The organism is Paenibacillus sp. FSL H7-0331 (genome assembly GCF_001956045.1).
In genome coordinates this window covers 288,357-403,699 of the sequence record NZ_MRTH01000002.1, presented here as the reverse complement: position 1 = coordinate 403,699, position 115,343 = coordinate 288,357, and the positions used below count along the sequence as shown (strand labels likewise).

At 45.2% G+C, this 115,343-nt stretch carries 112 protein-coding genes and 1 pseudogene (2 of these 113 cut by a window edge); 21 read left to right on the top strand and 92 right to left on the bottom strand.

Annotated features, from left to right (window positions below; translation table 11 throughout):
• A protein-coding gene (locus BK127_RS04600; RefSeq protein WP_076228811.1) for a YeiH family protein crosses the window boundary here: on the bottom strand, nucleotides 1–425 show its 5' portion. Its footprint begins 622 nt before the window's first position; only the first 425 of its 1,047 coding nucleotides appear in the window; the start codon lies at nucleotides 423–425; its stop codon lies off the left edge, out of view.
• Nucleotides 426–600: 175 nt separating this feature from the next.
• On the opposite strand from BK127_RS04600, the gene BK127_RS04595 reads away from it, so the two are divergent.
• The gene (locus BK127_RS04595) at nucleotides 601–1,485 is read left to right on the top strand and encodes a LysR family transcriptional regulator (protein WP_076228810.1); all 885 of its coding nucleotides are present in this window, start codon (nucleotides 601–603) and stop codon (nucleotides 1,483–1,485) included.
• A 179-nt stretch (nucleotides 1,486–1,664) separates the two neighbouring features.
• Nucleotides 1,665–2,798, top strand: coding sequence for a GNAT family N-acetyltransferase (locus BK127_RS04590; RefSeq protein ID WP_076228809.1), 1,134 nt, complete (start codon nucleotides 1,665–1,667; stop codon nucleotides 2,796–2,798).
• 182 nt (nucleotides 2,799–2,980) lie between these two features.
• Here the strand turns inward: BK127_RS04590 and BK127_RS04585 are convergent, their stop codons facing one another.
• From BK127_RS04585 to BK127_RS04570, 4 genes are all read right to left on the bottom strand, one after another.
• Nucleotides 2,981–4,582, bottom strand: a complete 1,602-nt coding sequence (locus tag BK127_RS04585) for a response regulator (RefSeq protein ID WP_076228808.1) — start codon at nucleotides 4,580–4,582, stop codon at nucleotides 2,981–2,983.
• Nucleotides 4,583–4,625: 43 nt separating this feature from the next.
• Nucleotides 4,626–4,802, bottom strand: a complete 177-nt coding sequence (locus BK127_RS42910) for a sensor histidine kinase (protein ID WP_144026362.1) — start codon at nucleotides 4,800–4,802, stop codon at nucleotides 4,626–4,628.
• A gap of 430 nt (nucleotides 4,803–5,232) precedes the next feature.
• Nucleotides 5,233–5,703 (bottom strand): SRPBCC family protein, encoded by a 471-nt coding sequence (locus tag BK127_RS04575; RefSeq protein WP_076228807.1) that lies wholly within the window; start codon nucleotides 5,701–5,703, stop codon nucleotides 5,233–5,235.
• Between the two features lie 152 nt (nucleotides 5,704–5,855).
• Nucleotides 5,856–6,782, bottom strand: coding sequence for a MerR family transcriptional regulator (locus BK127_RS04570; protein WP_076228806.1), 927 nt, complete (start codon nucleotides 6,780–6,782; stop codon nucleotides 5,856–5,858).
• Between the two features lie 193 nt (nucleotides 6,783–6,975).
• Between BK127_RS04570 and BK127_RS45520 the strand changes: the two genes are divergently transcribed.
• Nucleotides 6,976–7,902 (top strand): methyl-accepting chemotaxis protein, encoded by a 927-nt coding sequence (locus BK127_RS45520; protein ID WP_076228805.1) that lies wholly within the window; start codon nucleotides 6,976–6,978, stop codon nucleotides 7,900–7,902.
• Here BK127_RS45520 and BK127_RS04560 read toward each other — a convergent pair.
• Nucleotides 7,893–9,038, bottom strand: a complete 1,146-nt coding sequence (locus BK127_RS04560; RefSeq protein WP_076228804.1) for a hypothetical protein — start codon at nucleotides 9,036–9,038, stop codon at nucleotides 7,893–7,895. The genes BK127_RS45520 and BK127_RS04560 overlap by 10 nt on opposite strands.
• Before the next feature lie 190 nt (nucleotides 9,039–9,228).
• On the opposite strand from BK127_RS04560, the gene BK127_RS04555 reads away from it, so the two are divergent.
• Nucleotides 9,229–9,780, top strand: coding sequence for a hypothetical protein (locus BK127_RS04555; protein WP_076228803.1), 552 nt, complete (start codon nucleotides 9,229–9,231; stop codon nucleotides 9,778–9,780).
• A 172-nt stretch (nucleotides 9,781–9,952) separates the two neighbouring features.
• On the opposite strand, the gene BK127_RS04550 is transcribed toward BK127_RS04555, so the two are convergent.
• From BK127_RS04550 to BK127_RS04540, 3 genes are all read right to left on the bottom strand, one after another.
• Nucleotides 9,953–10,369, bottom strand: coding sequence for an organic hydroperoxide resistance protein (locus BK127_RS04550; RefSeq protein WP_076228802.1), 417 nt, complete (start codon nucleotides 10,367–10,369; stop codon nucleotides 9,953–9,955).
• A gap of 102 nt (nucleotides 10,370–10,471) precedes the next feature.
• Nucleotides 10,472–11,266: a helix-turn-helix domain-containing protein gene (locus BK127_RS04545; RefSeq protein ID WP_076228801.1), complete on the bottom strand. Its 795-nt coding sequence runs from the start codon at nucleotides 11,264–11,266 to the stop codon at nucleotides 10,472–10,474.
• A 153-nt stretch (nucleotides 11,267–11,419) separates the two neighbouring features.
• Nucleotides 11,420–12,091 (bottom strand): FusB/FusC family EF-G-binding protein, encoded by a 672-nt coding sequence (locus BK127_RS04540; protein WP_076228800.1) that lies wholly within the window; start codon nucleotides 12,089–12,091, stop codon nucleotides 11,420–11,422.
• Nucleotides 12,092–12,422: 331 nt separating this feature from the next.
• Here BK127_RS04540 and BK127_RS04535 point away from each other — a divergent pair, with 331 nt between their 5' ends.
• Nucleotides 12,423–13,979, top strand: coding sequence for an ABC-F family ATP-binding cassette domain-containing protein (locus BK127_RS04535; RefSeq protein ID WP_076228799.1), 1,557 nt, complete (start codon nucleotides 12,423–12,425; stop codon nucleotides 13,977–13,979).
• Between the two features lie 156 nt (nucleotides 13,980–14,135).
• Complete coding sequence (locus BK127_RS04530) at nucleotides 14,136–14,840, top strand: YHYH domain-containing protein (protein ID WP_076228798.1); 705 nt, start codon at nucleotides 14,136–14,138, stop codon at nucleotides 14,838–14,840.
• Between the two features lie 101 nt (nucleotides 14,841–14,941).
• Here BK127_RS04530 and BK127_RS04525 read toward each other — a convergent pair whose 3' ends face one another.
• Nucleotides 14,942–15,601 (bottom strand): phosphatase PAP2 family protein, encoded by a 660-nt coding sequence (locus BK127_RS04525; RefSeq protein WP_076228797.1) that lies wholly within the window; start codon nucleotides 15,599–15,601, stop codon nucleotides 14,942–14,944.
• A 269-nt stretch (nucleotides 15,602–15,870) separates the two neighbouring features.
• Between BK127_RS04525 and BK127_RS04520 the strand changes: the two genes are divergently transcribed.
• A complete protein-coding gene (locus tag BK127_RS04520) occupies nucleotides 15,871–17,034 on the top strand; it encodes a glycosyltransferase family 4 protein (protein ID WP_076228796.1) in 1,164 nt (387 codons plus the stop codon).
• Nucleotides 17,035–17,073: 39 nt separating this feature from the next.
• On the opposite strand, the gene BK127_RS04515 is transcribed toward BK127_RS04520, so the two are convergent.
• From BK127_RS04515 to BK127_RS04500, 4 genes and pseudogenes are all read right to left on the bottom strand, one after another.
• Nucleotides 17,074–18,540 (bottom strand): SGNH/GDSL hydrolase family protein, encoded by a 1,467-nt coding sequence (locus BK127_RS04515; RefSeq protein ID WP_076228795.1) that lies wholly within the window; start codon nucleotides 18,538–18,540, stop codon nucleotides 17,074–17,076.
• A gap of 158 nt (nucleotides 18,541–18,698) precedes the next feature.
• Nucleotides 18,699–20,330, bottom strand: a complete 1,632-nt coding sequence (locus BK127_RS04510) for an MDR family MFS transporter (protein ID WP_076228902.1) — start codon at nucleotides 20,328–20,330, stop codon at nucleotides 18,699–18,701.
• A 137-nt stretch (nucleotides 20,331–20,467) separates the two neighbouring features.
• Nucleotides 20,468–20,702 (bottom strand): annotated as a pseudogene (locus tag BK127_RS44465) (cell wall hydrolase); the annotation flags it as partial.
• Between the two features lie 39 nt (nucleotides 20,703–20,741).
• The gene (locus tag BK127_RS04500) at nucleotides 20,742–21,467 is read right to left on the bottom strand and encodes a helix-turn-helix transcriptional regulator (protein ID WP_083689047.1); all 726 of its coding nucleotides are present in this window, start codon (nucleotides 21,465–21,467) and stop codon (nucleotides 20,742–20,744) included.
• A 168-nt stretch (nucleotides 21,468–21,635) separates the two neighbouring features.
• Between BK127_RS04500 and BK127_RS04495 the strand changes: the two genes are divergently transcribed.
• The gene (locus BK127_RS04495) at nucleotides 21,636–23,012 is read left to right on the top strand and encodes an MFS transporter (RefSeq protein WP_076228794.1); all 1,377 of its coding nucleotides are present in this window, start codon (nucleotides 21,636–21,638) and stop codon (nucleotides 23,010–23,012) included.
• 66 nt (nucleotides 23,013–23,078) lie between these two features.
• Here BK127_RS04495 and BK127_RS04490 read toward each other — a convergent pair whose 3' ends face one another.
• The 16 genes from BK127_RS04490 to BK127_RS04415 all read right to left on the bottom strand — a co-directional run bounded on the left by BK127_RS04490 (nucleotide 23,079) and on the right by BK127_RS04415 (nucleotide 39,459).
• The gene (locus BK127_RS04490; RefSeq protein WP_076228793.1) at nucleotides 23,079–24,530 is read right to left on the bottom strand and encodes a neutral/alkaline non-lysosomal ceramidase N-terminal domain-containing protein; all 1,452 of its coding nucleotides are present in this window, start codon (nucleotides 24,528–24,530) and stop codon (nucleotides 23,079–23,081) included.
• 28 nt (nucleotides 24,531–24,558) lie between these two features.
• Nucleotides 24,559–25,803, bottom strand: a complete 1,245-nt coding sequence (locus tag BK127_RS04485) for an AGE family epimerase/isomerase (protein ID WP_076228792.1) — start codon at nucleotides 25,801–25,803, stop codon at nucleotides 24,559–24,561.
• A 27-nt stretch (nucleotides 25,804–25,830) separates the two neighbouring features.
• The gene (locus BK127_RS04480; RefSeq protein ID WP_076228791.1) at nucleotides 25,831–26,658 is read right to left on the bottom strand and encodes a carbohydrate ABC transporter permease; all 828 of its coding nucleotides are present in this window, start codon (nucleotides 26,656–26,658) and stop codon (nucleotides 25,831–25,833) included.
• Nucleotides 26,655–27,566 carry a carbohydrate ABC transporter permease gene (locus tag BK127_RS04475; RefSeq protein WP_218638994.1) on the bottom strand — a complete coding sequence of 304 codons (912 nt, stop codon included), beginning with the start codon at nucleotides 27,564–27,566 and terminating at the stop codon, nucleotides 26,655–26,657. Before BK127_RS04475 ends, BK127_RS04480 begins: the two co-directional genes overlap by 4 nt.
• A gap of 54 nt (nucleotides 27,567–27,620) precedes the next feature.
• Nucleotides 27,621–28,376 (bottom strand): glucosamine-6-phosphate deaminase, encoded by a 756-nt coding sequence (locus BK127_RS04470; RefSeq protein ID WP_076228789.1) that lies wholly within the window; start codon nucleotides 28,374–28,376, stop codon nucleotides 27,621–27,623.
• A 16-nt stretch (nucleotides 28,377–28,392) separates the two neighbouring features.
• Nucleotides 28,393–29,400: a LacI family DNA-binding transcriptional regulator gene (locus BK127_RS04465; protein ID WP_076228788.1), complete on the bottom strand. Its 1,008-nt coding sequence runs from the start codon at nucleotides 29,398–29,400 to the stop codon at nucleotides 28,393–28,395.
• Nucleotides 29,397–30,263 (bottom strand): sugar phosphate isomerase/epimerase family protein, encoded by an 867-nt coding sequence (locus tag BK127_RS04460; protein ID WP_076228787.1) that lies wholly within the window; start codon nucleotides 30,261–30,263, stop codon nucleotides 29,397–29,399. Before BK127_RS04460 ends, BK127_RS04465 begins: the two co-directional genes overlap by 4 nt.
• Nucleotides 30,264–30,294: 31 nt before the next feature.
• Complete coding sequence (locus BK127_RS04455; protein WP_076228786.1) at nucleotides 30,295–31,485, bottom strand: DegT/DnrJ/EryC1/StrS family aminotransferase; 1,191 nt, start codon at nucleotides 31,483–31,485, stop codon at nucleotides 30,295–30,297.
• Between the two features lie 56 nt (nucleotides 31,486–31,541).
• On the bottom strand, nucleotides 31,542–32,576 hold the full coding sequence (locus BK127_RS04450) for a Gfo/Idh/MocA family protein (RefSeq protein WP_076228785.1): 1,035 nt from the start codon (nucleotides 32,574–32,576) through the stop codon (nucleotides 31,542–31,544).
• A 65-nt stretch (nucleotides 32,577–32,641) separates the two neighbouring features.
• Nucleotides 32,642–33,973 (bottom strand): extracellular solute-binding protein, encoded by a 1,332-nt coding sequence (locus tag BK127_RS04445; protein ID WP_076228784.1) that lies wholly within the window; start codon nucleotides 33,971–33,973, stop codon nucleotides 32,642–32,644.
• A gap of 525 nt (nucleotides 33,974–34,498) precedes the next feature.
• The gene (locus tag BK127_RS04440) at nucleotides 34,499–35,707 is read right to left on the bottom strand and encodes an N-acetylglucosamine-6-phosphate deacetylase (RefSeq protein WP_083689046.1); all 1,209 of its coding nucleotides are present in this window, start codon (nucleotides 35,705–35,707) and stop codon (nucleotides 34,499–34,501) included.
• Nucleotides 35,708–35,832: 125 nt separating this feature from the next.
• Nucleotides 35,833–36,564, bottom strand: coding sequence for a spermidine synthase (locus BK127_RS04435; RefSeq protein WP_076228900.1), 732 nt, complete (start codon nucleotides 36,562–36,564; stop codon nucleotides 35,833–35,835).
• 172 nt (nucleotides 36,565–36,736) lie between these two features.
• Nucleotides 36,737–37,162 (bottom strand): VOC family protein, encoded by a 426-nt coding sequence (locus tag BK127_RS04430; RefSeq protein WP_076228783.1) that lies wholly within the window; start codon nucleotides 37,160–37,162, stop codon nucleotides 36,737–36,739.
• Nucleotides 37,163–37,227: 65 nt separating this feature from the next.
• Nucleotides 37,228–38,430: a serine hydrolase domain-containing protein gene (locus BK127_RS04425; RefSeq protein WP_218638993.1), complete on the bottom strand. Its 1,203-nt coding sequence runs from the start codon at nucleotides 38,428–38,430 to the stop codon at nucleotides 37,228–37,230.
• 235 nt (nucleotides 38,431–38,665) lie between these two features.
• Nucleotides 38,666–38,995, bottom strand: coding sequence for a DUF3892 domain-containing protein (locus BK127_RS04420; RefSeq protein WP_076228782.1), 330 nt, complete (start codon nucleotides 38,993–38,995; stop codon nucleotides 38,666–38,668).
• 167 nt (nucleotides 38,996–39,162) lie between these two features.
• Nucleotides 39,163–39,459, bottom strand: a complete 297-nt coding sequence (locus BK127_RS04415) for a DUF2325 domain-containing protein (protein WP_076228781.1) — start codon at nucleotides 39,457–39,459, stop codon at nucleotides 39,163–39,165.
• 259 nt (nucleotides 39,460–39,718) lie between these two features.
• On the opposite strand from BK127_RS04415, the gene BK127_RS04410 reads away from it, so the two are divergent.
• Together BK127_RS04410 and BK127_RS04405 are read left to right on the top strand one after the other, a co-directional pair.
• Nucleotides 39,719–40,018 (top strand): hypothetical protein, encoded by a 300-nt coding sequence (locus BK127_RS04410; RefSeq protein WP_076228780.1) that lies wholly within the window; start codon nucleotides 39,719–39,721, stop codon nucleotides 40,016–40,018.
• 195 nt (nucleotides 40,019–40,213) lie between these two features.
• Complete coding sequence (locus BK127_RS04405) at nucleotides 40,214–40,738, top strand: stalk domain-containing protein (RefSeq protein WP_076228779.1); 525 nt, start codon at nucleotides 40,214–40,216, stop codon at nucleotides 40,736–40,738.
• 632 nt (nucleotides 40,739–41,370) lie between these two features.
• On the opposite strand, the gene BK127_RS04395 is transcribed toward BK127_RS04405, so the two are convergent.
• The 6 genes from BK127_RS04395 to BK127_RS04370 all read right to left on the bottom strand — a co-directional run bounded on the left by BK127_RS04395 (nucleotide 41,371) and on the right by BK127_RS04370 (nucleotide 47,243).
• Nucleotides 41,371–42,498, bottom strand: coding sequence for an ABC-2 transporter permease (locus BK127_RS04395; protein ID WP_076228777.1), 1,128 nt, complete (start codon nucleotides 42,496–42,498; stop codon nucleotides 41,371–41,373).
• Nucleotides 42,488–43,372, bottom strand: a complete 885-nt coding sequence (locus tag BK127_RS04390; protein ID WP_076228776.1) for an ABC transporter ATP-binding protein — start codon at nucleotides 43,370–43,372, stop codon at nucleotides 42,488–42,490. Before BK127_RS04390 ends, BK127_RS04395 begins: the two co-directional genes overlap by 11 nt.
• Nucleotides 43,347–43,757, bottom strand: coding sequence for a GntR family transcriptional regulator (locus BK127_RS04385; protein ID WP_076228775.1), 411 nt, complete (start codon nucleotides 43,755–43,757; stop codon nucleotides 43,347–43,349). The genes BK127_RS04390 and BK127_RS04385 overlap by 26 nt, the downstream gene beginning before the upstream one ends.
• Before the next feature lie 181 nt (nucleotides 43,758–43,938).
• A complete protein-coding gene (locus tag BK127_RS04380; RefSeq protein ID WP_076228774.1) occupies nucleotides 43,939–45,132 on the bottom strand; it encodes an oxalate decarboxylase family bicupin in 1,194 nt (397 codons plus the stop codon).
• A gap of 112 nt (nucleotides 45,133–45,244) precedes the next feature.
• A complete protein-coding gene (locus tag BK127_RS04375) occupies nucleotides 45,245–46,558 on the bottom strand; it encodes a sensor histidine kinase (protein WP_076228773.1) in 1,314 nt (437 codons plus the stop codon).
• Complete coding sequence (locus BK127_RS04370) at nucleotides 46,551–47,243, bottom strand: response regulator transcription factor (RefSeq protein ID WP_076228772.1); 693 nt, start codon at nucleotides 47,241–47,243, stop codon at nucleotides 46,551–46,553. Before BK127_RS04370 ends, BK127_RS04375 begins: the two co-directional genes overlap by 8 nt.
• A gap of 187 nt (nucleotides 47,244–47,430) precedes the next feature.
• Between BK127_RS04370 and BK127_RS04365 the strand changes: the two genes are divergently transcribed.
• The 3 genes from BK127_RS04365 to BK127_RS04355 are packed head-to-tail and all read left to right on the top strand — an operon-like array spanning nucleotide 47,431 to nucleotide 49,677.
• The gene (locus BK127_RS04365; protein ID WP_076228771.1) at nucleotides 47,431–47,961 is read left to right on the top strand and encodes an FMN-binding protein; all 531 of its coding nucleotides are present in this window, start codon (nucleotides 47,431–47,433) and stop codon (nucleotides 47,959–47,961) included.
• A gap of 2 nt (nucleotides 47,962–47,963) precedes the next feature.
• Nucleotides 47,964–48,875, top strand: coding sequence for an FAD:protein FMN transferase (locus BK127_RS04360; protein ID WP_076228770.1), 912 nt, complete (start codon nucleotides 47,964–47,966; stop codon nucleotides 48,873–48,875).
• Nucleotides 48,868–49,677, top strand: coding sequence for an RnfABCDGE type electron transport complex subunit D (locus BK127_RS04355; protein ID WP_076228769.1), 810 nt, complete (start codon nucleotides 48,868–48,870; stop codon nucleotides 49,675–49,677). The genes BK127_RS04360 and BK127_RS04355 overlap by 8 nt, the downstream gene beginning before the upstream one ends.
• A 48-nt stretch (nucleotides 49,678–49,725) precedes the next feature.
• Here BK127_RS04355 and BK127_RS04350 read toward each other — a convergent pair whose 3' ends face one another.
• The 20 genes from BK127_RS04350 to BK127_RS04255 all read right to left on the bottom strand — a co-directional run bounded on the left by BK127_RS04350 (nucleotide 49,726) and on the right by BK127_RS04255 (nucleotide 69,687).
• Nucleotides 49,726–50,277: a hypothetical protein gene (locus BK127_RS04350; RefSeq protein WP_144026358.1), complete on the bottom strand. Its 552-nt coding sequence runs from the start codon at nucleotides 50,275–50,277 to the stop codon at nucleotides 49,726–49,728.
• Between the two features lie 89 nt (nucleotides 50,278–50,366).
• Nucleotides 50,367–51,269 (bottom strand): cation diffusion facilitator family transporter, encoded by a 903-nt coding sequence (locus tag BK127_RS04345; protein WP_144026371.1) that lies wholly within the window; start codon nucleotides 51,267–51,269, stop codon nucleotides 50,367–50,369.
• Between the two features lie 212 nt (nucleotides 51,270–51,481).
• Nucleotides 51,482–52,600 carry a GerAB/ArcD/ProY family transporter gene (locus tag BK127_RS04340; protein WP_076228766.1) on the bottom strand — a complete coding sequence of 373 codons (1,119 nt, stop codon included), beginning with the start codon at nucleotides 52,598–52,600 and terminating at the stop codon, nucleotides 51,482–51,484.
• Entirely contained in the window at nucleotides 52,597–52,842 is a 246-nt protein-coding gene (locus BK127_RS42905; protein ID WP_076228765.1) for a hypothetical protein, read from the bottom strand. Before BK127_RS42905 ends, BK127_RS04340 begins: the two co-directional genes overlap by 4 nt.
• 32 nt (nucleotides 52,843–52,874) lie before the next feature.
• On the bottom strand, nucleotides 52,875–54,083 hold the full coding sequence (locus BK127_RS04330; protein ID WP_179097379.1) for a Ger(x)C family spore germination protein: 1,209 nt from the start codon (nucleotides 54,081–54,083) through the stop codon (nucleotides 52,875–52,877).
• A complete protein-coding gene (locus BK127_RS04325; protein ID WP_076228763.1) occupies nucleotides 54,076–55,677 on the bottom strand; it encodes a spore germination protein in 1,602 nt (533 codons plus the stop codon). The genes BK127_RS04330 and BK127_RS04325 overlap by 8 nt, the downstream gene beginning before the upstream one ends.
• A 143-nt stretch (nucleotides 55,678–55,820) precedes the next feature.
• Entirely contained in the window at nucleotides 55,821–56,882 is a 1,062-nt protein-coding gene (gene rlmN, locus BK127_RS04320) for a dual-specificity RNA methyltransferase RlmN (RefSeq protein ID WP_076228762.1), read from the bottom strand.
• A gap of 98 nt (nucleotides 56,883–56,980) precedes the next feature.
• Nucleotides 56,981–58,252: an MFS transporter gene (locus tag BK127_RS04315; RefSeq protein ID WP_076228761.1), complete on the bottom strand. Its 1,272-nt coding sequence runs from the start codon at nucleotides 58,250–58,252 to the stop codon at nucleotides 56,981–56,983.
• 62 nt (nucleotides 58,253–58,314) lie between these two features.
• On the bottom strand, nucleotides 58,315–58,737 hold the full coding sequence (locus tag BK127_RS04310; protein WP_076228760.1) for a MarR family winged helix-turn-helix transcriptional regulator: 423 nt from the start codon (nucleotides 58,735–58,737) through the stop codon (nucleotides 58,315–58,317).
• A 570-nt stretch (nucleotides 58,738–59,307) separates the two neighbouring features.
• The gene (locus tag BK127_RS04305; RefSeq protein WP_256711167.1) at nucleotides 59,308–60,555 is read right to left on the bottom strand and encodes an MFS transporter; all 1,248 of its coding nucleotides are present in this window, start codon (nucleotides 60,553–60,555) and stop codon (nucleotides 59,308–59,310) included.
• A 44-nt stretch (nucleotides 60,556–60,599) separates the two neighbouring features.
• A complete protein-coding gene (locus BK127_RS04300) occupies nucleotides 60,600–61,307 on the bottom strand; it encodes a FadR/GntR family transcriptional regulator (protein WP_076228759.1) in 708 nt (235 codons plus the stop codon).
• Nucleotides 61,308–61,391: 84 nt separating this feature from the next.
• Nucleotides 61,392–62,174, bottom strand: a complete 783-nt coding sequence (gene trpA, locus BK127_RS04295; RefSeq protein ID WP_256711166.1) for a tryptophan synthase subunit alpha — start codon at nucleotides 62,172–62,174, stop codon at nucleotides 61,392–61,394.
• Nucleotides 62,146–63,384, bottom strand: coding sequence for a tryptophan synthase subunit beta (gene trpB, locus BK127_RS04290; RefSeq protein WP_076228897.1), 1,239 nt, complete (start codon nucleotides 63,382–63,384; stop codon nucleotides 62,146–62,148). The genes trpA and trpB overlap by 29 nt, the downstream gene beginning before the upstream one ends.
• A 5-nt stretch (nucleotides 63,385–63,389) precedes the next feature.
• Nucleotides 63,390–64,367: a sugar-binding transcriptional regulator gene (locus tag BK127_RS04285; protein ID WP_076228758.1), complete on the bottom strand. Its 978-nt coding sequence runs from the start codon at nucleotides 64,365–64,367 to the stop codon at nucleotides 63,390–63,392.
• A 159-nt stretch (nucleotides 64,368–64,526) separates the two neighbouring features.
• Complete coding sequence (locus BK127_RS04280) at nucleotides 64,527–64,823, bottom strand: hypothetical protein (protein ID WP_076228757.1); 297 nt, start codon at nucleotides 64,821–64,823, stop codon at nucleotides 64,527–64,529.
• A 130-nt stretch (nucleotides 64,824–64,953) separates the two neighbouring features.
• On the bottom strand, nucleotides 64,954–66,180 hold the full coding sequence (locus BK127_RS04275) for an MFS transporter (protein ID WP_076228756.1): 1,227 nt from the start codon (nucleotides 66,178–66,180) through the stop codon (nucleotides 64,954–64,956).
• A gap of 236 nt (nucleotides 66,181–66,416) precedes the next feature.
• A complete protein-coding gene (locus BK127_RS04270) occupies nucleotides 66,417–66,785 on the bottom strand; it encodes a DUF423 domain-containing protein (protein ID WP_076228755.1) in 369 nt (122 codons plus the stop codon).
• 60 nt (nucleotides 66,786–66,845) lie between these two features.
• Nucleotides 66,846–67,349 carry a GNAT family N-acetyltransferase gene (locus BK127_RS04265; protein ID WP_256711174.1) on the bottom strand — a complete coding sequence of 168 codons (504 nt, stop codon included), beginning with the start codon at nucleotides 67,347–67,349 and terminating at the stop codon, nucleotides 66,846–66,848.
• Nucleotides 67,350–67,540: 191 nt separating this feature from the next.
• Nucleotides 67,541–68,482 (bottom strand): S-layer homology domain-containing protein, encoded by a 942-nt coding sequence (locus tag BK127_RS04260; protein ID WP_076228753.1) that lies wholly within the window; start codon nucleotides 68,480–68,482, stop codon nucleotides 67,541–67,543.
• Nucleotides 68,483–68,835: 353 nt separating this feature from the next.
• A complete protein-coding gene (locus BK127_RS04255) occupies nucleotides 68,836–69,687 on the bottom strand; it encodes an aldo/keto reductase (protein WP_076228752.1) in 852 nt (283 codons plus the stop codon).
• Between the two features lie 170 nt (nucleotides 69,688–69,857).
• Here BK127_RS04255 and BK127_RS04250 point away from each other — a divergent pair, with 170 nt between their 5' ends.
• Nucleotides 69,858–70,376: a MerR family transcriptional regulator gene (locus tag BK127_RS04250; RefSeq protein WP_076228751.1), complete on the top strand. Its 519-nt coding sequence runs from the start codon at nucleotides 69,858–69,860 to the stop codon at nucleotides 70,374–70,376.
• Nucleotides 70,377–70,571: 195 nt separating this feature from the next.
• On the opposite strand, the gene BK127_RS04245 is transcribed toward BK127_RS04250, so the two are convergent.
• From BK127_RS04245 to BK127_RS04215, 7 genes are all read right to left on the bottom strand, one after another.
• Nucleotides 70,572–70,973, bottom strand: a complete 402-nt coding sequence (locus BK127_RS04245) for a helix-turn-helix domain-containing protein (protein ID WP_076228750.1) — start codon at nucleotides 70,971–70,973, stop codon at nucleotides 70,572–70,574.
• Entirely contained in the window at nucleotides 70,970–71,851 is an 882-nt protein-coding gene (locus BK127_RS04240; RefSeq protein WP_076228749.1) for a carbohydrate ABC transporter permease, read from the bottom strand. Before BK127_RS04240 ends, BK127_RS04245 begins: the two co-directional genes overlap by 4 nt.
• A gap of 13 nt (nucleotides 71,852–71,864) precedes the next feature.
• Nucleotides 71,865–72,797 (bottom strand): ABC transporter permease, encoded by a 933-nt coding sequence (locus BK127_RS04235; RefSeq protein ID WP_076228748.1) that lies wholly within the window; start codon nucleotides 72,795–72,797, stop codon nucleotides 71,865–71,867.
• An 83-nt stretch (nucleotides 72,798–72,880) separates the two neighbouring features.
• Nucleotides 72,881–74,518 (bottom strand): extracellular solute-binding protein, encoded by a 1,638-nt coding sequence (locus BK127_RS04230; RefSeq protein WP_076228747.1) that lies wholly within the window; start codon nucleotides 74,516–74,518, stop codon nucleotides 72,881–72,883.
• Nucleotides 74,519–74,623: 105 nt separating this feature from the next.
• Complete coding sequence (locus tag BK127_RS04225) at nucleotides 74,624–76,984, bottom strand: helix-turn-helix domain-containing protein (protein ID WP_076228746.1); 2,361 nt, start codon at nucleotides 76,982–76,984, stop codon at nucleotides 74,624–74,626.
• A 163-nt stretch (nucleotides 76,985–77,147) separates the two neighbouring features.
• Nucleotides 77,148–78,038 (bottom strand): DMT family transporter, encoded by an 891-nt coding sequence (locus BK127_RS04220; RefSeq protein ID WP_076228745.1) that lies wholly within the window; start codon nucleotides 78,036–78,038, stop codon nucleotides 77,148–77,150.
• A gap of 66 nt (nucleotides 78,039–78,104) precedes the next feature.
• Nucleotides 78,105–78,845: an SDR family NAD(P)-dependent oxidoreductase gene (locus tag BK127_RS04215; protein WP_076228744.1), complete on the bottom strand. Its 741-nt coding sequence runs from the start codon at nucleotides 78,843–78,845 to the stop codon at nucleotides 78,105–78,107.
• Nucleotides 78,846–78,999: 154 nt separating this feature from the next.
• Here BK127_RS04215 and BK127_RS04210 point away from each other — a divergent pair, with 154 nt between their 5' ends.
• Nucleotides 79,000–79,878: a LysR family transcriptional regulator gene (locus BK127_RS04210; protein WP_076228743.1), complete on the top strand. Its 879-nt coding sequence runs from the start codon at nucleotides 79,000–79,002 to the stop codon at nucleotides 79,876–79,878.
• Nucleotides 79,879–79,897: 19 nt separating this feature from the next.
• Here BK127_RS04210 and BK127_RS04205 read toward each other — a convergent pair whose 3' ends face one another.
• From BK127_RS04205 to BK127_RS04140, 14 genes are all read right to left on the bottom strand, one after another.
• A complete protein-coding gene (locus BK127_RS04205) occupies nucleotides 79,898–80,443 on the bottom strand; it encodes a DUF1697 domain-containing protein (RefSeq protein WP_076228742.1) in 546 nt (181 codons plus the stop codon).
• A gap of 43 nt (nucleotides 80,444–80,486) precedes the next feature.
• Nucleotides 80,487–81,446 (bottom strand): 5-oxoprolinase subunit C family protein, encoded by a 960-nt coding sequence (locus tag BK127_RS04200; RefSeq protein ID WP_076228741.1) that lies wholly within the window; start codon nucleotides 81,444–81,446, stop codon nucleotides 80,487–80,489.
• Nucleotides 81,434–82,162 carry a 5-oxoprolinase subunit PxpB gene (gene pxpB, locus BK127_RS04195; protein WP_083689043.1) on the bottom strand — a complete coding sequence of 243 codons (729 nt, stop codon included), beginning with the start codon at nucleotides 82,160–82,162 and terminating at the stop codon, nucleotides 81,434–81,436. The genes BK127_RS04200 and pxpB overlap by 13 nt, the downstream gene beginning before the upstream one ends.
• 116 nt (nucleotides 82,163–82,278) lie before the next feature.
• The gene (locus tag BK127_RS04190; protein ID WP_076228740.1) at nucleotides 82,279–88,047 is read right to left on the bottom strand and encodes a HAMP domain-containing protein; all 5,769 of its coding nucleotides are present in this window, start codon (nucleotides 88,045–88,047) and stop codon (nucleotides 82,279–82,281) included.
• A gap of 276 nt (nucleotides 88,048–88,323) precedes the next feature.
• Nucleotides 88,324–89,778 (bottom strand): nicotinate phosphoribosyltransferase, encoded by a 1,455-nt coding sequence (locus BK127_RS04185; RefSeq protein WP_076228739.1) that lies wholly within the window; start codon nucleotides 89,776–89,778, stop codon nucleotides 88,324–88,326.
• Complete coding sequence (gene nadE, locus BK127_RS04180) at nucleotides 89,779–90,639, bottom strand: ammonia-dependent NAD(+) synthetase (protein WP_256711165.1); 861 nt, start codon at nucleotides 90,637–90,639, stop codon at nucleotides 89,779–89,781.
• Nucleotides 90,640–90,657: 18 nt separating this feature from the next.
• Nucleotides 90,658–91,191, bottom strand: coding sequence for a cysteine hydrolase family protein (locus BK127_RS04175; RefSeq protein WP_076228737.1), 534 nt, complete (start codon nucleotides 91,189–91,191; stop codon nucleotides 90,658–90,660).
• A 188-nt stretch (nucleotides 91,192–91,379) separates the two neighbouring features.
• The gene (locus BK127_RS04170) at nucleotides 91,380–92,117 is read right to left on the bottom strand and encodes a GTP pyrophosphokinase (RefSeq protein WP_076228736.1); all 738 of its coding nucleotides are present in this window, start codon (nucleotides 92,115–92,117) and stop codon (nucleotides 91,380–91,382) included.
• A 103-nt stretch (nucleotides 92,118–92,220) separates the two neighbouring features.
• Nucleotides 92,221–93,486 (bottom strand): TerD family protein, encoded by a 1,266-nt coding sequence (locus BK127_RS04165; RefSeq protein WP_076228735.1) that lies wholly within the window; start codon nucleotides 93,484–93,486, stop codon nucleotides 92,221–92,223.
• A 12-nt stretch (nucleotides 93,487–93,498) separates the two neighbouring features.
• Complete coding sequence (locus tag BK127_RS04160) at nucleotides 93,499–95,571, bottom strand: class I SAM-dependent methyltransferase (RefSeq protein WP_076228734.1); 2,073 nt, start codon at nucleotides 95,569–95,571, stop codon at nucleotides 93,499–93,501.
• Nucleotides 95,572–95,702: 131 nt separating this feature from the next.
• Complete coding sequence (locus tag BK127_RS04155) at nucleotides 95,703–96,881, bottom strand: UxaA family hydrolase (RefSeq protein ID WP_076228733.1); 1,179 nt, start codon at nucleotides 96,879–96,881, stop codon at nucleotides 95,703–95,705.
• Entirely contained in the window at nucleotides 96,871–97,173 is a 303-nt protein-coding gene (locus BK127_RS04150; RefSeq protein WP_076228732.1) for a UxaA family hydrolase, read from the bottom strand. The genes BK127_RS04155 and BK127_RS04150 overlap by 11 nt, the downstream gene beginning before the upstream one ends.
• A 177-nt stretch (nucleotides 97,174–97,350) precedes the next feature.
• Nucleotides 97,351–98,007 (bottom strand): Bax inhibitor-1/YccA family protein, encoded by a 657-nt coding sequence (locus BK127_RS04145; RefSeq protein WP_083689042.1) that lies wholly within the window; start codon nucleotides 98,005–98,007, stop codon nucleotides 97,351–97,353.
• Nucleotides 98,008–98,056: 49 nt separating this feature from the next.
• A complete protein-coding gene (locus BK127_RS04140) occupies nucleotides 98,057–98,410 on the bottom strand; it encodes a Dabb family protein (RefSeq protein ID WP_372237341.1) in 354 nt (117 codons plus the stop codon).
• A 209-nt stretch (nucleotides 98,411–98,619) separates the two neighbouring features.
• On the opposite strand from BK127_RS04140, the gene BK127_RS04135 reads away from it, so the two are divergent.
• Nucleotides 98,620–99,666 carry an LCP family protein gene (locus BK127_RS04135; RefSeq protein ID WP_076228730.1) on the top strand — a complete coding sequence of 349 codons (1,047 nt, stop codon included), beginning with the start codon at nucleotides 98,620–98,622 and terminating at the stop codon, nucleotides 99,664–99,666.
• 88 nt (nucleotides 99,667–99,754) lie between these two features.
• A complete protein-coding gene (locus tag BK127_RS04130; protein ID WP_076228729.1) occupies nucleotides 99,755–100,015 on the top strand; it encodes a DUF2533 family protein in 261 nt (86 codons plus the stop codon).
• 5 nt (nucleotides 100,016–100,020) lie between these two features.
• Here the strand turns inward: BK127_RS04130 and BK127_RS04125 are convergent, their stop codons facing one another.
• Nucleotides 100,021–100,650 (bottom strand): NUDIX hydrolase, encoded by a 630-nt coding sequence (locus tag BK127_RS04125; RefSeq protein WP_076228728.1) that lies wholly within the window; start codon nucleotides 100,648–100,650, stop codon nucleotides 100,021–100,023.
• Nucleotides 100,651–100,820: 170 nt separating this feature from the next.
• Between BK127_RS04125 and BK127_RS04120 the strand changes: the two genes are divergently transcribed.
• Together BK127_RS04120 and BK127_RS04115 are read left to right on the top strand one after the other, a co-directional pair.
• Nucleotides 100,821–101,573: a PAS domain S-box protein gene (locus BK127_RS04120; protein ID WP_076228727.1), complete on the top strand. Its 753-nt coding sequence runs from the start codon at nucleotides 100,821–100,823 to the stop codon at nucleotides 101,571–101,573.
• Between the two features lie 517 nt (nucleotides 101,574–102,090).
• Nucleotides 102,091–102,399 carry a hypothetical protein gene (locus BK127_RS04115; protein ID WP_076228726.1) on the top strand — a complete coding sequence of 103 codons (309 nt, stop codon included), beginning with the start codon at nucleotides 102,091–102,093 and terminating at the stop codon, nucleotides 102,397–102,399.
• Between the two features lie 219 nt (nucleotides 102,400–102,618).
• On the opposite strand, the gene BK127_RS04110 is transcribed toward BK127_RS04115, so the two are convergent.
• The 11 genes from BK127_RS04110 to BK127_RS04060 all read right to left on the bottom strand — a co-directional run bounded on the left by BK127_RS04110 (nucleotide 102,619) and on the right by BK127_RS04060 (nucleotide 110,540).
• A complete protein-coding gene (locus tag BK127_RS04110) occupies nucleotides 102,619–102,879 on the bottom strand; it encodes an HPr family phosphocarrier protein (RefSeq protein ID WP_076228725.1) in 261 nt (86 codons plus the stop codon).
• 192 nt (nucleotides 102,880–103,071) lie between these two features.
• Nucleotides 103,072–103,458: an ArsR/SmtB family transcription factor gene (locus tag BK127_RS04105; RefSeq protein ID WP_076228724.1), complete on the bottom strand. Its 387-nt coding sequence runs from the start codon at nucleotides 103,456–103,458 to the stop codon at nucleotides 103,072–103,074.
• Nucleotides 103,445–103,867, bottom strand: coding sequence for an SRPBCC family protein (locus BK127_RS04100; protein ID WP_076228723.1), 423 nt, complete (start codon nucleotides 103,865–103,867; stop codon nucleotides 103,445–103,447). Before BK127_RS04100 ends, BK127_RS04105 begins: the two co-directional genes overlap by 14 nt.
• 104 nt (nucleotides 103,868–103,971) lie before the next feature.
• The gene (locus BK127_RS04095) at nucleotides 103,972–104,283 is read right to left on the bottom strand and encodes a DMT family transporter (RefSeq protein WP_076228722.1); all 312 of its coding nucleotides are present in this window, start codon (nucleotides 104,281–104,283) and stop codon (nucleotides 103,972–103,974) included.
• Nucleotides 104,283–104,633: a DMT family transporter gene (locus BK127_RS04090; RefSeq protein ID WP_076228721.1), complete on the bottom strand. Its 351-nt coding sequence runs from the start codon at nucleotides 104,631–104,633 to the stop codon at nucleotides 104,283–104,285. The genes BK127_RS04095 and BK127_RS04090 overlap by 1 nt, the downstream gene beginning before the upstream one ends.
• Before the next feature lie 201 nt (nucleotides 104,634–104,834).
• The gene (locus tag BK127_RS04085; protein WP_372237340.1) at nucleotides 104,835–105,101 is read right to left on the bottom strand and encodes a hypothetical protein; all 267 of its coding nucleotides are present in this window, start codon (nucleotides 105,099–105,101) and stop codon (nucleotides 104,835–104,837) included.
• Nucleotides 105,102–105,160: 59 nt separating this feature from the next.
• Complete coding sequence (locus BK127_RS04080) at nucleotides 105,161–106,042, bottom strand: methyl-accepting chemotaxis protein (protein ID WP_076228719.1); 882 nt, start codon at nucleotides 106,040–106,042, stop codon at nucleotides 105,161–105,163.
• Nucleotides 106,043–106,157: 115 nt separating this feature from the next.
• On the bottom strand, nucleotides 106,158–107,072 hold the full coding sequence (gene hprK / locus BK127_RS04075) for an HPr(Ser) kinase/phosphatase (protein WP_076228718.1): 915 nt from the start codon (nucleotides 107,070–107,072) through the stop codon (nucleotides 106,158–106,160).
• 71 nt (nucleotides 107,073–107,143) lie between these two features.
• Nucleotides 107,144–108,457: a hypothetical protein gene (locus tag BK127_RS04070; RefSeq protein ID WP_076228717.1), complete on the bottom strand. Its 1,314-nt coding sequence runs from the start codon at nucleotides 108,455–108,457 to the stop codon at nucleotides 107,144–107,146.
• The gene (locus BK127_RS04065; protein WP_076228716.1) at nucleotides 108,457–109,566 is read right to left on the bottom strand and encodes a DUF58 domain-containing protein; all 1,110 of its coding nucleotides are present in this window, start codon (nucleotides 109,564–109,566) and stop codon (nucleotides 108,457–108,459) included. Before BK127_RS04065 ends, BK127_RS04070 begins: the two co-directional genes overlap by 1 nt.
• An 11-nt stretch (nucleotides 109,567–109,577) precedes the next feature.
• A complete protein-coding gene (locus tag BK127_RS04060) occupies nucleotides 109,578–110,540 on the bottom strand; it encodes an AAA family ATPase (RefSeq protein WP_076228715.1) in 963 nt (320 codons plus the stop codon).
• A 265-nt stretch (nucleotides 110,541–110,805) separates the two neighbouring features.
• Here BK127_RS04060 and BK127_RS04055 point away from each other — a divergent pair, with 265 nt between their 5' ends.
• Nucleotides 110,806–111,069: a DUF3997 domain-containing protein gene (locus BK127_RS04055; protein WP_076228714.1), complete on the top strand. Its 264-nt coding sequence runs from the start codon at nucleotides 110,806–110,808 to the stop codon at nucleotides 111,067–111,069.
• 115 nt (nucleotides 111,070–111,184) lie between these two features.
• On the opposite strand, the gene BK127_RS04050 is transcribed toward BK127_RS04055, so the two are convergent.
• Nucleotides 111,185–112,363 (bottom strand): low temperature requirement protein A, encoded by a 1,179-nt coding sequence (locus BK127_RS04050; protein WP_076228713.1) that lies wholly within the window; start codon nucleotides 112,361–112,363, stop codon nucleotides 111,185–111,187.
• A gap of 199 nt (nucleotides 112,364–112,562) precedes the next feature.
• On the opposite strand from BK127_RS04050, the gene xerS reads away from it, so the two are divergent.
• A complete protein-coding gene (gene xerS / locus BK127_RS04045) occupies nucleotides 112,563–113,642 on the top strand; it encodes a tyrosine recombinase XerS (RefSeq protein ID WP_076228712.1) in 1,080 nt (359 codons plus the stop codon).
• Nucleotides 113,643–113,695: 53 nt separating this feature from the next.
• Here xerS and BK127_RS04040 read toward each other — a convergent pair whose 3' ends face one another.
• Complete coding sequence (locus tag BK127_RS04040) at nucleotides 113,696–114,775, bottom strand: hypothetical protein (RefSeq protein ID WP_179097378.1); 1,080 nt, start codon at nucleotides 114,773–114,775, stop codon at nucleotides 113,696–113,698.
• Nucleotides 114,776–115,017: 242 nt separating this feature from the next.
• Nucleotides 115,018–115,343, bottom strand: partial view of a response regulator gene (locus BK127_RS04035; RefSeq protein WP_076228710.1) — the end only. 1,237 nt of this gene lie beyond the right edge of the window; 326 of the gene's 1,563 nt are visible here — the last part of the coding sequence; the start codon falls outside the window, past its right edge; the stop codon is at nucleotides 115,018–115,020.

Below are 115,343 nucleotides of genomic sequence, written 5' to 3'. Positions count from 1 at the left end.
GCTCCACATATAGCAGTACCACATGCCGTTAAGATACCTAAACGCTGTTCTACTTTAAACAATCTGGCAATGCCGTATACGACAAAAATCGCAAACACGATATTGATGACAGCAATAGCGAGAACCTTGGGACCTGCATGCACGATATCGATCAGATTCAATTTCATCCCCAATAAAATAATACCGAATCGCAGCAGCTTTTTACTTGAAAATGAAATGCCTACTATGGCTTGCTGAGGCACACGAACCGCTGCTCTCCATCCGATTCCCAGCAAGATGGCTATGACAAGCTGGCCCATAATACTGAGAAACGGCAGCACGGCCAAATATTTGGCTGAAACAGCAAGCAACAGCGTCAAACCAACACCGGGGATAACACCCCACATTTTATTGTTTTTATTTGGCAAGGCATAGGTTTGTACCATTATCCTCACTCCCATTCTTATATTGAAAGCCATACAGTTGTCTGTAGATCCACTATAAGGCTATTTCAATCATAAGTTAAATACCATTGTATTATTGTAATCATGAGAAAAACTAATGATTGGGTTGTTGTATTTCCTGAGCACAGGTACAATGTTGTTGTGAGGTGGAATGGAAATGATCGTTGAAACTCTTCGAGTTTTTGTTACTGTAACGGAACAAAGAAACTTCTCAAGAGCTGCAGAACTGCTCAATTTGTCGCAGCCCGGTGTGTCTCTACACATTCGCAATCTGGAAAATGAATATGGAGCCAAGCTGATGCATCGTTCACCAAAGCTTGTCAAATTAACCGAGGCTGGAGATATTTTGTATAAACGAGCGAAGCAAATTCTTGCTCTTGAGGAAGAAGCGAAGCAGGAAATTCAGCTACTGAATGAAAAAGTGACAGGCTCCCTGCAAATTGGCGCCAGCTTCACAATCGGGGAATACATTTTGCCGCGAGTGCTTGCGGAGTTTGCCGTACAATTTCCAGAGGTCGAAATGTCGGTTACGATTGCCAATACAGAGGAGATCACCCAGGCGTTGAGGGCTAACACGCTTGATCTTGGTATCGTTGAAGGTAATGTGGTGTCCAGTGGGATGCTCATTACCCCCTATATGAAAGACGAAATGATTCTGATCGCGTCTGCTGAGCATCCATTGGCGTCCAAAAAAAACGTAAAACCGGAGCTGCTGCAGGATCTCACCTGGGTGCTTAGAGAAAACGGATCCGGAACGCGATCCTTCAGCGAACAGTTTATTCAAGCTGCGGGATTGGCAATGAAACGATCCTATGTATTTAACAGCAGCCAAGGGGTCAAAGAAGCGGTCTCTGCGGGTCTGGGTATAGCCATACTCTCACGCTGGATTGTAAAGAAGGAACTGGAGTCGGGCGAATTGTGTCAAATTCCGGTTGCCCCCAAGCTAGTGGAACGGAATTTTTGGATCATTCGAAACCATGATCATTCATCATCCATGGCTGTGAATATGTTCTTGCAGAAGCTGCTTCTCAGTAAGAGCTAATCCATTCTCTCCGAGTCGATGCTTAGGCAAGTCTATTCCCGGAATAATAACAAACATTTTTTCTTTCGAACTAAAAATATGTTTGATTTCTTTATTGTTTATGATACTATTTTCGCAGGAGCTGCAATAGGTTTAGGGTACAAGCGTCATATTACAAAATGATCTGGAGTGAGTAGAGAATGGATATTCGATTAGTAAAAAACGATGAACTGCAGCAAGCCGTCCAATTGGCAGACGATGTATTTCGTAAACCAGGACAAAGCTCGATGGGCACAAGCTTTCCATTTCTGTTTGCACCGGGATTAAGTCATTCCTATGGAGCTTTTGTTGACGGCCGACTCGTTTCCTTCATGGGACTTGTCCCGTTTGTGATTCATGTTGGCGATGCGAGGCTTAACGTATTTTCGATGGGGGCTGTGTGCACGCATCCTGACTATCGCGGGCAAGGCATTGCGGGCCAAATGCTGGATCGCTGCAAGCAGCATGCTGAAGAAGCCGGCGCCTCTCTACTGTTCATTTCAGGCGACCGTTCGCTCTATACACGCGTACACTGCTACCCATTTGGTCTTACAGAGCATTTCACACTGGATGCGGAAGGAGCCGTTCGGCTTAAAGCCGCAGCGTCAGCTTTACAAGCTGGAGACATCCCACTTCAGCTGCGACCGTTCCAGGCTGCAGATGTATTCGCTCTGCATGCGGCAGCTGCCACACGTGAAGTCGCGTATGAGCAGAGCGTTACCGATCTCGGCAGGATGATCGATGCGGAAGCCTACGCCAGCTGTATGAAATTGGAGCATCAAACCTTAGTTGCCGCTCATGGAACCGGCAGCGTCGATTCATTTGCTGTGATTGCTGCCCCAGGTCGTTCTGCGGATAGCAAACCTCCAACTGTCATTGAATTTGCCGGTCCAGCCGCTCACGTTGGTTCCCTGTTGGCTGAAGCGGTTGAGCGGTTGAATCTCGAGCAGCTAAAAATTCCGGTAAGCTGGCACGAACAACAATTGTTAGGACTGCTGCTGGAAGCTGCTGTACCTTACGAAACGAAAGCGAACAACGGAACTGTATATGTCGTGAATCCGCAGCGGGTTCTTGAGCAAGCTTTCCCGGTTGCAGACAAGGATCACAAGCAGGTGTTTGCGATTACCTCTCTGGAGGAAGGCAGCTACACAGTGAAGGCCGGAGATACAAGCATCGAAGTCAATCCAGCTGAGCTGGTTTCGCTGCTGTTCGATCCATTATCGCCTCACAAGCCACTTTTGCCAGACTGGTCTACCATACCGCTTCCTCATACTAGCGGGCTTAATTACATTTAAACGTTGGCAAAAGGGGTTTTTCACAACTTCCTGCTATTATATCTTTACCGTTTTACATAATCTTATATGCATAGCTAAGAGTAGGCCGATACGTACACGGCCTACTCTTTTCATTGTACCGATAGGTTCGGACCAGCATTTCGTAACGGGTATCCATGACAACGCATCAAATGTAATCGCTCTCAAACTAATTGCCCAAAGGAATCAGATGTAGTTTGCGCAAGCTTCCGGTATTGAGTAGGTGTTATTCCTGTGTACGCTTTGAATATCGAGCAAAAATATTTGTATTCCCGATACCCGACATTCTCGGCGATCTCAAAAACCCGTTCCTCCGTACTGACCAAGCTTGCTTTGGCATGATCTATTCGGACTTCGTTCAAGTATTCGGCAAAGCCTTTGCCAAAGTTTTGTTTGAAGATGATACTAAAATAATTGGGTGTGATTTTGAGCCATGCCGCTACCTCTGAAGCCTTCAAATCCGTGGTGTGACGCGATTCGATAAATTTTTTGACCCGTTCGGTAATCCAGTGATGCTTTCCTTCAAGAGATGAATGAATAATTGAGGACAGCGTCCGAAGCTCGCGACGGAGTAAGGTTTCCATAGCACGAGTGGAGTTATGCACCTGCAGATCGATTTCATAAGTATTAAAAAAATCGGTATGCTGAGATAAATCGATCCCATTGCTGTGCAGCTTACGCTGGAGAATAATACTCAATTCCTTAATGGCCTGTAAAATTTCCTTCAGTAGATAACCTTTATCGCGAAACTCCTGCATCATCCCTCTGATAATGTCATCCAATTCCTCGAAGCTTCCGTAAAATAGCACTTGCACCAGCTGCTTCTCCAGCTCGAATGGGGCAAAGGGAAGAAGACATTTCCTCAATATCTGTTCCTGTTCGTAGAACTGTACCGTGTTAACATCCGAAAGAACACTTAGCTGCAAAACAGATACAGCTTGCATATAGCTGGGATATACCTGATCCAATGAGGAGTATACAGGCGAGATGCCGTAATGCAGACGTGGGAATTCCGACATCAAACCTTGTGCATCACTCAAAGCTGCCGCTAAATCCCTGCTATCGACCTCACGTGACCCAATACATAATGATAGCAGCAGGTTGGGATGATGAAAGAAAGATATGACTTCCTGATCGATGCCCTTTAAAGCAGTAGTAATGGCTTTCTCCCACTCGCTCCGTACGGAATGCCGAAGCTCCTCCGAAGAATGATCAACCCATCCTGCGTAATCCTCAAGCTGACTTGCAATAAACCTGAAGGAGTGAACATCCGTAGATGTAAATGTCGGAATTTCCGTTTCCTTTTGTACGATTCCTTCCCCTTGAATGAGCTGAGTCAGCCACTTTAATCGACGTTCATGCTCGTGCTTATGCCCCTGCTCCGCTTCCTTGACGATCTCCAGATCAATTCTTTTGACCATCGTCAAAAGCTCATCAATGTTTACCGGTTTTAGCAAATAATCCTCGATTCCAAGCCGAAGAGCTCTTCGAGCATACTCAAAATCATCATAGCCACTGATAATGATAATACGGATATGTGGCATCCATTCTTTCAATTTCTTAGCCAATTCAAGTCCGTCCATCCCATCCATATGAATGTCCGTCAGCACCAAATCAACCGACTCCCGGGATACGAATTGAAGGGCCTCCCAACCATCATAAGCTTCTCCGACCACTTCAACACCAATGGTTTCCCATGGTAATGTATGTCTCAGTCCTTGGCAAATAATAGGCTCGTCATCTACAATTAGCATTCTGATCGTCATGCTTCCGCCTCCTGTTCATTCATCCATAGAGATACTCTTAGTCTTACACATGCACCGCCTTCCATCTGATTAACAGGCAGTTCGACTCCGTAGCCGCTTCCATATGGAGACTGAATTGCAGCTTATTGCCCATTCGCTTCTGCTGCAGATTGAGGTAAGCCCTTACAAAATCCAGTTCGCTGCCCAAGGTCGTATACCGTTTCTCACTATTCAAGCACATACGAAATAATCATTATAAGGTCTCAATCAACTGGCTAGTTTCAGTCGCTCCGAAAATGTTCCTGATAAATCATATAGTTCGATATATCCTCGATGGCTTTGATTTTTTCGGTCAGATTCAGCTCGATCATGTTCAAATCACAATTTAAACGCTTACAATTTGATCGATATATCGTACACATTTCCTGTTATCATTTAAAATTCACCTTAAAAACATTATATAGGGATGTTGACTCGCGGGGTATACCAGTCGATTAATATAACATCCAAATTTTTAATACGTTTATGAATAGCTACAAATTCCAATCTATGTCCACATAAAGAAATAACCGGGTGCAAGAACATCCGGTTATTACCAAGGGAATGCCCGTCCACAATCCTGTTGTAGGCTGCCCCTTTATTATTGAATTGTCAACCTTCAAGTTCGTTCCTTATATGCGCGAAGTCATCCGTTGATCAAGCTGTTCAAGAACAAAAGGCCAAGCCTGTTCGTGTCCGTCCCTGGAAGCCTCATCTTGAAAACCCGCATGCGTAAGCCGCAATAACGTACCCGCCCCTTGGAGTGTAAACTCTACGGTGACAATCGTTTCTGCCCCTAGCGTTCCCCCTGCTCCGGTAACCCACGTCAATTCCACTAGACGATCATGCTCAAGTCTCAGGAACCGACCGTAATGCGGATGGCGTCGCGCCTCTTTTTCCGTCTCAACTTTGTGGCTAGTTTCAAAAAAGAAAACGGTATTGACCTCACCCTTCATAATTACCGATCCTGGAGCCGCAAACCATTGATCAAACTGCTCTGTCCATGCACGATACAATACATCAGCCGATGCAATCATAAGACGTTCCGTAGTCAAACGAAATGGCCTGGACGAAAGATCAGGGAAAGTAACGGAATTATTCATTAACTCATTCCTCTCGTTATGGTTACAACAATTAACTTCATTGCCCCATTCTCTTGCCTATTAGAAATTCTCCAACAAAACCTGATTTCCCCCCTATTATTTTGAATTTCCTCTTAGTTCAGCCACACATAGTATGGATTCATTTCACAAAATCATGTATGAGCATGGGCTGGTTTCGCAGTCATAATTTCACTTTCATACCATTTATCCCACTCTCTCTGATCGTCAGGTTGAACATAAGGGAATATTCGCGGCGAGCAATGTTGAAACCCTATTCCGCCAAGCACAAATTTTAATTCCGGGTATTGTTCTCGACATTCCTCGATCCAATTCTCCAATGTTTCAATTAGTTCAGGATCGGTAACTGAAACGACTACCACCGATATCTGCTTCATTTCAATCAATTGATACAAATCGTTTAATGGTGTATTAGGGCCTAAATAAATGACATCCATTCCTCTTTTTCGCAAAAATAAGCTGAATAGCATCAGTCCCATGTGGTGATGCTCTCCCTCAGGACACAAAGCTATCACTTTCGGGAGGTCAGGATAAATCGGAAGAATTCTAAAAAACTGGGTAAATCTTTGCATAATTAATTGGGAAGAAAAATGCTCCTGAGCAGTAGTTACGTCCCCTCTCTCCCATTCTTCACCCATTCGATATAGTACAGGAACCAATATGTGATGGAACACTTCGTCATAGTGATATAAAGCAAATGCCAAATCTATCGTTTCGTGTGACTGGAACGTATTGAGATCAACCAAATGTTCGTACAGCTTATCCATGAGATCTTCGTAAGGTTTACGGACTTGCGTCACTGCAAATTTTTCAATGGGTTCTTCAATAGGTTGTTCCTCAATGTACCTTTGCTTCAGCAACCACACCGCTTCGCTGACCTTCACTTTGTTTTCTTCCATTTGAATTTTTATCCATTTAAGTGTGTTAATATCGGTATCACTATATAAACGATGTCCTCCAGCGCCACGAATAGGCGCTACAATCTGGTATCTAGTTTCCCAAGCTCGAATGGTCACTGCAGGAATACCTAGCATTTCAGATGCTTTTTTGATGCTATACATTTCTTAGCCACCTCAATTTAATTATACATAAATTATACAAAATGAATAGTGCGAGAGCCTTTACGGTATACATTCATAAATTTTCTACATATGTCTTGCACATTATGTATAGATTATGTATAGTTCATAACATAAATCTATATACTCTATACATATTCTATACAAAAATACTACAACCAAAAGGGAGCAGCTCATGATTAATGCAAGATATGATAGATATACAAGCAACCAAGTGCTTGATGAGAATGCTGTCCTTTCAGCCATTGAACAGTCATTGGCCATGATCGAGTTTGATATTAACGGTAAAGTGTTATGGGCAAATGATAACTTTGCGAAGGCTATGGACTATCAAACAGCCGAAATGCCAGGGTTGATGCACCGGCAGTTTTGCACACCTGAATTCGTCAACAGTCCAGAATATCAATTACTGTGGAGTGATCTGAAAAGCGGACGCCCTTTTCAGGAAAAAATATTGCGGGTTACAAAGAAACAGCGATTATTATGGTTCGAAGCGACGTATAGCCCTGTATTTGATGCAGAAGGTCAAGTTCAAGCCGTAATTAAAGTGGCAACGGACATCACTGCGCGTGAAAATACGACTTCCCAAGTTACCCATGATTTACAACAGATGGCTCATGACCTTTTAAAGCGTGCAGAGGAGGGTATTTCTAGCAGCCATCAAATTACAACTGCCATTGAGCTGATCGTTAAGGAAACCCATGAGAATATGCAAGTGCTCCAGCTATTGGAAAACAAGGCCGACTCCGTTCGCGGGATCATAAGCACTATTCGTGATATAGCTTCGCAAACTAATCTGTTAGCCTTGAACGCGGCTATCGAAGCCGCACACGCTGGAGAACATGGGCGCGGCTTTAATGTGGTGGCAAGCGAGGTGCGCAAATTAGCTAAACAAGCAGAGGAAGCAACAAAGGAAGTGAATACCAATTTGGAAGGTATTGCCACTCAGGTTGCAGAAATTGCGAAAGGTACGAAACGTTCTCAAACCTTAATTACAGACAGTCAGCGCCTTACACAGCAGGCTGTTGATGAATTTACGGGTATCGGCCGAGCTGCACGACAACTGGATAAACAGGCCCACACCTTAAGTGATCAGCTGTAATCATTTCCATTCCAATCGAGACGCCACAGCTGCGAGATAGAATGAATAGCTGATACAACATAGTCGGCTTCTAATCCATGCTCAAGGACGATACTAAGCCGCGGCGGGTACAAGGACTCCGATTCCGCATCGAGCTTGATCTCAATATGTCCTGACGGACTTACTTGTGCGAGCATAATATGCGGCCATAGGACAGTAACAGAATGATTGTTATTCAAATCTACGGCCTGTACTCCTTGAAGTGTAATTGGCGAGATGCGGTTATAGTAAGCTATTGCTCTTGGTGTGGGTGAAGGAAAGGTACGATCGTTGTTACCCTTTGCAGCTTTCTTGGGTCGACGACGCAGCTCCCAGACAATGATACATAAGGACGGCAGTAAAAAAGCAAATACAGCTAGCCATGAGCTTGAGGTCCAGAGGTAAGCGCCTAAACCAAGTGCTGCTGACAGTAAGGCCAGCAACCACGTATACAGGTTTTCGAGCCGCTTGGATATAGGCTTCTTAACCTCAGTTGCGGCTACTTTAGAAGTATCCACTTTAATATCCGGTTCCGTTGACTGTTCGAGACTATCGGCTCTTACTCTATAAAGTTGATGCTCACCACCCAATAGATATGAATTCGTGACGTGATCAAGGTAATCAAACGATGATTCATCAGGCTGCCACCACCCCCCAAGGAATTCCTCGATATTAGCCAGGTAAGCGATCGGATCGCCAGAAAAACTAAAATACTGGGAAAGCTCCAGATGAACGACTGGCGATGGATGCACTTGAACATGACTGGATAACGTTTGTAGCCACTCCGACATATAGAGACTAAGCGCAGGGTACCGAGCAAGAGTAACTGGCAGACTCTCGCGCATTTGCATGGATACTTCTACCCATGGGATATGCAAATCCAGTGCCTCCGAGAATGCCGACCATTCAGGTAAATCCTCCAACTCCTCGTCTTCCAAGTGAGGTTGTACCAAACTCCAGCTGGCTAAGAGCTGCTCACGATAACGCCCATATTGCTCTTGACTGACGAGACAAAACCACAAGGGAGCCAAAAAATTATTCGTTTCAAAAGCAACGTGTTCATACTCCACGACTACGGTGTCACTATTGGTCACACTTAAAAATGTCCGGTTCCCCATATTCAAATCCCCCTCAGAAAAACAAAACATATGCCGCTGCCTTCTATCTATCATTCATTAAAGCTCTTATTGCTTTTTAAACCATGTCTTAACGGTTTTTATGCAGAATCTCCGAAATTAAGCTATAATGAGATATTAATTTTCCATTTTAACACAATCGAATCAAAAATAGCTTTAAGGAGGCTCGCCTATGACTCTCTTCTACTATATCGCCACAGATAAGGAGCTTCCGACGGGCTCATTTGGTAAAAAGAAAACCATAATGAAGCTTAAAGACGCTCTGAAACTATACCCGCCCAATGAAAATTCGCCGACCTCTATATTTGATCTCTCTCACCTCTATGAACAAAATACGGAGGTATACGAGACGGAGGAGGATGCCGCGGGTCTTTATGTCAGTGGTCCGCTTACTCATCAGGATACCTCAAAGCATTTTCGGAATCCGTTCGTTTATCAAGTGGATCACGATGGAGGCTCGTTTCAAATAAGCGACCGAATTAAGGAAATCTCACCTCAAGCTTTTCTCTTGGGTAAAAAATGTTTGACAGAGCTTTTCACCTATCTGGATCACCATCTAGTATCTGGTGAACACGCAGAACTCTATGCATGTTGGGCACATGGAATGGAGAGATTCGAGGAGCCGCGTAATCGCAAGCTGGATCTTGTGCTGAACTTGAACACATTTGAGCTGGGAGAAGAATTCGAATGGCAGGATAGACAATATATCGTGGTGAACAAATAACGTAACTGCGAGGCATCCATCCACATGAATAGGGTTCAGAATGAGGTGTACCACCTGATACGACAGTCCGATCATAACCAGTTGGTCATTGGCAGTCGTCACAGCTGGTACACTCATGTCATCGTGAGGGCATTCCTCTCTGGTTTTGGAGACATACGATCCTCTATTCCAGCTAAACTAGATTTAATTCGACCTTGATATTCCCTCTGGTTGCTTTGGAGTAAGGACATACTTGATGTGCAGCTTCGATTAATTCCTTCGCTACAGCCGCTTCGACACCTCGAATAGCTATGTCCAATTTCACTTCAAGCCCGAATCCACCATCGGATTCCTTACCAATAGTGACGTGGGCCGTAACCTCCGTCGCTTCCACCTTGATTCGTTTGGTTCTGCAAACCAAATTCAAAGCACTTTCAAAACATGCCGCATATCCCGCTGCGAATAGCTGTTCAGGATTGGTTGCTGCTCCACCACCGCCGCCTAATTCTTTGGGCATTCTCACATCAAGATTCAGAATGTTATCACTGGATACAACCTTGCCATCTCTACCACCTGCTGCTTTTACGGTAGCTGTATATAATTTTTCCAAGCTGGCAGCTCCCTACTGTATGTTTTTAATTGTATATGGTTAACCATTGATTATCGTTTCCATATCGATGTCATTTCATTCTATACCATCGTGGCTATGGACTTATCGAATACTATGTTCGAAAGTCCGATTGAGGAAGTTATTCATCAGCAAGGGAAGCGAAATCAGGATGGGAGGATCGTCCAGGCGGGGAACGTGAAGGGTAACCTCCTGATAGGGAACGGCAGCGTAGGGTTGGACCACAATTGGCTCTCTGGATCGAGTACGCAAAGTAGTTTGAGGAAGCAAAATTTCCGTCGCTTTCATCCCCCAGGAGATCGATGTTGCCATCAAATAATAGGTACCGGGTTGTACACCCGTAAAACAGAAATCTCCCACTGAAAATAGCAGCGTTCCGTGTATAGGTAGTCCCTCAGGAATGGGTTTGGCAAATAAACCTATCAAGATAACGCCTTCAAAAGGCATCGTCGATTGAACTGTCCCTTTGATGGTTCCATATGGATTAATTGTTGAGTGCACAGTACGCAAGTCTTTAAGATGATGTAAGGAACGGAATTGGTTGCCCGCTTCCAGCGTCGAGTTCCGAAAATCTGTAGGCGTCATGCCTACTCTCTCGGTAAACCGGGTCGTAAAGGTTCCCAGACTTTGTTGTCCAATCTCTAAGCCAATATCTCGAACACTCAAATTCGTGCGCAGCAATAAATCTTTAGCTTTTTGCAAACGAAGTGAGGATACATAATATAAAGGAGATAAACCAATTCGTTCTTTAAAAATTCGTGTAAAATGATACGGACTATAGGCAAGATGAGATGCCAATTGAGACAGAGAGAGCGGTTCGTCAATATGCTGATGTATGTAGGCTATAACCTCATCTATTTCTGAATACCGTTCCGTCATCCATCCGCACCTTCCCTCCGTCTATATCTCTTGATCGACATCGTGTTGACCAAACAGAACATTTGTTCTCATTTTATTCTACCACATATTCATTTATATGGAAATATATAATTTCAAAAAAAGGAGCCCACCATTACAGCGGGCTCCAGTTGTTTATGATTCAAGACGTGATTGTCCCACAATGTCATAGATAAATTTTTCCAATGTGGTCACATCCGTAATGTTGTTGTTGCAGGTGTCACTATTCACACACAGATAGTTGCCGATTGCCCTATAATAATCAGGCGAAGCGTTGGCTGGCTTCCACTTCGAGATGGCCGAAAATAATGCAACCTCTTCATGCCGATTGCACAAAAAACAATTGCTTTTCTTATTCATTGGGGTATATTTGCCTTCGACCCCGACGAGCTTACCGTTCAGATGGTAAACCATAAACAATTTATTCGTCGCGATGTCGGTCCACCCAAGATAGGTGACATAGCGGTTATCGATAGTGGCTAAGTCAGGTACCTTCAGTTTTTTGTTTTTGGGAAACAGCTTCTTCATCTGCGTTTCCGTCACTTGCTCAAATGGCTCCAGATAAGGCTCCATAGAATGTAAATAGTGCTGGAATTCTTCTGCTGTTTTTAAAGTCGAAATCTTCTCCAAGATTTGCTTCTGAAGCTCCACTGCATCCGGGAACGCTTCTATAATTTTCGTAGTTGCGCTATATCTTACCGCTTCTACCACTTTCGGATCGGAAACGGTATTGCAGGCACGCTGCAGCAGATCTGTTTGCTTTTTGATCATGTTATATTGATGGTTTCTAATAAATGGTTTCATCATTGCTTTTCAGCTCCTTATTTTATATGAAATAAAAATAAGCTGCAAAGCCCACTATTAGAAACGATATAAGCCTTCTCGGGCGACAATGTTAACAATAACTGTCCGTCACCCATGCAAAGTATCGCCCCAATATTAGGCTTTGCATGAGCTGCTACTTAAGCTGGCAAAATTATTCGCCATCTCTACCACCCTTCCTTGTACGAACTCATTATAAAATAAACCGCACCTTTGCTGCAACCCCCGACTACAGTTGTTGTTTCCCATATTGAGTTATTCCTCCCTTACAGCTTATAATAAGTGAGAACAAAGTTTATAAGAAAAGGTGTCAATGATGAGCATATTAAACGTAGAAAAACTAAGTCATGGTTTTGGAGATCGCGCCATTTTCAAGGATGTATCCTTCCGTCTGCTTAAAGGCGAACACATTGGACTTATTGGTGCTAACGGTGAAGGCAAGTCCACCTTCATGAACATTATTACAGGAAAGCTTCAGCCGGATGAGGGCAAGGTCGAATGGTCCAAGCGGATGCGAGTGGGTTACCTTGATCAGCATGCAGTGCTCAGCAAGGGACTTACGATGCGTGATGTTCTTAAGGGAGCTTTTCAATTCCTGTTCGATATGGAACAAGAAATGAACGAAATGTACGCCCGGATGGGCGATGTATCTCCAGAAGAGCTTGAACAGCTGCTTGAGGATGTAGGTACGATTCAGGATACATTAACTAATCAAGATTTTTACATGATTGATGCCAAGATCGAAGAAACCGCACGCGGACTGGGGCTTACCGATATTGGACTGGATAAGGACGTCAATGACCTGAGCGGCGGACAGCGTACGAAAGTTTTACTTGCCAAGCTGCTGCTTGAAAAGCCCGATATCCTGCTCCTGGACGAGCCGACAAACTATCTGGATGAGCAGCATATTATTTGGTTACAGCGTTACCTGCAGGAGTATGAGAATGCATTCATTTTAATTTCACATGACATCCCGTTCCTGAACAGCGTCATTAACCTGATCTATCATATGGAAAATCAAGAGTTAAACCGCTATGTTGGCGATTACGATTATTTCCAGCAGGTCCACGAAATGAAAAAACAGCAGCTTGAATCCGCACATAAGCGTCAGCAGCAGGAAATTGCCGAATTAAAGGACTTCGTCGCTCGTAACAAAGCTAGTGTCGCAACGCGAAACATGGCGATGTCCAGACAAAAGAAGCTCGATAAGATGGAAATCATCGAAATCGCCAAGGAAAAACCAAAGCCGCAATTTAACTTCAAGGACGCAAGAACGTCTGGTAAGTTGATTTTCGAAGCAACGGATCTCATCATCGGTTATGACAGTCCCTTATCCAGACCACTCAACCTTCGTATGGAGCGCGGTCAAAAAATTGCACTAGTAGGTGCGAACGGTATCGGTAAAACGACACTACTGCGGAGTATCCTGGGTGAGATTCAAGCTCTGTCCGGAACGGTAAGGCTGGGTGAAAATCTGAATATCGGCTACTTCGAGCAGGAAATGAAGGATGCCAACTATAATACTTGTATCGAAGAGGTGTGGAAGGAATTCCCTTCCTATTCCCAATTCGAAGTGCGTGCAGCGCTGGCCAAGTGCGGGCTCACGACCAAACATATCGAGAGCAAAATTGTCGTCCTCAGTGGGGGCGAAAAGGCAAAGGTTCGCCTTTGCAAGCTGATCAATCGCGAAACCAATCTGCTCGTGCTCGATGAGCCGACGAACCACCTCGATGTTGATGCCAAGGATGAGCTGAAGCGTGCTCTGAAGGCCTACAAAGGCAGCATCCTGCTGATTTCTCACGAACCTGAATTTTATCGTGATGTCGTCACGGAAACATGGAATTGTGAATCGTGGACAACCAAGGTGTTCTAAACTGCTCCGTCATAAGGGATCGTGCGTTCAAATCGTAGTGTGTGATATATACGGTTTGAACGCACGATCCCTTTTTATATGAATAACAATTGTCTATTAATCCTATATATGGTAGACTCTTATGAGTCTATAGAACTATATCAGGAGGATTTTACGATGAAAGCAACCAAAATACTCATTTCGACCTTAATCCTTAGCCTGTCCTTATCTTCATTCGCTGCAGCACATCCAGGCAGAACCGATAGCAATGGAGGTCACACCTGTAAAACCAACTGTGAAAAGTGGGGATTGAAATATGGCGAATACCACTATCACAATGGGGGCAGCTCTAACAGCTCCAGCTCTTCGAACAATGGTTCATCGTCAAGCGCTTCCAAACCTGCCCCTACTCCTGCTCCAGCTGCCGCTCCGCCCAAAGAGGTTATTCCTAAAGGAACTGTAAAGGTGAATCTTCCTTCCTATACGATATTTGTAAACGGGCAGCAGGTCACCAACTCGACATCCAAATTTCCGGTATTCGAGTATAAAGATATTACATACTTTCCGATGACCTGGAACTACACACAAGCTCTTGGCTTGGAAACCAAATGGGATGCGACAGTTGGCTTTGCGATTAGAAAAACCTCCAATAAAGCAGCTAAGCTTAATGCCGATTCGGGTGTTCCCGATTCCAAGCTGTATGCGAAATTGCCGGATTTTAATATTTTTGTTAACGATGTCTGGATCGATAATGCATCCGAAGAGTACCCCTTGCTTGTACTAAATGATGTTACCTACTTCCCGATGACGTGGGAATACGCTGTTGAGCAGCTTGGTTTAACCATCAGCCTGGATAACAAAAAGTTTAATATTTCCAAATAAAACTGCCTACGGGCAGTTTTTCTGTTGTCATGGATATTTACAAGATAGAGTCCTACATGCAGCTCAATCTTTTCGGAGGTAGGCTGCGTGTAGGTAGAATTTCATGAAGCACGCACTTTAGTAGCCACCGCTGCATAGCCATATTTATGAAAAAACCAAATGGCCGCTGTAAGCCAGGTGCCGCTGGCCATGTATCCACCCAGTACATCGCTGGGATAATGCACACCTAAATAAATGCGGCTTATACCGATCATTAGAATCATCAGCAAGCTGAATAGGATCAACATACTGCGATTAAATGCATCCGAAACATGTCTCCATAAAAGAAAAGCAACGACACCATACAGTGTAAACGCCGCCATCGAATGTCCACTTGGGAAGCTGTATCCGGCTGCATCAATAATACGATGAATCGTCGGCCGCGCCCGATGAAAAATGATTTTCAAAACCTCATTTAATAAGGTTGAGCCAATAATGACACCGATGAAAAAGTATAGTTCCCTTCGATGCCCCAGCACAAAATATAAAATTACAGCAACAAGAGGAACCAAAATGGCTATGACCAATCCTGAACCAATGGTGGTGAAACCCTTCATTATAAGCGTTAAACCTGATGATTCCAGTGATTGAACCCATTGGATAATGGTTTGATCAAAAGCATCCAATCGACGATCATGGATCAATAAAGCAATCAGGCCAAAGCATACTGCAAAACAAATACTTAAAATAAAAGCACGCGCAAGCTGCTGCTTAATATTCATATGTACCCCCTCCTGATGATCTTAAGTTAGTGGCTTTGGAGCGTCATAATAATCGATCCCGTTTCCCAACCATTTGTGAGCATACGACGATCGCAAGAACAGTTGATGAACACATATGGAAGTAAGAACTCCAATGAACGCACCTGCAATCACATCAAGCGAATAATGAACATACTCTTTAACCAAAGTTACCCGGCAAGCATACGATATCGCAAGCATTTAAAGGTTGTGAACATATAGGAGATTATTTTCCAAAAGGAAGGTTAACCGTGAAAAATTATCAAGTCATATGGAACGGCCCTGTTCTGAAAGGAACTGGAATTGGTACTGCCAGTCGGGAGTATGCCCTTGCTTTGCATCGACAAGGAGTAGATGTGAAATTGGCGACGAACCGTAGCAAACCTCTCCTATACACGAAAGGCAAGAATGGAGTTCTTAAGGCTTTGGCCAAAAAGCCGTCAGCGCGTAAAAAATCGAAGATTCTAATCTATCATGGGCTACCGCATACGCTGAACTTGAAACAAGCTCGTAAACAGTATCGATATATCGTGCTGAATACCGTTTGGGAGACAACCCGAATCCCTCGTAATTGGCATCCGAACATTAATCGATTTGATGCGGTCTTTGTACCTTCTGTCCAGAACAAGACTGCGATGAGATCAAGCGGTGTGAAGGTTCCCGTATTTATCGTGCCCCATGGCGTGAATACCCAAACTTTTAAGCCTGGCAACAGAAAGCTGCCCCTGTCTGTAAAGAAAGGGACCTTCGTATTTGTGTCTGTATTTACATTCCAACATCGTAAAAATCCTGAAACCTTACTAAGAGCTTACTGGGAAGAATTCTCTCCCAAGGACCGGGTTGCTCTAGTGATCAAAACCAATGGGGTTGGCTCACAGGCCTCGGGTCTATCCATTCAAAGACGTATTCAGGCCTTCAAGAAAAAATGCAAATGCGGCCGAACAGCACCCGTACATCTCATTACCAGCCATACAAGTCCACAAAAGCTGAAAGCTCTATATGCCTCAGGTCATGCATTTGTGCTTCCTACACGCGGGGAAGGTGTCGGTCTGCCGTTCCTTGAAGCATTATCCAGCGGAGTACCCGTGATTGCTACCCGCTGGGGTGGACAAATGGACTTTCTGAACAACAGAAATTCGTTGCTGATTGACTATAAGCTGCAGCCACCTGCAAGGAGTATGAAGAAATCGATATCTCCAAGCTTTGGCTATTTGTTCGCTCAGCGTGGACAGCTATGGGCAGAACCCAGCCTGAGGCATTTAAAGAAACAAATGAGATATGCTTATCAGCATCCCGCGATTTGCCGCAGAAAAGGGCAGCAGGGTCGAAATGATATGCGAAAACATTCCTGGAATCGAGCGGGAATCGCCATGAAACATGCCTTGACGAAGGTGATCCGCAAAAAATCGAGGTAGCCTCTTTAAACTAATGAAGAGGCTCCTCCTGATTGACTTTTAGGTTGATTTATTAGCAGCATTGGGAAAGTACAGCCACGCATCCCCTGTCCAGCTTGTATGTATATGATACCAATCGCCTTTTTTTTCAAATGCTCGCACGATTTGGGGTGACAGTGCGCCCAAACTTCTTGCTGCTAAGGTTGTCGGCAATTCGGACAAGGCCGTAGTCACAGAGAGTTGAATCATTTGGTCGACCGCTCTAAGCTTATTATCATCCGTACCTGCAACTTTTCCATAATGGTTATCTAGTGGAGAATTCGTTGTGTTCGCAGGAATCCACAAATCTCCATACCAAGTCTTAATCTTGTACATATAATTCCCTACATCAAGCACCTCCACAGATTGCGGATTAATCGAATACCCGGTACTCGTATCGGTATAGGCATCATTGTACAGCAAGGTTCGATTCGTCACCGTCACGGTTGCTTGTTTGTTGGGTTGATGGATATTGAACCAATCGCTATAACGAACAATTGGCCGAACAGCGTGAACCCATTTTTCTCCAAGCCAGGTTTGCGCCAGATACCACGTCCATCCGGCATTCTCTTCATCAATCTTTTCCTTCAATACGGTTAGCGTTTGCGGTTCCAGATAAGAAACAGGTTCTCGGTTAAATGGCTGCCAATCATCATAAATGGGAGTCGTTTGTCTCAACTCAATAGTGAAAGTTTTCGGGGTATAGGCCATATAATGCCATTCTCCTGCAGCCATCCCCCCCGTAATTCTGTCCACAATTGCGTCCGCAATCGCTTGATAACCAGCATCATTGGGATGCAGGATATCGAACATGAGCAGGTGCTGCGGCAAGGCTTTTCTGCCAAAAATTAAACTTGGGATGTCTAGAACATCGACACGATCACTATATCCTTTAAAGCTATTATAAATCTCCCATAATTGATCGGAGTACAGCTGAGCGTTTTCAATCGGTGATACCAGTATAGCATCGGCAGGATTTTTAGATAACAACGTATTCGGTGTCCGAAGCAAAATGTTTCCTTTGGTTTCGGCTAATATGCGATCAATTGCGATCTTGAGATCAGCTTTAATTTGCATGGGATTGGTCGCACCGGTTGTCGAACTCCGGCGTATGTCATTAATCCCATAAGAAATGATATATAAATCGGCGTTATCTATGATCACCTTACTTAGCGAATTATCGTTGGTCGCTTTATCATTCACGAAGTTATGCAGTGTATTTCCGTTAGATCCGCGATTAAGAATCGTTGTCCCCTGAAGCGCGCCACCTGTGACCGCATATTGCTCCGAAATACGCTTATACATGGCTGGGGCTGTTTCCGTTGTGCTGTCGCCAACAAAATCAATGACTTTGCCAGATTTGGAACTACCATAAAATTGTTTAATGGTGGTGTTCGTATCATTGGATGCAAACGATGGTAATGGCATCGTAAAGATGGCAGAGAATATGATGCAAACTTTGGTTAGTATGAGGCATTTCTTGTTCAAACCAATCATTTCCTTTCTTACTCAAAAAATCATTGCCCTATACATATTAACCAAAAAGTACGTGCAAGAAAAGCAATGCAAGAGCTTTATGTAAAAAAACCGCGCTTTACGCGGATTTTGTAACCATTTTGTTAAATATGGGTGTCAACGAGCTGCTTCTAGTGAAGCGCAGGCTCTTTTTTACCTTTTCTCGTCCTTACCTCTTCTTCTTCAGGTTGTTCTTTTTTCACATCATTGGAAGTCCGTAGAGGAATTTCTTTCAGGAACAGAACCAGGATAAAAGCCAAGACCAATAGGGCTGTACCAAACAGAAATACAACGGTCAACGAATCACTGAGCACGGATCGCAGCATAGCTATCATCTGTGTAAACAGAGGCTGAACATCTGCAGGCAATGTATTATGAAGTTCTTTGAGTTTCGGTTGATCCAGCAGCATTTGTGGATTCAAGAAACCGGATAGCTGTGAAGCTACGGCAGGGTCCAGCCTGGTTAAATCGACCCCTTGTCCCGAAGTCATCGCGGCTTTTAATTTATTCTTTAATGTGGTATTCATAACCGTACCCATCACCGCAATACCAATAGTTCCACCCAAATTTCGGAACAATGTTGCGGTCGCTGTCGCCACACCGAGATCTGAAGGCGAGACGGCATTTTGTACAGTTAAGGTAAACACCGGCATCGCTATACCTAACCCTATGCCAAATATAAGCATACTGAAAACCGCCATCGTAATACTGTTCATGAAAGCCATCATGACCATACCTGCAACCAGGAAAGGCATACCTATGATCGCATACCGTTTATATTTACCGGATTTGGATATCCATCGCCCAGATAAGGTGCTAAGCACGATCATACTTATGGACATGGGCATATTAACAAAACCGGAATTTGTCGGCGAAACCCCTTTGACTCCTTGTACGAAAAAGGGTAAGTAAATCATTGCACCCATCATGCCTGCATTCATAAGGAATCCAATGCTATTGGAAATCGTCACGATGGAGTTTTTGAACAGTCCGAGCGGCATAACCGGACTCCTTGCTTTTCGTTCAATCAGGAGCAAGATGACTAAACAAACTACAGCCGCTGAAAGAAGACCGAGGATTTGTGGTGAACTCCAGGCATATTTAGACCCTGCCCACGAAAATCCGAGCAGCAATGCGACTATGGCCAAAGATAAAAATATGGAGCCCATGTAATCGATCGATTCTGTTTCAACTCGGGCCGTTTTGGGAAACATGAACCAAATCATGACAAAAGCCACCAAACCGAGGGGAAGGAAAATCCAGAATACCCACTTCCAAGCCATATGATCGATCATAAAACCGCCGAGCGTAGGACCCAGCACACTCGAAAACCCAAATATGGCCATCATGACGCCTGTCCATTTGGCTCGTTCTCGTGGAGCAAACAGATCACCTACAGCTGTTACTGTAGCTGACATCAATATACCGCCGCCAACACCCTGAATCCCCCGATAAGTAATCAAATGAAAAATCGTCGATGCTGTACCGGAAAGGAATGCGCCGATAATGAAAAATACGATACCCGTTAACAAAAACGGTTTACGTCCGTAAATATCGGACAGCTTGCCGACAAGAACAGTAGCGATTGTAGAGGTGAGCATGTAGATCGTAATAACCCAGGTATAATACTCTATCCCCCCCAGAATCGCAATAATCCGCGGCATCGCAGTACCAACAATGGTTTGATTAATAGCTGCAAAAAACATCGCTGCCATTAAGGCAATCATAATTGTCACTTTCTTACTTGACGTTAATTCCTCCATCAGCTTCACCTCACAACTTTTTCAAGTATCATTCCCCCTCGGAAGTTAAATTAAACGATAAAAAATGAAGATAAAAAAGGAGCCTCTCGGCCCCTTGTCAAAATGTATTATAAATATTATCGCAGGTTTCAGAGGTCGGCTGACCACAGTCTTTCTCCGTCTACAGATCTTTTCGCTAACCTCACATCTCTTTCTCTTGCTTTTTGATAAAAATAACCATGTTGTGTAGCTTCAAATGCATGCGGCTGATATATCATTTGCGGAATCATTTCCAACCATCAGCATGACTTGTTCTCCTTCTCCCTCTGCTTCAGCCCTAATCAGCTTTGCCAATAAGTTAATGTCCTGATCTCGGGCTTTTACAACTGCTATAGCATCACCCACTATTTATGTATCATGAAGGTGGTAAGTTTAGACCTGTGGGACAATTTCTATATTTTTTATATTTTCAAGAATAGAACTGCCCTGGCTACTTACTGCTTGTTCGTCATCCATGATCCTGTATACACAGCGTTTTCCCCCTGATAATAAATGCTCCACACGTTCGACACGTAGATGAGGTCCAAGCAGAGTTTGGAATAGATTCAACTCATTCTTGCATAATCCTGTACAGGCAGCAGCGGCTTCACAAATCGGACAATGCTTCTCAATTAAAAAAAGACTCCCCTCGCCTTGATCCATAACCTCAGCCATATAGCCTTCCTTTGTTCGAATATCAGCCAGTTTCTCCAGCTTCTCCCTTAACCCTGATTCGTTAACAAGTTGTTGATGATATTGCTCTTGCATATTCTTATTGCGGACAGCCAGCAGCTTGTCCAACCCATCTTCTCCGAAGGCCTCTCTCATTGAATCGATCAGACTGACTGACAACTCCGAATACCCGCTTGGAAAGAACCGATTAGCCTCGGGTGTAAGTCGCCACAGCTTTGCCGGCCGGCCCATGGGGCGGGCTTCTTCTTCGTTTGTAACGAGACCTTCTTCTTGCAGGGCATTTAAATGCTGACGAATAGCCATCCCGGACAACGAAAATTCCGAGGCAAGTGCCATGACGTCCATCGATCCCTGCTGCTTTAGAAGATCAATGATCCCTTTTCGAGTTCGAGTTGAAGTATCCTTATTCGTTTCGTTCCGCCTCATTGGGGCACCACCTTCTTATGAACTGGCTCTGTACCATTTCCTACATTTTAAATAAAAATGTTGACAAAGTCAAAGTCAAACTGTAGCTTATACTTTATAAAGAAATATGTTTACTAAGTATCCGGATACGGTGTATACATAGAAAAATTGATTTGGAGGTCACATCTCATGTCTAATCATCAAAGCATTTTCAGCCCACGTTACTTTGCTCTATCGATTGGAATTATTTTGTCAGTGATGGCGGTAGGATTCGAAGGTTTGGCTGTCACTACGATTGCCCCATCCATCGCAGGTGATTTGAACGGCATTCATCTGTTTGGTTGGATATTCAGTACTTATCTGCTGGCCCAGATTATTGGTACCTTGGTTGTCGGCCGTCTTATAGATAGAAAAGGTCCGGCAGCCCCTTTTACATACGCACTTATATTGTTTATCGTGGGGTTGGTTGTTGCCGCGACTGCAAGTGATATGGTTGTTATGATATTGGCACGCGCGATGCAGGGTCTCGGTGCTGGTGCTATGATGACCTGCGTGTATACAGCCATATCATTAAGCTACCCCGATGAATTGCGTGCCAAAATACTCGGAGCATTTGGCACAGCCTATGTTCTTCCTTCCATGCTGGGTCCCTACGTCGCCGGTGTTATTGCAGAGCAGTGGTCTTGGCGGTTTGTGTTCTGGGGAATATTGCCGATCTTGATTGTATCGGCACTGCTTAGCTTGCCAGCTTTCAGAAAATTAAAGGCACAGGCTTCTCAAGAGGGGAACGGTGCTGCCGCGACATGGATGGCCTTATTTTTAACGGTTGGTACAGGGATCTTCTTGTTTGGTCTTGGCAAGCTGCCATATATGATGGGGATTGTCTCAAGCATCGTTGGCTTAGCGATAATGGTGTATCCACTGCGAAAGCTGCTGCCACAGGGGACTCTCGTATTCCGAAGAGGTATGCCAGCTATTCTGGCAACACGTGGGCTGTTCTTCGCAGCATATGTCAGCACACAGAACTTCCTGGTATTAGCTCTTATCGATGTGAAAGGCATTAGCCCAGCTCAGGCCGGATTAATTGTGGCAAGCGCCGCACTAAGCTGGTGCATCTTTGCTTATCTGCAAGGACGTTGGGATTCAGCAGATCAGGGTCGTGGGCGTAATCGAAGGATTATGCTCGGTGTGCTGCTGCTTACAGCAGGTATTGCAGTCGTGTTCTGGATTCCCACCGTAACGGTTGCTTTCGCGGTAATCGGGCAAATCATCGCGGGAATTGGAATGGGATTATCACATCCGACTAGTGGGGCGGTAGCATTTGCTCATACTGGAGAGGAAGGTGCTGGCGAAACTTCCGCGAATCTGCAATTTGCCGATTCTTTTACACCGGGAGTGGTCATTGGTATCGGTGGTGCCATCCTTGTAGTCAGTCAGGCTGCAGGCATGACGATGCAATCCGGTTTAGTTGTAACGATGGGTTTTAATATCGTGTTAATCGTCATGAGCTTGTTCGCGAGTACTCGGATTAAGTCTGAAAGGCGAACAATTTCGAAAAACGGTTAGCTATAAAAATAGTCATGCCAAATAAAGCCCCAATTCCACTTTCATTAGTGGTTTTGGAGCTGCTTATTATTTATGAACAACCAATTTGATTATACTGCTGTGTATAATAGCCTCCGATTCAGGTGCAAGAGGTGCAGGTAATCCGAAATAATAAATGTAATCAACGGCTTCATATCCGCCCTCGGATAATTGAGCAGCTGTGGGTACGTACCCGATCATTCCATTAGTGTAGCCTACGGGAAGCACCGTATCCCCGAAGGAGGCTTTGATGAAGAGGCCGTACGCTCCGACAAACTCCGCGTTGCTTGTCAGCAATACAAGCCCTTCAGCCAATTGTAAATATGCAAGCTCCAGCTCTACATAACGTTGCTGATAACGCTGATCCATTAACAGCAATTGACTCCACTTTTCCACGATTTCTGCATCTGGCATTAACTGTTTGATGGGATTAGCATCATCTGTAGAACGATCCGCATCCTCATGTCCCCCATCAACAGACGGATTAGATAAAGCTTGTTGATGAACCGCCTCCGACTCTGCTGCAGACACCCCTGCCCAATTCAGCAGATCATCCAGAGCAGGTGGATCTTGTAAGGGGAGCTGCACCTTGATCGACCTCGAAGCCAATATCCCTGCTTCCAGTCTCTTCATCGGCTGCTGCACAATAGCGAGCACCTCGTCGGCCAACGCTCTCCCTATCCTGCATACTTCCTCGTCACCACCCCGATAAAATTCACCGTCCCGGACAAGCGCAGGGCGGACATCAGCGCAGCAGCCTTGCAAATACGCCGATACGGCTCCGTTGCCAAGCTTTTCTTCAATCAACTCCATCGCAACCCCTGGAAATTCGGATGAAATCACATTTTCTCCAGTTGTCGTTGGATGACATGCATAATGTACCAGAAGCCCCTTGGTCCTTCCCCCCGAAGCGGACAATCGAATAACGTTCACATCCGGATCTACAGGTCCCTCAAGGTTAGGAGCCATGCGGATCGTTCCATCTACCATTTTACGGCGATGAACTGATAAGTCGCACCGTCCTATCCCCCGTTCCACCGAGACAGTCTCCAATTCCAGCACAGCTTGTTCCACACCACCCAGAATACAATCCTCCAGATAGCTGATATATTCGATATCCGGCTTGCCAAGCGAAGGGGTATACATCGCACTGGTTTGTGGTCCCGAATGATTATGTGTGGCGTGGAACATGATTTGTGATTCCAGTAATCCAAATCGTTCCTGAAGCTTGCCCCTGAGTCCTTCCATTCGCTCTGATCCCCACCACAGCAGATCGGCCGATACGATCAGCGCCTTGCCGATCTTTCCCTGCTGGAAGTACAATATTCTGGCGTTCAAAGGCCTGATGACGGATTCATAATTACCTTGTCTATGTGCAAATCCAGCTAGAGCCAGCGGTTTCTGCGGGGTAATATCCACTTTGGCGCAGCCAAGCATCAGTTCTTCGTTATGCGTCTCTTGACCCGCTATATCACAGCTTCCCACTTTTCGGTTAGACAATGAAATAACCTCCCCATACAGCATGCAATTATTGCTCAGCAAGCAGTTCAATCGTTAGCAATACATTCCGCAAAATATGATAAGGGTCCTTGACTGGCAGAGCTACCATCTTCTGAACCGGCTGACCGCTCCGATCTCGAATTTGGATCCACTCGCCAATCCCGGCATCTGGATGGGGGAAGGTTCGGAATACATAATCGTGCATCTGTTCATATTTGGTGTAAAAATGCGGCTCTCCAGTTTGCTTATAAGCGAGCAGCAGTGCATACAACGCCTCCGAATGCGGCCACCAAATTTTCATATCCCAGGTATCACCTACTAATTGCTCGTATCTGCCGCCGGTCCTGCGTCCACACACTTCACCGCCTTCTCGGTCTACGTAACGCAGCAGTCCTCCATACTCCGAATCCCAACCTAATACAAAAGCCTGTTCAATAACGGCAGCTGCTTGATCCACCCGCTGTTGATTGCCAATTTTTAACGCTTCATTCATAACAAACCACATCGATTCCAAGGAATGCCCTGGTGTCACGTGCCGGGTGAGCAGTGTATCTGTATCCCCCTCATCCATTGGGAGCATCTCTCTAATGATTCCGCTGCCTGAATAGAAACGATCCATGATCGTGTTCATATAAGATTCAGCATCAGCCCGAACTGCTTGTGCATCTGGGTGTGAGAACGAATCAAGTGCATCGGCAAGCTCCTGGACGACGTTCAACATGATCATCGGGACAGAGTGTGCTTCATACCCAACAGGCACCGGATAGGGTTCGCTTCTCACATCCCCTTGTGCAAGCCGCTCTATAATACGGTGATACAATTGTAATGCATCCTGCAGCACCCCGGCATCTCTGGAGCCGTGAGCGAATTTGGCAAACCCAAGCACAACAAAACAATCTGCATAAAAGCTGATGTCGTATCCCAAACCGGGAATAGCTTCCTTCTTCCCGCCATCTTCCGTCAATACATAGGCACAGTTGCCATTATCAAGAAATACGTGACTCCTTAGAAAATCAACGGTTTTACGAGCATTACGCATGCAAAATTCAGCGTCACCAGTGAGCAGCTTGTTGTCAATCATTGATGCCGTTTGAGCAAGGATCCAAATAAAGCGACCCTGAGACCATGTGTACTTATCGGTGCTTACCAATTGTGTTCCTTCATTATTAAAGCATGTGTAGACACCGCCTCGCTCAAGGTCTATCGCCTTCAACCAAAAGGGCAATAGAACCTGTTCGGCATGATCTTGATAAAACGATAATAAATGTTTCATGATTCACCCCCTGAATAGGTTTGGCCTTTATTTCCCGCCGGTCATACTTATGCTTTGAATGATGTGTCGACGCAGGAAAATGAATACGATTAAAATCGGAATCACCGAAATGAGTGAGCCCGCTGACATCACTGTCATGTCAATCGAGAAGGACGATTGGAACATAGCCAAACCCAATTCCATTGTAAAGAGCGACTTGTCGCCAACGACGAGCAGCGGCCATACGAACGCATTCCAAGCTTCGATAAAAGCGAAAATTCCTAAAGCACTCATCGGTGCGACCAGCAAAGGCATCACAATTTGAAAAAAAGTGCGCCATTCATTCGCTCCGTCCACCTTCGCAGATTCCAGAATTTCATCGGGAATTTGCTGGATGACATTTTGTCGCATAAAGAAGATACCGAAGCTCATTACCAGATACGGCAATACCAACCCGCTAAATTTATTAAGCATATCCAATTTCTGGATTTGCATATACAGAGGAATCATGTAAATTTCAAAAGGAATGATTGCAGTGGCCAAAAATATCGAAAAGATAAAGGTCAAACCAAAATACTTGAACTTCGCAAATATAAATCCGGCTATAACGGATGTGAACACAATTGCAACTGCGGAAAAGACGGCCATTCGCAAGCTGTTATAGAAGTACAGATGGAAGGGAGCCATTTCGAATACCGCGGCAAAATTATCGAAATTAAACTGATGCGGTATGAAAGACGGTGGCCATATGGTCAATTCAGGAGGTGTTTTGAACGCTGTAGATATCATCCAAAGGAAAGGAATAACCATAATAAGCGCTCCCAGAGTGAGAAATAGCATCATCAAGGCAGTCATGATCTGATTTCTGCGTTTCATCGTTTTGCCCCCTTCCGTGAAGTTGTATTATCCTTGGCGAGCCATAGCTGCGCCAATGTCAGGACAAGCACAATCAGGAACAGCACAACTGCTTCCGCTGAAGCATAACCCATTTTATAGTAGCGGAATGCATTTTCGATCATGTCATAGACCAGTACACGAACGACATAACCAGGTGAACCCTGGATGTCAGAAGCCAGGATGTAAATTTGGCTGAACACGTTATAACCGTGGATTAAAGTAATAATCGATACAAATACCGTAATCGGCTTCAGGAGTGGGAGTGTGATATAACGGAACCCCTTTACCCCTGTCGCCCCGTCAAGGGCAGCCGCTTCGTAATATTCCTTGGAAATTCCGGTCATCCCGACAAGGAAAATGATCATGTTATACCCTATCGTTTTCCACACGGTCATCATAATGACAGAGACAACAGCCAGAACGGGATCAAACAGCCACGCCTGCGGGGGCACACCGAAGAAGGAAAGAAAGTAATTGAACAAGCCGTGTTGGGAATCCAGCATCCATTTCCAGGTAACCGCCACTGGAACCATCGGCGTGATCACAGGCAGGAAATAAAGCGCTTCATACCATGCTTTGAAGCGAACCCCTTTATGGAGCATACTCGCAATAATCAGTGAGCCCGGAACCGCGAATATGAGAATGCCGAAAGCAATGATCGTCGTATTTTTAAGAGCCATCAGAAACGGTTCACTTTGGAATAAAGTCACAAAATTATCCAGTCCAACGAATGGCTTATTCGTGGAAATAAGGTCCCATTCAAATAAACTGATGTACATGGTTTTCACAATCGGGATAAATCGTAGATAGGCATATAAGGCGATGATCGGCGCCAGCCCAATGATACAAAACCAGTGGCTGGAATTGAGTCGAAATTTCTTTTTCACGTGTAGTTGCATTCCTGCCATCCCCTTTCCCTTTCCTTGAAACCTCAAGCAGGCTTACAATAATGAAGCGCTCTCCTCGTCCAGATAAATACGGCAGGATGCAGCCTTACGCAGCGCTGTTGCGGGGTAGCGTATATCAACCGGTCCATACAATGTTTCCTGAACAGCCTTGCTTTTGCGTTCACCAGGAACTGTGCAGAAGATCGAGGATGCAGATAGTATAGTTGGTATGGTCAGCGTAATTGCTTCAACCGGGACATTGTCCAGAGCGTCAAAGCAGCCATCGTTGACCTGCTGCACTCTGCTGGTTTCGTCCAGCATCACGGATTTGACTCTTAACGGATCATTGAAATCAGCAACATGTGGATCGTTAAATGCGATATGCCCGTTTTCTCCGATTCCGATGCAGGCGATATCTATTGAATGGGAGGCCAGCAATTCTGAATATCTTGTGCATTCGTCTTTTGGATCATTTAAACCATTAATGACATTAAATTGTTTGGGCTTGCGGGAGTTGAACAACTTTTCCTTTAGAAACAAAGAGAAGCTTTGCGGTGCATCGGCAGGTAAACCCACATATTCATCCAGATGAAAGCAGACTATCCGCTCCCACGGGATGCTTTCGTCCTCGTGAAGTGCGTCAAGGAACTCATTTTGCGATGGCGCAGAGGCGAACACGACAGCAATACTCGATTTCTGTTCCAGCAGCTCTTTCATTTTTGCTGCAACATCCGAGGCTACAGCTTTACCCATATCTAAACGTGATGTATAACGCAGTACAGTTAGTTGATTCATGGTCGTTGCTTCCATTCCTACACTTCCTATTCTATTTATTATGCAGCTGTCTGACCGACGCTCTTTCAATGAGCTTTTGCTCGAATGTAATATGCTGAAACCCGGAAGTGCGCCTCTGCAGGATGCGATCGAACAATGTCCATGCCAAGGCTTTACCTGCCTCATAGGTAGGTATCGATACGGTCGTCAGAGGGAATGTATTCACTTCGATATCATCGAAGCCGATGATCGAGAGATCCTCCGGCACTTGCAAGCCAGCCTCCATGACCGCTTTGATCACTCCAATGGCAATCACATCATCAAAGCATATGACTGCCGTAGGTCGATCCGGCATAGCCGCAATCTGCTTGCCGACCGCCATGCCATCCGCTATACCGTTAGCGTTTTGAAACACATACCTTTCATCCGCTTCGATACCATGGCTTTTTAAGGTATCGATAAACGCGGAATAACGTAATTTGGCGGCTTTTGAAGTTTTGGGGCCACGCACAAAACAAATTCGGGTATGTCCCATGGAAAGCAGGTGCTCCGTTACCTGACGCCCTCCATCATAATCATCAAAATCATACGTATCGCAGGACAACCCCTGGATTTTGCCAAGTAGTACAAAAGGTACGTTCTGTTCTTTGAGTTCAAAAAAATGATCGAAGGTAACTTCCTCCAGCAGCGGTGCAATAATCAAACCGTCCACTCTTTTGCGGACCATCGCTTGAATATGTTTGATTTCCGCTTGATGCTCCTCACCACTGCTGCACAAAAACACCGTGTAACCATGCTCGCCTGCAATCTCTTGAACACCCTTGGTTATATGATTATAGAAGGGGTTCGTTATATCTTTAATAATCAATCCAATGGACCCTGTCGATTTGGATGATAACCCTCTGGCAATTTCATTAGGAACGTAGCCAAGTTCTTCTGCTGCGGCCAGTACCCTTCGGCGTGTTTTTTCGGAGAACCCGCTCTTGTTGTTCAAGGCTCCGGAGATCGTGCTTTTGGCTAACCCTGTAGCCTTCGCAATATCGGCGATCGTTACGTTCATAGTTGTGCCTCCAAAGACGAAAGCACTTTGCGTAAACCCTGAAGTGTTAGCATCGTTCCGTCCGCGGGCGTACCGCCGTCAGGAATGTAATGAGTTTCAATGGTGTACAGACCCTTATAACCGTCTTTTTCCAACGCGATAATTTGTTCTGCAAACGGAACCCATCCGTTTCCTATCGGTACACAGCGAGGCGTACCATCCTGCTCCACTAGAGCGTCCTTCAAATGAACGTGCCCTGACACATCTTTAATATACTCATAACCTTCAGGATAAGCGGACTTTCCTCCATACGCCTCATTGCCCGGGTCCCAAAGCACTTGAAGTGCTCGGGAGTTCACACCACGCACAAGGCGGCCTACCTCCTCGGCATATCCGCCGTTGCATGAAGGCTCATTCTCCAGAAGCAAGGTCACGTTCTCCTGCTCGGCTATCGCTGCCGCTCTCTTCAGATGAAGGATAATGTCTGCTTCATAACGCAAGGGGTCCTGTTCGCGCCAAAATGAAAAAATGCGAATTCTTGTTGTACCCAGTTGTTTGGCAATTCGGATTGCTTGCAGCAGCTTTCGGTGATGCTCCTCAATGTCTTCTTCCTGCTGACCAAACGTGTCACCCGTTGAAACCTGGCGTTCCGGGTCCAGCGAGCATTTGAATACAGGGGAGGCTATCGCGGAAACAAACAGCTCCCGTCGTTCTACTTCATGTCGTATATTTACCAATGCCTCGTCCGGTACATTCATAATATTACGCCCGTCCACTGACCTGATTTCCACATGCTTCAGTTGATTATCTACAATCCAATCGAGCGCTTCCTCCAAATGAGGAGACACCTCATCAGTTAATACACCCACACGATTCCATATCATACGGTTTTGAACCTCCATTTCTTCACAGGAACTAAACCGATTGTACGACCTTTCGGATTGCCTTTGCAATATCTTCCATGTCTTGTTCATTTCCTAACAAAACATTTTGCGCCAGCCACATCGCTTCTTTCTCACACGCTCGTTCAGCAATCGGGCAAGAATCATGACGAGCTGTTCCTGTCAATTTGTATACGGCCTCGGAAATCGCCCGGTTCTGGTTCAATGCGACATAACCTTCATGAACGGGAATGCCTTCCGCATTGAGTTTTTGGCAAAATTCACGTTTACTGAGCTTCTCGGCCAGTTCCTGATGCATTTTAAAAATATACAGGTGATAGGCGTGCCGCGTTATTTGCGGATCTGCATCCAGCGTACGAATACCATCAATATCCCGCAGCATTTCGTTCAACAGGCGCGCATTCTTTTCGCGAGTGACCATTTGCTGTTCCATTCTGCTGAGCTGACCGATAAGAATAGCCGCTTGAAATTCTGTCATGCGCAGATTCCAGCCTACGACCTCGTGCTGATACCATTCACCTTTACGAATACGTCCTGCGTTGATCAAAGACCAGGCCTTATCTGCCAATTCCTCATTGTTGGTTAGAATCATTCCGCCTTCACCGGAGTTAATATTCTTGGAGGACTGGAAGCTGAATGTGCCCAAATCGCCAATCGTCCCTACACCTGCACCATTATAGCGGGCGCCCACCGCTTGCGCCGCATCCTCAAGGATTCGCAAACCGTGTTTATCCGCGATGGCTTTAAGCTTCGTCATGTTAGCCACAGCCCCACCGATGTGAACCGGTATGATCGCTTTAGTCCTTGGAGTGATCAAGGCTTCCACTTTGTCAGGATCGATAAGCAAGGTGTTCTCTTCCACATCCGCGAATACCGGAATCGCACCAAACATCAGCGGTGCTGCAGCTGTAGCGTAAAATGTGTATGGAGGCACGATAACCTCATCCCCCGGCTCGACACCAGCGGCTTGAAGCGCTACCGTAATAGCTACGGTACCATTCACAACCGTTACTGCATGCTTGGCATCATGAAGCTCGGCAAACAGCTTTTCGGCTTCGGGCAGCTTGTTGCGATTGGCTCCTCCCCATTGACCCGAATGCAGTACCTCAAGCAGCAGCCGTTCCTCCAGATTGTCAAAAATCGGCCACTCCGGGAAAGCTTTCGTTCTGACAGGTGTTCCTCCGTCTATTGCTAAATGGGTCATTTTCGTTCGCTCCTTAAGAAATTCTCATGAGTACAAGAAGACTTCATTAACAAAGGCTATAACTTGATTTCTTTACCGAGCCTCGCCGACTCGTAAATCGCAAGTATCAAATCAACCGGTTTCCTTGCTTCTTCTCCATTTACATGCGGCTCACGGTTATCCCGGATGGCCTGTATCATATCGTCAACGTAAAAGTAATGACCGGCTGTGGAAATTTGCGACGGATTACTGCTCGACGACAGACCCAATGTATCTTCATACTGCGGAGCCGGTTCTTCCTGCCCCTTGAAAATCCACTGCTTGATCCCCTCGTCTCCGAACTCGATGGTGCCTTGGTCTCCGTGCAGCTCAAATCTTGTTTCCTGGCCCGGATATACCGAGGTTGTGCCCTGGATGATGCCGAACGCACCACTTTTATATTTCAATGCCACGACAGCTGTATCTTCTACCTCAATTTCCCTTGACAGCGCTGCGGAATACGCGAAAACCGACTCAACATCACCCATCAGGTACTGGATGAGGTCCACACCGTGAACACCTTGGTTCATCAAAGCGCCGCCTCCATCAAGCTTCCAGGTTCCACGCCAACCGCCGCTCTTGTAATATTCGGGACTCCGGTAATATTTCAAATACGCATTGCCAAGCACCGGTCTGCCTATCTTGCCTTCTCGTATCGCCTTATGAGCATGCAGCATAGCCGGCATTAAGCGTCTTTGAAATACACAACCCAGCTTCACATCATGTTCACGACAAGCGTTAATCATGGCAGTCATACCATCAGCATGAATATCCAGCGGTTTTTCGCAAAGAACGTGTTTGCCTGCTTGCGCTGCAGCAATAGTCACCTCACTGTGTGCACCGCTTGGCGTACATACACAGACAACATCAATGTCCGCAAGCTTCAGCAGCTCCTCATAATCGGTGAACAATTGAGGGGTCGAGCCCGCCTCTTCTGCCAATGCTTGAGCTCTATCCAAGCTATTATCAGCAATGGCCACTAATTGTGCATCGGGATGTCGACGGATCGATTCGGCATGATGCCTTGCTATACTTCCTGCACCCACAATGGCGAATCTGATTGTATCGGGCATATTATCACCTCATGTTGCAACCTACCCGGCCTACATAACCGGGTAAGCATGCTGTTTTTAATTGCTTATTCAGCCAGATGACCTGCTTTTTTCAAAATGTCGTTCGTTTCTTTGGCCGCTTCATTCAGGAAAGCCTTCATCTTATCAGGGTTATCCACGAATGACGGATCGGTGAAACCTTTCGTTGCGATACGGTCTGCAAACTTGGTCAAAATTTCATCAAACTCGGCAATGGCCGGGTACATCTGTAATTCCTGTTTTGTAAAAAACGCTTTGTATTGCGGGTATTCCTTGTACAAATCATTCAGATCCAAATCGTCACGCGGTGGCAGCCAGCCACTCATTGCAACCATTTGCTTATGATTCTCAGGCTTGGTAACGAAGCGAATAAAATCCCATGCAGCATCTGCTTTGGCCTTATCTGTACTGGAAACATAATAATTGATCAAGCTGATAACATTCGCTTTCAACGGAGCCGCATCATAGTTCAAATCAGGTGCTTTTTTCTTGGTATCTGCGATCACATTGGATTCACGAATATAAAATGCTGCCGCTTTTGTCTGGAAGGCTTCCGTATCGTGCTTTACCTTCGGGTCGTCTGTTTTAAACTTATGCACCATATCTACGTACAGCTTCAAGGTCTGATATCCAGCTTCCGTGTTATAATCAGCTTTGAATTTGCCAGGCGATACTTCTTTAACGATACTGCCTCCGCGCTGTGCTAATATATTCCAGAACTTCTCCCCGGTACCGCTGCCCCCACCACTAAGACGAAGACTCATGCCCGCACGTTCGAGGTTCCCGGAAGCGTCACGTTTTGCCAGCTTTTGTGCATAATCCAGCAAGTTATCTACGGTTGGTGGTTCTGTAAGGCCCGCTTCCTTCAACATATCTTTATTATAATAAATGGCACCGGAGCCCATGAAGGAGGGTACGCCGTATGACTTGCCACCGACTACTGTCGTATCCACGATTAATTTTTGATGAATTCCTGAGTTATTTTGTTTCACCAGATCATCCGGGGTGGTTTGCAGCATTTTGCCTTCAATGTAGCGAAGCGCCAGGTTTGGATTTAATGGAAGAATATCTGCAGCACTTTTGGATGGCAGAGCCGCTGCTACTTTCTTTTCGTAATCGCGAAGCGGGAATGAAGAGATTTCGATCGAAACGTTGGGTTTTGTTTTTTTGTAGTCATCAGCCATTTTTTTGAAAAATGGGTCCAGTTCAGGCCACCCTGTCCAGATCGACAAGCTTACTGCCTTTCCGTCGGCGGCGCTTGTGCCAGGCTGAGCAGCTCCTCCAGTTGAAGTATTACTTGAGCTAGAACATGCGGACAGCATAGCTGTTAAAACCAACATGCCTGCGAGACCACCAGAAACTAATTTTTTAGATGCCATTTACGACCACTCCTCTAAGTTATTGGTGTAACCAACTTCCGGCACTTCCAGATACGATGAAACTAAGGTACCGAACACGGTGTACGCTGCTCATCTCAGCTCTGGATCACATCTCCTTTTTCTGAATACATGATATATTGAGACGGTCAAATAATTTGAACCGGTTCAAATTTTATTTAAAAAATAATATTTCTTAAGTTGAAACTTTTATGTTAGTTATAATAACATTAAATCTCGAAAAAATGCAATAATTAATTTTATTTTAGCAAATATATAACATACAAATAACATAATGAGTGACTTATATCGAGATGTTGTTGTGTTTGTTGTGTATGCATGGTTAATCATAATGATTTTCCAAAAAGTAAAGCCAAACCGTAAGCGTTTACAAAATGAATTAAATAAAAAAGGTACCCTCTATACAAAAAAAACTAATTGAAACAGTCACTCATATTTGAACCGTTTCAATTAGAAATTATAGCTCTTATGTTGTTGTTCGTCAATAAGATGTTTTTTACAAATTCATCATGTCTTCGCAGCTGAAAATATCGTTTCTCCTCGTTTGATAACTGTCTGCAAGTTGAGCTTGTCCTCGGCTTCATTCCAAGTAAACGTTAGGATATCCGCAAGTCCATTTGTTTGTACATCACCAATGAGCGGTTCACCTATTAGACGTGCCGGGATCAACGTAGCTAACTTGAAAGCTGTCTGTAGGTCAGATTGCGTAAATCGCCTAAAATTTTGCACGCATTCCGCAAGTGAGACCGCCGCTCCTGCTAGAACAAGTGGATTAGCCACAGTTTGCAATCGTCCCGAAGGAAGTAATTCGACTTCTCCCCCTACATGCGTCTTATAAATTCCCGGCTGCATATAAGCTAGATGGACAGCATCACTGACGAGCACGATATGATTATTTTTGGCTCGCGCCATGACTTTGACCACAGATGGGTGCAAATGATGTCCATCGGAAATGATACTCGGTATCAAACGCTCTTCAGCTAATTGAGACCAAATATAGTTTGGATGCCTAGGCAGGTGCGAATGAGCTGCGTTCCCTAGATGAGTCGACATTCTTGCACCTGCATCTACAGCTGCCGTAATTTCATCATGGCTTGCCGCAAAATGTCCGATACATACTAAAATTCCTGCTTGGACAAGCTTGTTAATCATGGGAACAGCCCCACTTCGTTCCGGTGCCAAAGTTACCATACGAATCCGACCGCCGGCAGCTTCCTGCCAAGTGCAGAATTCCTCCCAATCAGGATCCTTGACATGTTCAAGGGGATGAGCGCCTCGCGGTCCATCTTGCTCAGATAAATATGGCCCTTCCAGATGGATGCCCAATATACAGCTGTCAATGAAAGGGTCACGCTCACAAGCCAATCGAATGGCTGTCATGCTGCTATGAATTTGTTCAAATCCGGCCGTAATCACCGTGGGACAAAAAGATGTCGTACCGGATTTCAACACCTCTCTTGTCATGAGACCAATCGCTTTCACACGCTGCTCCAAATCGGCTTCAGCCATATTTAAATCATAGCCGGCAAAACCATTAATTTGTAAATCAATCAGACCCGGGGCAATCCACAGCTCCTCTTTGGTTCCGTCAATCTCTTGTTTCTCAGCAGGAATAATACGATGAATGCGTTCGCCAATTGTTTGAACATAAACGTATTCGCCGGTCGTAACCAGCCTTCCATAAATTTCGCGGCCATTCGTTTCGATTGTAAACACTCCTTCATCCAGCCAATTTTAACTTCATCTACACAACATTGAGGTGCTGTGCCTATTCAAAAAAGATTATCGCCTTTAATCTTAAAGGTGTCAATTATCCATAATTCTAAATGTTGTCCATTTTGCTACAGTGATCTTCTGGAATCATGATCCCGGATGATATGTCCCGGACTGACCTCAATCTCAACAAAACCAGCCATTTCGCGTGGTTGGAATTCGACGCGCTTATTGCTGCCAATAACGACCATATTCCTGATGTCAGTCCCCTTCTCTGCGGGTAGTGAAAATACTTTTGAATACACATACGTTTCTCTGAGCGTGGTATGTATGGCATTGATCAGCTTATCATTTCTCGATTTCCCCATTAAATTCATGATGAGTGCTCCCTGGCTGGTAAGCTTTTGCTTAGTTAATTCGAAAAAATCTGTCGTTGTGAAATGAAACGGCGTTCCCTTTTTGGTAAACGCATCCAGAATAATATAATCCAACGTATGGTTGTCTTCATTCTCAAGAAGCTGACGCCCATCTCCCACTGCAACATTATTGGGGAGGTATCCAAAAAACGATCTGCTTAACTCCACGACCTTCTCGTCAATTTCCGCTACTGAAAATCTCTTATCTGAAAAGTGACCCGCGATCGTCCCGATTCCATGTCCGATGACGAACACATTATTGAACAACGGTTGATTAAAATTCATCATATGTATAATAGCCCTCGGGTATTCGAGCACGATACGTTGTGGATCATTCAAATCGATTGCACCTTGTACAGCATGATCTGAAAACTGTAAAAAACGAAATTTGCCTATCTCTCCATATAACTGAGTAGCCTCGTATACGGAAATTTCATGATTCATACTATGTTCCTTGGCTAATAAATGCAAAATATCAATCTCCTTTAATGCATGGGTAGCAGCATCTCAAATAAGAGCATATGTACAGAAAATATTAAACCATATTAACACAGAATGCTTCCAAAAAAAATGCAGTGCAGATATTGATCTGCACCACATTTTGGTTTTATAACTTTTAAAATTGACCTTCAGTGAAAATTTGAAAAGTAATACCGAACTTATCCACTACACTTCCATATGCAGGGCTAAAATGGGTTTCTTGCAGCTCCATTATCACTTGGCCATCTTGCTTTAAGGCTTCATAAATCTTGCTTGATGCATTCTTGTCTTTGTTTACGATACAGATCGTAACTTGATTTCCTTGATGATGAGGTTGTCCAGGGAATGTATCCGACAACATAAGGTCGGTTTCGCCAACCTTTAACATGGCGTGTCCAACACGTTCTTTGAGCTCTGCCGGTATAGGAAAATCAGGATTATCCGGCATTTCCCCAAAAGATTGCATAAAAAGCAGCTTGGCATCCAATGCTTGCTCATAAAATTGAATAGCTTCCTTCGTATTACCATTCAATACTAGATAAGGGACTAATCGCGTTGTCATAAATAAACAGCTCCTTGGTCGTGAAATTTTTATGATGTTCAACTGAACGGTTACTGTTAACTGTTTTAGTCATCGATCGCTTGATAAGCCGATGTCCAATAATCAAGAAAAACACTGGGAGGAGCAGGGGAATCCATCAGACGCTGGGTCATCACAATCCCGATCATATTTTCCTTAGGGTCGGTATAAGCCGACGTGCCTGTGCCTCCATTCCAACCGAATCTTCCAGGCGTATCGGACAGATCACTCCTCTTGAGACTGACAGCCACACCGAACCCCCAGCCGCTGTGGTCCCCGAAAAAGATACGGTTGTTTGCCTTCATCTCCGCTGTCAGATGATCAATAGTCATGAGCTCAATGGATGGTCTGGACAGGATGCGCTCTCGACCGTACTGGCCTTTGTTCAGCATCATCTGGCAAAAAGCCAAATAATCGTCCACGGTCGATACGAGTCCGCCACCTCCGGAGGGAAAGGCAGGCTTGCTGCTCCAGCGGCTGTTAGCGGGTTCATCATGAACCATGGGCGCTCCGGAATCCGGATGTGTCATATAGCTCGTTGGCAGTCTGTCCAGCTTGTCGGCAGGTACGCTAAATCCGGTGTCCTTCATTCCAAGTGGTTCAAAGATGCGTTCGTGTAAAAATTGCTCCAGCGGCTGGTCTGCCGCACGTGCAATCAGCACACCGAGTATCTCCGAGCCCGTGTGGTACATCCAGTTCTGACCCGGTTGATAGACCAATGGCAGACTGCCGAGACGTTTCATCCATTCATCTGGCGAATGAGCTGGCGGGTTCGGGCCAGGAGCGAGTCCTGCCTCGTCCATCGCCTTCTGAATCGGATACATGCCGGGCGGTGCCATAACGACCCCGATTCCCAACTGAAAGGTTAACAGATCGCGCAGGGTAATGGCACGCTTTGCGGGTACGGTGTCATCGAGCGGGCTGTCGAGCCGCTTAAGAACCTGACGATCAGCCAGTTCAGGCAGCAGTTGATCTACGGGCTCGTCCAGCCGAAGCCTGCATTCCTCCACCAGAATCAAGGCCGCTGCTGCGGTGATCGGCTTGGTCATGGAGGCGATGCGGAAGAGAGTATCCCGCTGCATGGATACATCGCTGCCGAATGCCTGCTTACCGATTGCATCGACATATACGTCCTCTCGACGGCTGACCAATGTAACCATCCCGGATATCTCGCCGCGCTCGACATAGCCAGCCATAATGTCATGCATACGGCCGAGCCGCTCCTTCGACAAATTTCGAGCACTCATCATGGACTCACTCCTTAACATCATCTCTTCGCTAATCGCTTAGGTTTTATTCATGATGGATAAGCAAGTTCAATCCTAGTATAACAGGCATCTTATTTCTGGATTTCTTATCGATTGCGAAATTTTATCGAGTGCAATAACTGGTATTTTTACTCCGCACCAGTCAGAGCAGCACAAAGAACCGGAAGTAAATAAGTTCCTTCCGGGTTAAAGCTCTTTGAACTCCAATCTTTCTTCCCTAAAAGGTAGGCAGATTATCCAAATTGTTGGATTGTACACCATCTGGCTCACTTCGCAAAATATCACGGCCATAGCGGTGAAATACGTCCACATGAGCAAGTGCGCCTGACTTCGCCTCATTCACAGCAGTCACATAATCCAGCTCACGCCCTGCTGACGTTTGGATCGCGATAATATCGCCATCAGCATTTTTACGCACAGCTACGATGGACTCTTTACCGTCAGTTGATTGGTTAGTTAATTGTTCCTGCGTCGCCTGCAATTCACCTTGCTGCCGGTACTCCTGATAAATTTGTTCATAATTGGGCTTGTTAGATTCTTCATTCATCCTGATCACCTCAATGGTTAGGATACGCCAAAGGCGGCCCTTTTATTATAAATAAACCCTTATCCAATTAAATCTGGAAAAGGGTTTACGGATGTTCATCGTATTTGATTGTTGTCACCAGCCTTTATGTTTAATAGGATAGTCGATTTTCAGCCGTATTTACCCTATCACCCTACAATTTGCAATGCCTTTTCCAAAGCACCTGTAGCGCCAAAGCCATCATGATAATCGATCTTCTTCCCTTTCTTTTCTGCAAGCTCCCGTACAGCCCACATGGAAGTGTGTTTGATCGCACCTTTCAAAATAATAATAACATCTGCTTTATTAATAATACGCAGAAAGTAGCTTTCCACTGAACCGCCGCCCGTTTTACCATTGTGATGCTCCACTATGACCCCGCGCTTCTCACCCATTTTTTTGAACGTATCCGTTTGGCTTCCTCCAATGATGGCAACTATTTTCATATCCGTTTCCCCATTTCATGTAGTCATTCATTTGCTCGTTGTCTAGCTATTATACTTATTTTAACTCAATATCATTAAATGTCAATCGGTATAGTAGGAATTAATGAAATGTTTAAGTGCAACTGCCCGTTAACAATTTTTTATAAAATAATTCATATAACCTGCTTCGAATAAATTCAACGTGGGTAATTATACTCAACTGGGGAAGATGCTCCAGAAAGTTATAGTTACATAACAAAAAATAGATGGAGTGATGATGATGAAGTCTTTGAAAACGAAATTATCCATGTTAGTAGTTGCTGCCGCTTTAATGCTTCCGACAGTAGTTGGTGCCGCAGAGGCGACAACCGATCCGTTGCTGAACACGCCAAATGTGAGCAACACCCCAACAGCGGCGACCTCTCAGTCGATTGGTGAAACGAACATTAGAGGCATTTATGTACCTGGGATTTTCATTTTTAACGCAGATACGCGAATTGCTTATGTTCTAAATGGTGTAGGACTTGTTGTGGTCGACAAATCGACTGCTCTGCCAACTGGCTCTTATTACATAAACTAACAGGCATCGACTTGGCAGTTGATACACTGTGTAAGCAACACCTTTTATCCATACAACAATATACTCTGAAAAGATGACTCCTAAATCACTTTAGGGGTCATCTTTTCCTATAAAACCTTTTGACGGTATCGATGAAACTTCAACGCTCGAAATATGCTATAATCCTAATATTAACCAGCAGATGGAGGTTGGATCATGAAAAAGATAATTCTCGGATTAACGATCGGCATGATGATAGGTTCCGTTACCACTGCCGTTGCTGCCACTCAAGGCGAAGTCACTGCTGTATTTGCCAATTTCATATTTAAAATCAATGGACAGGAAAAGAAGATGGACACGACCCCATTGGTTTATGATGGCACTTCTTATTTGCCAGTGCGTGCCATAGCGGACTTGTTAGGTTATAACGTCAAATATACGACCGAGAGCAGGACGATTGCTCTGGACCAGCCGGCAGTCAAAAGCGAGCCCGTTGATACGGCCAAATGGGTGGCTTTGCGAGAATTAACGTTAGTTCCTGGTATTAAGGTAACCATCTCACCCGGTACCCCTCAAATTAATCTCGAGTATGGTAAACAAAACTTCATTTTTAACCTGCCAAATAGCACGGAAGATGAGAAAATTGCCATTAGCAATCCAGGCAATATCCAAATGCTTGTCAAAGATGGAACCACTTATTTGAATCGCAGTGACTTGGAAAGATTGGGATTACCACATTAAATGTTGAATTGAATGCGCCCACAATATTGGGCGTTTTTTGTCATTTTGCACACATGTTAACCCAATCCCCAACTGCATAATAAGAAAAGCTTCTGATCGGAGCCTATTCGACGAAGATACATTCGTGTTATAAATGTAGCTTTTCTTGCGAGATAAGAATCGTTCAGCTTCGCTGAAAACTTATACATTCTTATCTCTTAAAGAAACCTTGAAGGCATAAGCCCATCAAGGTTCCAAATCCATATTATGATTTCAATTTCACCAGTTGTAGGGCACATTTCATCGATTCCTTACGGAGCAGAATACTTTTAGTATGAGAATCCTCAACGAAAAATGAGTCGCATTTCATCAGGTTGTACAATGCAGCTTTTGCAGCTTCACAAGCCATGGTCTCGCACTGCAGCATATACAAACAGATGCTGTAACAAACGTCCTCGTGCATCTTCAATACCAATAAGCGTTCCTTGATTTCCACCACCAAAATCATTCCCGACGTATTTTTTTCATCTGCTTATGACTTATCCACTATTATAAAGGGTGAAGGATGATCTCGTTAGTACTATCTTTTTCTAGTACCCCCATAAAGCGCTTGATGGTATTGCACTAACTCGCTACTAAAATCTAGGAGTGAGTTAATTTTTTCTTAGCTGCTGCTTGCTTCCGAGCCATTTTTTGATTAAATAATATCCGATACCTGCAGATACCAGCGCCGCCGCATAGTAAATCGCTATATTTTCCAGATATCGCCCATGCTCCGTGCCGTCCGAACCATAATAATGATTACCCACAGTACCTTCCAGCACAGCACCGCCAAATAGAAATGAGCACACCACTACCCCTGCAACCAGGTAGGGACGAAGCTTGTTATTCAACAATACCTTCCCATTGTTCTCGTTTCTGGCTGTGACGGCCATACGGAGCATGCCCCAGACACTTCCGAGCGTAACCAGCAGCGGTACCAAGAAGGACATCATGCCATAATAGGTTAGACGAAGCGACTCTATATATTCCATTGAGCCCCCCCTTTGTAAATCGCTGTTCATATTAATCAACTGACTGATATTGAGCAGCTTTATAGGAAATGAAATATTTTCAAAAAAGCGATTTGCAGCCTGACTAAAAACCCAGGAGTCCGTTAATTTCATCACACCGAAAGCAAAAAAATGTAAGGAAATCGCCTCTTTGATCAGACCGAACAATAGATAAGGAAGCAATAGAAAAATGACGCTAAACGCAACCTGTGAGAAGAAGCTGCCGCCAATGAAACCGAGCCACAACGAAAAGCTGAACACCCCACAAAGTATCAATAATTGGTGAAGATAATAGACCCAGAATATACCATCTGTCAAATAATTATTCAGGATTGTCGTATGTATAACAATCAGCTGAAGTAGCAAGCCGAAGGTAGAAGCACCGATGATATGAACAATACCGAGCATCCATTTGGATAAAAATATATGCTCCCGCTTCACAGGCATCGCATACATGTATTCCAGACTTTGATTCGAACGACTGAAACCAACGAGGAAGGCCGGTAAACCTATGCATATCAACAGCTGCAGCATCGAAACTGTATCCAGCTCGGCATTGAAATAATATTGGAATTTATAATTATTTTTCAGTGAACCTTCAAGGTTCGCTACGACATTGTTGGCGTGACTGTACATTTGGAAGCCACTAAATGCAGCTACCAGCCATAAAGCCCAGAGTATGTATTTCGACTGCTTATAGTGCTGAAACCATAATCCTTTATGAAACATATCCATTCCCCCCCAGCCTGCTAATAAAAAGATCCTCGATTGTCACAGGAAGCTCTTCCAGCAGCAGTGGCTGATTATCCTGTAATAAACGTATCGTGTGGACTGCATTGCTTTTAATCAGCAGGGTCGTCACGCGTCCAACCTGTGATAGCACTTCCACATATTCCTTATCGAATAAAGAGTGGGTCGATACATCCGCGAATGCAACCTGCACTTTTTTGAAGGACTGCTTCACGTCTTCTATGCTGATCATGGAGTCGATCCTGGTGTCTTTCATCATCATGACAACATCGGCTATTTTTTCAAGCTCCTGCAAATGGTGCGAGGAAATGATCAGGGCAAGCTGGCGTTCCGATACTTCCTCAACAAGCAGCTGCATCACCTGTTTTTTTACGATAACATCCAACCCGTTCGTCGGTTCATCCAGAATAATCAGCTTGGACTGAGTAGAAAGGGCCAATATGATAACCAACAATGCTTTCATTCCTTTGGAAAATGAACGTAGTGTCCGGTTTGTTGGCAGTTGGAAGCGGTCCAGCCATGTATAAAAAGCTTCCTGGTCAAATTGCTCGTACATGCTCTGATGCAACCGAACAAGCTCCTTGACACTGTAGCTATTCATCACATTCATCGAATCAGGCACATAATACATCGATTGTTTAATAAGAGGATAGGTGCTCAAATTTACACCTTCTAATAACACCTCACCCTGGTCAGGGTCCAAAATACCTGCCATGATCCGCAGTAGCGTCGTTTTACCGACTCCGTTCCGACCAATCAGTCCTGTAATAGATCCACTTTTGAGTTCAAAGTTAATATCTTCAAGGATCGTCTTTCCATCTATGGCTTTACTTAGATTCTGGACGGTTAACAAGTCCCTCGCCTCCCAATTCATTCATATAGCTGTCTATCCACTGCACCAGCGTATCCCGGCTCACTCCGATGTAAGAAGACTCCACTACAAGCAGCTGTAACGATTGCCGAATTTCGTTGATCCTCTGTTCGTTCCCCTGTACGGGTAATGCTTCTGTGACAAAAGTGCCTTTTCCACGTCGAGTCTCAATAATTTGCTGCCGTTCAAGCTCCTGATATGCTTTACTTACCGTGTTCGGGTTGACGATGAGCATAGAGGCAAGCTCTCTGACAGATAGCAGCTTGTCATGGGGTCTGAGTACTTTTTTGAGGATTAGCTCTTTAATTTGTTGGACAATTTGCTCCCATATAGGGGTCGTACTTCGCTCATCTATATGTATGTGCAAGGCTCTCTTCCTTTCTCTGCTGCAGCACACTCCAAAGAACTATGTGTACTACTACATGTAATACACTTAATACAATAAACACTTGCCTTGCTTTTGTCAACACCCTGTTGATAGACACGTATGCGAAAAAAGAGGCATAAGACCTTATTCAGGGTCTCTGCCTCTTCCTACTTCCAACTCATTATTTGGGTGTATAAGAAAAACCGGGATAGCGGACAACAGGCCATTTTTCCTTGCGCAGCTTATCCAATAGCTCGGAGCCTACATTCAGATTATCACGGACCAGGTCTCTCGGGGTTAGCGCCATCCATTGATTAAGTGATACATCGACAAAACGGTCGCTCTTGAACATTTCCAGAAACCATAACGTTTGGCTGCCTGTATTCTGAATATAATGACCAAAAGCAAACGGTACATAACCAACATCTCCTGCCCGGTAATCAAAGGTGCGCGCTACGCCATTGCCTGCAAATACCGTCATCCGCCCCTGTCCTGTCAAATAATATTGCCATTCGTCATTGTTCGGATGCCAATGAAGCTCCCGCATTGCCCCCGGTTCGAGCTCAACAAGTGCGGCTGCAATTGTTTGAGAAATCGGAAAATTCGAGGAATCGACGATTCTTACGCTCCCGCCAGGTGTTTTAATCGGCGTTTGGGACAGCAGCTCATACTTGAAGCTCTGTGGAATGGTACCATAAGGAGATTGAACGGCCTGGCTTGTAAGCGGACCTGGAACCTGATCCTGATAAATATAAACCTGATTGGTAGGAATGTCGGCAAAGGCACTTTCCGGTACACCAAAATTAGCTGAAAGCACCTCCTTCGGAGTATGTGCGAACCAATCGGAAATCGACAATGTATTCAAGTCGGAAAAGCTGCCATCGTCAAAAACAAGCAAAAATTCGCAGCCTTCTTCCAAGCCTTGAATGGAATGAGGAAGGCCAGCTGGAAAATACCAAAGGTCGCCAGGACCGACATCAGCAATAAAATTCCGTCCTTCCTGATCAATCGAAGTAATTCGCGCCCGTCCTATTAGCATATACGACCATTCTGCCTGCTGATGCCAATGCAATTCACGTACACCACCTGGTGTAAGCCGCATATTGACACCTGCGAGAGTTTTGGCTATCGGTAAATCCCTGACTGTAATTTCACGCGACCACCCCCCCTGATTTAATTGCATATGGGTGTCGGAGAATGAGAATTTCATGTTCGGCAGCAGCCCGGAATCCGTGACTGGTGGAACGAGCATATCCGGATTTTCCATGTCCCGCATCACATCACGTGGGCCAGGATCGGTAGCGCCCGCTCCGTCGCTTCTTATTGGCTGTGGTATGCTTGCGCTCGCCGCTTGTTTCACAGATAAATTATCCATGCATCAGACTCCTCTACACAAAAATGCTGAACCATTTAGCTCTGATAACAGAACAGTTTATGATTCAGCCTAATTGTTTATGTCAGAAAAAGTATCCTGAAGGAGTGAATAGTCATCCCATTTCAGGGAGTCGGATGATAAATACGCTGCCTTGATCAACTGAGCTCTTGACCGTTAACTCGCCTCCATGATTATGCACAACTCGAGCTGCAATCGATAGTCCGAGGCCTGTTCCTCCAGATTCGCGTGACCTTGCCTTATCAACCCTATAAAACCGTTCGAATATATGAGGAATATCTTCCGCCGGGATTCCGCAGCCTCTGTCGGCAATCGTAATTTCGATTCCCCCTTTGGCGTAAGACTCTGAACGCACAATCACAGATCCTTCAACATCTGAAAATTTCACGGCATTGTCGAGAAGGATATATAACAGCTGACTGATCTGATCGGCATCCCCTTTGTAAGACAGGCCTTCTTTCAAGCTGTCCACGTGAGCCTCGATAAAGATTTGTTTGGCTTGTGCGGCAAGCCGCATACGATCCATTGTGCTCACAATGGTTTGACGAAGGTCGAATAGCTCCAACTGGCTTAGCTGCATAGCGGAATCACTTCGAGCCAGCAGCAGCAGATTTTCTGTGAGCCGAATCATCCGATGGATTTCATCCTTCATATGTCCCATAACCAATTGATGAATGGACGGCAGCTGCTGCTTTTGTTCCTCCAATATTTCCATAGATGCTTGCAGCACGCTAAGCGGCGTTCGCAGCTCATGGGAGGCGTCAGCAGTAAAGGCTTTTTGCCGCTCATAAGAACGAGTGATTGGAATCATCGCCCGTCCAGCCAAAATATAACCGAGGATCGAGGCCACAACCAGCAGCAGAATCGATACCCCGCCCAGCAGCCATCGCATTTCTGTAAGGAGGTGCTTTTGATTGCTGATATCCTCGGCAATGTACAACCTAATTCCGCGTAGATTGTTCATATCCATACTCATGACTGCATAGCTTCGGTTGTCAATCTCTATATGCTGCAGGACATAAGGCTTATTGTTGATAGCCTGAATCTGGATTTCTCTTAAGTAGCCTTCCGTAACTAATGGATTTCGTACTAAGGATTGCGACAGGATTTGACCATTCATATCTGTAACAACGGCAGCTTGGTTGCTTTGTAAAAACTCCCATTCCATTTTATGTGGTGGACGATTATCCTTCATATCTCTATTGTCATTCGTACCGCCGATTGGATTCGTCATCCTTCTTTGCCATTCCATTTGCGCTTTTGCTGAAGCTGCTTCAAGTCGTGTATGTTCATCTCTTGCAAGCACACCTGACAGCATCAAGTAAAAGGTTACAGCCATTATAATCAGAATTAGCCCGATAATCACACTATAAATGATAAAGAGATTTCTTCGTGTTTTTTTAATCATGTGAAACAGCCCCTGAATCCGAAAAACGATAGCCCCGTCCATGAACGCTTTGAATCACTTTGTTCGTGTAGGGATCGTCGATCTTCTTACGGAGCAGCTTTACAGTAGCATCTACCGCATTTAATGTCACATCAGCTTCGGTTCCCCACACATAATTCAAAATTCGCTCCCTGGATAATACCTGATCGGGGTTTCGCATCAGGAAGGATAGCAGCTGAAATTCCCTTTTCGTTAAATAGATCATGGACCCATCACGACTTGCCTCTTGCGTTTGCAAGTTTAGCTTCAAACTATGAGATGTGCAGCTTTCTTCGTATCCGCTTGTCTGTTTTCTACGATCCAACGCAGTCATACGGGCAAACAGCTCTTCAAAAGCAAACGGTTTGACCAAATAATCGTCTGCTCCATCCACCAAGCCCTTTACCCTGTCCTCGACAGCATCGCGTGCAGTCAGCATCAGTATGGCCGTGCTATCCTTCTGCTTCCTCCGCTCCTTACATAGCTCAAGTCCTGTTTTCCCCGGAATCATCCAATCCAAGATATAGAGATCGTACGCCTCTGCTGCAAATAAACATTCAGCTTCCTCCGAGTTCTTTGCCCAATCTACTTGGTGGCCTTCATGCTTAAGCTTGTATTCAATTAAAAAGCCGAGCTTGACGTCATCCTCCACCAGTAATATTCTCATGGCCCCGCCCTTCTTTCACGCTCCTATAGTTAACTATAAGCATAGCAAAATTCCATGAAAAAATAATGAAGAAATAGAACGACTTGTCCGATTTGCTAGCAGCCAAACTTTCATGATTTTTTCATTCACTTATCCTATGATCAATATATAAGAGCGTACTTAGGTACTTAAGAAAGGAAAATCAACTATGGCTATTATCGGAAAGAAGCTCATAGCATTATGTTCTACAGCAATTGGTATTGTGTATGCAGCTGGTTATGTCGTTACGGAACCGCAGAGCCTTCAGGCCATGCATCCAACAGAGTCCGTCATGACCTCAGCTACAAGCTCAAGCTCAAGTGAGCAGGTTCGACCTATAGATCGGCCGCAGCGACATTCAAGCTCGAACTCAAACTCAAGCCCCAAACCTTCCACCCCGACAGCAGTACAGCCTTCAGGTACGAACGCCAAATACAAGGATGGAAGCTACACCGGATCAGGAACTAACCGTTTTGGTACCGTAGAGGTGGCGGTAACGATTCAAAAGGGCAGCATCGCCAATGTGGAAATTACTCGCAGCGCTACGCGTTACCCCGTCACCTACATTGAGAGCTTACCGCAGCAAGTCATCGATAAGCAAAGTGCCAATATTGATACTGTCAGCAGAGCTACCAATAGCTCCAAAGATTTTATCGAAGCTGTTCAACAAGCATTAAATAAAGCACAGCAGCTGTCATGAAGATGAAAAGCGTAGTGCGTACTGCGATATGTATGGATACCCTGATTACGGTAAAAGTAGTTTCTGTCCATTCAGAGCAATTCATGCATCAAAGCATCGATCAGGTGTTTGATCTGTTTACCTTTGTGGAAGCAACCTGCAGCCGTTTTGATGAGAACAGCGAGATTAGAAAAATTAGCCACCATATAGGCTCAGCCGTTACGGTTAGTCCATTATTGTTTGAAGCGATACGCTTCTCCATAGAGCTGGCAGAGATGACGAATGGCGTTTTCGACCCAACAATAGGAAGACTTATGGAGGAAAAAGGGTTCGCCCGTCATTATTTGAATGGTAGTATCCCTCTGCCTATAACGGATGCAACACCCGCCGCGAGCTATAAGGATATTGAGATCGATGAAATTCGTCGGACTGTGAAGCTGTCAAAGCCCCTCGTCCTCGATCTGGGAGCCATTGCCAAAGGTATGGCTATCGATTTAGGCAAACGAATATTGGAAGGCTTCGAGGGATTTTATATCGATGCGGGTGGAGACATTTATGCTGGGGGCACGAATGAGAATCGTCAGCCTTGGCGAATAGGGATACGTCATCCCCTTGAAAAGGATCTTACGATTTGTACCCTAAGCATCAGCGATATGGCAGTGTGCACCTCGGGGAGCTATGAACGAATCAGCAAACACAGTGGGAACCACCATCTTATTAATCCTCTTAATCAAGCCTCCCGTGAAGATTTGTATAGCTGCACGGTTGTCGCCCCCTTCGCAATGCTTGCTGATGGCGCTTCTACGGCTGCTTTTGTGCTGGGATATGAACTAGGAAGGCAATGGCTAGACGAAGCAGAGCTTCAAGGACTGTGGATTACTTCTTCTTTACAGTTATATATGACAAACGACATGAAGAGGTATTGGTATGAGTGAAATCCATGAAAACAATAAACCGATGAATCGAAAACATCCTTTTTTGAAAACTCCCAAGGGCTATGTACTGATTATTCTGCTCGCTTTAACCGGGATCGCTTCCTTCGGCTCGTTGTCTTTCCAAGGCATTGTGAATATCGTGATCGCTGTTAGCACAGCCGGGGTACTGGATTACGGTTTGATGGACATGCTGAAACGAAAAAGACGTGTACCAGATGGTGCCATACTCACTGGCCTTATTATCGCGTTGGTATTAAGCCCCGCTTCCAGTTGGTTGATCACAGCTGCAGCAGTGGCTATCGCCATTATTTCCAAGCATGTACTCCGTATAAAGAAAAAACCTATTTTTAATCCTGCCGCGGTGGGTCTTCTCGCCGTCCTGCTGTTATTTTCCAGCGGACACGAATGGTGGGGTGGATTATCTGCACTTCCAGGATGGACCCTTGTATTTCTTGCTGTCGGAGGCTATCTGGTCGTTAATAAAGTGAATAAATTCCCACTAATTTTCGGTTTTCTCGGCACGTACTTTGCCTTATTTACAGCAATATCGTTCTATCATGCGCTCGATGTTAACGATATCTTTCGTATCCCTTTTATTAACGCTGTGTTGTTCCTCTCGTTCTTCATGCTCAGCGATCCACCGACCTCACCCGGCAAATATCGTGAGCAGATCCTGTTTGGAATGGTAGCTGCTATCACGAGTGTGGTTGTGAATGTATGGATCGGAGGCTTGTCCTTTTTACTCGCAGGGCTGCTGGTAGCTAATCTGGGGTATAGCCTGTATAGAGTAAGAAACCGTTAAGATTAGTACCTTATCTAAAAATAAAAACCTGGCCTATGGCCAGGTCTTCTATACAAAAGAATGAATGAGAAATAGTACCGCAAACGCTAGTCCAAATCGCAAATGCCACTTTCGATCCAACTTCTTGTATCTGAATAAACCTGAGACCGGAACCGGAAGAAGGGCTAACAAAGCCAGCAGTCCACTGATGTTATTGAAATTATACTTGAAGCCATACATGAATACTGCAACCACATGAAGTACAATGAATCCGATTGCTATGATGGCAATAGGCGTATGCAAAGACCGAATGGATCGCCACAGTGTGATTGTCCATTTTTTCAGGCTGCTCCAACGATCTACCAACCGCTTCTGCAAAACCAACATAAGCACATAGTTTGCGAGAACAACGAAAAGCGCAAGCCGCGCATTCGAACCATAATTTTTAAAAGTAAATTCGAATCTTTTGCTGTGCAGCACAGAAGCAGATAAATGAATCATACTCCAAAGCCCCCATATCATAATGAATAGGGACACAACTGCTGCCGCTAACAACCAGACTCGTTCTTTTTCCGGTATCCACGTTAATGGTCTTGAATGACGTTCATCTGTTGGTTTCATAAGTATGCTCCTACTATAACGCAGAGGTTATGGTTGATGCTTCTTATAATACCTAATTCCTATGAAAAAATAATGAAAATAACGTCAGCCTATCTGGATTCTGCTGGGTACCACGGGTTCAAATGAATTAACACTTCATCCACATCATTGTGGCTATCGATAATGGCACCTTTAATTTTGCGGGAAATATCATGACCCTCTTGAATGCTTAATTCACCCGGAATGCTTACCCTGACATCCACGAGTATGTAGTGACCGTGTTCTCTGGCGCGCAAGCGGTCGATTCGTTTCACTTGTGAGATGGTCTGGATCAAAGCCGCATATTCATTAAGTTTTTCGATACTTACAGTCTTATCCATCAGAATACCTACCGTTTCCAGCGACATTTCAATGGCAAGCTTTAATACTAATATCGACACAATGATACCCGCCGCGGGATCTCCATATGATAAATAAGGAATATGATACGTTTCCCCAATGAATGCGAGACCGATCCCGACAACCGCTGCAAGCGATGCATATACGTCAGCAAGATGATCATATGCGGTTGCAATTAACCCTTTGCTATTCGTCTGTTTACCAATTCGGATCGTATACACGTATAGGACCTGTTTCCATATTAAAGAGAGAGCCGCTGCAATTAAGGCGATAATACTCGCTTGTGAGGGCTCTTCAAAAAAAGCAGATACCGCCTCAAAGCCAATATACACAGCAGCTAGTCCCATAATAACCGCTACGATGCCAGAAGCGAGTACCTCTGCCTTTCCATGTCCATAAGGATGATCTTCATCGGCAGGCTGCTTGGATATACGCATGGAGCTCAACGCAGCTATAGTTGCAATAACATCACCCGCGTTATGGACCCCATCGGCCAGTAACACCGGGCTGTTAAATAATAGACCTACCAATAGCTTCATTACAGTGAGCAGCACATTGCTGATCAAGCTTATCCATACAGCAAGCATTGAAGCATCCTTCTTACCCAGCACCATCATTTATTCCCCCCACCAGAACTTTTTCCCTAAGGAAACAAAAAACCTTGACCGATTCCGGTCAAGGTTTAAGGACATTTTCGTATTGTTGTTATTCGGATATTCACAGAAACCACCACTATAAGTTAAGACATCCTCGCATTATAGCATATATGAATTGAAATTGTAAATATATGATGAATCGAGAGAGGGGGTGATGAAAGTGTTTCGATCTATTTCGCGGAATTCTGCGCGACTTCACTACCTTTTAATTTCCTCATCTTGGCTACACAGAGTAAAAGCAACGGAATAATCAATCCGTGAAACAGGCTGTAGATCGGATAAGCTCCCATTGAAAACCAAAAAAATTCACCTGTGTCTTTATAAACGATCATCGATAAAGCAACCACGATGAATGCGAATGGTAGAATGGTTACACGATAGCTTTTCATTTTGAAAAATTGCGCGATTGCCAGATTGGTAACATAAAAGCAAAAGGATAATTTCACAAATATGGTCATAATCCAGATGCCTCCTACCATAATCTCAACTCGCGATAAAAATTTGCCAATGACAATTTCTTTGGCTACGTCAAAGACGGCAAAAGTGCTTCTTGCTGTAATGTCCGCACCCAAAACCGATATGGTTATCAACACGATAATAGCACCGAATGCAATATTCATCATCATAAACAGGTTGAAGTACTTCCTCACCTTGTCCTGCCTGTTAACAAATGGTATTAGAAGCAAAAATATAACTAATTCGCTCATAGGGAATCCGAGCAGCGGATACATCGCTTTTATGGGTGGCATCCAGCCATCAGGTAATATGGGTAATAATCTGGCCAAATCGATATTTCCAATCAACAGTACACTTGCCAAAAAATAAATCAACAGTACCCATGGGAAAAATATTTCACTGGTTCTTGATAAAACCTCAAGTCCCAAATAGGCACCATAAACCACAGCGACCATAAATATAATATGGACAAATTGCATCGGTGTTTCTATGAGCACATGTGTGGTAATAAATCCGCCTACATTTCTAAGCACCAGTGCGCTAAGAAACATAAAATAAATCAAATACAGCAGACCGACCACTTTCCCGAGCCATTTCCCCAAAATGTGCTCCGTATATTGGATTACACTTTCATGAGGAAACATACGGGCAAGTTGTGTCCAAATTAGAATTAACAATAGTACTACAGGAACCGTTATCAGAATAGTAATCCATGCATCCTGTTTGGCTATAGTCGCAAGTAAGGAAGGCACCAATAAAACCGCACTTCCTAACGTGTACATGAAAACAATGATACCAAATTGCAAAAGGGATATTTTTCCATTCTCAATCATGAGGTACCTTCTTTCATCCATTTATCAATAGGGCTAACCAGTGGATTGAGGATGTTCCCAAGCACTTCGGCCGGGGTGGGAATTGGAAGATGGAGTCCCACCCCCATGTAAAATAGCATCGCAATGATCATGAACGAAGAAAAAACAATCATCTCCTTCTTGCTTTTGCGTTTCAGCAGTACACGACCCTCCAGGAAAATAATAGCTGCTCCAACTATGAGTACTCCCCAAACGGTAAGCATACCTATCTCTCCTCCTGATAACTTCCTGCCACCTATTTGTAATACGATTTATTGCGTATTCCTTCTCTTTTAATATTCGTATGGACCTCGATCTCTACAGGAATTTCAGCGAAGATATCTTCCCAATTGTTCTTATTTTGTTTCCAATAGCCCGGATCCGCTTTGTAAGTGTAATCAGCAAAACCGAATATATCCGTTTTCCATTTTTGCGCTTTATGGATTGCAGCAAGAATCTCGAGCTTCGTTTGATCATTCGTTTTCTTGGTTATTTCAGTAAAGGCTTCCTTGCTGGAAACATCCATATTCTCACAAAAATTTTCTCCGATATTGGCTTCTTGCTCTACACGAATCTTAATCAACGGTTTTCCTTCTTTAACCTTCGCCTTCACATTTGTTTTGGAGTGCATGATTTCAACAGTGACTTTGCCGGCTTGTTCACATGGAACATTGATAACCGTATTATTAATCTTGTCCTGAATCCATGTATTCCCTCTTGATTCCAGAGGCTCGAAGAAATGAATCAGTTTTTCATCCTTAAATACCGCCATGCCTCTTAGCTTTAAATACGTATCAATTTTGATTTTACTTACGCTTTCTTTACTATTGCCTTTGCTTTTATCCCCAATGATTTCAATGCTCCCAGCTACTATTTCTTTTTTTCCAGTCCCCATCATCTCAATGACATCACGAATATTCACCTTATAGGAGATTCCCAGGCTTTTTTCCACATTCCTGACATTTTGATTGATTTTGATACCGGGAATTTTGGCGATAGGCGTATTGATGCTTAGCACATCTTCCGCTTTGGCATCTTTGGCTATCAGCAGAAAAAAATCCGTACGGAGCTCAGGACTGCGATCGATATATTCAAATAACGGTCTAACTCCTTTACGGGCCAATTCTTCCCCTATGATAAGCACCTGATTGTGTGCAAAATATAATTTTCTTGAGTTTTTATTGATGATTTTCCGCGTCGCTTCCAATATCGTCTGACCTGTTTCTCTATAGGTAACCGTAGAACTGGCACCGCTCCCGCTGCTCTTATTCCCTCCGCTAGTCATTTCACTTGAATTTACGATTTGCACGGTAACGGCAATATCCTCTCCCTCGGCTTTATCCAAACCAATAGCGATGACGATGGAAAGCTCATCCAAATACTTGATATCCCAGCATCCCCCTAGAAGCATGGTAAGCAACAGCAGCAGGATCATCATATTGATTCGCAATCTGTGTTTATTCATCATCTCTAGAACGATCTCCAGGCGGTTTCTGCGGCTTTTGATCAGGAGCCTCACGCACTAAATTTTTACTTGCAAAATGAGGACGAGTATTCATAGCCCAAATGGGAAATCGAAATAAAGCATCCTTTTGCTCTGTGGCTATGAACGGTGAGAAAGGTTTTAAATAAGGAACCCCAAACGAACGTAAACTGCTAAGATGCAATACAAAAATGAGTAAGCCTACTGCAATTCCGTACATCCCCAGCGTACCGGCTAAAACCAAAAAAACAAAGCGCAGCAATCTCAGGGCAATACCAAAGTTAAAGGAAGGAATAACAAAATTAGTGATGGCTGTAAATGACACGACGATCACCATGGCTGGAGAGATAACGCCCGCTTCTACAGCAGACTGACCAATGACCAGAGCGCCAACAATAGAAATCGTATTACCTACGGTGCTTGGCATCCTGACTCCGGCTTCTCGCAGCACTTCAAATACAACTTCCATTAGAAAAGCTTCCAAAATGGGTGGAAAGGGTACACCTTCACGTTGAGCGGCCAAATTCAGCACCAGGGAGGTAGGCAGCGTTTCCTGATGATAGGAGGCTATCGCCACATAAAGGGAAGGGAATAGTAAAGCAATAAATAAGGAACAAAAGCGAAGTATCCGCAATAACGTACCAAAATCATAACGCTGGTAGTAGTCCTCAGCCGCTTGCAGAAAGCTGGTAAGCACTACAGGAACAAGCAGTACAAAAGGTGTTCCATCGACGAGGATAGCAATCCTCCCTTCAAGTAAACCGGCAGCTATTACATCCGGCCTTTCACTGTTAAAAACCGTCGGAAACGGCGTCCATACACCGTCCTGAATCAAGTCTTCTATATATCCCGATTCCAGGATCCCATCAACAAGTATCCCGTCCAGACGGTTTCTCACTTCTTGAACAATGCTTTCATTGGCAATTCCTTGTATATACATGATGCCAACTGTGGTAAGAGTCACTTCACCAATCGTTTTTTCTTCCAGCCATAATTTCGGGCTTTTTATTTTTCTGCGTATTAATGAAGTGTTGGTACGAAAGGATTCTGTGAAGCCCTCTTTCGGTCCGCGGATGACAGTTTGAGTGGAAGGCTCCGTAATACTCCGGTTTTCGCCTCCTCTGGTTCCAGCAGCTAACGCTATATCACAGCCATCCAGCATAAGAACAGAATCTCCAGATAACACAGCAAGATAAAGCTGCTTCCAATCCGAAAGTTCTCTTATATCCCAAAAAGTGACTAACTGTTCCTTGACGGTTTGGACTATCGTTTCCGGGTTATTCTGGTTGGGGATCAAAGTCTTATCCTGAGCATGCATCGAGCTTTTTACAACAAAATCAGAAACAGTTATCGGGTCACATAAACCATCGGTACATACAACAGCAGCCTGAATACCCCCGGCAATTTGAAATTCCCTGAAGATGACATCGGAGCTATTGCCTAATACGGTTTTTATGGTGTCCATATTATTGTGCAGATTGGGATGAAGATTTTCTTTCTGGAATGGCTGGAAGTCTTGATTTTCCTGGATTTCGGCGCGGGATGATTTCTTGTATTTTAAAAAATTAGTAAACATGCCTGATCCCCCATTTCATAAGAAGCTTAGTTTATTATTCCAATACCTCCAACATTTATCCCGCAGCCATAACAAAAAGACCCAACATCAAGTTGATGTGGGCCTTACGATTCGATATGCTGCCAAGCTCGATCTGTGTAGTGTTATTGTGCTTGCGCCACTTGAATTTGTTTACTTCGCAGCTGTCCGCAAGCGGCATCAATATCCGTACCATGCTCATGACGGATACCACAGTTAATGCCTCTCTTCTTCAAGGTATCATAAAAAGCCAGCACCGACTCCTGATCGCTTCTTTGATATTGACTGTGCTCATCCACAGGATTGTAGGGGATCAGGTTCACATAATGTCTTCTGTTACCAAGCAGATCGGCCAATTCCTCAGCTTCCTGCCTATGATCATTGACATCTTTGAGCAAAATATATTCAAATGTAATTTTCCGATTCGCTTTTTCCAAATAATAATCAACGGACTGCATTAATTTTTCAATCGGAATGGCTTTGTTGATTTTCATAATACGGGTTCGAAGCTCATTATTTGGTGCATGCAAGGAAATTGCCAGGTTGACCGGCAGCTTCGTGTCGGCAAATTCGACTATTTTATTAGCAAGTCCACTCGTCGATACCGTAATATGTCTGGCCGCAATCGTAAGTCCTTTTCGATCCGTGGCGATTTTCAGGAAATTCATCATATTCTCAAAATTATCAAAGGGCTCGCCAATCCCCATGACCACAAGATGACTCACCACTTTACCTGGCTCTTCTATGTCCAGATGATGCTGTACGTTCATAATTTGCTCGATGATTTCCCCGCCGGTTAAATCTCTTTTTTTGGCTAACAAGCCGCTCGCACAAAAGCTGCAGCCGATGTTACAGCCAACCTGCGTGGTGACGCAAACCGATAAACCGTATTTGTGCCGCATCATAACCGTTTCAATCAGATTGCCATCCTTCAGCTTGAACAAAAACTTTCTCGTACCGTCCGCCGATTCCTGCTTGATATGCTGTTGCAAAGTGTGGATTACAAAATGATCCGCCAATACTTGAACACAATCAGGATTGACATCCGTCATCTCAAAAAAGTCTGTTACCCGTTTTTTATATAGCCAATCCCAGACTTGTGCCGCTCGAAATTTTTTATGCCCGTGCTCCAGAAGCCACGCAGTCAGTTGATCAAATGTTAATCCGAAAATGGATTCCTTGTTCATTCGTTACCCTCTTTTCAAAAACTTCAAATTCCCTTCTATTTTACTTAAGCTGGCTCCAAGTAGCAATCTGTTTATTTCAATATCTGATACATGGCTGCTCACGCCTGAGTCTGCTGCGCTGCACTGGTGCTTTGGGAAATGCGTATCGCCATGAGCGCGGCAAATAAGCAAACGAAACCAGCCGCAACAAAAGGAACTGTATAGCTGCCTAGCAGCTCTCTCATCACACCTGCTCCATAAGCAGCCACCGAAGCGCCGATTTGATGCGCCACCACGATCCAGCCAAAGATCATCCCCGCTTTTTCCTTGCCAAATTCCATGGATGCCAGTTTAACGGTAGGCGGTACGGTTGCAATCCAATCCAGACCATAAAAAACAGTGAAAATCATGAGTACCGCAGGACTTGCATTCAAAGCAAACGGTAAGAATAGTAACGAAAGTCCACGAAGACCATAATACGTAAACAGCAGCTTGCGATTATCGTAACGGTCTGACAGCCAACCGGACAATGTCGTACCGACCAGGTCAAACAAACCCATCATGGCGAGCAAGCCCGCTGCCATAACTTCTGGTATCCCATAGTCACCGCACGCCGGGATGAGATGGGTACCAATCAAGCCATTGGTCGAAAAACCACAGAAAAAGAAGGTTCCCGCCAGCAGCCAAAAAGTTTTGTTCTTTAAAGCAGAACGCAGTGCCAATAGAGGTGTCAGAAACAAATTCCCCTGGAATGGAACGGGCTTGACAAGTTCCTCTGTCCCATAGGGTGCGGCCCCCACATCATACGGAGAATTTCGCATCCATATAGCAACGATGACCAACAGGACTAGAAGCGCCGCAACAGCTGTATAAATCGCATATCTCCAGCCCACTGCAACCGTAATTTGAGCCAACATGGGAAGGAATAGCAGCTGCCCTGTAGCAGCGCTTGCCGTAAGCAATCCAACCACGAGTCCCCTGCGTTTAACGAACCATTGATTCGTAACGGTTACACCCAATACGTTCGCCATCATGCCTGTGGCAAGTCCTGCGACCAATCCCCATAACAGCTCAAACTGCCAGAGTGCAGTCATATAAGGCGTAATCAGGAGACTGCCAGCCAATACGGCCAGTGATGCGACCATCACTCTTCGAATGCCGAACTTTTGCAGAAATGCTGCCGAGAATGGTCCTACTAATCCGTATAAAAATATACCAATCGAGATGACGCTGGATATGCCTCCGCGGCTCCATCCGAACTCTTTTTCAAATGGCAGCATGAAAATACTTGGCATGGAACGAATACCCGCAGATACAAGCAGCGTTACGAAGGTGATCAGGACAACCACCCATCCGTAATACACTTTTGAAGACTTAAACCCTGTTGTCATATTGCTGGACACTCCCGACATTTTCAATTTTTGTTGTACATACAATATTGGTTCAAAAAAATTTATTTCTCCAACAGCTCGCTGCTTGCTACGATATCCTTGGATAACAAATCTGCGGCTTCTTTGCCGAGAATAGCATCATATCTATTGTGCAAGTTTCGCGACGATTGACGAATCGAGTCCTCCAGCTCTTTCCCTTTAGTCGTTGGATAGACCAATACCGTCTTACCCTGCACCTTACGTTCCACTAATTGCTTGCCTTCTAATTTATCGATAAAACGTGTAAGCGTGGAGGGCGTGATATGCAGCTTTTCAGATAATTCCTTTTGAGATATTCCCGGGTCTCCAATAACGAGACGAATCAGATAACCGTACATGGGACTCAAACCGGTCGGAGCAAATTCCTCTTCAGCCATTTTTGTAATCGCCCTGCTCAAACGGTTTGCAGTAAAAAACAAGCAATCGAACAAAAATTGATCTTTCATGAGTAACAGCTCCTCTTCTTATTTTGTATGTACAACAAATATAAAACAGGGTACAATTATTGTCAATCTATTTTTTTTGACGAATACAATGGCAAGTTCATTAAGAGCAGGCATAAAGCATAACGATGAGTAAATAGGTAATTTGATTGGATACCATCTAGAATTTATGAATAAGCATGGCCATTCAACATCGGCCAAAGATTTTGCAGCGCAGACTCAATTTTTCCTAAATGATGACTTTCATCTTAAGATGCTGGAAGATCAGTAAACCGGGTTGGTTAATATCTTTTTGCAGCGGCAGAGTCATTTGTTGCAACAAATCAATAAAGCATGCCCGGCTTTAAATGCTGGAATAAAAACCCAGAATGAGGCTGGGTCCTTGTCTAAATCCATTCCTTGGCTCGTTGGCGAGGGCTTGGATATGGTATGGGGTTCCAGCCCCATACCCATATCCTCTCTCCTTCTTTTGATTTGGTCTTCTACTCCTTACCCCAAAACCTATCTTCGATCGGGTATTCATAGACATGAACCTAACAACCCCGCTTGCTGCTTTGTCAGTTCACTTGCACTTTAATTAGTCACCGCTTGCTTGGAATCTACAGAAACGAGATTAAGCCGCGCATCCGTAGGCAGAAAAGCAGCAAGCAAGCCGATCAACGGTAAATACGCACACAGCTGAATAACAAAGGAAATGCTGGTCGCATCAGCAACAGTACCCAACACAGCGGAACCGATGCCGCCAAGACCAAAAGCCAACCCGAAAAACAATCCGGATACCGTCCCCACCTTACCTGGCAGCAGCTCCTGTGCGTATACGACAATAACGGAAAATCCCGACAATAAGATAAACCCGATTATCACACAAAGCACTGCGGACCAGAACAAGCTCACATATGGAAGCAGCAAGGAGAATGGCGCTGTCCCAAGAATCGAAAACCAGATCATATTACGTCTTCCAAACCGATCAGCCATCGGCCCACCAAGAAACGTTCCTACCGCACCGGCTGCCAGCAAAGCAAAAATAAATACTTGTGCATACTCCGTGGAAATTTTAAAATGATCGATCAAATAAAAGGCATAAAAGCCTGTCATGCTGGCCACATACACAAATTTGGAAAAAAGTAGCATGATTAATATGCACATTGCATAAGCAATCATCGATTTTGGCAGGTTGTTTCTAACGACTTTGACTGCCTTTTTGATTGTCGACTGCCTGGTCATATAACCGCGATACCATTTGGCTACAAAGATTTGAACCAATATCGCGGCCAATGCTGCTATCGTAAACCAGATGATTCCAAATTGACCGAGAGGTACAAATATAAGTGCTGTAAATACGGGTGCTAGCGCCTGACCAATGTTCCCGCCCGTCTGAAAAATAGATTGTGCCAAGCCTCTACGTGGACCTGCAGCCAAATAGGCGACACGGGATGCCTCAGGATGCAGTACGGATGAGCCGAGCCCGATCAGTATTACCGCTATAATCACCTGTGCAAATGAGCCTGCAAAAGCCAATACGACCATCCCAAGAAGGGAAAACACTACCCCGGCTGGAAGCAAAAAGGGCTTGGGCTTGGCATCGGTATAAAGACCGATCAGCGGTTGAAACATCGATGCGGTTACGTTCAAGGTAAAGGCAATCCAGCCAATCTGGGAAAAGCTCAGCTTCAGGGATTCATGTAGAATCGGAAAAATAGCGGGAATAACGGATTGAATCGAATCATTTAATAAATGGACCAGACTGATTGCGAACAAAACGGAGAAAACCGTCGTATTTTGTGGATTGCTTGCCGCAGGCGTTTTTACCATAAAATTCATACCTTTCATCTTATCATCTGATGTTTAAAAGCAAGGAAAGGCCATTACTCCATTCCCAAATACCTTTGAAGCTCTGCAATGGTACCATCCAAATTTTGTGAAGTCCAATGCACTGCTGCCTGTACATCCTTTTCCTGAATCGATTGATACAGTCGTTCGTGGAACAACGTATGCGGATCATGTCCGACTTGATATTTCGCCAGCTTCTGAATGGCGTCCAGCAAAACGGTTGAGAACGTACGGTACAAATCGATAACGACACTGTTCTTACTTGCGACAGCTACCGATAAATGAAAATCGATATCAGAGTGCAAGTAGGCCTCGGTATCCCCTCTGTCCAACGCAGCTGAACGATTGTCCAGATGACTTCTCATTTTCTCAAGATCGTCTTCGTCGCGGCGGCTGGCGGCCAATCTGGATATTTCCAGCTCCAGCATTTTTCTAACCTCATACACCTCCAATATTTCCGCTCTCCGTAACCGATGGACGAGTGGCTCCTGAATAACAGAATTGGACGTCAAATACGTACCAAATCCCTGCTTCTTCTCCAGCAACCCTGCATGAACGAGCACTCTTACGGCTTCACGAATCGTGGAACGGCCCACTCCGAATTGCTCCATGAGCTCGGGCTCCGTAGGAATTTTATCGCCTTGCCTGATGTCACCGCTGGATATTTTCTTCTGCAGTTGAATGACAACGTCGTCAACCAGCTTGGGACGATTCAGTGATTGAAATGTTACCTTAGAATTCATCTGATCATCTCCTTTTGTGCATATTACCATAAGTGTCTAAATTTTATCAAGAAAAAAATAATTTGTCATGTATCACAAGCTATATTACAGATCCGCCAAGGAAGCCAGAAATTCCTCTACACGACGAAGCCCGCCTTCTTCAAGCAGCTTGAGTAACTGACTCCCGATGATCGCGATATCGCTTTTGCCGATTAAATATTCCACATCGCTGCGCTGCTGGATACCGAAGCCGACCCCGATCGGAGTTAAAGCATGTTCACTGCAATAACCCAAAAATTGTGTTGTTGCTTCGTCAAATATGGTTTGCGTGCCTGTAAGTCCTTTGCGGGCCACACAATACAGCATGCCTCCGGTTTGACTGGCAACATAGGCGAACCGTTCCTCCGTCGTATAAGGCGTAACCAGTAATATAGGCTCCACACCATAGCTCCGGCATGCCCTCAAGAAAATTTCACTTTCTTCGGGATAAGCATCCGGGACTATTAAACCACTGACCCCAATAGTTGCACACTTTTCCACAAAGCGCTCCACGCCATATTGATAGAGCACATTATAGTAGGTCATGAAAATAAACGGAATATCAAAGTCCAAGATAACACGCTCGGCAAAAGCCAAGCATTGTTCAACCGTCGTGCCCCACTCCAGAGCACCTTGATTCGCTCGAAGAAAAATCGGTCCATCCGCGATAGGCTCAGAAAAGGGAATCTGAAGCTCGATCAAATCAATACCATACTGGTGCAGCAGATTAATCATCTTATAGTTGGTCTCAAAATCGGGATAGCCTAATATTTGATGAGCCATAATGCGGATTTTTTTATCCGTCTGGCGAGACAAATATTCAGCTAGTGGCGTTGGCATATTGCTCATTCTTGCGTGCGATAAATGCTGTCCATTCGTCATCCTGCAATCCCTCCGCTATATTAAATATATCTTTGTCGCCCCTACCGGACATATTGATAATAACGATTTCCTGATTCGTTGTTTGCTCGATTTCCCGAAAAGCTCCGGCGAATGCGTGGGTTGATTCGAGTGCAGGAACCAGCCCTTCCTTCGTCATAATCAGCTTCAATGCATCAATAACCTCAACATCGGTAGCTGCCTCGAATCGCACGCGGCCTTGTTCGGCCAGATCTGCGAGAATAGGCGAGACTCCTGTGTAGTCAAGTCCTGCTGCGATACTGTAAGTATCCCGCATCTGGCCGTCCTTATTTTGCAGAAATAAGGTTTTATAGCCCTGTGCAATCCCGGTTGTCCCCTGTCCATAAGCAATACGAGAAGCATGTAAGCCCGAAGCCATTCCTTTACCTCCAGCCTCCACACCGATAAGCTCGACTTCAGGATGCGGCATAAATGCCTGAAACACACCCAGGGCGTTCGATCCTCCACCCACGCAAGCATACACGCGGTCGGGAAGTCTATTAGCAGCTTGCATGATTTGCTCCTTCGCTTCCTTCCCGATGATCGACTGGAAATAAGCGACTATGCTTGGGAATGGATGTGCGCCGGAAGCCGTTCCCAGCAAGTAATGGGTATGCTCAAACGATGAAACCCAATCGCGGAGAGCCTCGTTAATCGCATCCTTCAGCGTTCGGGAACCGTAATCAACAGGCACGACCTCAGCCCCATAACGCTTCATCCAAAATACATTGGCATATTGCCGCTCCATATCCTCGCGTCCCATGTAAATGGTTGCACTCAGTCCAAGCTTGGCGGCCACAATTGCGGTAGCCACACCATGCTGCCCTGCACCGGTTTCGGCAATAACACGTGTTTTGTTCATACGCTTGGCTAACAAGCCTTGTCCGAGTGCATTGTTAATTTTATGAGCGCCGGAGTGATTCAGATCTTCCCGTTTAATATAGATACGTGCCTTACCATAATGTTTGGTCAGCCCTTCCGCATAAGTCAAAGGAGTTGGTCTTCCCGAAAAACCAGCCAGCATGCTCAGATAGGATTGCCAAAATGCCGAATCCTGCTTGATTTGTTCAAAATGCTCATTCAACTCAGCAAATGCCGGAACCAATATTTCCGGAATAAAAGAGCCTCCAAACGCTCCGTAGTATCCTTGCTGCTCCATCTCACTCATCCTTTCGTAATAGCTTTCTGATCCTCCAGAGCAAGCACGGCTTGTGCAGTATCCAGATCCGTGACCAGAATATCGATCCATTTGCCGCGGAGAGCAGCGGTTATCGCTTCAACTTTTTCCAAACCGCCTGCAAGACCGATCACATTAGGGATACCTCGCAGCTCGGAGGCCGTAATGCCGATCATCCGCTTGCTGGCTGCAAAGTCGAGCAGTTCGCCCTGCTTGCCCAGAAAGGAGGCGCATATATTAGCAACCGCTCCCCTGCCTTGCACATCCAGAAAATCCGCATCACTAAAGTAACCTGACTCCACGATTGTTGCCTGCTCGGAAACCTGGCCTATCCCGACCACAGCAAGCTGGCTTCGCCCAGCTAACTGCAGCACCTCGGCAATTTGCGGCTCCTGATGGAGATAAGCACATGCTTCCTCGGAGCCGACTACGGCTGGTGCATGCAGCAGCCAATGCTTGGAGCGCAGCTTTCCAGCGAGCATGCTGGTGTTGGCATTGGCGTGCCATGTCGCACCTTCAGAGCCCCACCCTCCAATAAGCGAGACGAATTGCAGGTTTTTCCTGGAAAAGTATTCGATTTCATTGCACAACGAGCTGATCGTATGACCTGCCATCACGCCAACGAGATCGTCATCCTTGAGAATCGATTCAAGAAGTGCGGCGCAGGTACGTCCCAGCTGAAGATTTCTTATGGCTACATCCGCATCTTGAATATGAACAACCAAGGCGTCATGGATTCCGAAGGTTTCTATTAGCCTTTTCTCAATCTCTTGTTCAATGGAATAAGGATTCCTGATATGAATTTGTACGATGCCTTCTGCTTTCGCTGCTGTGAGCATCCGACTGACATGGGGTCGCGAAATTCCCAAACGTTGAGCAATTTCCTGCTGATTGTGCCCTTCTTCATAATACAGCTGGCTTATTTTGACGAGCAGACGGTTGCGTTCAAGATGAATATCCGACATCGTATCCTCCTACCGTTATGTACATATGTACTTTAAATGTACGTTTGTTCTATTTTTATTATAATTCACACATTTATCTTTTGGCAAGGAGTACTTGCGGCAGCTGTCCAAAAGCAAAAAAGCAGCCATGTGGCTGCTTCAAATCGTACTTATATAAAGTTAATTATGCTTCCAAGAGGTAGGCTGCCCGGATCTTGGACAGTTCGGAAACACATCGCCCTGCTTCAGCTCTATGCGTTCTCCATCCATGTCTTTGTAATGCCCTGATTCTGTAACCTTTTCTCCAGATCGATGCTGATGATCAGCGTGGCTCCATGAGGTAGGCTGCTGTGATTGGGGACATGGCGGAAATCTTTCACCCTTTTGAAGCTCCTTGGTTTCGCCAACAGCACATACATACTTACCTGTTTCACCCACTACTTCATTCGTTTGATGCAAATTGTATGTCGTATTCATTCTGATCATCCTTTCATCGTTGTTGATAGTTTAGTTTGATATCCACTCCTGTACCTGTTTACTATTTACCCATCACATCGGGATACCAAACCTTATCACCACATTCCTCATGTTTATCAGGCTGGAGTCACTAACCGGTTGTTGTACTGTTGTGCTTGGTTCTGCTGCTATCCATCGTATCCCGTTGCTGAAAAAGCGGAATTAAGAGCAGCGCCCCGATGACCAGTAAGCCTCCACTTACACAATAAATGCCAAACAAAGTCAATAAATTTTTCATATAACCGGAGAAGGACATCCCAAGCACCATCAATCCCATAAATATTGGTGTAATCGTACCTCCAACCCTTCCGACAAATGCCGCTTCCGTATTTCTCATAATCAGTGTTTGAATACCCACATGAACACATGGATAAAACAAACCGCTGAGTATCTGCAAAATAAAAGTCAGTACAATATTCGTAGATCCGCCTGTCCCTATCGTACAAATACTGCTAATAAGCAGCCCCACAGCCAGCAAGGTATGCGGCTTCACCTTTTTGGCTGCTCCCATAATCAGGCCTCCACCGATGAGCATAGCAGCACCATTTGCCATGAGCAGCCATTGCAGAAACGATTTATCCAATCCCAAATTCTCAACCGAAATGAACAGCATTAACGGTTGGATTAATCCGGTTGCGAGCCCTGCTGCAGCAAAGGTTGAGCATAATGTTCTTAACGCCCGGTTGGATACAACATAACGTAGACCAGCTATCAGCTCTGCTTTAAAGCTCTGGCTGACTGTCGCATTCGCCGTCTTCATATCACGGGGAAGCCATGATAACACGAGCGCTGAACCCATAAACATAGCTCCTGTAATGGAAAGCGATACCCCTATTCCATACTGTTGATAAACAAAGGTGCCAATGATCGGTCCAATGACCATAAAAACCGCCATCAGCGACTGAAACAACGCCATAACTCCCTGCATCTGATCGGCATGTATATGCTGCTTGAACAGCTTCATTGCCGAAGGCTGAGAAAATTGCGACAAAATAGCGGATACCAATGTACCTGCCAATAAGGAATACCAGGACCCATACATAAGCGCAAGCAGCACGATAAAAACGGATATAGCTGATAGCAGGTCACACCCTACCATCGTCCGCTTAGGCTGCCAACGGTCGGCAAAGGTTCCCCCAATAATTGCAAAAATAAAAATAGGTGCGAATTCCGCGACAGATATGAGTGACACAGCATACGGATCATTGTTCGTCAAATCTGCCACGTATAGCAAAATCGCAAAATTTCTTATCCAAACCCCCAGCTGCAATAGCACACGGGACATAATAATGGTTCTGACGTAACGGTTGTTCCACACAAAAAGGCCTCCTTGAAACGATAAATATAAACAAGCAAATAAAATAGAAAATAAACTAAATGTTTGTTTATTAATAGACATATTATGTTATAATCTATTTATTTTCAATATTTATTTATTGATTATTATTTAGACGAACTGTCGATCTGTATGTATAAAGTGAATATAACAACAAAAAATCCGCCATTTAGGCGGATTCGGGACATTTGGAACTATAGCTCTCTCTGATGCATATCTTACCCTTGAATAATGGCAACAATCAGTAATAACCAGCCTACAATGAACGCCAGTCCACCGATGGGGGTGATCGCTCCCAGCTTTTTAATACCTGTAATACTTAGTACATAAAGACTGCCACTAAACAAAATAATACCTGCGAACAAGAACCAGCCTGCCGTATGTACGAGCTGACTTTTCACAATATCATTGGATATAATCCCCATCCCAAGCAATGCAAGACCATGGGCAATTTGGTATTGAACACCCGTTTGATACACTGCGGACATTTCCGCTGAAATTTTCTTCTTGAGCGCATGGGCTCCAAAAGCGCCCAAAATTACTGAAATTAGCATGTTAAGGCTGCCAAGCAGCAATAGCGTTTGCATGATGTTCCTCCTGAATATGTTGTAGTTTAACTTACTTGAATAGGCCGCTACGATCACTGATCAGTCTTTCCATTCCGAAGCTAATATTCCCATGATATAAGTATCATAATAACGACCGTCGCTATAGGCATGATTTCTCAGCTGACCTTCAATGACAAAACCCGTCTTTTGATACAAGCCTATCGCTTGTTCATTAATTCCTCTTGTCGTTAAATAGATTTTATTCAGCCGAAGCTGCTTGAAGCCTATATCGATCATCTTCCTCATTGCTGCCCCCGCGTAACCCTTTCCGCGACTCTCCGGTGCAATCAAGATACCGATACTTGCCCTGCCGTGCTCGTATTCAATATTTTGCAAAAAAATCCATCCAACCGTATGTAGTTCTTCATTTTCAATTGCCAGAACCAGATCACCGTTTTTGCGTTTTTTTTCGACGTGCTGTACCGTTTCTTCGTAGGTTCTGGGAACTCGGCCTATCATGGAAATAGAATCCGCGTCATTGAACCAGCGGTGCAGCTCCTTCATATCCTCTGATTCAAAGGCTCGAAGATTGACGTAACTCATACTCACCTGCATTCCCCCAATTGATGATTTAACAATCCATTCCTGTTCTATAACCCATTTTGAATTGTAACATAATTACTTTGACGTTGTAACAGGGCAGTCGCACCCAAAGTCCGTTCAATAGGCCCCAAAATATAAAAAGCTATCCCCAAGATCTTATCGATCCTGCGGGATAGCCTGATTGTAAGTTATTAGTTTACTTGAGAGTCAGGACTAACAGTAGCGAGTTCTGTCACAACCTTGTATTTAACAGGAAGATATGTGACTGCTTTGGCTTCCGTAATCACGCTTGCATTCATCGAGTCAGGCTGCGGATCACTCAGCGTATAGGTGATGACTGCCTGTCCGCTCTGATCAAATCGAATGTTGTTGATGTCGATACTGTAACCTGCGCTTGGTTTTTCACCCCGAGATAACGTGACCTTATTCACATCGTCGTTTACTTTTTCAACAGTCACTGATACAGCTTCTACAGGTGCTGGTGCTGGCGCCGGTGTTTGCGCATGATCATTCAATACTCGGATAGCATTATATACCCAAATTGCAGCGCCACCACGCGTGAGTTGACTCTTTGGATTAAACTTGCCATCTTTGTCCAACTCAGCAATTTTGTAATGAAGCATACGCTGCAATGCGCCCTGGTATTCAGGAGTAATTTGATTCTCATCGTTGATCGTAGCAGGTACAATTTTCAACTTTGGAAAATTGCCTTTCTTTTCTAAGGCGCGAACTAGCAAATCACCGAATTGCTCACGTGTAACGGTTGCATTGGGATTCACATCCTTAGGAATCTCCAAGCCATTATAATAAGCAATAACAAAAGCATTCGCATACCAAGCGTTATCGGCAATATTCGTATACGTCCCTGATGCTACAGGCAGCGACTTAAAACGAATCATATCGATGTTCAAATCCAAAGCTTTGACAATCATTTGCACACTTTGCGCATAACTGATCTGTACTTTAGGTGCAAAATGCTCGCTGTCTATTCCACTCACAACCCCACGATCTTTTAAAGCATTTACAGCTGCTGCTTGTCCATCTTCCAAATCCGAAAAAGCAAAGGCCGTACTCATAGTCAAGCTGCTGCTTATCAACAGTGATGCCAATCCTAAAGTTGCTATTCTTTTCATATTAATTCTCTCCTCGTGGTATGTTTTTTTGTGTATATTTCGATAACAATCTTATTAACGTGAAGTGGATAATAAATGTTTCAGATATTTTTCTGGCTTGTATATCATAAATTATGGCAGCTGCTCTATATCGCCATGAAAACGAAATAAGCCCCCGAAGGATAGAGGGCTCTGCTTAAAAGCAATTGGAATATTGGTATACAACCTGAATTCGTACACAAATTATAACGAGGTTGGAGGGTGGACCGCGTTCAGATACTGGAAAGCCTGGTGCCGCCTTTTCATCGTAAAGCCATGATGGATCGAGCTGTGGACCGAATGATTGCGTGATGAATTTACGATTCGATCAAAGGTTACAGATCGACTCTCAAGCTGCCCAGCATCTTGGCGATTTCCGGGTCGTGGTACGATAAGAAAAGACTTTCCCCCGTATCAAGGGTGGAAATCTGTACGATATCTTCCGTGCTCAGTGCAAAATCGAAAATATCGAAATTCTCGACGAGTCGCTCTTTGCGCACCGATTTCGGAATAACAACGACTTTGCGCTGAACAAGCCAGCGCAGCACGACCTGGGCGACGGATTTGTTGTGTTTTTCTGCAATTAAGGTCAGTACTTCGTTGCCGAACATGTTGTTACGTCCTTCGGCGAACGGTCCCCACGACTGGATTTGCACCCCCTGCTCTTTCATGAAAGCAGCGTTGTCGATCTGCTGGTGGAACGGGTGCGTTTCAACCTGATTGACGGCGGGCACGATTTCGTTATGCACAATGAGGTCCATCAGACGGTCGGGCAGGAAGTTGCTGACGCCGATCGCCTTGATCTTGCCTTCGCGGTACAGGTCTTCCATCGCGCGCCATGCTCCGTAGTAATCGCCGAACGGCTGGTGAATGAGGTACAGATCGAGATAGTCGAGCTGCAGCTTCTGCAAGGACTTGGCAAAAGCCAGCTTGGCACTCTCGTAGCCGGCATCCTGAATCCAGAGCTTGGTCGTGATGAACAGTTCTTCGCGCGGTACGCCGCTGCGCTTGATTGCGCGTCCAACCGCTTCCTCGTTCAGGTAACCGGCGGCGGTATCGATCAGGCGGTAACCGGCCTTCAGCGCTTCATATACCGTGTTCTCGCATTCTTCAGCATCGGGAACTTGGTAGACACCGAAGCCGATGATCGGCATTTTCACTCCGTTGTTCAAGGTTACGTTTTGCATATTAATTCCTCCCAATCGAATGTAAATCTGCAAACGGCAGCGTTTCCCGGGAATCGGGCACCGCAGCGGGGATTCCGCTTCTGGCCGATTTGCGTTACAATAATCCTAGCGCCTTCGTGTAACACGAAGTCAAGCCGTCTTCAATAATTTTTTTCCAAGGAGGATTGCACATGTATACGGTCCAAGATGCCGCCCTGATAACAGGACTCACGGAGCACGCCGTACGCTTTTACACGGATAAGGGCCTGGTACCGAGCGTACAACGCAATAAAAACAACATTCGGCTGTTCGACGAAGAATCGATCAATTGGCTGTATGGCGTCAAATGCCTCAAGCAGACTGGGCTGCCGATTGAAAACATCAAAACGTACGTCGACCTCTGCCTCGAAGGTGATTCGACCGTTCCGCAGCGCTTCGCACTTATGATGGAGTATAGGGAAGCGGCGCTGGTTCAGCTCGAAGAAGCCAAGCGCCGCGTTGCCCATTTGGAAGAAAAAGCCCTCCAATATCAGGCCATTCTGGAGCACCGCATACCGGACACGACCAATCCCGCCAAATGGGAAACAAATCGGGAGGACGCGGGCAGTTGTCCGGCATCCCGGTTAAAGAATCGCAGCCTTCCTGAAACCGGAGCTTCGGTCCAATGCCCAGCAGCCGCTTTACAGGAGCAGATCATCATTGTAACTTAAGTCTATCGATTGCTTGTATCGTTCACTTTTTTCCATCACATGGGTTGTTAATGCCGATCGGAGCAAGCTGAAGGAGACTTATCATGCAAAAAACCGAACAACGCTACTGGCGCTATAATTGTTCGGGTCTCCTTTTTGTCCAAAGTTTCCGGTCAAATTATAACGAGGTGGGCAAAAGACTCCCAACTCATTGTTTCAGTTCGTTGCTTCCTTGTAATGCTTACGGTACAAATCCGGTGTTTTTCCTGTGAACTTTTTAAAGGAAACATAGAAGTAGCTCGAATTGATGAAGCCCACCCTCTCACCGATTCTGACTGCTGGCAGGTCGGTTTCGGTCAGCAGCTCCTTTACCTTTTGAAACCGAAGCCTTGCCGTATATTCCGAGAACGATTGGCTGGTCGCCGCTTTAAAAACCCTCCGAACATAGTTGGTAGACAACCCGGTAATGTCAACAAGCGTCTCAACCGACAAGTTAGGCTCCATATAATGCTGATTGATATGGCGTAGCATCGTATCTACGATTTGCTGATGTTTACCCGTTAATTTGATCTGCCCCCGATTCTCAACTTCAGTTTCCAGAGTTGTCGTAACCATCATCCTTTCAAAGCTCCAACCATAACCCCTTTTACAAAATATTTCTGTACAAAAGGATACATACACAAAATGGGCAAGGTTGCGACCACTATGGTTGCATATTTGATAGATTCGCTGATCTGAACCGCTGTGTCGATGCTTCCGCCACCGAGCATGCTGTCCGTGGAATTCGAGATCAGGATTTCTCTGAGAATCAACTGCAGCGGGAACAGATTGCGGTCCTTCAAAAACAAGGACGCATAAAACCATCCATTCCATTTCTCCACCGCATAATACAGTGACATCACAGCAAGTACAGGTAGCGATAGCGGGACAATAATACGGGTTAAAATCACGAAATGATTGGCGCCGTCGATCTTGGCGGATTCCTCCAGACTGTCAGGCACACTCATAAATGCGGTTCGCATAATGATCAGATTAAAGGTATTCACGGCAAAGGGCAGAATCAGCGCCCAGAGAGAATTCATCAGTCCGACATTTTTAACGATCAAATAAAAAGGAATCAGGCCTCCGTTAAAAAACATCGTCAACACGATGACAAAGATAAAGATTTTGTTCCAAAATACTTGCTTGCGCGACAGTACATAAGCGGTCATTGCTGTGATGCTCATACTGACTGCCAAAGCGGCAATGACCACAAAGATCGTATTGCCATAGCCGATAAGAATGTTCGGATTTCCGAACACTTTGTAATAGGCGTCCAGATGAAAGCCGAATGATTTGTACAGAAAGCCAGTGTGCTTCATCAGCTCCGTCCCATCACTAACCGAAGCAAGGATGACATAGATGATCGGATAGGCTGTAATGAGCATCAGGCCCAGCATAACGATAATAATGAAGCCGTCGGTTAACGAATCCGAAAATGACTTTTGGTTACCCATGTTTGGACACTCCTTACCACAAGCTGTTTTCACTCGTTTTGCGGCTAATATAATTAGCTGTGACCAGCAAAACCAGATTGATTAACGAATTGAACAAGCCAACCGCTGCGCTGAAACTCCAGTTGAACTCAATCAGACCTTTCCGATATACATAAGAGGCAATGACATCTGCCGTCTCGTAGATCGAAGGATTGTAGAGCAGAATGATTTTTTCAAACCCTACATTCAGCAGGTTCCCCATACGCAGAATGAGCAGGATGGTAATGGTTGGCAGGATGCCGGGAATCGTAACATTGAGCATCTGCCGCCAGCGTCCGGCTCCATCGATTCGGGCTGCTTCATACTGCTCCTGATCAATACCGCTTAGAGCTGCCAAATATATAATCGATTCCCAACCAAAATGCTGCCAAATCTCGGATAGTATATAAATCGGGCGAAAGTAATTCGGATTTTGCAGCATCGTCTTACCGTCGCCGCCAAAATAACTAGCTAGCGTATTAATCAGACCTCCGCTATTCGTGAAGTCCTTGATGATGCCGCAAACCACGATAACTGAAATAAAATAAGGCATATACGTTACCGACTGAACGATACGTTTGAAGCCCTGACTTCTCAGTTCATTAATGAACAGAGCCAGGAGAATAGGAGCGGGAAAACCGAATATAAGGGAATACAAGCTGATGAGCAACGTATTTTTGAAAATACGCCAGAAATAAAAGCCGCTGAAAAAATCCTGGAAATTCGCAAGTCCCACCCATTCGCTGTTCATAATTCCATTCGATGGTGTGTACTCCTTAAACGCTATTATAGCACCATACATAGGACCATAATGGAAAATAATGTAATATGCCAATGCAGGCAGCATCATGACATAAAGAAGCTTATTGCGTATCAGATCATTAAGGAGGAACTTCCTCCAATTCGTTTTTTTGATGACATTCTGCATGATACTCCCCTTCCATAGCAAGTCTTGATGAAGAAGACAGAAGAGATGAATCGCCTCACTTCTGCCCTGCCTCTGTAAAATTCCTATCTCTTGTTATAGCGTTCCAATGCAGCCTGTTCAATCTGAATGGCGCGATCAATCTTGAGTGCTTTTAATTTGTCAAGGAACTTATCGTAGGAATCCAGCGTATCTGTCCCCAACACAATCTTGATCGTGGTTTCGTCGACCAGCGTATTCACTTCGGTCATAATCTTGGCCAGCTCCGAGCTTTCTTCCGGTGTCGGGGAAATCGGAGGCAGCATGTATTTGTCCACATCGGTTTTGAACCAGGTCGTAACAGCCTCCTGCTGCTGTGGAAGCGCTGCGAATTGCTCATAATAACGTCTGTCCTGAATGGTCGGACCGCCTGTTGACCTTGTATAGAGACCGAGGTTCAAGCTGTAATCTTTCTTAATCACATCCGAATATGTAGGATAGTTATTTTTCATATCATAGCTGACGCCTGGAACTCCGAAGTTATAGAATAACATGCCTTCTTCGCTAAAGCCGTAGTCGAGCAATTGAACCGCCAGCTCCTGATTTTTGCTTTTTGGTGAGATCGCATACGTTCCGCCGCTTGGTGCTGTGTAATCCTTTTGGCCGAACATCGGAATATCGCCTTTTTTCAATACCGGATACGGGGCGCCGACTACATTATATTTGGGATCCTTATCCTTCATTGCCGTCAGCCATTTGCCGATACCTCCACCTGCCAAGGCATAAGTCGCTCCGGATTTACCCGATGTCATATTGGCATCCCTGATTTTCCCGTCAATGGTTGCGATGTCCTTATCCAGTAAGCCATCAACGTACCATTTGCGCATGGTAGCCAGAAATTCCTTGTAGCCCGGCTGCGCAGGTCCGAATATGACTTTGCCATCCTTCAAGGAAAAGCCGCGTGTTACCCCGTAAGCTCCAACAAAAGCACCCGTGCCCAGGTCATCAAATACGCGTGGAACACCGCTTATAAAGGTCAGTGGAGCCGCTGCTCCCTTCTTCTCCTTGAAAGCTTTCAGCACGATATACCATTCGTCAATCGTCGTAGGTACCTGTAAGCCAAGATCATCCAGCCAATCCTTACGGATAATCGGCCCACCATATGTTTTCAGCCAATCATCACCTCGTATGAAGGGAAAACCGTAATAGGTACCGTTATCTGTTTTAATTTGTTTGTCCACATCTGGGTGCGCTTTCAAATACCTTTTCAGGTTAGGCGCAAATTTGTCTATCAGATCGTTAAGCTTTAAGATGTTGCCATCTTTAATTGCTTTCTCAGGTCCACCGGGGTAATCGTTCAAAAAATTCCATTCGATGATATCGGCGTATTCACCGGATGCAAACATCACATTAAGCTGCTCCTTGGCCTGATTGACGGCGGGTGAAATATACTTTTCCTTAATTCCCGTCCGTTTCGCTAATTCCTGAAAGACCGGCCAGTTGTTCACATCCGGAATGGCCGCCAATTGTCCGGCTCCGGCAACGTACCAGTGCGTAATGACCTTATCCGTTTTGATGGGATACGTACCAGCGGTTGTTGCTGTTGTCGTTGTAGGCGTTTTCGTTTCTGAAGGTGTACTGCCCGGTGCTGGGGTCGCCTCTTTGGAACAAGCCGCAAGCAGCAAGCTGCCTCCCATGAGCCCTGTTGTGAGTACAGCAAAAGACCTTTTCACTTTGTTGTTCATGTATACAATGACCTCCTTGTTTACTGGTAGCCCTGTTAAGACTTACCATCCGATTATGCCTCTATACAGCAGGTCATGGAACCCTCAAAATATCCAAAATCATGCTCAAAATGTTTTATATTGACCAGGCGTTATCCCTTCAAATTTTTTAAACAGGCGCATAAAGGTATTAAGATCATTAAACCCACTCAGATTGGCAACCTCCTGTAAAGGAATATTCCCTTCTCTTAAAAGGGTTTTCGCCTTCTCAATTCGAATTTTATTAATATAGTCCAATAACCCCTCACCGGAATGATCTTTAAACAGCTTGGATACATAAGTCGGCTTCATTTGAAATGAGTCTCCGATCATCGATATATTCAAGTTGGCATCCGCATAATTTTCCTTCACAAATTTGATAATTTTTTGCAGAAACTCACCTAATCCATCATCCTTCAGCTTTAACTTATTAACCTCCAGCTTCGCAGCTGTAAGACGGCAAACCTCCTCCAACATTACCAGTAATTGCTGGTGCATATCGGCTATAGTTTGGGAATGAGTCAACTCTTCAATCGCCTGTGGATTGTTGTGAAAAAAAGTCTCTTGTATATCCATATCCCCGATTTCATTCATCGTTTTAATAAACGTGCTCACGAGATTAAAAAATAAACATTTGGCAAGCTCCACATTCATAACCGATTGATGGAAATTGCGTTCGATGATTTCATTTAATGATGCCCTTGCTTTATTCACATCGCCGGCTTTAACATAATTAATGAGCTGCTGCTCAATTTGCAGAGGATAATAGTAACCCGCCTTCAATTGTGAGGGGTCTCCCTTTCGAATCTTTTCATACCTAATAATTTCATGTTTGCCGCGTATCAGCTTATATTCCATGGCATCGAGTGCTTCATTGTAGGCTTCCGGAATTTCAAGCTTCGAGGTGTGAAAGCCGCTAATGGAGATGGTAACCTCAATCTCAAAATGCTTCTTCAGAAAGCTTTGTGCCTCTCGGGCTATAGGTTCCAGTCGATCAGCCGTATCTTTCGAATCTTGTAGGCGAATATTGATTAAACAAGCCATCATATCGTCCACCTCAGCCATGTATCCCGTATGCTGCTGATTGACCAGTTCCTCGACTACATTGGTCACTATAAATTGCAGCAGCTTATATTTATCGGCAACCTTCAGATGATGAGCCTTCTTAAAGAACAGCTCGCTATCCTCCAAATAAAACAGCATCACGCAAAAATTTTCCGAGTCAAATTTAAGCTCAAACGAAGGCTCAGCCTCTTCCAGGGAAAGTTGGGCATCCATGCGTCCCTTCAGCAATCTGGAAATCCAGTGTGACCGCAACTGATTTTGCTGCTGTTTCAATCGGACATTCGTTTGCTCCTTCTCATTCACTGTATCCACAAAGGCGTTTTGAATGAAATGGAACTCGTTGCCGGATTTCTGCTCCGCTCCAAAGTACAGCGTCATCGATTGCATGATCGAATCCAACGGCTTATAGTTTCTGCGCAAGAAAAATACCGTGAGGATGCAACCGCCAAGCACACTGAAAACAATACTGTAAGCGGCTACATTTCGTACATAAGCAGAAGCTGTCCACACCAGATTACCGGGAACAACCATCAAGTAGGATAATTTTGAATTATAAGACTTAATATAAAAAAATTGCGATTTGATTCCGTGGTAGTTACCATATACATTCCCTGAAGTTTCCAAAATTTGGCTTACTGGTGATAAATCGATCTCCTTTGTCGTATTCGAGACCAGGACCTGTTTATTTTCATTGAGTATAAATAAATCCCCGCCGTTAAATTGACCCACGCTGGAAATGGTATGCAACAGTTTGTTCGTATCGATCATCACCACAATAGAACCTACTGATTTGTCATTACTATCCGCAGGAAAAGGACTTATAAAGCTTACATAGCTCTGCTTACGCCCTGTTTCATTGATACGACTTGTATACATCGTTTGCCGCTGCTTTAAATTGCTGATCTTATGGGTCCACGCCCCAAAGCTCAATTCACTGCCGCTGTACAGATCCGAATAAAGCAAGCTCGAAGGCTTGTAGACCATTGGAGTTATCACAATATCACTCGTTGACCAGTAAATGTAATATTCATCAATATTGGAAAATGTTGAGCGGTATCTACCCAAATCCTGTGCAATCCCGTACAGCTCATAACGAAAATCATCACGCGCAAACTTGTTGGAATAAAATAAATCATGTACCTTTACATTGGAGTACATTTCATTGGTCAAGCGATTGACCTGTGCAATTTCATTATCTATAGCATCCTGCATCTGCTTCAGCAGTGTATCATTAGCTCTTTGAATCTGTTCATCAATGGTATTTTGAGCCTCCCAATACAGCGCGGCGCTGAATAATACGGGTACGAATAACACGACAATATACGAAATCAACCAGGTTATAATTACACTTCTCCGGTTTGACAGCATTCTTTTTAGATTCAAGCAGCTTTCCCCCCTCTATGAGTGATCATAGCTATATTTAACATAACCGATTTGTGGTACTGGGAAAAGTTTGATTTTTAACACTTTGATCAAATATTCATTGCAACAACAAAAAGGTGGCGATCTAAGTGATCACCACCCCTGCTTCTATTCACATCCACAATTAACCTTCCATTAAGGGTTTGGTTATTTGCAATCCCGGCCGTTTCCTTCTTTCCCAATTGACGAGCACAATTCCCACACAGATGAGCGCACCGCCGACTCCCACATACCACTGAACCTGTTCGCCGAGCAGCAGCCAGCTGGATAGAAGACCAAAAAGGGGTACTAGAAACAGAAAAGTGCTTGTTTTGGCAGGATCACCATTGCGCAGCAGATAGTACCATAACGAGAACTGAACGATTGAGCCCATAACCGCAAGCCATAGCACAATGGATACCGATGTAAAGGTCATATGAAAATAAGGCTGCTCCATGAGTGCACTTAAAATAAACAAAGCGACTCCACCCGCTATCATCTGATAAGCGGCCAGGACATTAATATCGAATGCTGGCCCCCATCGTTTTACCAGCAGTGTGGACACAGCAAAGAACAAGGCTCCCGCGAAGCTAATAAACGATCCTGGTTGAATATCCATATGGAGTCCAAAAGTGAACACGACACCTATAAAACCAATGGCAACTCCTATCCACTGATGACCACGATATACAGCGCCGGTAAACAAGGTCCCGAGTATAATGACAAGCAGTGGATTCGTACATGTAATAATTGAGGATTCGCCTGAGGTGATCCATCGCATACTGAAATAGGCACATCCCATCACACCCGCAGATTGGAAAAGACCAATTATAGACACCTGCAGCCACTGCTTGCCTCCACGCGGCCGTGGTTTCCTGCTGACGATAAGTGCAAGCAGCACTCCTGCCAATACGAACCGAATGCCCATAAGGAAAAAAGGCGGTGCATAAGCCATGCCAAGCTTGCCAACCGGAAAGGCAATCCCCATTATAAAAGTTGTCAATACCACAAGTCCGATATATTTGATTTTACTCATAATACAAGCCTCCAATTGCTTTGCTGCTGAGTTGGGTTATCCTCTCTTTCAAAAGCATGTTTGCGGTTATAAGGTTTGTCCGCAATCGATGGTTAATATTTGCCCCGTCATTGATTCCTGCTCTAAAGCCGTACAAATCAGCCTGGCAATGTCCTCTGGGGTGGAGATGTGCTGGAGCAGCACGTTTTTACTTAACCGATTCATCTTCTCTTCCCGTCCTTCCCACCATCTGGTTGCGACAGCTCCGGGTGCGACACAGTTTACTCGAACTTGCGGAGCCAATGCGTGAGCCAATGATTTGGTAAGTCCATGCACAGCTGCTTTGGATACTGCATAGGGGAGTGATGAGCCTGAACCGGTTAGTCCAGCGATGCTCCCAACATTGACGATTGCTCCTTGATGATTGTGCTTCATCCATGGAGCGGCAGCACGTGCACAATTAAACATGCCTTTAACATTAACCGCGTACAGCTCATCCCATACCTCATCTGTTGCTGCTTCCAGATCGTCAAGCGCGATGTGTTGAGTAATACTCGCATTATTAACAAGCAAATCAACAGTTCCGAACTGTTGGACAATGGCTGCGACCATAGCGCGCACTTCCCGGTCATTGGACACATCGGCTTGAACAGACATGGCACGACCACCCGTGCTTAGAATCGTTTGCACCGTTTCATCAGCGTCTGTCTTGGACCTCGAATAGTTCACTGCAACCCAGGCTCCCCGTTCTGCCAATGCTATACTCGTTGCCCTGCCAATTCCTGTTCCTCCGCCAGTAACTAAAGCGACTTTATTATGCACATTCATATTTGGATCCTCCCTAATGTCTTAATGGGTTTAGAATGATTGTAACGGAGGATTGATTTTATGTATAATGATTGTTAGAGATACTGGGTATCACAATTTATGATATCAAGAAACCGATTGAAAATAGATCAATCGGATTGGGAGGTTTGTAGCTATGGAGAGTTCAGATTTACGCGTGTTTCAAATGGTCGCCCGGGAGGGCTCGATTACCAAAGCGGCACAAAGGCTCGGTTATGTTCAATCCAATGTGACTGCTAGGATTCAGCAGCTGGAGTCGGAACTGGCAACCATCTTGTTTTTTCGTCACAATCGGGGGATGACACTTTCTTCGAGCGGCAAGACCTTACTCACCTATACAGACAAAATTGTCGGTCTGCTGGATGAAGTGACATTGGCACTCACCTCGTCTAGTGAACCGAGTGGTCCGCTCGTCATTGGCTCCACGCAGACCGCTGCCGCCGTCAGACTGCCAAAGCTGTTAGCCTCTTATTACAAGCAGTATCCTGGTGTACTGCTGTCACTAACGACCGGGCATTCGCAATATTTGATGGAGAAGGTACTCCATTATGAGCTGGATGGAGCCTTCATAGGCTGCAAATGTAATCATCCTGACCTGCAATCGGTGCCGGCATTTGATGAAGAGCTGGTTATCGTCTCTACTCCTGCAGTCATCCAGCTCGATGAAGCTGTAACCAAACCCATTCTCGTGTACAGCACCGGATGCTCTTATCGGGAAGTGCTGAATCAGTGGCTTCAGTCCATTGGCATAACGCAGCCGATCATTATGGAGTTTGGTACACTGGAAGCGATTATTGGTGGTGTATCGGCAGGGCTTGGTGTCTCTCTGCTACCCAAATCCGTCATAAACAAGCACGAAACGGAAGGCACTGTCCGTACACATGCTATTCCCGATTCGTACCGTCATATGCAAACCGAGTTCATTACACGAAAGGACTCATTTGTGAGCAGCGCTTTGAATGCCTTTATGTGCACATTGCCCCATGCTCAGCATGTAGCTGAAGCGAATGAATAAAAGGGGAAACTGCATGTTCTCAATCGGATTTCATCGCTTTTGCCAGCGCGTCGAGCTTTAGGATCGTATTCCAATTGCGTGTTGTCGCAGAATCTTCAAATTTTGGAATATGACTCGCAAGCTTGGAATCCAATATGCTTTGACGGAACCATAAATAAAGATCTCGGCCTTGAATCTGGAATTCATCTTTTTCACTTTGGATTCGGGATAAGTAGATAATTTGGTCCTCGGTAGGTGCCTGGAGCAGAAAAGAGACATGAATACTTTCCCCTGCCAGCAAGGTATCCAGGGAGAATGGGCAATGTTCAATCATCTGTTCCAGCTCCTGAGCCGTCCTCAATATTACTGTCAGCGCAATACCATAATCCCTGTGAACTGCTTGCTCGATTTGTTCACGCAAGACTGCTTCACTTAATTGAGATTCGAACAAAACATTCCCGCTATTAATATAGGTTTTCACACGTTCCAGACCCAATGCTTCAAACGAGTTTTTCAATTCTGCCATCTTTATCTTGTTCTTACCACCTACGTTAATGCCGCGCAATAATGCGATATATATAGTCATTGCTGTCCTCTTTTCTTTAAATCATTCTGCCCAAAAGGTACATTCAGCAAATATTGTGCATCCTTATCAAAGAAATGAGCCGCTCCTGTTCCCTCCAGAAATGCTGAGCGTCCTCAATCCCGATTTGTTGAAATTGTATGCGATCACCTGGTTTTCTTTGAGCCAGATATGGAATATCTACGCCGATAACGACACCGATCTGGGTGTAGCCTCCTGTCACCTGGCAATCTGACATCAATATAATCGGTTGGCCATCGCCTGGCACCTGTATGGAGCCGATTGTAACTGCACCCGAAATCATATCTGCACCCGACTTATGCGTCAACTGCGGGCCCTTGAGCCTGTAACCCATACGATCCGATTCATTCAGAATGCCGTAGAAATCAGAAACAAAAGTATCCAATGACGTCTCGATGAAACGATCAGATTGCGGACCGGGAATAAATCGGATAGGACGTTCTGTCACAAAATCAGGTCTATAAGCTGCAGGCAAGCTTCTACCTGTAACCAAAGCCCGATCTAAACGCGGCTCCCCTTCACCTATATCCAGCCTATCCCCCTCCTTTAGACTTCTTCCCTCCAATCCTCCATAGCCACCGCGAATGAATGTTGAACGGCTCCCCATAATCAGAGGCACATCGATTCCGCCTTTTATTGCCACGTAGGAGCGGCAGCCATGCTTCATATGACCAAATTGGAGAATATCCCCTTCGGAAACAAGGATCGTTTTCCACATTCCAATTGCGGTACCATTAAGCCTTGGGGCAAGGTCTCCTCCCGTTACTGCAATCACGCCGTCGACTAGAAATTTCAAATGAGGACCGATCAACGTAACTTCCAATGCCGCCTCATTCTCCCCATTGCCCACAAGAAGATTGGCTAATCGCAGGGAGAACCTATCCATGGCTCCACACGTATTCACACCATACATCCTATAATCCGTTCTGCCCAAGTCCTGTACGGTAGTTAGTAGTCCCGACTTCAAGATTTCTATTCCTGCCATTGTTCAGTCCACTCTTTTCGTGTAAGTTCATTCCAGCCCTCAGCGTCGGAAGCTGTTATGGCTTCAAACTTGATATAATCCCCCGCCCTGAATAAACTGGGTGGATTCGAGTAAGGATCAAACGTATTTAGTGGTGTCCTTCCAATAATATGCCAGCCTCCTGGTGAAGAGACGGGATAAATACTCGTTTGCCGATTAGCTATAGCAATTGAGCCCTTCTCCACCTTTACACGCGGATTTGTGCGCCGCGGCAGCGATAACCGGCTATCAATATCTCCACAATAAGGGAAACTCGCAATGAAACCAAGCATGTAAATCAAATAGGTTTCATCGGAATGCATACGAACGACTTCTTCAGGACTCAGCCCTACTGTATCAGCTACGTAATCCAGATCCTGCCCGTAATCTCCGCCATAAACAACGGGTATGTGCAGCACTCTACCCTTGGGACCCACCGAATCAAGCTTAGTCGTATCCATCTGCTGCAGCTCAGTTACCAATTGCCGATAACGAATTAGATTGGGATCATAACTGATCGAAATACTGCAAAAAGAAGCTACAACCTGTCGGATTCCTTTAATCCTGGCTGCCTGAACGACTTGTACATACTGATGAATATAAAGATTCAGCTCCATCGACACTTCCTGACCAAATTGTAGAAGAACAACCTGGTCACCCAGTGGCAAATAGGCTGGCCCTTCCATTGAAAGCAGCATATGACCGTCCCCCCTCAGATTTTATAGATGATATAAGCGAACAAGTACCCCAGGAGTAGTGTCCCAGGGTACTTGTTCCAGTTATTAGAGCTTAATTGCAGAGCTATGTTACATGCTTATGTTGTGAAAATTTTATGATAGCCTTGAGGCTGGGATCTGGAGTCCTCTTCCAGGCTGTCATCCCCAGTTAACCAGTTGCGTATCATCGTTAAGAGATGGGCACTATTTACCGGTTTCGTAATATAGTCAGAGGCTCCTGCTTCCAGACACTGCTCCCGATCTCCCTTCATGGCTTTGGCTGTCAAGGCAATAATAGGCAAATCCTTGAACTCAGGCTTTTCACGTATAGCTCGTGTAGTTTCATATCCATCCATTACTGGCATCATAATATCCATCAATACGATCTGAATATCGGGATTTTGCTGCAAAATAGTAATGGCATCATTACCATTCTCCGCCGCATACACCTTCATGCTGTGACGCTCCAATATCGTGGTCAGGGCAAAGATATTACGTATGTCGTCATCGACAACAAGCACCTTTTTCGATTCGATCATCGCATCAGACTGTAAATGCTTTACGAGCGTTTCCCGCGGCCCTTCTGGAAGGTTCTCCGCCTTACGATGCAGGAACAAGCTTGTCTCATCCAAGATTTGGATCGGTGACTTGATTTCCTTTACAACGGCTGTTTTCATTAGATCTTCCAGATCATTTGCTTCTTCAACTGTGTGTTTTCTGCTTGGATTGATAACAATAGGAAGATATTTGTTTTTGGAGCTCTTTTGCATTTCGCGAACCAGCTGAATGAATTTCATATCCGTCAAGTCATTGTCTACCAACACACAATCAAAGCTTTTCGTTTTAAATTGATTAAGTGCCTTACGGGACGTGTCCACTGCCGTGATCTTAATGTCCTTATTATCAATCATGCTTACAAATTCTTTACGTCTTTGCTCATCACGTACCACAACTAACAGCTGACGAACCGTTTTATCCGCAAAGCTGTTCAGCTTATCGAGAGCATTGTCCAGATCTTCCTTCGTTACCGGTTTGCAAATGTAATCAAAGACGCCCTTCTGCATCAGTTGAATGACATCCTCCTCCACCGAGATGACACATACCGGAATGTCACGGACACTCATATCATTTTTGAGATGCTCAATGACAAGCCACCCGTCCGTATCCTTCAGATGCAAATCGAGAGTAATAGCGACTGGCTTATACTGATTAACAAGCTCCAGTACATTTGAGCCTTTATTAGTGATGATCGCTTTGATCCCTTTTTTGTGAAGTACATCCAGCAAAATTTCGTTGAATTTCTGATCATCTTCAATAATTACGAATACACGATCTCCAGGTTGAATGTCGTCCCGATCATCGATGATCAATTCCTCTATATTATTCTGGTAGTTGCGGTTCCGCTTCAATGGAGTTACATCTATGACTTCCGGGATATACTTCTGCTTCACATCGGAATCCGGCACATCGACATCCAAAGGCAGATAGAGGTTAAAGGTACTTCCTTTACCTGCTATACTGAACAGAGTCAGTTCACCGCCGAGCATGGTCGCAATTTCCCGTGATATGGCTAACCCCAGACCTGTCCCCCCGTATTCCCGATTCGTACTACCGTCCGCTTGCTGGAAGGCTTCAAAAATAATTTGCTGCTTTTCCTTCGGAATTCCAATTCCTGTATCACTAACTGAGAAGCACAATACCATTTTGGCTCGATTCAGCAGATCATGATCAGGACTCCAATCATTCAATGCTCTTCGGATCAGCAGCATGACCTGACCTTGCTCCGTGAATTTGAACGCATTGGACAATAGATTTTTCAGAATCTGCTGAAGCCTTTTGGAGTCGGTCAATATGGTTTTAGGTACATTGGGTTCGATCTTGATCAAATAATCAAGTCTCTTGTTGTCGATCATATGGCGGAAGGTACGATCCAATCCGTCGGTAATCTCTTTAATTGAGGTTTCGTTGAATTCAGGTGTAACCGTTCCCGACTCGATCTTGGATAAATCCAGGATATCGTTGATCAGATTGAGCAGATCGAATCCAGAGTCCTGAATCGTTTTGGCAAATTTCACCTGGATATCGGTCAGGTTCTCATCCGGATTATCGACAAGCTGTTCGGCGAGCAGCAGCAGCGAATTAAGTGGTGTTCTCAGCTCATGCGACATATTGGCCAAAAACTCCGATTTGTATTTGGAAGTCAGCACCAACTGCTCGGCTTTTTCCTCCAGGAAGCGCTTCGCTACCTCGACCTCATTGTTTTTGCTTTCCACCTCTGCCTTTTGAATAACGAGCAGCTTGGCTTTATCCTCCAGCTCTTCGTTAGTCGTTTGCAGCTCATTTTGCTGTTTCTGAAGCTCTTCGGTCAGAGATTGCGACTGCATCAACAGCTCCTCCGTCCGTTGGTTCGCCTGCATCGTGTTAATCACGATTCCGATGGATTCCGTCAATTGATCCAGGAAAGCCAGATCGATTTCGCTGAAGGCACGGAAGGAAGCCAATTCCAGGACAGCCAAGACCTGTTCCTCGAATATAATCGGGAGCAGCACAATATTAAGCGGTGTCGCTTCTCCCAAGCCTGAGGAGATCATCACATAATCAGATGGTACATTGGTTAGCAAAATCCGTTGATTCTCGATCAGACACTGCCCGACAAGACCCTCGCCTGCACGGAATTCATTCGATAGATGCTTACGCTGATGATAGGCATAGCTCGCAAACAGCTTCAATACAGGGACGCCGCTTACAGGCTCGTTAATATAAAAGACACCATGCTGCATAGATACCAACGGAGCCAGCTCACTCAAGATCATCCGGCACACGGCAAACAGGTCACGTTGACCCTGCAGCAGTCGGGAAAACTTCGCCAGGTTGGTTTTCAGCCAATCCTGTTCCGTGTTGATTCGGGTCGTTTCCTTCAGATTGCGAATCATTTCATTCATGTTATCTTTCAGCGTTGCTAATTCACCGGCTGTAGCGACATCAATGGTTCTGGACAAATCCCCCTTAGTAACGGCCGTCGCCACGTTAGTGATCGCTCGAACCTGTGTGGTCAGCGTACTCGCCATATAGTTAACGTTGTCCGTTAAATCACGCCAGGTTCCCGCGGCACCCGGAACGTTCGCTTGCCCACCCAGTTTACCTTCCGCGCCTACCTCACGAGCAACCGTCGTAACCTGGTCGGCAAAGGTAGCGAGCGTATCGATCATATTATTGATCGTATCCGTCAATTCTGCGATTTCACCTTTGGCTTCCACTGTCAGCTTCTGCTTCATATTACCATTGGCAACGGCGGTTACGACCTTCGCGATTCCCCGCACCTGATCGGTTAAGTTCGTCGCCATAATATTAACGTTATCCGTCAAGTCCTTCCAGATCCCGCCTACGCCACGCACCTGGGATTGACCGCCAAGCTTGCCGTCCGTACCTACCTCACGGGCCACACGAGTAACCTCGGAGGCAAATGAATTCAGCTGATCCACCATCGTATTGATTGTGTTTTTCAGTTCAAGCAGTTCACCTTTAACATCTACGGTAATTTTTTTGGAAAGATCGCCATTGGCAACTGCTGTCGTCACTCCGGCAATATTGCGCATCTGAATGGTCAGGTTGCTCGCCATGTAGTTAACGGTGTCCGTTAAGTCCTTCCAGGTGCCGCCTACGCCTTTAACCTGCGCCTGACTGCCCAGCTTCCCTTCCGTACCTACCTCACGGGCTACACGCGTAACCTCGGAAGCAAACGTTGAGAGCTGATCCACCATCGTATTGATTGTGTTTTTCAACTCAAGGATTTCCCCCTGAACGTCTGCCGTAATTTTCTTCGACAGGTCGCCGTTCGCTACTGCTGTGGTGACGACTGCGATATTCCGCACCTGATTCGTCAAATTGGACGCCATGTAGTTAACGCTTTCTGTCAGATCGCGCCATGTACCGGCAACACCTGTAACCTGAGCTTGTCCACCCAACATCCCAAGCGTCCCCACCTCACGGGCTACACGCGTAACCTCGGAGGCAAACGTCGAGAGCTGCTCCACCATCGTATTGATCGTGTTTTTCAATTCCAAAATTTCACCGCGCGCATTAACGGTAATCTGCTTGGATAGATCACCCTTCGCTACTGCCGTTGTGACTTCCGCTATGTTACGCACCTGGTCGGTCAATGTACCCGCCATGAAGTTAACGTTGTCCGTTAAATCCTTCCAGGTACCCGATACGTCCTTAACGTCGGCCTGTCCGCCAAGCTTCCCTTCCGTCGACACCTCACGCGCTACACGAGTTACCTCAGAGGCAAACGTCGAGAGCTGCTCCACCATCGTATTGATTGTGTTTTTCAGTTCCAAAATCTCGCCGCGCGCATTAACGGTAATTTGCTTCGACAGATCACCTTTTGCAACCGCTGTCGTAACTTCCGCTATGTTCCGTACCTGATCGGTCAATGTACCCGCCATGAAGTTAACGTTGTCGGTTAAATCCTTCCATGTGCCCGATACGTCCTTAACATCTGCTTGTCCTCCCAGCTTCCCTTCCGTGGACACCTCACGCGCTACCCGAGTTACCTCAGAGGCAAAGTTACTGAGCTGATCGACCATCGTATTAATCGTGCTTTTCAGCTGCAGGATTTCACCCTTGGCATCTACAGTTATCGTTTTTGACAAATCGCCCTTCGCAACCGCTGTGGTCACTTCTGCAATGTTCCGCACCTGATTCGTTAAATTGCTGGCCATGTAGTTAACGCTTTCCGTCAAATCACGCCACGTACCGTCAACGCCGCTTACCTCTGCCTGTCCACCCAGTATCCCTTCCGTTCCTACCTCACGGGCCATCCGGGTTACCTCGGAAGCAAATGTAGACAACTGGTCTACCATCGTATTGATTGTATTTTTCAGCTCAAGGATTTCACCCTGTACATCTGCTGTTATTTTTTTGGATAGATCTCCATTGGCAACCGCGGTGGTAACAACTGCGATATTACGCACCTGATTCGTCAAGTTGGAGGCCATATAGTTAACGCTTTCCGTTAAATCTCTCCACGTGCCGGATACACCCTTAACATCTGCTTGTCCGCCCAGCTTTCCTTCCGTACCTACCTCACGGGCAACCCGTGTAACCTCGGAAGAAAAAGTCGACAGCTGATCCACCATCGTATTGATCGTATTTTTGAGCTCCATGATCTCGCCTTTGGCATTAACGGTAATTTGCTTGGATAAGTCACCATTCGCAACCGCCGTGGTCACTGCAGCTATATTACGCACCTGATCCGTTAAATTGCTAGCCATATTGTTAACCCCGTCGGTAAGATCCTTCCAAGTGCCCGATACACCTTTAACATCCGCCTGACCACCCAGCTTGCCATCTGTACCTACCTCGCGCGCTACCCGTGTGACTTCCGAGGCAAAGGTGCTGAGCTGATTCACCATCATATTAATGTTGGTTGCCGTTCTTTGAAATTCCCCTGTCAGTGCGCGTCCTTCGAACTCTAGCTCGACCTTTTGCGACAAGTCTCCCTGGGCTACCGCGTTTATAACACGCACCATCTCACTGGTCGGCTGAATCAAGTCAATGACGAGACCATTAAGCGATTCGACTACGGTGTCCCATGAGCCGCCCGTATTTTTGTGTGAGAATCTTCGGGAGAGCTGCCCTTCCTTACCTACAACCTTAGCCACGGTCTGAACCTCGGTCACAAGGTTTTCCTGCATATCCATGATCTCGTTGAATGTATCAGCAATCTTGCCTGCAACACCTGTGTGATCATAAGGCAATCGATAAGAAAAGTTACCTTTTTTCAGTGCCATTAACGCATTAAGAAGCTCTCCAGTATCCAATACATCTTTGACCGATTCTCCATTCCATTCCTGCTCCGGCATTGTCAAGGTCCTTTCTATCCATAAATTTATAATCAGGTAAATGAGTTCCTTTTTCAGCTTGATCCAATGTGTAAGTTCTAGGCACAATAGTAGAGGAAATAAAGACACTAATACCCTATATTCTACACATTTTTACCCATAGTTACAAACTCCCTAGGTCCTTAAATGTGTAAAATGACACAATAAAAAAGAAGCCCATTTCGGCCCCTTTTTTAAGCAACAATTGGTGTAATTATCAGTCTTGGATCGATAGACCTACAGCAAGAATTCATAGCTTTATTCCAATTTGGCACTCGTATAATCGTGGATAAGATCCATCTTCTGCTGCCATGCCTTGGCGCTTAGGTCAACCAGATACACCTCTGGATTGAGCTTCCGCAAATATTCCGGCCAGAACTGGGTAAGCTGCTGACGGTGGTATTCGCGAATTTGCTCCAGTTCAGGAAGCTCATATACCTGTTTGCCAGCTTGAAAAATCGGCTTGAGCAGTTGAACCGCGTCATAATTGTCAACATATTTGAATAAATAAGGATGCAGCTTGTCGTACAGCTTCAGTCTCTTACCCTGTAATACTTCCGTTTCCCCAATAAGAGTCACACAATCGGCTTCTGCTTTACCGGTTTGCTTGCTTATAAGCCGATAGGCTTCCTTGATGCCAGGAGTGGATACCTTCTCGGGATTTCCCGAAATTTTGATCACAGGGACGAAAGCACCCGCTTTTTCACGCGCAACGAGCTTGTACACACCTCCCAGAGATGGTTGATCAGCAGCCGTAATCAGCTGTGTACCTACCCCCCAGCTATCTATCCGGGCTCCCTGAGCCTTCAGATTGAATATGATGTTCTCATCAAGATCGTTCGAAGCCACAATCTTTACGTAAGGCAAGCCCGCTTCATCGAACATCGTCCTTGCCGTCTTCGAGAGGTACGCCAAATCTCCGCTGTCCAGCCGAATCGCAGACATCCTTTTTCCTTGCTGCTCCATCCATTTGGCAACCTTGATCGCATTGGGAACCCCATATCTCAACGTATCGTACGTATCCACAAGCAGCGTCACCTGATTTGGCAGCGCAGCGGCATAATGGCGAAAAGCCTCTTCCTCCGTATCATGGTCCTGTACCCACGCATGAGCATGCGTACCTTTGGAAGGAATCCCGAACAGCATCCCTGCCCGCATATTCGAGGTCGCATCGAAGCCGGCAATGTAAGCAGCCCGTGCTCCCCATATGGCAGCATCTGCTTCTTGAGCTCTGCGAGTCCCGAACTCCATTAACGTATCCTCGGGGGCAACCTGACGAATCCGCGAAGCCTTGGTCGCAATCAAGGTTTGGAAGTTCATAAAATTCAACAGCGCCGTCTCGACAAGTTGTGCTTCAAATATTTTCCCTTCCACACGGATCAGCGGCTCGTTAGCGAACACAATCGTTCCTTCAGGAACTGCGCTAATATTGCCTGTAAAGCGGAAGCCGCGCAGCTTTTCGAGGAAAGCCGGATCATATTCTTCCTCCTGCTCTTGTAAATAACGGATCGTATCCTCATCAAATTGCAAATGGTTTATATAGTTAATAATTCGCTCGAGTCCGGCAAATACAGCATATCCATTACCAAAAGGCAGCTTACGGAAAAAAGCCTCGAAAACCGCTTGATGGGAATCCGTTCCGTTCTTCCAATGCGCATACATCATATTAATCTGATATTTATCCGTGTGCAGCGTCAAGTTATCATACGACATTTACAACCTCTCCTTCCACCACTCATCGTACACAGTGACAGCGGCATTGCGCTTGTGCTCGGTCCTTTGATAGCGTCGTTCAATAATATCCTTGGCGGCATCGGACAGCACCCCGCCTTCCAGATACGTATCGATTTCCTCATAGGTTACACCAAGGGCAACTTCATCCGGCAGACCCGGCTTCAAATCCTCAAGGTCCGCCGTCGGCTTCTTCAAATAGAGCAGCTCCGGACATCCCAAATGCTTGAGCAGTTCCTTACCCTGACGCTTATTTAAGCCAAATATAGGGGCTGCATCGCAGGCACCATCACCATGTTTGGTAAAAAAACCGCTGACGGCCTCTGCCGCATGATCGGTTCCAAGTACCAGCATCCGGTAGTGGGCAGCCAGATCATACTGCACCTTCATCCGTTCTCTGGCTTTAATATTTCCCTTCAGAAAATCGCTCAGCTTCTCACCTGTCGCTTGCTCAAACTGGGCTGCTGATGCATCCACAGCAGGTTGTATATTGACAGTAATGTTTTTCGAGGGTTGAATGAAGGATAAGGCCATCTGTGCATCCGCCTCATCCTGCTGCACGCCATAAGGCAATCTGACTGTAATGAATCGATAGCCTTCTCCGGCAATACCAGTAGGATCGGTCATCTCTTGATTCAGCTCATCTACAGCGATTTGCGCTAGCTTGCCCGTAAGTGTCGAATCCTGCCCTCCTGAAATACCGAGAACATAACCCTCCGCCTTGGTGGACAGCAAATAGCTTTTCAAAAAATCGACCCTGCGGCGAATTTCCTGGTCAGCATCAATCCTGGGAAGAACATGCAGCACTTCTTGAATGTGTTGTTGTACAGTTGGTTTGGTCAATATCTTCATCCCCCTATATTATAAAATAGTTGCTCCAAGCGTATGTTGAAAATGCCCCAGCGCCCACTCATGTCCTGCCGGATTAAAGCTCGCAACCGCATCGCGGTGCACAACAAGTTCAAAGCCTCGATTGTAAGCATCCACAGCCGTATGCAGCACACAAATATCCGTGCAGACCCCAATCAGGTGAAGCTCTTTAATGTCCCTTGCCCGCAGTTGAAGCTCCAGGTCCGTTCCGGCAAATGCGCTGTACCGGGTTTTGTCCATCCAGTAGATCTGGTCACGATGGGTTTGAAATACTTCATCCAGTTTACCATATAATGCCCTTCCTTCCGTACCCCTAATATTATGAGGTGGGAACAGTTGGTGCTCCGGGTGATAGACGTCAAGCTCATCATGCAGATCGACTGCCATAACGACAAAATCATTGTAATTGACAAAAGTGTCCGTAAGCTCGGCAATCCGCTGTTCAATCTCGATTCCCGGCTCACCGCAAGGCAGCTTCCCAACAACAAAATCAACCGTGTAATCAATGACAATAAGTGCTTTCATCGTAACCATCCTTCCACGAGCACAGTCTCAATAATATCATTATGACATTATCGGATTGTAAAAAGAAATCCGCAGCAGCTAAGAGGCTATATGCGGGTTATGAGTAAACCAATAAACAAGGTATCAACTATCTCTTTTTGATACTTTCATTATGACATATTAAAAATATTTGTCAACCAGATTTTTCTTTAACCTCCGCCCATTAAACGAAGCAGTGCCTCCGGGAGCTGAAATTGCTGGTTGCTGACACGAATCTGATTCAGTTCCCCTTCAGAGCCTTGATCCTGATCCTCTTTGATCTCGGTAATTTCCTTATGCAGCCGCTCCATTTGCAAATCCAGCGCAGTTGCAGAATCTGCTGCCGTCTTCAATTCCTGAAGAAGCCGTGTCGGAACGGCCTGATTGTATTTATAAAAAATCTTGTGCTCCAGACTCGCCCAGAAATCCATCGCAATCGTCCGAATTTGCACCTCAACACATACTTGCTCCTGCCGATCAGACATGTATACAGGGATTTCAATCAGCAAATGCAAGCTCCGATACCCATTGGGCTTGGGATTGCGAATATAATCCTTCACCTCAAGCAGTGTAAGATCACTCTGACTTTGCAGCATATCGCTGATTCGATATATATCGTTAATGAATGAGCAGGTTATCCGCATACCTGCAATATCCCGAATATTGTCTTTGATACTGGGCAATGAAATGCCAAAGCCCTTTTTGTACATTTTTCTCATAATGCTTTCAGGAGATTTCAATCTGGATTTCGTATGCTCAATGGGATTATAGTCATGCAAAAATTGAAATTCCTCTTTTAAAATCTCCAGCTTCGTATCGAACGCATCCAACGCAAATTTGTAAGCCATCATAAATCGCGTGATCTCATTTTTTAATAATTTGAACTGTTCCATCTGATTCGTTGACAAAGTTAATCTTCCTTCCTTAAGCCTAGTAGGAGAGCTATTTCAGCCTAACCATAATAAGTTCTTAAGAAAGCTTACACAACTCCGGGTGACAAAGCAACATTTGCTATTTAAATTCAATCGGACCCACATTCATTTTAAAAGTCCCGTCTGGGTAGAGCAACGGCGAATTCTCCGAACCGCTCTTGGAGTACGTTTCAACATGGCTAATCCTCATCTCATCCTGATCGCTGAAATCAATTTGTGCAATGGCAACCCAGTAGGCAAATCTGTTATTTTGCAATAGAGGAGCAGTCACTGTTTGTCCGGCATGATTATCCACCACAGCACGAGCCTTCATGGATTTAAAGCTGCCAATTCCATTGGACAGTGCGCTGTAAGCCGCAAAAAGTACATACCTCAGATCCGATGTGTTGTGAATGGTGACGGTTTCCATCCCTCCTGTTCGTGAATCCTTATCAAGCTCGATATACGGTGACTTGGAGGAGCTGCCCAACCGGCGGTAATATATTTTATTCGCTTCACCCTTTTTCGTTACATAAAAGCAGTACAAGTCCAGATCCTTTTTCGGATTATCCCACTTCAGCTGGGCTGTAACCTTGGAGGTCTTTGCGATCGAAACGGACTCTTGTTTCTTCAGCTCTATTTTTCCGAGTAAAAAAGGCTTGGCAGTTGGGGCTGCGGAAGGCTTGGAAGTAACAATTGTCTCCGAGACAGGTTTAGTCGGAATAACAGGCGTCTCGACAGTAGGCTTTGTTGGAACTATTGGTGCTTCACCAACAGGCTTGGCTAATGTGTCTGCCTGCTGTGGCTCATTGTCTGCTTCCTCAATCACCTTGATTCCATAATTGCTGCATAACGCCGATAAGCCACCATTAAACCCACTCCCGATAGCATTAAACTTCCACTTACCCTTATGCAGATAAAGTTCTCCTACAACTATCGCTGTTTCCAGCTTGAGCTCACTGCCAAATTCGAACCTGAACAGCTCCTTATGATTTAACGGGTCCTGAAACCGAATGTAGATTCGCGAAACCTGGTTAAAATGCTGGCTAAGCTTTTCACCCTCATAGATCGTCAGCGTAATGGCAATCTTCTGAATATCTTGGGGTAACCGGTTAAAGGCTATCGAAATTTGCTCCTTATCCCCTTGACTTGATTGTGTATGGGTAATTGCTCCATCCTTACTGCTCGGATTCCCATAAAAAATAAGGTTGTCATCCTGCTCACAAACTCCGGCCGCAGATAGCAAAAACGCAGCTCCATCTATGTCCATAGCCGGATTCGAATGCTCCCAACCCAAACCAATCATCACACTGGATAAATGATTGTCCTGATTGATATCTACCTTTTGTCCCTTTTGAATATGCATGGAAACCTCCTACTACATTTGCTTTTGTATAACGATCAGACATGTGCTGTCCGGCAGGTTCACAGGCTCGCGCTGCTCATTGAATATCCGGATTCTTGGACTTAGCGCTTCCGTATAACCGTCCTGAAGCAGGTGTCTGCTGACCACGATACGGGCCTGCGGGCCGAGTACCGTATGAATGAAGCTTTCGTAAGCTGAGGGTGTAAAATATCCGAATTGCTCCTGTACCTCATGTACATAAGCCTCTTCACCCCATGTATATGTATACAAAAACTCCATCGCATCGTTAATCGGCATCTGCACCTCATGAGTACCCAGTCGCACGAATTGAATCTCTCTTCCGGCAAAATCCTTGGCATATCTCTCCAGCCATTGCATGCCTTCCCCATCCAAAAACGTTATGATCCGCTGCTGTTCGGTCGGCTCGCTCATAATGCCATCACGGATAATGATTCTCCCGCCGATGGGGATTACATCGAAGGCACTGCGCAGCGCTGCCGCAACTGTAGCATGATTATATGATTTACCCTCATATTCCACATACGAAAACAACTCATGCAAAATCGAAGAAAAAATGACAGTGTCAATGGAACCGGGTTTCACATATTCCTTCAAATTGAGTGCGTCACCCTGCAGCACCATCCACTGGCGATTTTCCAGCTGCCGCTTTCGCTCAAGCGCCTCAATTACATTTTGCGAAATATCGATGCCTATTACCTGTTTATCGGGAAACGTATCCTCGATCAGATCCAGCATGACTCCGCCCCCAGGGCCAATGTCGACAACTCGATTGCCCACAATAAAATCGAGAATAACCTTTTTGTAATCAGCGGTTTGATTCATCATCGATAAATATTCCTCTTCATTATGAAACCTGTCATAGGCATCACGGCGCAGCTCAAACAGGTCAAACAGCATGAGTACCGCTTTCTCATACAAAGGTGATTTTTCGGCCTCTATACAAAACTGGATCAGCTTATCCGCCGCCGCGGAGAACTCCATATGAAAATAGACTATATCCGATTGTGGACCTGCCTGCTTTAACTGTGGAGATAAATGCCCGCTCTTCGGAAAACGTGCCGAAGCAATGTCTTCAAAGGAGCATTCGCGCAAATATTTTTCTATGATTCGTTTCTTGTAGACATTGATTTTCTTTTGACCCCGATAATCATAATACATATCATTCATCATACGTTCGAAGCTGATATGGTCCGCCTGCTGCGTCGAATCCGAGCTAAGAATGATGAGAAACAGCTTGGCAAATTCCTCAAAAGAAAACTCATGAAGAGCCGCTTCTACGAACCACAGCGTCTTGCTGTCCAGCGCTTGAAAAGCCTCAATAACCGCTGGCTGCACTGACAGCTTGGCAAATTCCTGCTCAAAATTCTCGCCTTTGGAAATCGAGCTGGCCCGCAGCCGCTTCAGCCTGTTGTGGAGCGAAAACCCACTATCTTCCTCCTGATCTATGATAAGCTCAATGACCTCAGCAATCTGCTGCGCTATCTCTACCCATAGCTCTGTCGAAACTGCCTCAAGAATGCATTGATTTAACACTAATAATAGTTCCTTGAGCTCACTAGCCGCGAGCAATCCATTCTGAATAAGCTCCATTAATGGGCGCTGAACCGCGAATGGAACCTCTCCACGCAAATACTGGCCAATTAACCCGTGAGTCTGGATCAGCGTGCGGATAACGTGCCTCCTCGCCTCGCTATGCAACGGACTCGAATGCCACTCGTAAATTTCACTGGAACCGATGTTATGAGCCATCAAATGTACGCCCTGCTTTTGCCACAGCACTCGCTGTCGCACCGTCCCGCCCTTGGCCACCTCAGACCAGATGAGCACCTCTTCTACAACTTCTTGAATCCAAAAGGACATCTGCAGCCGGTCGAGCGCTTCCAGCGACTTCTCCACATAATCCAGAACCGGATTCGCGTTAACCAAATCCTGAAGCGATTGGACCCGCTCGAGATTGACCATTCGTTCTTCCGCCGAGACGATATATTGCAGCCATGGATGCTCATTTAAGGACATGCTCTCATCTTGTTTGTAGGCTTGGATTGTTTCAAGTGAACGCAACATGAGTTTCTCTCCTTCTCTATCAATCTCTCTTCTAAAATTGAGCTAACCTCAGCGGAATGGCTGAGGTTTTCTTGAAAGCGGATCGATCGTAACAACACCTCAGCCGGGTAGCGAAACGTTTACTTCAATATTTAGAATGTCGGACCTATTCGCCAAATCCCAAAATCGTTCTGCTTCAAGATTTCCGACTTTGTCAGTTTTCCCGAGCACACCTCGATAATTTCCTCAAAAATCCGATCTCCCACCTGTTCGATCGTTTCCGTTCCATCAATAATCGTACCTGCATTCATATCAATATTATCGTTCATTTTCTCAAATATGGCACTATTGGTCGCTATCTTGATTACTGGGACGATTGGAGAGCCAGTTGGTGTGCCCCTGCCTGTTGTGAACAATACGATCTGTGAACCACCCGCCGCCATCCCCGACAGCTGTTCAATATCATGGCCGGGTGTATCCATCCATACGAGACCTTTTTTGGTCGGTTTTTCGGCATAATCAATCAATTCCTGCAGAGGCCTCGAACCGGATTTGTTGGACGCACCCAATGATTTTTCCTCCAATGAGCTAAGTCCGCCTTTAATATTACCCGGACTTGGGTTGCCGGTACGAATATCGATATTCATGGAGAAGGCACGTTTCTCCATCGCTTCAATGACCTGATACACACGCTTCGCTACATGATCATTAACCGCACGTGCCGCAAGCAAATGCTCAGCCCCGATCAGCTCCGTAGTTTCCGCCAGAATCGAGGTTCCTCCGTGATCGACGATTTTATCGCTGCAAAAGCCTACTGCCGGATTGGCCGACAGCCCCGAACAGGCGTCTGACCCCCCGCACTCCGTACCTACGATCAGCTCACCGAAGTCACATTCCACCCGCCGCTGGCGCGAAGCCTCCTGTACCATTCTTGCGGCAATTTTGGCTACCTCGGCTATAGTGTACAGCGTACCCCCATGATCCTGGATCGAGACGACCTCTACAGGCTTGCCGGTCTTTTGCAGCTCGGATGCTACACTTCGCGCCTGATGCGTTTCACAGCCAAGACCAAGCACGATCACCCCGTATACGTTGGGGTTAGCGGCGGTTCCTACATAGGTGCGGAAGGTCTGATCATAATCCGTTCCTACCTGTGCGCAGCCATGCTGATGTATAAAAGTAACCGTTCCATTTACTAGCTCCGTCACCCGTTGAGCCGTTTGGGTAGCACATACTATAGTTGGCAGAATCAGCACGTGGTTACGCGCCCCTACACTGCCATCCGGTCTACGGTATCCCCAAAACGTCCGTGTTTGTACATTAGCTGTCATGCTGCAAATCCCCTCTCCCTCTTTTACCTTCCAGATTATGAACGTGCACATGCTCACCTTTGCGGATACCTCTGACTGCAACTCCAATAACCTCGCCATATTTAATGATATCTTCACCAGCCGCAATCGGTACGACTGCAAATTTATGCCCGAACTCAATCGCCTCCGCCAGCTCTACCTGAACCTCAATTCCTTGACAGACAACATTCAACTGAGCACCAGCCGGAATTTCCGTAAGCGCTACCGCGACCTTATCCTGCGGCTTCATCATGACAGTGTGATAAGCGGTCATTGGGTTACCTCCATTTATAAAAAAATATGTTAACGATTACATACTCACTATATCACTCTTCTTTTCCGCGCATCAACCATGGATTTCAAATGAGGAATGACCCTGCACACAACAAAAAAGAGCCCTGTTCACAAGGCTCCTTCGTTTCCCAACCAATAACAGTCAGGGGGTTGCGAATTAATTTCTGCTAAATCCCACAATCGCAGCTAGAAAACGCAAAATGTATATAAACAAATTAATAAAGTTCAAGTAAATGTTCAAGGCGGCCATCGGCACGGCCTCTGGGCTTACTCCACCCTTATACTGAGATACATCGTACAATACCCAGCCGCTGAAAATAACAATTCCCAGCACGGACCATACCAAATTCATAGTCGAGCCCATCGGTATAAACAGCGAGAACAGACTCATTACAATTAAACCGATCGTAGCGGCAAACAAAAATCCACCCAGAAAGCTGAAATCCCTTTGCGAGCGATAAGCATACAAGGCAAGCCCTCCGAATATACCCGCTGTTGCCAGGAATGCGGCAGATACCAGATTGGCCCCAAGGATGCCACCATAATTCGCAATGATCGGATACAGCGTAACCCCTGTAACTGCAGTAAAAATATACAGAAACGGATAACCGATCATTTTTCCGCGGAAACGCATGATGAACACGGATACGAGCATGACCAGCTCAATCACAACGAACAAGCCGACAAGTGAAGGTGGAATCAGCATAGCACCTGCAAGTGTCCCAACAAATGAGACCAGCAGGGATACCGCAAAAATCTGCATGATATGTCCAAAGCTGCCTGTATGGGATTCCGTTAAAGTTCTATCCATCATTGTATTCACTCCTCTTCGTATGTACTAACGTTTTGAAACTATTCCTGGACTATACGGCTGTGAAGTCAATTTCCAGAAAACGGGCTACTTCATTTTTCCAAATGTTTTCCACATACTCCATGTGGACAGGATGAGTATTGTAGGCATCATAGGCAGCTTGATCCTCAAACTCCATTGAAAATCCATAATCGTAATCGTTTTTGCTGCTCACCTGACGTAACACTTGAAAATCGTATACCCCTGGAATGACTTCAAGAATTGCTTTGCTTTTTGATAAAAATTGATCCGCCTGTTCCGACCCAACCTCAACCTTTAAATTAAAAATTACCTTATGTTGAATACGTGCCACTGACATGGTATTTCCTCCATTCTCTCTATTCATATCCATTCCTTCTAATATCATACCAGAAATGCTGCGTATCGTTCTACAATTAACTCTGTGCAAACAACGTTTTTTGAAAATAACTGAATCATTCGATCCAATTTGGATCATTATGAAAAATATTTAAATAAATCAGACCAAATTGTATGAATTCATAGCAATAAAATCTATTTTATGATACATTATGTATCATAACAAATAAAGTAAATAAATGAAGGAAGGTTCGATTTATGTTCAATAGGCTGAGAGGTTTACTTGTATTCATTGTATTAGGACTCGGGCTCATCTACTGGATGATATGGACTTTGCATCCGGATAAGCATTTTACTGCAAAAGCTTTTCCCTTACTTGCTGTGCCAACCTCTTATACTGCAAATCATCTTCCGAACGATGGCTCTAGCTACACCTTCCAGCTTAAACACCAGAACTATGCACAGCTATTAGTAAATACCTATATGGATACTTCAGCTCCAACCTCCTCGTCCCCAACTTCGGATCCCGACCTGAAATCTTTCAATGCTCTGTTAATTGGAGTGGATGCATTAGGCAACGAGAACTCACGCAGTGATGTCATTCTCCTGGTTCATGTCATACCTTCAGCACATAAAGCCGTCATCATTTCAGTACCACGTGATACGCAAGTCCATATAGCCGGAATAGGCAACACCAAAATCAACCATTCCCACATCCTCGGTCAAGCCCATGGCGGCAGTAAGGGAGGAACTGAAGCCGTCATTCAAGCCGTAAGTGATTTGCTGCAGCTCCCTATTCATTATTATGCGAAGACCAATTTCACAGGGTTTGAGCATTTGATCGATGCAGTTGGCGGTGTTGATGTGGATGTACCACACAATATGCTGATTTCGGACTCTCGCATTCTGCTGCGAGCAGGCACCCAACATCTGGACGGCAAGCAGGCTCTGTCATTTGTTAGGGAACGGTACTCTCTTGAGGATGGTGACTTTGGACGACAGGTGGATCAGACTCTATTGATCAAAGCCGTTGTTCATAAAATGCTGCAGCCAGAGCATCTGTCCGAGCTTCCCGGTCTGCTAGCCAAAGTAAAAGATGAAGTCGTTGAAACCAACTTTACAGACAGCGACCTCATCAGCCTAGCCTGGCTGTTTAAAGAGATCGAACGGGATCAAATCAGTCATATTCGGGTTCCGGGGCATCCAGGTATGGAACGCGATCCTTTAGTCGGGATGCCATTGTGGTACTGGATACCTGATTCGCAGCAGATCAGGGAAATCACACGCAAGCTTTCGCAATCCTAAATTCCAGGATTGTTCGAGAGGTTCAAATCATGGTATGATAGCTAGCACAATAATATCATGTCCGACAAGGATTAAGGAGCTGCCCATCATGAGTGTTCACGAAGCCATTACTTCCCATACCCAAAAAATGCACGCGCACCTGGAGGTTTTCCAAGTGCTGGACCTTAAGCGTGAACAAGCCATTGATCAAGCTATCGCCCAATACGCAGCAGGTGAAGCATTCACTGTCGACGAGATCAACAGATACGCTGCCGCTATTAATGAGCATGCCAAGCACGGCATCTCACCAACACGGACTTACATTACCAAAGACATGCTTATCGAATATGTGCAGCGAAGCAGACGTTAGTCTGCCTATCGCTGTAGCCCAAAACCCTTTAGCACCATTTCGTAATAATCCGCAGCATGCGGAACAAATTCGTCACTTGTAAAGCTGCGGCTGACAACTCGCAGAGCTCCCGATTCATCAGGTTCAACACCAACAGCTTCAATGGTATCCTGACTGGTCATTCCGTGGACAAGCCGCAGCACATCATGAATGAATACCCGATACAATCCCGTCACTTCATCCCCCTGAAGTCTAAACGTAGTCAGTGCCTGATTCGTTCGAAACCCATACACATGACAAAACTCCCTATCTATTAATCCGGGTTTAATACATTTATCACTACGATATATACCACACGATATCAGTTCTTCGAACGGTACACCCAGACCGAGCTCCTCCTCCAGCTCCCGATTTCCGTCTTCCACACGTTCACCTGCCTGCAGATGACCGGCACAAGAAATATCCAGCATCCCCGGATACGTATCTTTGTCAGGATGCCGTCTTTGGAACAACAGTGCCGGACCGTCCTCTGCATCTGTTAATATCCAGCATTGAAATGTCTGATGCCATAGACCCTCCCTATGTACTTCTTGTCGAGACGCTGTTCCGATCCAATTCATCTTATTATCATAAATATCAAACCGTTCCTCGTCCATACCCCACCTCTTTTTCCTGTTTGCCCTTAAACTCAAAGAATTCAACGAATAGTATAAAAAGTGATTCATATGAGAAAGAATAGGTTAATTATACAGGAAAATGATCTGCAAAAACGATAATGCTGCGCTACTTCACAATTACCTTGACTTACATAGGAGGCTAACTTAGAATGCGTTCACTTAACGAGCAATTCGCCAATGCCACTGAGGGCATGTTTTATACTTTTGAAGAAAAGGGTACATCCAAATTTATTGAGGTCAATAACGCATTCACCAAGCTTCTCGGTATTCCAAAATCCCGAATATTGAGCATGGAGCTTAACGATATTTTCGCGCCGGAATCATTAAAAAAAATGCCACAAAAACAATTACGCCTGAATCAAAAAGGGTATTTGTACGCGGAAGAAACCCTGTGCGGAGATAATGGGGATAAGCTGACTGTCGAAATTCACAGCAGTAAAATTCGTTGGGAGCAAAAGGACCTGTACTTCCATGTCGTCAAAGAGATTTCCGAGAAAAAATGGCTTACCAGCCAAATTCGCAACAAGCCTGTCGTTGCCTCCGGTCTATTGACTGAGGATCTGGACATCACCGAAATAACTAACCATTATGAGCCATTGCCTTTTATCGAGCCCGCTCAAGGATTTGGCGGAATCTCCTTGCTTACCTTTATTGAGCAAACAGATTGCTTGAAGGTCAAACGATGCATTTCCAAGGTACTGGAATACCGTCAGGAAAAGCAGGTTACTTTTCAAACAGGAAGCTCCTATCCTGCAGATAGCATCAAACTGCGTGCGTTCTTTAAGCCCATTTTCAATGGCAACAATGAGCTTATAAAAATTGCTTTTGTACTATGTAGAGCCGATGGCGTAGAACAAGTAAGTGAAATGCCTATCTCACCCTTGCTTTTGGCATGTTTGTAGAATTTTCAAAATTAACTTGCAATTTGAACTGATAGATGGTATAGTTTATCATTGTATCAATGAATGCACCCCCATCTAGCTTTTCCTCGGTTCACTTATTGTTTCTCTACTCATAAAAATCATTCAAATTCCAACAACCCTAAGAATTTGTAACTGTGTTAACTGATTCACACTGGCGCGGTCTAGGAGCCGCAAGGATGAAAGAGAGGTAGGGCTTTCATTGTTTTAGAACACCTTGTTTTTATGTTTGACCGTAGTAGGCTGCATGACCTATTGATACACTCCAGAAGAGCTCTTTTATTAATTATGGCAAACCTTTGGCTGCGAGTAAGCTGCGTTGGAGCTCTTCTGTTTTATTTTCTACTGTTTTTTTACATAATTATTTACATAATAGGACTAATATATCTGAAAATTCACTTAAATATTTCATGGCTTGTCACCTATTGACGATTTATGTTTAAAGGGATACAGTTACATAAGGTAATTTTTTACACTACATATATAAGAGGTGGATGAAATGAATCAAGAAATTCCTTTAAACAAACCTGCGAATGGTTATCAGGATTCGTATGGACCCCAGGCACCGGTAGTACCCGTCAAAGAATGGATTATTGCACTAATTATTTCAGCTATTCCTATTGTCAACATTGTGATGTGGTTTGTATGGGCATTTGGCGGTAACGCGAATCCTAACAAACAAAGTTTTTTTAAAGCTTATCTACTGCTAGCCGCTATTGTTTTCGTTATCTACGCAGTGATTGCTGTCATCATTATTGCTACTGGTGTTACTGCTGGCTTAAATTCAGGAGTTTTTAGCGATATTTAATTCATTTAAACAAACGTATGAAGAGACTTACTAAAAAACGGGCGCAAGCCCGTTTTTTGTGCGTTCAGACGCCTCCGGGACGGTAATCAATGAACATATCTGCTCTCCTGTAATGCTTTCACCATAATGAAAAAAGGCACAGTCTTCTCATTGTTCGTGAGTGACAGTGCCTTTCTCATACAGCGGTCTTGGTTTGGCTTGGGCTTCCTCAGGTAGAACCTAAGGAGTGTTATTCTCCAGCAAGCTGCTCATTGCATCAATGGCCTCCTGCTCATCCCTTCCTTTGGTTTGAATCGTAATCCGGGTCCCTGTACGCATGGGGATCAGCAGCATTCCCAGAATGCTTTTTGCATCTAAATTTATGTTTTCCCGCTCAAACTTGATCGTGATATCCGAACGGTACGTGCTCGCTTTCTGGGCTACCATTTGTAAATATTGAGGCTGCATGTCGTGAGTAATTTCGATATCATGAACTCTCATTAAGACTCCTCCGTTCAAAGGTCTGCGTTGTTTAGTAGGTTCAATCATTATTGACTCCATATTACAACACAATTCCCGTTATGAGAAGTACATGCAATCGTTTTCATTGAATTTCATTGAATACCTATAAGATCGATGACTCAAAACAAAAAAACACCAACCCAGCAAAGCTTGCGGGCTTGGTGTCAGTGTTCAATATTCTTGCTTAGGACGAATAGATGGACTATTATCAACCTGATCCTGATTATCCGACTCAACATAGTGCTTGAGCATTGCCAATTTATTTTCCCAATGCCGTTCATAGTAGGACAGCCAGCTCTTTAATTCAAGTAAAGGCTCCGAAACAAGCTGATACCTTGTCTCTCGTCCAACCTTTCTTTCCCGGACAAGCCCTGCTTCTGCCAAAATTCGCAGATGTTTTGACACCGCCGTTCGGCTGATTGGAAAATGTCCACTTATGACTGTCACAGACAGCTCCTGGTCGACAAGCAATTGCAGCAAACTGCGCCGGGTAGGATCTGCTATCGCTTGAAACACATCATGCTTCGGTGAAACGATCGCATGATCAGGCTTCAACATAGGTGGCCAGTGATTTGGCAAGCCCAACCCAGCCTTGGGCCATATTGTCTCGAATCATCGTGTGAGATAATCCGAACTCTGTAACTTTTTCGGCATCCCAGCCGGAATGCGTCAGAGTAAATTCTGTTTTATCGTCGAGCTCCACCAGTTCGAACCTGATAGTCCAGTCTTTCCCCCATTGAAAAGCAAGACTATGAGGTGGTTCAACCTCAGTCACTTTACAAGGTGACATCCCGAATGGCCCCGCATTCACCAGAAATTCGTGTCCAGCAACTGGCTGAAAATCATTGGGCATGAACCATGCAGCAATGCCTTCTGAGGTTGCTACAGCACTCCATACTTTTTGAATAGGCGCATTAAGCACCATTTTTTGAACGATATCCGGTAATGATTGAAGTTTGTCTTCCATTTCAATAACCTCCATGTCAATGTTTAAAAAAATACGAAACTATTTGGTTTCGTATCATTATATGACACCTTAAGGTTTCATGTCAACTGCTTGGCCATCTATGATTATCCGATTAATTTTAACCCTACAGCCGAACACAGAATCATCGCAATGAACAAGAGTCGCCGCCATTCCTTCGGTTCTCCGTACATAAACATCCCTACTAATGCGGCACCAATCGTGCCAATTCCAGTCCAAACCCCGTAAGCAGTTCCCATAGGAATAGTTTTCATTGCATAAGATAAGAGCACAAAGCCAATACCAAAGGTAATGATCAGATATAAGGCCGCATCCCACTTCTTCATGGCCAAACGTTTCAGATTGATAACTCCAAGCACTTCAAGACATCCTGCTGCAACTAGTGCTAACCAAGGCATTACTGGCTCCCCCTCTCTGCTTCAGTTCCGGTTTCTTCCGTGGTGACGATCTTCAAGCCAATAACTCCGGCTAACAGTACTGCAATAAGCATAATCTTGGCTACGTTAAATGGTTCACCAAATATAAGCATCTCTACCACTACAGTACCACTGGTGCCAATACCGGCAAAAACAGCATAGACCGTACCAACTGGCAAACGTCTTGCAGCCAGAATAATTACCAGAAAACTTATCATGATAGCTACCGCAGTAGCTGTCCATTCCATAGCAGTTTCTGAATGCTTTAGACCGGTTACCCATACGATTTCCAATATGCCTGAAAGCACCACATAAATCCAATAACGGTTCATATCTCAACCTCTCCTTCTTACGTCATCATCCTACCTAACGTTAATTAGTTAATAATATCACACATCTCATGTTAATTGTCAATCCTCCAGCACAAGCTTTTCGTAGCTTTATACAATTCCAAGATTAGTGGTAGGGGGAGTCCAACCCAAAAAAGCCCGCAGCGTTTGCGGACTGGACTTGTGGCACTATGGACTTCAGTTTTATGCTTCTTTTTGCAGCTTGCTCTTCGCTGCTTCGATTAATTGATCGTAAATATCATCATCTTCCAATAATTCCTCTACCGCTTCAATATCTTCCTCGCCACCAGGCTCGTTCAGGAAGTTCAAGCTATAGCTCCACTCTTTACCTTTTTTACTAAAAAGCATGATTTCATAGGGCTGCTTGTGATTCTCGACTGCAAAAGCAACCTTGCCTACATGTCCATCTTCTTTGCTATAAACCATACTTGCTTCCAATATTTCAACCAAGAGTATCATCCTTCTTTGTTTGTGATTCATTTAATCGTAACACATTACTGTAGGAAGAGCTATGTTAGTGTACTCGCTATAGTGGAGAGCCGCGCGGCTAATCCGGCCATTGTATCGACAGAGGCAACCATTTGATTCGTAGCATCCGCTTGTTCATTAATTCGCTGTGCACTATTTTCGGATGAGCTTGTGATTTTATCCATATTGAGGACGATCTGTTCCGTTAAATCGGCGATTTTCTCGGCATTTTCCTTGGACTGGGCAGACAGCTTGCGAATCTCCTCGGCAATCACACCAAACCCTCGACCATGCTCGCCGCTTCTAGCCGCTTCAATTGCTGCATTTAAACCAAGGATATGCGTCTGCGTTGCAACATTGCGTATGAACTCCAGCATGACTCCGATGTCTTTGGAAATAACCTGAACCTCTTTGATCTGTTGGGCGAGCTGTCTTTCGTTCGTATCAATCTCTCCGGCAGAAGCTGCGATGTGCATGATGCTGCCTGATAAGCCTTGTGCGTTCTCGTGCAGCAGCTTGGACACCTCTTGCAAATCGTTCCCGATCTGCTTAGCCAGCTCATTGTTCGTACTGCGAATCCGGTTGGATAAGCCCTTCATGACGCGCCAAGCCAGAACGATGTCTTCCTTCATCAGCTTGCGGAACGAATCCTCACTAAGCATGACAAGCTCGCTGGCTTGATCCACAATCGCAGTACCACTGCGCGGCATGCCTTCCAGTAAAGACATTTCGCCAAAAAAGTCACCTTGTCGAAGCCTTGCTACCGGGATACTGCTGCCATTTTGCTCAAGAAAAATGTTGACTGATCCCTTTAGCACTACGTACATGTCTTCACCAGCATCACCGGAACGGAAAATAACCTCACCTGATTGCTTTGTAATAACCTGGCCCGCCTCTTTTAACAGCTGCTCATTCATTTCCATAGTTATCTACCTCTACCTCAATGGTTTGTCTTTGTAGGTACCACTCCTTCATACATATTCTATGAATATTCGACCAATTCCTTTATTGCCGTTTTGTAAATGTTTTGTTTATCTTCTAGCCCTGATCATGCTCTAAGCGTTTCATAAAATCCTCTACAGCACTATAGCCCTGCTGACGCAAATACCAGTTGTTCGCTGCAGCTTCAATGAGTCCGGCCACATCACGCCCCGGCTGCAGTTGGATTTCGATATGGGGAATGCGTACGTCCATATACTCAGTAAATTTCTGTTCAAGCTCTAGCTCATTATTAAGCCGATGATCCTCCCATTTGGTCAGCTCGATATCCAGCACGATCCGGGTTTCATCCTGAAAGGCTCTGCGTCCATACAAACGGGAAACATTCACAAGTCCAACACTGCGCAGCGCCAGGAATTCCTTGGTTTTGCCATTATGCGTGCCTACAATCGTCTCGGAGCTGATCTTGCGCAATACCACGATATCATCTGCTACTAGCCGATGACCGCGGTGGATTAAAGTATGGGCCGTCTCACTCTTGCCGACTCCTGACTTGCCGCGAAGCAGGATACCGATTCCAGATACATTGACACAAACGCCATGAATCGCGATCTCGGCTGCCAAAGCCTTGGCCAAATACGTATCCATCAGATCCACAAATTTATAGGTCGGCTCAGGGGTACGAAGTAACGGAATACCCTCTTCCTCGCAGTATTTCTTTAAATATTTCAACCCTTCCTGATTACGTGTGACCACGAAGCACGGTGGATGATATTTAACCACATTTCCAATCCTTAAGTTCCGCTCTTCTTCACTTAGCGTGTGCAAATAATTGATTTCTTTCCTACCTAACACCTGAACGTGTGCATGAGAGAAAAAGTCAAAATAGCCAACAAACTCGAGACCCGGTCGATGAGTCTTGGGCTTGGAAATCATACGCTGCAGCTGACCATGGCCGGCTAGTACTTCCATAGAAAAACGGTTTAACAAATCCTGTACAGTGACGGTTTTCATTGTAGCTACACTCCCCTTAACGAATTATTCGATACTTGATTCTATCTATATGAGTCTTACTTGGCATAAGGTCATTTGGTTTCAACAATCTTTTTCATTGCTTCAATATCAGCGTCCTGAAGAGCCTTGTCACTGTAGCGCGCTTGTTCGTATACGCCTACAATCGGACCGGTTGAGATAGAGGATTGCCTCTTTCCCCAGCGCTGAATATCGTGACTGATTTCCTCCGGGGTCAAATGTTTCTGAAGCTTGTAGCCTTCCTTGGTATGCTTGAGAAGCCATTCACGGTACAAATATCGGGCACGCTCGCGATTATCCATTGCTGCCCATTTCCCTTTGGGATGAAACTGTCCTTGGAGCCACTTTTTGATATTGCCGGTTAAGCTGTTGTTCAAGCTTTTCCAATCCATCAGACTTTCGACGTCATCCTCATATCCGGTATCTTGCTGGTGCATTCCCCTTTGACCCAATCGGAGCATCAGCCATTGAACAAGTCGCTTGATCAACGGAGGAAGTTTTTTGGCTGCAACATATAGCAGGACGAGCACCCCAACAATAAGCGCTGCCCCCACCATGATCATCATGACCTTTTCTAGCCATTGCAGCCAGGCAGCAGGAGGCGGTGTTTCTCCAAGATTCATAGAAGGCGGCGGTGCCACCTCATTATTGACGGGAGGCGGCTCGTTGGATTGACTAAATAATTGCTGAAGCCAAGCAATTATTTGATCTCTTAGCCATAGCAGAGCGGCTTGCAGCTTTCGTATAAACACAATAAGGACGACGATGACTAAAACCAGCACGATCAGAACACGATTTTGCAGCAGTATCCCAGCAGCAAGTACAGGTTCCTTGCTGCCGGATAGCGTTTCCTGCTTCATCATGGTCTGATTGGTCATCAGAAAAGTGATCGCTAATGCCAATAACCCAAAGCCTGTCACAATGGACAAATAGGGCTCAAACGATGGTACAAACTGGAGAACTACTGATGATATAAAATAGATGACCAGACCAATCGCGTATAACGTAACAGGAAACATCATACTCCAGGGTACGGTAACCATGCGCGCGCCGCGGTACATACAGACAGCTGCGATGGGCAGCGTAATAAAAAAAGCATAGGTAGATCCAGACACGCTGTAAGCTGCTATGGCTCCGAGACAGATAACCATCGCCAGCATCGCAAACATTTTGCCGATATTCAGAAGCTGATTCACTGTGAAACCGACAGCATAACAAACGGGCAATGTAATCAGCCACAGCCATAGGCCCACATTCTCTGGAAACAAGTACACACCTATCACCAGCAGCAAAGGAATAACCATGAGCAGCTCTGTACTGCCTTTCAGAGCGGACAGTCCGATGCCGGTCCATTTATGGGTATTCATCAGACGACACCTGCCTCTTCCATAGGTGCTGATTCCTTATTGAGCATCAACAGCTCTACAGCATTACCACTGCGGCGAAGCTGCTCAATGGGCTGAATCATTTTCTCGCTCATATAAGCCGAAATGACGACAATGTCCAAATTGGTAGCTCCTTGCTCCGCTACCTCCTGCAATAAATCATCAAACGGTATTCGCCGTCCTGCAACGAGCTTTGCCATCGTTTCTAACAGGAATGTCATCTGGGCAGGCCCGTTTCTGGCTTCAATATATACGGGATCTGTTGGTAAATCAATCAAATGCGCATTGGTACCGAAACCTGTTTCCATTCCCTGATCAATAGCCTGGGCAGCAATGGCCGCAGCGTAGGAAATGCCCTGCTCGAACAGCTCCTCATCGTTGACCTGACTCCACATTTTGGCATGATCCTCAACATTCAGCAATATCATCAGACGATGATCGGCGGTATAGTCCAGCTGATGTACCTGCAGGCTCCCACTACGGGCTGTAGCCTTCCAGTTAACACCCTTTAATGGATCACCGTAGCGATACTCCCGTGCACCCGAAATCATAAAAGGATCCTCTACAATCCAGCGGCGTACACTTATATCACCCTGCCAGCTGTGTGAGGGCAGACTGAGCACATCCAGATCAGCCAGCTTCGGATAGACGAGCAGTTCCACATTCAGCACAAGCTTAATCGTATTCCGATACACACCCAGCAAGTCACCGCATGTCATAGATGCTGTATTCAGGCGGTAGCAGCCCCGCTTCTTACATACAATCCGATGTCGTCTCGTAATCTGCGTGAAGGGTATCAAGCTGAACAGGCTTTTGTGATTCTGAAACATCGTACCGTCACTAATATCCAGATTACTCTGGTTTTGAAATTTCAGACCTGCATGAATCAACGATTCAAGTCTGAGCCAGGGTACTGGCACCCAATTCCGGTTAGCGATTCTCTCCACCAGTTCAACCTCTTCACCCTCAAAGCAGGCCCGGGTACCAAAAAAACGCTCGTATTTGAGCCCCTTCTGACCCCAGTAGCGGAATACAAGGCCCTGCGCGACAACGATGATAAGAGCCGTTAATATAAACCAATGGATTCCCATACAACCACATCCTATCCGGAAATCAGGCTATCTTCAGTAGGCACGGGTACATCCCGCAAAATAGCGGCAACAATGGCTTCACTCGCCTCGGTGCGGGAACGGAGCGATCCCTTCACGATCAGACGATGAGCAAGCACAGGCTCTGCCATCGCTTTAATATCATCAGGTGTAACGAAATCCCGACCTTTCAGTATCGCCTGCACCTGCGCAGCTTTAAGTAAAGCTTGGCTCCCGCGCGGACTGACTCCGGTTGAAACTTCACTATGAGTTCGGGTCTTCTCCACAATAGCTATCAGATAGGCCAGTATATCATCACTCACCTTCACTTGGGAATAGCTGTCCTGCGCGGCGACAATTTCTTCTGCATCGGCCACACCAAGGATAGCATCGAGCGGATTGGCTTCTTTAAAGCGTTTCAGGATTTGGATGCCTTCTGCAGCATTGGGATATCCCATCTTGATCTTGAATAAGAAGCGGTCAAGCTGGGCCTCTGGAAGCGGAAAGGTTCCCTGATTTTCGACTGGATTTTGTGTTGCGATAACAAAAAAAGGTCGCGTAAGCGTTCTTGTTTCACCATCTATGCTCACTTGTCTTTCCTCCATGCACTCCAGCAGAGAGGATTGAGTCCGTGGTGTCGCGCGATTAATTTCATCAGCCAGCAGCACATGAGTGAACAGGGGCCCTGGCCGGAATTCGAATTCAGACAGCTTTTGATTGAAAAAATGGATACCGCTTAAATCCGATGGCAGTAAATCGGGAGTAAATTGTATTCTTTTAAAGCTGGCTCGAACCGACTTTGCCATCGCTTTGGCCAGCAGCGTTTTGCCTGTTCCCGGCACATCCTCCAACAGCACATGCCCCGATGCTATGATGGCAATTAGCAGCTTATCAATGACATCCTCTTTTCCGACAACCACCCGATTGACATTGTCTCTGATGCTCTGGGCCAAGCTTCTAATTTGCGTAAGCTGCATACAAATAACCTCCATCGATAATTAAGCATGAATGAATCCTTTGTAATCGTTTGCAGTTTAAATGTACCATAAGCGCCGCTGGTGTGCACCTTCCTCGTTTATTGCCACATGCTTTTTAAAATGAAGGTCCGTTCAAAGCAGTTGTGGTAACCTTATCTTGTAATTGGACAGTCATTTTACATTATAATACAATTATTTATGCTTCATAAATTGTAGATAAGCGAAGATCGTGACAAGAAGGATGGGGAGGGTAATTGGTGGTTTGATGAAGATACCTTTGAAGATTAAGCAAATGTTCATAAGTATAACGATCCTGCCATTTTTTATCGTGTCTGGATGTGCTGGATTAGGGGATTATGATGTGCAGCTCCCCAATAAGCTCACTGTAATTCGAAGCTCTGCCCACCAGGTTACAATCTCTCCCCAGATAACCGAGTCGAGCTGGGGCGCTCCTTTAATTCCGACAAAAGTTGTCGAGGTCGGATGGGATGAGAAGTATATACTAGCCAAACAGTCAAAAAAGAGTTAAAAATTTCTGACGATGTGAAACTAAAGGATGTGCAAAGTTACAGGTCATGAGAAGCGGTAATAGCAGTGAGCTACAATGGAGCAATCATTGAATCAGGAACTGTTGCTCACTTGAACTACACTGCTGCCCGCCTTCTTTTGAAAATCAACCTTTCCGATACACCCACAACCACCAGCAGGATAGTAACAAGTAAACCCAGAACAAGGGGAGACAAACTGTGAGCCACGAATATGCATAGAAGTAAGGCTACCGTACCTAATATATAGGGTAAGCAATACTTGCCGGTTACCTCACGCTTAAACAGGGTATTGCCAATCAAATAGATCGCTGGACCGCCAACAATCGCACAGATCGTTTTAGTGTCCATATGCCCTAAGGGATGTGCCAGAACAAGCTCATCACCAACCGCTGTTACAATAATTCCAGCGGCAATCGGTAAATGCAGGTACGTATAAGCGAGGCGCGCCAACCGCCCCGGATCGTTGGAATGTGTAATCTTGTGGTGGCCCGAGTGTGCGCTTGAATCAAAATAAATCCACCACATCGCTACACTGCCAACAAAGGTAATCATGAATGAAAACAAGTTGACAGAGGTCCAGGGCAACGTGCTGAAGGTCGAACCGGTTACCAGAATCGACTCACCCAAGGCTATAATGACAAACAATCCACACCGTTCGGCAAAATGAGCCCCCTCTACCTTCCATACACTTGTTGGTGTACAACCAAGCCTCGGCACCCAAAAACCTACAGACGGTGACATGTACTCAAGTACCAACGCCAATATCCATAACATATACCGAAGCATCTGGCTTTCCACGATACCCCCGGCTATCCAGAAAACACCGGAGACAATAAGCCATACCAGAATCCTGACAAAGCTAAGACGCAAATCCTGATGATCCTTCCCCACTCCCCAAACCATAAATGCAGTTCGTCCAACCTGGATAAACACATAAGCGATAGCAAAGGTCAGTGCCCTTTCCCCAAAAGCGTCAGGTATCGAAGTTGATAAAATCAAACCTGTTAGCATGAGGCCAATGAGCGCAATCCTCACCGGCAGCTTCTCCGGGTCCAGCCAATTCGTGACCCATGAGGTGAATATCCATACCCACCACACCGCCATCAGCAAAAATAAGGTATGCAGTGCCCCGATTAAACTAAAATGCTCCAGCAAATAATGTGACAGCTGCGTAACGGCAAATACAAAGACCAGGTCAAAAAACAATTCAATAAACGTAACCTTGCCGTTTTCATGGCCGGATCCGCCTCTCATAAGACTCAACGATTTCACCATTATTTAACTCCCTATTATATCGAATAGAAATCCACTACCTATCTCTTATGCCATAATAAAAGATTTATTGGTAACAATCAATTGCGTGTTTGTTAATAAACAGCTGGATTCAGGACGGCAGAGACTGATTCCGATTTGCAATATCTCCTCTCTGTACTATACTTAAACGTATCTGTACATAAATTTGAGGTGCTTACTAATGAATATTTTGAAAGTAAAAGACCGTCAGGAGCTGGATAAAAAAATACCTACGATGCCTTGGTACGTAGAGAAATTTATCAATTTCAAGCTTCCAGACCTCTCCCCTTCCTCACTGCTGGAGTATGTGCGGGATTATGAAACCTTTTTCTCGTGGATGCTTGCGGAAGGTCTGGCTGAAGCCGATTCGATGAAACACTTACCGATTGAAGCACTGGAGAAGCTGCATATGGAAAGCATCGATAACTTCCGGATGTTTTTGATGACCCGTACCGAGCATACGAACAGCCGTGTTACGATTTCGCGCAAGCTGTCCTCGCTTCGTTCGTTATTTCATTATTTAAGTCAAATCGCCGAGGACGAAGAGTTTTATCCTCTGCTAAAGAGAAATGTGATGGCCAAAGTCGAGATCAAGCGGACCCATAAACCGAAGGATACGGCAGCCAAGCTTGAAGGCAAGCTGCTGCAGGAGCAGGAAATACATGAATTCATAGCATTTGTTGAGCATGGGTATGGTGAAGAGGTTGCTGGGAATAAGCAGGCCCTGTACTCCTACCACATCAACAAGGTTCGTGATGCCTGCATTATCAGACTGGTGCTGAACTCGGGTCTTCGTGTCTCGGAGGTTGTTAATCTGAACGCCGACGATATCGATATTAAGAAAAAGCTTGCTTATGTATACCGCAAGGGCTCTAACGATGATACTTTCAAAACACCGGTGTATTTCCGTCAAGATGCAACTGAGAATCTTATGGCCTATATGGACATGCGGCAGACGCAGTATAAAGCTCCACGTAAAGAAAAAGCCCTCTTTCTTGCCATTGCAAACGGCAAAAAAGAAGGGGAACGGATGACCAAGCGAGCCATTCAGGAAATGGTCATTAAATATGCCAAACGGTTCGGCAAGCCTTATTTGTCAGTTCATAAGCTGCGGCATTCATTTGCTACCGATTATTACCTACGAAACGATTTATACAAAACTCAGGAGCAGCTGGGACACGCTTCGCCGGAAACTACACAGATTTACGCCCATTTGACTGACAAAACGATGGCGCAGGCGATTGATAATGAGAAGGAATGAGGCCATGTAGACAGTACTAAAAAGCCATTTGAACGACTACTTACCAAATATTCTTATCTCTTCACCCATTCATTTCCATTTAGACCGATAAAATGGTACCAGACACCACTCTGTTCTGTATCCCACTTCTCGAAGGCGTGTACGGCTTGTGGGCTATAGAAACCTTTGGCGTGAGCCGTTTTCTCTTCAATAGGATGGTCAAAGGTTTGATCCTCCAAGGTCAATTGTAGCTCTTCATCTGTGGGCACGATCTCGATAGGACGCTCTAATAAAGCTCGCTCTGGATTCACCCATTTGTCTCCCTGAGGTGTCTTTACATGCTTCCATTGCTCACCTGAAGCTTCGAAGGCTTCGTACTCCCCAGGCTGAAGCCAATAAATCATACTATTATCTAAAGTAGGCTTTTCAAAATAACGGGTTTGGACTGGCAATTGGACAGTTTCCTGAATAGGCTTATAAGAAATGACAGCTTGATTGTGGGGAGCTACCCAACGATCACCTTGCGGCAGATGGAATTTATACCACAGCTCTCCACTCGGACCCAGGAAGCCATGAGTATCCCATGTTCCCACTATTGGCAAGGTTTGCGGCAGCAAAGGCTCAGCAGCGGCTTCGATACGATAAGGATATGGATATGCCGTTTCCGCTGCTTCCAGCTTCAGATCGAACGAAATCGGTGTTACATGAATATCCTCAACCAATGCTGGTTTCAACAGCCATTTATCCCCGAGCCAAGTATGTATGCGATACCAGCTGCCACCACCACCCAAAAAAGACATGGCATTAGAGCCACGTAATTGCGAATATGTAATAGAAGCATCGGACTGCAGCCTTTGTGGAGCTAGCTTTAAACCGTTTGTCAGCGTATTAGGCTGATCATACAAATAAGTGTCAAAAATCGTCGTAATCCATCGTTCCTCCTCATGTAATAATCCGTTCATTACCCGATCATCTGCACGTATCCACATGTTGCCCAGCCACGTGGTCTCAATTAAATACCAAGTAATATCAACAGGCTCATCCGGTCTCCACTCTCGATCAACGTCAACAACCTTCACCGATTGCAGCGGGCCCAGGCTTGCCAAAGCTTCCTTGGGATTGTTGTAGTCCTTGTACAGCTCCGTGTCTGCCACAATTATAATGTACTGGGGCTTTACGTTGATCACTGCCCCAACAGGTCTTGGAAAATTAGAAAATGCCAGCAAACATATTCCTGTAGTTACAACAAATCTGATAAAAAGAGACCCTCGGGTAGAAAAATTCATTATTCACACTCCTCGTCAGCCTTATTACATAAACGATAGTCATATCCAATAAGTTGCGAGAAGTTCCAATAATTTACTTAAATTCCATAAAACATAATGCAACTATTCCCCTATATATCGGGATGACCAAATCCCTTTCGTTGATATTCTGAGGGAGAAACACCCTTTTGCTTTTTGAACACTTGTGTAAAATATTTATAATCCCGAAAGCCGACATTCCAGCTAATTTCATACAGAGCCGCAGTGGACTTGGCTTGCAGCTGCCTCGACGCTTCCTCGATCCGAATTCGATTCAGAAATGCCGTATACGAAACGCCCATTTCCTGCTTGAATTTATGGCTAAAATAGTTGGGAGACTGTTGAATATACGCTGCCACTTCTTTTACAGAAATATCTTCATGAAAATGATCGTACATATAGCTGATTGCCTTGGCTA

Bases quoted from the DNA above. Each gene is read 5' to 3' on its own strand.
- BK127_RS04595 (WP_076228810.1), top strand. From the start codon at position 601: ATGATCGTTGAAACTCTTCGAGTTTTTGTTACTGTAACGGAACAAAGA.
- BK127_RS04590 (WP_076228809.1), top strand. From the start codon at position 1,665: ATGGATATTCGATTAGTAAAAAACGATGAACTGCAGCAAGCCGTCCAA.
- BK127_RS04585 (WP_076228808.1), bottom strand. From the start codon at position 4,582: ATGACGATCAGAATGCTAATTGTAGATGACGAGCCTATTATTTGCCAA.
- BK127_RS42910 (WP_144026362.1), bottom strand. From the start codon at position 4,802: ATGTGCTTGAATAGTGAGAAACGGTATACGACCTTGGGCAGCGAACTG.
- BK127_RS04575 (WP_076228807.1), bottom strand. From the start codon at position 5,703: ATGAATAATTCCGTTACTTTCCCTGATCTTTCGTCCAGGCCATTTCGT.
- BK127_RS04570 (WP_076228806.1), bottom strand. From the start codon at position 6,782: ATGTATAGCATCAAAAAAGCATCTGAAATGCTAGGTATTCCTGCAGTG.
- BK127_RS45520 (WP_076228805.1), top strand. From the start codon at position 6,976: ATGATTAATGCAAGATATGATAGATATACAAGCAACCAAGTGCTTGAT.
- BK127_RS04560 (WP_076228804.1), bottom strand. From the start codon at position 9,038: ATGGGGAACCGGACATTTTTAAGTGTGACCAATAGTGACACCGTAGTC.
- BK127_RS04555 (WP_076228803.1), top strand. From the start codon at position 9,229: ATGACTCTCTTCTACTATATCGCCACAGATAAGGAGCTTCCGACGGGC.
- BK127_RS04545 (WP_076228801.1), bottom strand. From the start codon at position 11,266: ATGACGGAACGGTATTCAGAAATAGATGAGGTTATAGCCTACATACAT.
- BK127_RS04540 (WP_076228800.1), bottom strand. From the start codon at position 12,091: ATGATGAAACCATTTATTAGAAACCATCAATATAACATGATCAAAAAG.
- BK127_RS04535 (WP_076228799.1), top strand. From the start codon at position 12,423: ATGAGCATATTAAACGTAGAAAAACTAAGTCATGGTTTTGGAGATCGC.
- BK127_RS04530 (WP_076228798.1), top strand. From the start codon at position 14,136: ATGAAAGCAACCAAAATACTCATTTCGACCTTAATCCTTAGCCTGTCC.
- BK127_RS04525 (WP_076228797.1), bottom strand. From the start codon at position 15,601: ATGAATATTAAGCAGCAGCTTGCGCGTGCTTTTATTTTAAGTATTTGT.
- BK127_RS04510 (WP_076228902.1), bottom strand. From the start codon at position 20,330: ATGGAGGAATTAACGTCAAGTAAGAAAGTGACAATTATGATTGCCTTA.
- BK127_RS04500 (WP_083689047.1), bottom strand. From the start codon at position 21,467: ATGAGGCGGAACGAAACGAATAAGGATACTTCAACTCGAACTCGAAAA.
- BK127_RS04495 (WP_076228794.1), top strand. From the start codon at position 21,636: ATGTCTAATCATCAAAGCATTTTCAGCCCACGTTACTTTGCTCTATCG.
- BK127_RS04485 (WP_076228792.1), bottom strand. From the start codon at position 25,803: ATGAAACATTTATTATCGTTTTATCAAGATCATGCCGAACAGGTTCTA.
- BK127_RS04480 (WP_076228791.1), bottom strand. From the start codon at position 26,658: ATGAAACGCAGAAATCAGATCATGACTGCCTTGATGATGCTATTTCTC.
- BK127_RS04470 (WP_076228789.1), bottom strand. From the start codon at position 28,376: ATGGAAGCAACGACCATGAATCAACTAACTGTACTGCGTTATACATCA.
- BK127_RS04465 (WP_076228788.1), bottom strand. From the start codon at position 29,400: ATGAACGTAACGATCGCCGATATTGCGAAGGCTACAGGGTTAGCCAAA.
- BK127_RS04460 (WP_076228787.1), bottom strand. From the start codon at position 30,263: ATGATATGGAATCGTGTGGGTGTATTAACTGATGAGGTGTCTCCTCAT.
- BK127_RS04455 (WP_076228786.1), bottom strand. From the start codon at position 31,485: ATGACCCATTTAGCAATAGACGGAGGAACACCTGTCAGAACGAAAGCT.
- BK127_RS04450 (WP_076228785.1), bottom strand. From the start codon at position 32,576: ATGCCCGATACAATCAGATTCGCCATTGTGGGTGCAGGAAGTATAGCA.
- BK127_RS04445 (WP_076228784.1), bottom strand. From the start codon at position 33,973: ATGGCATCTAAAAAATTAGTTTCTGGTGGTCTCGCAGGCATGTTGGTT.
- BK127_RS04435 (WP_076228900.1), bottom strand. From the start codon at position 36,564: ATGAATCATGAAATTTCCGTATACGAGGCTACTCAGTTATATGGAGAG.
- BK127_RS04430 (WP_076228783.1), bottom strand. From the start codon at position 37,162: ATGACAACGCGATTAGTCCCTTATCTAGTATTGAATGGTAATACGAAG.
- BK127_RS04425 (WP_218638993.1), bottom strand. From the start codon at position 38,430: ATGATGAGTGCTCGAAATTTGTCGAAGGAGCGGCTCGGCCGTATGCAT.
- BK127_RS04420 (WP_076228782.1), bottom strand. From the start codon at position 38,995: ATGAATGAAGAATCTAACAAGCCCAATTATGAACAAATTTATCAGGAG.
- BK127_RS04415 (WP_076228781.1), bottom strand. From the start codon at position 39,459: ATGAAAATAGTTGCCATCATTGGAGGAAGCCAAACGGATACGTTCAAA.
- BK127_RS04410 (WP_076228780.1), top strand. From the start codon at position 39,719: ATGAAGTCTTTGAAAACGAAATTATCCATGTTAGTAGTTGCTGCCGCT.
- BK127_RS04405 (WP_076228779.1), top strand. From the start codon at position 40,214: ATGAAAAAGATAATTCTCGGATTAACGATCGGCATGATGATAGGTTCC.
- BK127_RS04395 (WP_076228777.1), bottom strand. From the start codon at position 42,498: ATGTTTCATAAAGGATTATGGTTTCAGCACTATAAGCAGTCGAAATAC.
- BK127_RS04380 (WP_076228774.1), bottom strand. From the start codon at position 45,132: ATGGATAATTTATCTGTGAAACAAGCGGCGAGCGCAAGCATACCACAG.
- BK127_RS04375 (WP_076228773.1), bottom strand. From the start codon at position 46,558: ATGATTAAAAAAACACGAAGAAATCTCTTTATCATTTATAGTGTGATT.
- BK127_RS04370 (WP_076228772.1), bottom strand. From the start codon at position 47,243: ATGAGAATATTACTGGTGGAGGATGACGTCAAGCTCGGCTTTTTAATT.
- BK127_RS04365 (WP_076228771.1), top strand. From the start codon at position 47,431: ATGGCTATTATCGGAAAGAAGCTCATAGCATTATGTTCTACAGCAATT.
- BK127_RS04360 (WP_076228770.1), top strand. From the start codon at position 47,964: ATGAAAAGCGTAGTGCGTACTGCGATATGTATGGATACCCTGATTACG.
- BK127_RS04355 (WP_076228769.1), top strand. From the start codon at position 48,868: ATGAGTGAAATCCATGAAAACAATAAACCGATGAATCGAAAACATCCT.
- BK127_RS04350 (WP_144026358.1), bottom strand. From the start codon at position 50,277: ATGAAACCAACAGATGAACGTCATTCAAGACCATTAACGTGGATACCG.
- BK127_RS04345 (WP_144026371.1), bottom strand. From the start codon at position 51,269: ATGGTGCTGGGTAAGAAGGATGCTTCAATGCTTGCTGTATGGATAAGC.
- BK127_RS04340 (WP_076228766.1), bottom strand. From the start codon at position 52,600: ATGATTGAGAATGGAAAAATATCCCTTTTGCAATTTGGTATCATTGTT.
- BK127_RS42905 (WP_076228765.1), bottom strand. From the start codon at position 52,842: ATGCTTACCGTTTGGGGAGTACTCATAGTTGGAGCAGCTATTATTTTC.
- BK127_RS04330 (WP_179097379.1), bottom strand. From the start codon at position 54,083: ATGAATAAACACAGATTGCGAATCAATATGATGATCCTGCTGCTGTTG.
- BK127_RS04325 (WP_076228763.1), bottom strand. From the start codon at position 55,677: ATGTTTACTAATTTTTTAAAATACAAGAAATCATCCCGCGCCGAAATC.
- rlmN (WP_076228762.1), bottom strand. From the start codon at position 56,882: ATGAACAAGGAATCCATTTTCGGATTAACATTTGATCAACTGACTGCG.
- BK127_RS04315 (WP_076228761.1), bottom strand. From the start codon at position 58,252: ATGACAACAGGGTTTAAGTCTTCAAAAGTGTATTACGGATGGGTGGTT.
- BK127_RS04310 (WP_076228760.1), bottom strand. From the start codon at position 58,737: ATGAAAGATCAATTTTTGTTCGATTGCTTGTTTTTTACTGCAAACCGT.
- BK127_RS04305 (WP_256711167.1), bottom strand. From the start codon at position 60,555: ATGAATTTTATGGTAAAAACGCCTGCGGCAAGCAATCCACAAAATACG.
- BK127_RS04300 (WP_076228759.1), bottom strand. From the start codon at position 61,307: ATGAATTCTAAGGTAACATTTCAATCACTGAATCGTCCCAAGCTGGTT.
- trpA (WP_256711166.1), bottom strand. From the start codon at position 62,174: ATGAGCAATATGCCAACGCCACTAGCTGAATATTTGTCTCGCCAGACG.
- trpB (WP_076228897.1), bottom strand. From the start codon at position 63,384: ATGGAGCAGCAAGGATACTACGGAGCGTTTGGAGGCTCTTTTATTCCG.
- BK127_RS04285 (WP_076228758.1), bottom strand. From the start codon at position 64,367: ATGTCGGATATTCATCTTGAACGCAACCGTCTGCTCGTCAAAATAAGC.
- BK127_RS04280 (WP_076228757.1), bottom strand. From the start codon at position 64,823: ATGAATACGACATACAATTTGCATCAAACGAATGAAGTAGTGGGTGAA.
- BK127_RS04270 (WP_076228755.1), bottom strand. From the start codon at position 66,785: ATGCAAACGCTATTGCTGCTTGGCAGCCTTAACATGCTAATTTCAGTA.
- BK127_RS04265 (WP_256711174.1), bottom strand. From the start codon at position 67,349: ATGAGTTACGTCAATCTTCGAGCCTTTGAATCAGAGGATATGAAGGAG.
- BK127_RS04260 (WP_076228753.1), bottom strand. From the start codon at position 68,482: ATGAAAAGAATAGCAACTTTAGGATTGGCATCACTGTTGATAAGCAGC.
- BK127_RS04255 (WP_076228752.1), bottom strand. From the start codon at position 69,687: ATGCAAAACGTAACCTTGAACAACGGAGTGAAAATGCCGATCATCGGC.
- BK127_RS04250 (WP_076228751.1), top strand. From the start codon at position 69,858: ATGTATACGGTCCAAGATGCCGCCCTGATAACAGGACTCACGGAGCAC.
- BK127_RS04245 (WP_076228750.1), bottom strand. From the start codon at position 70,973: ATGATGGTTACGACAACTCTGGAAACTGAAGTTGAGAATCGGGGGCAG.
- BK127_RS04240 (WP_076228749.1), bottom strand. From the start codon at position 71,851: ATGGGTAACCAAAAGTCATTTTCGGATTCGTTAACCGACGGCTTCATT.
- BK127_RS04235 (WP_076228748.1), bottom strand. From the start codon at position 72,797: ATGCAGAATGTCATCAAAAAAACGAATTGGAGGAAGTTCCTCCTTAAT.
- BK127_RS04230 (WP_076228747.1), bottom strand. From the start codon at position 74,518: ATGAACAACAAAGTGAAAAGGTCTTTTGCTGTACTCACAACAGGGCTC.
- BK127_RS04220 (WP_076228745.1), bottom strand. From the start codon at position 78,038: ATGAGTAAAATCAAATATATCGGACTTGTGGTATTGACAACTTTTATA.
- BK127_RS04215 (WP_076228744.1), bottom strand. From the start codon at position 78,845: ATGAATGTGCATAATAAAGTCGCTTTAGTTACTGGCGGAGGAACAGGA.
- BK127_RS04210 (WP_076228743.1), top strand. From the start codon at position 79,000: ATGGAGAGTTCAGATTTACGCGTGTTTCAAATGGTCGCCCGGGAGGGC.
- BK127_RS04205 (WP_076228742.1), bottom strand. From the start codon at position 80,443: ATGACTATATATATCGCATTATTGCGCGGCATTAACGTAGGTGGTAAG.
- BK127_RS04200 (WP_076228741.1), bottom strand. From the start codon at position 81,446: ATGGCAGGAATAGAAATCTTGAAGTCGGGACTACTAACTACCGTACAG.
- pxpB (WP_083689043.1), bottom strand. From the start codon at position 82,162: ATGCTGCTTTCAATGGAAGGGCCAGCCTATTTGCCACTGGGTGACCAG.
- BK127_RS04190 (WP_076228740.1), bottom strand. From the start codon at position 88,047: ATGCCGGAGCAGGAATGGAATGGAGAATCGGTCAAAGATGTATTGGAT.
- BK127_RS04185 (WP_076228739.1), bottom strand. From the start codon at position 89,778: ATGTCGTATGATAACTTGACGCTGCACACGGATAAATATCAGATTAAT.
- BK127_RS04175 (WP_076228737.1), bottom strand. From the start codon at position 91,191: ATGAAAGCACTTATTGTCATTGATTACACGGTTGATTTTGTTGTTGGG.
- BK127_RS04165 (WP_076228735.1), bottom strand. From the start codon at position 93,486: ATGCATATTCAAAAGGGACAAAAGGTAGATATCAATCAGGACAATCAT.
- BK127_RS04160 (WP_076228734.1), bottom strand. From the start codon at position 95,571: ATGTTGCGTTCACTTGAAACAATCCAAGCCTACAAACAAGATGAGAGC.
- BK127_RS04155 (WP_076228733.1), bottom strand. From the start codon at position 96,881: ATGACAGCTAATGTACAAACACGGACGTTTTGGGGATACCGTAGACCG.
- BK127_RS04150 (WP_076228732.1), bottom strand. From the start codon at position 97,173: ATGACCGCTTATCACACTGTCATGATGAAGCCGCAGGATAAGGTCGCG.
- BK127_RS04145 (WP_083689042.1), bottom strand. From the start codon at position 98,007: ATGATGGATAGAACTTTAACGGAATCCCATACAGGCAGCTTTGGACAT.
- BK127_RS04140 (WP_372237341.1), bottom strand. From the start codon at position 98,410: ATGATATTAGAAGGAATGGATATGAATAGAGAGAATGGAGGAAATACC.
- BK127_RS04135 (WP_076228730.1), top strand. From the start codon at position 98,620: ATGTTCAATAGGCTGAGAGGTTTACTTGTATTCATTGTATTAGGACTC.
- BK127_RS04130 (WP_076228729.1), top strand. From the start codon at position 99,755: ATGAGTGTTCACGAAGCCATTACTTCCCATACCCAAAAAATGCACGCG.
- BK127_RS04125 (WP_076228728.1), bottom strand. From the start codon at position 100,650: ATGGACGAGGAACGGTTTGATATTTATGATAATAAGATGAATTGGATC.
- BK127_RS04120 (WP_076228727.1), top strand. From the start codon at position 100,821: ATGCGTTCACTTAACGAGCAATTCGCCAATGCCACTGAGGGCATGTTT.
- BK127_RS04115 (WP_076228726.1), top strand. From the start codon at position 102,091: ATGAATCAAGAAATTCCTTTAAACAAACCTGCGAATGGTTATCAGGAT.
- BK127_RS04110 (WP_076228725.1), bottom strand. From the start codon at position 102,879: ATGAGAGTTCATGATATCGAAATTACTCACGACATGCAGCCTCAATAT.
- BK127_RS04105 (WP_076228724.1), bottom strand. From the start codon at position 103,458: ATGTTGAAGCCTGATCATGCGATCGTTTCACCGAAGCATGATGTGTTT.
- BK127_RS04100 (WP_076228723.1), bottom strand. From the start codon at position 103,867: ATGGAAGACAAACTTCAATCATTACCGGATATCGTTCAAAAAATGGTG.
- BK127_RS04095 (WP_076228722.1), bottom strand. From the start codon at position 104,283: ATGCCTTGGTTAGCACTAGTTGCAGCAGGATGTCTTGAAGTGCTTGGA.
- BK127_RS04090 (WP_076228721.1), bottom strand. From the start codon at position 104,633: ATGAACCGTTATTGGATTTATGTGGTGCTTTCAGGCATATTGGAAATC.
- BK127_RS04080 (WP_076228719.1), bottom strand. From the start codon at position 106,042: ATGGAAATGAATGAGCAGCTGTTAAAAGAGGCGGGCCAGGTTATTACA.
- hprK (WP_076228718.1), bottom strand. From the start codon at position 107,072: ATGAAAACCGTCACTGTACAGGATTTGTTAAACCGTTTTTCTATGGAA.
- BK127_RS04070 (WP_076228717.1), bottom strand. From the start codon at position 108,457: ATGAATACCCATAAATGGACCGGCATCGGACTGTCCGCTCTGAAAGGC.
- BK127_RS04065 (WP_076228716.1), bottom strand. From the start codon at position 109,566: ATGGGAATCCATTGGTTTATATTAACGGCTCTTATCATCGTTGTCGCG.
- BK127_RS04060 (WP_076228715.1), bottom strand. From the start codon at position 110,540: ATGCAGCTTACGCAAATTAGAAGCTTGGCCCAGAGCATCAGAGACAAT.
- BK127_RS04055 (WP_076228714.1), top strand. From the start codon at position 110,806: ATGAAGATACCTTTGAAGATTAAGCAAATGTTCATAAGTATAACGATC.
- BK127_RS04050 (WP_076228713.1), bottom strand. From the start codon at position 112,363: ATGGTGAAATCGTTGAGTCTTATGAGAGGCGGATCCGGCCATGAAAAC.
- xerS (WP_076228712.1), top strand. From the start codon at position 112,563: ATGAATATTTTGAAAGTAAAAGACCGTCAGGAGCTGGATAAAAAAATA.